The sequence below is a fragment of the Oceanobacillus sp. GQ8 genome (genome assembly GCF_059758495.1).
In genome coordinates, this window is sequence record NZ_JCAXEV010000002.1 from 1 (window position 1) to 115,343 (window position 115,343).

A 115,343-nucleotide genomic window follows, 5' to 3' on the forward strand; every position below is an offset into this window, starting at 1 on the left:
CCCGTCTTAGCTTCGCAGAAAACTGGCTTCTGCTTGTATTTCTTCGAAAAACAGAAAGTCTGTTTTTCCTTGACATACTAGTTGTTCTGTTCAGTTTTCAAAGAGCAATTTTGTAAGTCGCTTATCAATTTGGCGACTTTATTAATATACCATGTCGAGAAGATTAAGTCAATGTTTTTTTGAAAATAATTTAACTGTTTATCTCTCAAAATGTCTATCTTGTTGCCCTCTGTTGAAGCAACGTTAATTAATTTACCACGATTCACTTTTGAATGCAAGTACATTTTAATAAGAAATTAAAGGAAAGTATATTCATATAATTTAGCCAACTTGCTAACTTGCTATCACGTTCATTTTACAATGGGAGTTCTCCTCTTCTTCTAGATTATATCCAACTATAGAAGTATATATAAAAGCCCGCCAGAGTTTAACCTCTAGCGGGCTTTACACACACTCATATTATCTATTACGCATTTGTGGAAACAATAGTACGTCACGAATAGACGGCGCATTAGTTAAGAGCATAACTAACCTGTCGATTCCAATTCCTAGACCGCCTGTTGGTGGCATACCATATTCCAGGGCCTCCAGGAAATCGTCGTCCATAAGATGTGCTTCATCGTTGCCCTCTGCTCTTTCTTTCACTTGGGCTTCAAAACGTTCACGTTGATCAATTGGATCATTTAACTCACTAAACGCATTTGCATGTTCGCGTCCTACAATAAATAGCTCAAAACGATCTGTAAACCGCTCATCTTCTGGATTTTTCTTAGCAAGTGGTGAAATTGCAACTGGATGTCCATAAACGAATGTAGGCTGAATGAGTGTTTCTTCTACCTTCTGCTCGAAAAACTCGTTTACTACATGGCCAAATGACATGGTCTCTTTTATCTCAATGCCATTGTCCTTCGCAAGCCCTCTCGCTTCTTCATCAGACATTTCTTTCCAGAAATCTACTCCAGTTGCTTCTTTAACAGCATCTACCATATGCACCCTTCTCCAGGCTGGCTCCAGATCCACCTCTTCTTCCCCATAGGTCACTTTTGTTGTACCAAGAACTTCTTTCGCAATATGGGCAATTAAGTTCTCTGTTAAGGCCATAACATCCTTATAATCAGCATAAGCTTCGTACAGCTCAATCATCGTAAATTCTGGGTTATGTCTTGTAGATACACCTTCATTACGGAATACGCGTCCGATTTCATACACCTTTTCTAACCCACCTACAATAAGGCGTTTTAGATGTAGCTCAATCGCAATACGCATATATAGAGGAATATCAAGCGCATTATGATGTGTCTCAAACGGACGGGCAGAAGCTCCCCCAGGAATACCATGCATCATAGGCGTCTCCACCTCAAGAAACCCTTGTCCATCTAAATAACGTCTCATTGATTGAATGATTTTACTTCGCAATACAAATGTTTCTCTGCTATCCAGATTCGTTATAAGATCAAGATAACGCTGACGGTAGCGTTGTTCAATATCCTTAAGGCCATGATATTTTTCAGGTAATGGACGAAGTGATTTCGTCAGCAGATGAAATTCAGTAGCTTTAACAGAAAGCTCCCCAACCTTTGTTTTAAACATAACACCAGTGATACCGACGATGTCTCCTAGATCAGTGGATTGGAATAATTCATATGCCTCTTCTCCAACAGCATCTTTTCGAATGTATAACTGAATTTGACCACTTAAATCTTGGATATGGGCAAAACCTGCTTTTCCCTTTCCTCTTTTGGTCATCATTCTCCCTGCTATAGTCACTTGATCTGTTTTCTCTTCTAGTTCTTCTTTCGTAAATTGGTCGTATGAATCGAGTAGTTCCTGCGCTAGATGCGTCCGCTCAAACTTACTGCCGAATGGATCAAGTCCTTGCTCTCTGTAATTATTCAACTTATCACGTCTTACCCGCATATGTTCATTTAATTCTTCTGACACCACTATCACTCCTGTCATTAATGTAAATCCCTAATCTAATTTATATAAGCCTGCAAATATTAAGCTAGCAGATCTATTTCTAATTCATTTTTATGGCTGGACATCTTCTGTCTCTTTATCCAGCACTAATTCTTCTCTTGTAATTTCAAGAAAATCTGTAATTCTTTTAAGTAATTCATCGTCTGCCTTCTTCGTTCCTCTTTCTACAGCCCCTATAACAGCAATAGGAACATCTGCCTTTTCCGCAAACGTTATTTGTGTGTACCCTTTTAACTTGCGAAAGGCCTTTATTCTTCTACCGATTCGCTTTGCATCCATATTCGTACATCCTTTATGTCTGTTTCTGGAAGTTCTCTTACTAATTCCTTCACATTTTTCCCAAGTGCCTGTATCAATATCGTTGGTGCAATTTCAAGTAATGGTATAAGAACAAAAGCTCGTTGATGCATTCTTGGGTGAGGAATTATTAACCGTTCCGTTTTACTATTTTCATGATTATAAAGCAAAATGTCAAGGTCTATCGTGCGAGGGCCAAAGCGAACTCCCCTCTTTCTCCCGAGCTGTTGCTCAATTTCTTGGCACTTATCCAACAACCCCGCTGGAGAATCAGAGGTATGGACATGCACCACCATATTTAGAAAGTCTGCCTGATCGGCATAGCCAACAGGCGCTGTTTCATAAATAGAAGAAACCTTCTCTATTGTTATCTCCGAATGGGCCTTTAGCAACCGCAGTGCCTCTTTGAGATGGTCTTCTCTCGGTTCAATATTTGTTCCTAATGCAATATATACTGTGTTCATCCTATCTCTCCCTATATATTTCCACGGCAACAGAATGATAATGCCCTGGTATCGGAGGATCAGGCTTTATCACCTTTACCCTACAAGCCGTAAGCATGGAAAAGGAATGAAGCAACGTTTCAGCAATGCCCTCTGCAACGGATTCAATTAGGTTTTTTGCTTCTCCCTCAACAACTGCTTTGATCTTCTCATAAGCTTGTCCATAATGGATAGAGTCATGCATGTTATCTGATTGCCCCGCTTTCTGCAAACTAACGTATAACTCGACATCCACATTAAACCGTTGCCCGAGCTTGTTTTCCTCAGGGAGTAATCCATGATACCCATAAAACTGGAGATTTTGCAGAACTATTTTATCCAATTTCTTCACTCCCTGACTTAAGCATCGCATCCATCATTGTGGCCAGTTCTTTGTTCATTCTTACATTGTGGACCCGTACAACTGTTATGCCTTTCGTTATGCCGAGGCAGGTTGTTGCACCTGTCCCCACATCACGCTGCTTTGGCTCATTATTTAATACATTTCCAATAAATCGTTTTCGAGAGGTACCTAGTAACATAGGAAAACCTAATTCACGGAATGCCTCAAGGTTATTCATCACCATAAGGTTATGAGCTCCTGTTTTCGCAAAGCCAATACCAGGATCCAATATTATATTCTCTTCCTTTACCCCTGCTGAGCGGGCAATATCAATGCTTTCTCCAAGGTCCTGCTTCATATCCTCGATGAGGTCATCATAATCCATATTGTCGCGGTTGTGCATCAAAATAATCGGCACATCATATTCTGCCGCAACTTGCGCGATGGCTGGTTCTTTTTTTGCTCCCCAGACATCATTAATTATATCAGCTCCGGCCTCTAGTGCTCTTCTTGCAGTTTTTGCCTTATAGGTATCGATTGAAATAGGAATCGATACCTTTTCCTTAATCGCTTTAATAGCGGGAATGACTCGATTTAACTCCTCTTCTAGTGCTACGGGATCATGGTCCGGTCGAGTGGATTCCCCGCCGATATCAAGGATGTCCGCCCCTTCGCTTTCCATAAGGATTGCTTGTTGAACCGCCTTATCTACCGAATCATAGCTACCTCCGTCTGAAAAGGAGTCTGGTGTTACATTCAATATTCCCATAATATGTGTTCGTTCTGTTAAATCATATATAGTATGTTTTGTTTTAATTATCAACTAAATCGGCCCTTCCTTCGCACCTTTAAGTCACCTACTATCGTACCATAAACCCGCATGGCAGGCGACCTGTTTTGCCGTGCACTAACCGCGAATCAAACGTAAGCTAACCGGTATCCACCTATTCTCCCAGACAAAAGGCCAGCACCTCCGCAGGTGCTGGCCTTCATCAAAGAGTTCCTAGTTATTATCCTCTTCAAATTGGTAAAGCGGTGTAGATAAATAACGCTCTCCATTGTCAGGGAATACAGCTAGAACCTTTTTCCCTTTGCCAAGCTGTTTGGCAACCTTTTTGGCTGCTGCTATCGCGGCCCCAGCTGAAATCCCGCCAAGTATTCCATTTGTAGTAGCTACTTCACGAGAGGTAGCAAAGGCTTCCTCATTTGAAATACGAAGCACTTCATCATAAATTTTTGTATCGAGTATTTGTGGAACAAAACCTGCTCCGATACCCTGAATTTTATGAGGCCCCGGCTTATCCCCAGATAGCACAGCAGAATCCTCGGGCTCGACTGCATATACTTTAATCCCTTTAAAATGTTCTTTTAATACTTTTCCAGCTCCTGTAATTGTCCCACCAGTTCCAATTCCAGAAACAAACGCATCCAGTTCTTCTCCCATTTGCTCGACAATTTCTTTCCCTGTTGTCCGGGCATGTATCTCAGGGTTCGCTTCATTGTTAAATTGTTGTGGCATAAAATAGTCATTTTCTTTCTGTAATTCTGCTGCTTTACTAATAGCGCCTTTCATTCCTTCGGCTCCTGGCGTCAGGACAAGCTTCGCTCCATATGCACGCAGTAGATTTCTTCGCTCTTTACTCATTGTATCTGGCATGACTAGAATCGCACGGTATCCTTTAGCAGCTGCTACCATCGCGAGGCCAATTCCCGTGTTTCCACTTGTTGGCTCGATAATCGTATCACCCGCTTTTAAAGCACCCTCTTTTTCGGCTGCCTCTATCATGGCTAATGCAATTCGGTCCTTGACTGAACTTCCAGGATTCATAAATTCAAGCTTTACATAAATGTCAGCACTGTTTTCTTCCGCTATCCCATTTAGTTTCACAATAGGAGTCTGACCAATCAGTCCAGAAATATTATCAGCTACTCTCATTAAAACCCCTCCTAATTCCTAGTCATTTTGTATGATTTAATTCTAATGTACGGTTTATCACGGTAAATGTCAACCTATAGTAGTTTATTCATCATACACCCATTCAATGTCCAGTTCCTCCCATAAAGGGTTCGCATTTAGGGTTTGATCGAGTTCATGCATAGCTAGCTCACTTCTAATATATGGTTTCATTTCTTCATAGGTAAAATCGATTGCTGATAACCTTTTGTGAAGGTAAACAATGGCATAACCGCTTCCCACCTCGAAAGGCTCGCCATAAGAATGTTCATCCATATCTGCAACTACATCTTCATAGCCTGCAGGGAAGAATTGACTTGTAGTAAAAATGTATCCCATATAGCCGCCGTCATCCCTTGTTTCTTCATCAGTAGAGTACTCCTTTGCAAGCATGTTAAAAGAGGCTCCATTATCCAACTCTTCTACAACTTTATTAGCCGTTTCTTCATCTTCAACTACGATATGGGAAAGCTGCATGGATGGTGTAACGTTATACTGATTGCCGTAGGTCTGATAATGGCTCTCCATGTCTCCCACAGGGATTTCGGTTCCTTCCGTTAACAGCATTTCTAATTGGTAACGGTAACGGATATCCTTACGCCACCCCTCTTCTGCCTTATCCAGTTCTTCCTTGGTCATGACACCTTGCATAGCGGTCAGCATTGCTACTTCTCGGTCTATTACTTTCTCGTCTATCTCAATTCCCTTTTCTTCCGCCAATTGACTTACTACCTGGTGGTCAATTAACGTTTTCAATTGTTTTTCTCCATGGTTGGAACGCAAACTGCTCATCCAATTTTCGTAAGTGATTTCCACATCACCAATAGTAGCAACTGGTTTTTTCGCATCAATGGCAGGAACACCTTCATCCTCTTCACTTACAGATGTTTGCTCCCCGTTATTCCAAAAAGTTAAGGAAGCGATATTGGTAATGAGTAAGATTACGATGATGCTAAGCAATAATTTTTTGGACATTCCTCAATTCCCCCTGTGTACCTTGCTCGCTTTACTGCTTTAATGCCTTTAACTCTTCCTCAGTAAAAACGTATTTCTCATTGCAGAAGTGGCAACTTGCTTCAGCACCATGGTCCTCCTGAATCATGTTTTCTATTTCTTCATTTCCCAATCCAATGATAGCCTGTTCAAGTCTTTCTCTCGAACATCTACAACGGAATTCTATTGGTAGCTTTTCATGAATTTTAAGCTCTTCTTGACCAAGTAACCGTTCTAGTATTTCTTCTGGACTGTTCCCCTCTCTAATTAACGAGGAGATAGGTGGGATAGATTCAATTTGCTTTTCCAATCGTGTAATAATGTCATCATCCGCGCCAGGCATTATTTGGACAATAAAACCCCCAGCAGCCAAAATAGTGTGATCAGGGTTCACGAGAACTCCTGCACCTACCGCAGAAGGGACCTGCTCCGAGTTAGCAAAATAATAAGTGAAGTCTTCACTAATTTCCCCGGAAATAACCGGTACTTCTCCTGTAAAGAAATCTTTAAGTCCTAAGTCTTTAATAACGCTTAAATTTCCTTCTGTCCCTACTGCTCTTGCTACATCGAGTTTTCCCTTATCATTTAAATCAAAATCCACATGCGGGTTCGATACATAACCACGGACATGGCCATTCGCGTCAGCATCCGCAATGATAGCGCCGATTGGTCCTCCGCCTTCTACTTTTACAGTTAGTGAATCTTCACCTTTTAACATGGCCCCCATCATAGCTGTAATGGTCAACGTTCTCCCCATTGCAGCAGATGCAGTTGCCCAGGTATCATGTCTTCCACGAGCCTCTTCTACTGTTTCCGTAGATGTAGCAGCATATGCTCTTACTTTCCCCTGGTAAGCCGTTGCTTTTATTAAATAATCCTTCATGCTGTTTTCCTCCTTCTGCACATTACGCTTTGTAATTCTTTTGATAGATTAGGTAAAGTCCTTTCAATGTTAAATGAGGGTCTACATGATCTATCGTTTCTGATTCATGGGAAATTAACGATGCCAATCCCCCCGTAGCAATAACTGTTGTCTTTACATTGTGTTGTTTCTCAATACGTTTTACTATTCCATCGACTTGTCCTACATATCCATAAAACACACCAGACTGCATTGCCTCCACTGTTGAAGTTCCTACTACTCGTTCTGGTGGTACAATTTCTATTTTAGGCAACTTAGATGCTTTGCTATAGAGTGCTTCCATGGAAACATTTATGCCCGGGGAAATAACGCCACCCACATATTCCTCATCTTCATTAACATAGCAATAAGTTGTAGCTGTACCAAAATCAATAATGATTAATGGTCCCTTGTATTCCGTGATGGCGCCAACCGCATTTACAATACGATCCGCTCCAATCTCGTGTGGATTCGGGTACTGCATTTTAAGATGGGATTGAACGTCTGCTTTCCCGATAACCAGTGGTTCTATATTAAAATATAGCTTGCACATTTTCTCCAATGCAAACATTATCGGCGGAACAACAGATGAAATGATAACCCCATGTATATCTGAAAAGGCTATCCCTTTATGATCAAGCAAAGACTTAATTAGCATCCCAAATTCATCTTCTGTTTTATAACGGTCTGTCTTAATCCGCCATTCGTGTTTAAGCTCGTCCTGTTCAAACACTCCCAGAACCGTATTCGTGTTTCCTACATCCAGTACAAATAGCATAGCGAATCCAGACCCTTCTATAATAAAGTGAAACTTCATTTGGTGGGGGTTTCCCTACCTCCCCCCAAATGTTAATTGAACGAATCGGACCTTTACTGGCAGTTGGTCCCCCACTTAGATTGCTTACCAGGTTCTTGAAGTGGGGTGTACTACGAGTTTAGGCGGGATAAATCTCTGAAATCCCAATTTCACCTAAGTTAGTAATTATAAGTTTTTAGTTTTACTTTCCCACAGACAGAAACAGCCATGTCCAGCTCCGAGCACCAAAAACTAGGCGACTTCCCAAAGCGCCCTACGCTTAATTTCACTTTATAATATAACATAATTCAACATGAAATGTGCAATGTCTAGATTCGCTACCCTTGTTGGAGAAGGCTTTCTTTTAGGCTCACTAAATTATTTCTTCCCCTTGCCTAAAATCACTTCTTAGATAATGTGTTATAAATACTGCAAATAAAGATAAACCAGAGAGGCAAAAAGGCAGCCCTCCAAATTGAATTGGAAGACTGCCTTTCACATATCCGTTAATCTTATTTATTCTCTTTATCGTCATCATCACCAGAAGCAGGTTTGTTATCTTGCATGATCGGATCATTAATATAACGATCTTTTTCTTCTTTATGTTGTGCCTCTTCTTTTGCTTCTGTGTAAGATTCCGGCTCTTCGTCTTTAGATTGAATGTTTACTTTCACATCTTTAGATTCCGTACCGTAGTCTTCTGGCTCAGGAAGCGTCCCGTCTTCGAAGAGTGCTTTGATTTGTTTCGCATCAAGTGTTTCTACATCAAGAAGCGTTTTGGCAACCAATTCAAGCTTATCGCGATTTTCCGTAAGAATGGTTTTCGCGCGCTCATAACAGTAATTGATGAAATTCTGCATTTCCTGGTCAATATCACGTGCAATGGCATCACTATAATTCTGCTCATTGCCGATATCTCTACCAAGGAATACATCGCCACCGCCGCCACTCGTAAATTGGAGCGGGCCTATTTTATCACTCATACCGTACTCGGTAATCATCTTACGAGCAATTCCTGTTGCACGTTGGAAGTCATTATGTGCTCCAGTACTTACTTCTCCAAAGATTAATTCTTCGGCAACACGTCCACCAAGTAGTCCGGTAATTTTATCAAACAGCTCTGGTTTCGTCATGAAGTAACGATCTTCTCTCGGTAGCATGACAGCATATCCGCCAGCCTGACCACGAGGAACAATGGTTACCTTATGAACCATATCTGCATCATCCAGAACCATCCCGATAATGGTGTGGCCACTTTCATGGTATGCAACAATATTACGTTCTTTCTGTGAGATAACTCTGCTCTTCTTCGCAGGTCCTGCGATTACTCTGTCAATCGCTTCATCGACATCAAGCATATTGATTTCAGTTCGATCTGAACGAGCCGCAACAAGTGCCGCTTCGTTAAGAAGGTTTTCCAGATCCGCACCAGAGAATCCTGGTGTACGCATCGCAATAATTTTTAGATCCACTGTGCTATCTAGTGGTTTATTTCTTGCGTGAACTTGCAATACTTCCTGACGACCTTTTACATCAGGGCGATCTACCGTAATTTGACGGTCAAAACGTCCTGGGCGTAATAGGGCTGGGTCAAGGATATCTGCACGGTTTGTTGCAGCAATGATAATGATACCTTCATTTACACCAAAGCCGTCCATTTCAACAAGTAATTGGTTCAATGTTTGCTCACGTTCATCATGACCGCCGCCGAGTCCAGCTCCACGCTGTCTACCAACAGCATCAATTTCATCAATGAAAATGATACATGGTGCATTCTTCTTCGCGTTTTCAAATAAATCACGTACACGGGATGCACCAACACCAACAAACATCTCAACAAAGTCAGAACCACTGATAGAGAAGAATGGTGTTCCAGCTTCTCCAGCAACTGCACGTGCCAACAATGTTTTACCTGTTCCTGGAGGTCCTACAAGCAGTACCCCTTTAGGAATTCTCGCACCAACGGCGGAGAACTTACGTGGATCCTTCAAGAAGTCCACTACTTCAACGAGCTCTTGTTTCTCTTCATCAGCGCCTGCTACGTCTTTAAATCGTACCTTTTTCTTTTCTTCACTGTACATTTTAGCTTTGCTTTTACCAAAGTTCATGACACGGCCACCGCCGCCTCCACCTTGGGCCTGGCTAAGTATAAATAAGAAGAACAGTCCGATTATCAGAAACGGGATCATCGTAGTTAGAAAAGTTACCCAAGCACTTGGCTGTTCCTCTTCATCTACTAGAAGTTCACTTTGTTCATTTGCCTGATCAGTGATCGAAGCAATTATATCTGTATTATCTGGAACTTGTGCTACGAACTGTTTGTCATCATCCGTAAGCGTTCCGGAAAAACGCATAATACCATTTGATGGTTGCATCGTCATTTCTTCGATTTCACCATTGTTTAAAGCATCCATAAATTGTTTTACGTTAAATTCTTCTGCTTCTTCATTCTGTCCGTTAAATACTCCTATAACGCCGACAACGACAAAAAATATGAGTACCCAGAAGAATACATTGCGAAATATCCGATTCATTGCCTACCTCCTCCCAAGCGGGAAAAACTATATAACATCGTACCATAAGAAAAAGTTGGAATACAACTAATTTCCCTTATTCAACCAGTTTAATCCATGAATTGCTCTTACCACTTTTAGATCCCTATTTTAAGGAGAAAAACTATTCTTCTCCACCATAAATTTTCGGCTTAAGTACACCGATATATGGAAGGTTACGGTACTTTTCTTGATAGTCTAAACCATAACCAACAACAAACTCATTCGGTACTTCAAACCCAACTATGTCTGCTTTTACTGCTGCCGTTCTGCCAGATGGCTTATCAAGCAGTGTTACAATTTTAATGGACTTGGCTTTACGGTATTTAAACAGATCCACTAAATAACTTAAGGTTAAACCACTATCGATAATATCTTCAATAATCAGCAGGTCCCGGCCTTCTACCTTTGTATCAAGGTCTTTAACTATTTTGACTTCACCAGAGGATCTCATTTCACCCCCATAGCTGGAAACATCCATAAAGTCCATTTCTAAATGAACCTCCGTGTAACGAAGGATGTCAGACATAAATGGCATTGCCCCTTTTAGGACACCAATTGCCAATGGGAATTTCCCATCATATTCCTTAGTCAGTTGTTCCCCAAGTTCTTTACACTTATTAGTGATATCTTCCTGGGAGATTAAAATTTCCTTAATATCGTCGTGCATGTTTGCTCCTCCTACATGTTGCCATTTTCATAGTGTAATTGAATATACGAAGCAGTGTTCGACTTTCTTTTCGGGTGTCCCTTTTTCAGGCCGATAAGCCAGAGAATTTCCCCATTATTATCTGTTACAATTGGCCAGGTATCCCTCTCATTTCTTGGGATTTTTGCATCAATAAAGATGTCTTTTACTTTTTTACTTCCATTCAAACCTTTCCAACGCATCTTATCACCAAATCGCCGTGTTCTAATATGTAATGGTAAAGCTACCTGATCCATACTACAAAAATATGTAAGCTCGTCCTCCTCTTTACACTTGTTAACAGACACGGCCTTAACGGTTGATCCGTCTGGTAAGGAAACCTTCCCTGGTATCTCCATTATGTTATGAAACGTGTCGCCTTGCTCCTGTTGCGCTTCAAAATAAAACCGTACATTGGCATAGGACTTTTCCAACTTTAAATGGTGGGGGAAATCAATTTGGACATTGCTTTTTTCACTTTGTAATAATGAGAAAAAATGCGCTTCGTGTACATAAGATAGGTTCTTTGGCAAATCTTCATACAGATAATTTAATATTAGATGAAAGGCACGTCTTTGTAAAGCGCGGGGGTACTGCCTGAAGCTATTAATTTCAAACATGGCTTCCCATTTGGAGAGATTAGATCCTACCACCGCTTTAACCATATTTTGGGCTTCCATCTGGAGGAAGTTTTCATCCTCTTGAAGGGTTTCACTTAAGTGCTGCATTGTTGTATGTATATTACTGTTTTTTTCTTTTATTAATGGTAGAACCTGTTTTCTAAAATAATTCCGTGTGTAATTTATCTCATTGTTAGAAGGATCTATTCTCGGGACAATTTGTTCTGCAACACAATAGGCTTCAATTTCTTTTTTGGTGACACAGAGGAATGGTCTGATAATCCTTCCTGTCGCAAAATTTCTTTTAACAGGAATCCCTGATAATGTATTTGAGCTTGCTGAACGGACAAACTCCATTAACATTGTCTCAAGTTGGTCATCCCCATGATGCCCCAACGCTAGATAGGACGCATTAAACCGTTGCATTTGTTCAGCAAAAAACTGATAACGAAGCTCCCTTGCAGCAATTTGGGTTCCAAGGTGGTGTGTTTCTTTATACGCAGGAACGTCCAAAGAAGTTCCAACAAATTGAATATCCCACTGCTCGCACATTTCTTTTACATAGTGAAGGTCCTCTAAGGACTCCTCTCCCCGTAATTGATGGTCCACAGAAATTGCAATGAGTTTAAGTTGCCACTCCTTTCGCAAACTTTTAAGAAAGTGTAAAAGTGCCATGGAGTCAGGTCCCCCGGACACCCCTATAAGGACCGTAGCATTCATTGTAAGTAACTGTTTTCCCTTTATAAAAGAAAGGATTGTGTTTTTCATTATGTGCATCTCCAACTAACCCATTTTTGTTCATCCTATCACAGAATTAGCAGGGAATAAAGCAAGCTCCACTGCTGAACCAGACTATAAAAGCAGGGATAACAAATAGTAGCCAACAGCCAAAAAGGTCAAGCCACCTATTTCCATTACAACCGGTTTAGTCGATTTCGCCTTTTTCCTACTCTGGGATCGAGTTTGTGTTTGTTTATGTTGCTGTACCCTTTGTAGCAGCTGTATGAGTTCTCTTTTCATATCAGCACTCGTAGTGTATTTGCCCATTAACGCTTTTTTCAATACATGACGATATGGTGTAAGTGCTTTTACCTCATTGAGTTTTCGCATTAAGGTTGCTTCTGGGTTGGCCCCTTTTTCAAACCGCTTTGGATAATATACATGTAAGAACACCATGACGAAAGCGAATAAATCATAGCTCGGTTCTGCCCTTCTTGTCCCCATTCCCCAATAGCCCCGATCATAAAACTCTGTGTACTCCTTAATTGCTCGACCGATTTGTGTGGTTCCTCCTACATCCACCCACCGAAGCCTTGGCGGTGTCTGAATGACCATCAAATTCTCCGTCTTTAAATCACCGAAAACCCATCCAGACTGATGGAGTTTGTTTAGATCATCCAAAAGCTGTAGCATGAAAACGCCAAGCCATTCTTTCCCCTGCTGTTGAATAAAGGCACCTAAGGGTTCTCCCTTTAAGTATTCCATGACATAAAAGGAATACTTTGTCCCAAGCGGGGATGTCCAATCATCTACATCCAATAAATAAGGTCCAAGACGAGTACCCTGGACCTTTTCAAGTGATTTTAGCACATTGACCTCTACCGTCATCGATGTGCTATTATCACTAATTTTTAGTGCGGCAGGGCGTCCATTGACATCACATAAGTATACGGAGCCGATTGCACCTGCTCCAAGTTTTTTCTTAATCAGATATTTCTTTTTGTGCCACTTACCTTCAATGAACATTCCTGGTCTAACTTCCGAATCATGCTTCTTCCAATCCTGCTTCATCATCCCTGAAGCTCCTTAGTAAGGTTTTCTTTCCAAACTGATACATTGCTTCCCTAATCGCTGGACCTGTTGGTGTAATACCACCACTCGTTAGCTTTGGAAAGATAGTGGAAATAGAATCAAGTCTCGGAGACCAGTCAAATACTTTTTCCATATCCTTGCGTTTACCAGGGAAACTAAAAATGCTGAAACGATTCCTGCCAATTCTTGCATTTAAGCTGAGGGAAAGATCGATTAATGCTTCCTTCACCGTCTCGAGTTTATCATGCATACTGGCACTTGTATCAACGAGTACGAGTACTTCCAGGTCACATGTCTCCCCCATATCCTCCACAACTTCCATAATCTCTCCTCGTTTTTCCGGATCGAGGTCTTCCATGGATTGCTCTGAGCCGAGAATTTGCTTTAGCTCCTTGTTTACAAAGCCTTGCAATGTTTGCGTCATAGCCTGTTTTGTAACCATCTGTACGGTTTGGGAAAGGGATTGCTTATAGACAAGCTGACTTACCCCACCACCTGATTGCGCGATCTCCTCGACTTCCTGTAACCCTTCTGTCTCCTCTGTGTGTGAATCTTCCATAATCCCAATTACATTTACGGTGATACCTTGCTGATTTGCAAGCGCAGCAGTAGCAGCTGGGTCTTCTCCCTTATTAGAACATCCGTCTGTTATAAGTAATATTTGCTTTATCGTACCTTTTTTCAAAACCATCTACCTCCCGTTTATTCCAGTAACATCATCGCCAGAAAAAGGAAGGTTTATACATTTTCATAAGCCATACTCCTACTCTATTGCGCTTTGTCACGATAAACAGGAACTGCTGCCCATTCTGGTTTGTTCTCGGTAATCTTAGCCACAAGCACGGTCATATCATCTTCAATTTCGCCGGCACGTGTCCGAACAACCTCCTCTAGTAATAAATCAGCAATTTCTTGAGGATCCTCTGTCTTCATTTCGCGAATTTTTCTTTTTAACCACATATCTGTGTTTTCCACATGCTTTGGACCATCAAATATTCCGTCACTCATCATGATAAGGACATCCCCTGCCATAAGCTGATCATTCACAATGTCAACATCGAATTCCTGAATAATCCCCATTGGTAGATTACTTGCCTCCACGCGAATAAGCTTGTCTCCTCGTTTAATGAAACTCGGTGATGAACCAATTTTTAAAAAGCGAACAAATGCATTGTGTAAATCGATCACTGCTAAGTCTAATGTGGCGAACATCTCATCCGTCGTTCTTAAGGAGAGAATAGAATTAATCGACTTGATAGCTACCTTTTCTGGAATACCGGTCTGAAGAATTTGCTGCAAGAGTCTTAATGTTTCCATGCTTTCCTCTCTGGCACGTTTTCCGTTCCCCATTCCATCACTAATTGCCATAGCGTATTTCCCTGCACCAAGCTCTATTGTTGTATAGCTATCACCCGATACGAGCCCTCCGCCCTTCGCTGCATTGGAGGCGCCTGTTTCCACTACAAAGGCTTTTGCTGATCCAAAGGAAATATAACTGTACCCATTTGGGAATGGAGAAATCTCCTCTTCCTTCACAATAATCATTTCATTTAATATATCTGAGAGAACAGGCGCAATCAGTTTAGAACCTTCTCCGTTATAACTATAAAAACTAACCGTCATATCGATGTCCACACTGCCCTTTTCAAGTCGGTAAATGTCAAGCTTTTCAAGATCTATTCCCATATGCTTCAGTGCATTAATAATTTGCAGCTCCTGCTGCTCATGCTGCTGCCTTTCTTTTAAGATCTCTTTTGCAAAGTCATCCATTACCTCAGAAACACCTTGTAATTGATCTGCTACCAACCGTTTACTTTCCATTACTTGTTGTTTCAACCTTCTATTTGCTTCCAAGAAGGACGTTTCCTCCTTCATTGCTTCTACTACCTTCTTAGATTTCACACAGTAATTTTCAAACTCCCGGGCTACTTTTCGGTTTGGCTCATTTCCTTCGGCCATATCCTCTTTCATTTCCTCCATATAAGCATAAGTCTTATCAAATTGCTTCTGCCAGCAGCGTTCCTTCATAAAGCAGGTCTGACATGTTTTCTCTGTCACCTGGCTTAGAAAGTAATCTGTCTCTCGCTTTGAATCCTCTTCTTCCAGTTCGGGTGGATCCATGGTGTTAAAGCTTTTCGATAAGGCTTCAAACACATCGGAAAACTGCTCGACACGCTTTGCTGTCACATTGCGGACTTTTTGTAAATACTGCTCTTGCTCTTTCGTGTATTCTTCTGTCCCAGGGATATAGCGGGCAATTCGTTTAAAAATACTTGCCGGCGTAAGTAGGAATAAGACGATCGCCATAGATGACTCTATGATGGATGGTATGACATTGGCTGCATCACCATAAATGCCAATTAGGAAAGTCCCAACAAGCAAACCAGCAGCCACACCTGGCTTCTTCCCTTCCTTGAGCAAGCCACCAAGTAGACCGGAAAATGCGAGCAAGCTCATCTGATAAAGATTGGCTACATTCGCAAGGGATAGAATTAGCCCCGCCACTACCCCAACTGTAGAACCAATCGCTGCACCTCCAACAAACGACAATAGCAATACAAAGTATCTAGACAATACCTGTTCCGCCGAGGCACCATATAGCTCCCATCCAATTGTACCTGTGAGAATAGAGGCTATAAGGATAATCACACAGACAATTTCTTCATTTTTCAAACTCGGTTTATAACGTTTAGGTGATAAAAGTGGAATACTCTGCATAAAGATTAATACAAGGACCGTTCCCAGAATTCCTTCGACAAAGAGTAGCAACCATTCATAGGAGCTTAGCTGCCCATTAAGAGAATATAGAAATAGACGGGTTGCGACTGTGGAAGAAAAGACAAATAATGGAATAAGGATCTGCTGCCTTTTAACTTTCTTAAAAAACCCGGCCATTAAAATAAATAACAATATAGCAATAGAAAGAAAAATACTTTGCGGAATTGAATAAGTTAACGCACCCGCTAAAACAGCAAGAAGCGATCTGGCTGTTTTTTCACGATGAACAAACCACATCGTTGCAAGAAACGCTACTGCAAAAGGCGATACTGCAGAAAGGATAACAGCTCGTCCCAACAGAAATCCAACAATGTAGTAGAGTAGCCCTTTATCCAAAAAAAGCGTTGAAACTTTAGCTTGGACCTTCCTTCGAAGCGCTTCTACCTTATTACCATTCTCTGCTCCATATACACCAGGCTCTACCCCAGAAATTGAACTCATATAAAACCACTCCCGTCATTAGTGAGGTTAATTAAACCACATTATGACTTCTTTTTTTGTCAAAACAACAGAGCAGGTCCCATAAATCGTTCGACGTCTTTTTAGTACTTCAGCAGAGTTCTACAAGGTAAGAAGTTTTTTGTCTGCAGGCAGTAATCCATTACATAGCGCAATTTAGTCCATAAACCACCTATTTATGATTTCGCTTTAAGGAAATTTCATTGCCGAATCAACTGAGGTTATGGCGAAACGAGGTATTTATAACTTCACTTGGTATGTAAACTGCGTAATCCCCTTTCACAGAAAATAATTACTTTTATATTTCTAGTAAAAACCCCTTGCCAAAGTGATCACTATTTCATATAATACTTCTTATGCCGAAATGTTCGTGCATGAACTAATTTACAACCAGGAGTTGAATTGCATGGATAACGAAGAAAAGATCAGGCACATTACGTATTCGTTTCGCAAGATGCACAATATCTTCCATAAACAGATGTGGCATCATGCCAATGAGCTTGGTGTCACAGTAGTGCAGTTACAAATCCTTAAAATATTGGATGATGAACCAAACCTTAGCTTGGCTCAATTATGCGAACGAATGAATAGTGGAAAGAGCGCTGTTTCCACTACCGTTGATCGATTGGTAAAGGCAAATTACATCCAGCGAGAACATTCTAAAGCTGACAGAAGAGCCATTGTCCTGAGTTTAACCCCGCTCGGTAAAGAAAAAAAAGAGGAAACTCATGCACTATATTTTAAACGGCTGGACCCATTAGGAGAAATTAGTGAACAAGACTTAGAAGAACTGTTGCGTTTGCATCAGTTAGTTCAAGAAAAAATGAAATTAATCGGAGATGATATACAATGAAAGATCGTTCAGCATATGTAGAGGCTTCAGAGGTACCTAAAATACCCATAATATTCGTTATGGTCATGGGTGCATTTGTTGCTATCTTAAACCAAACACTTTTGAATATAGCATTACCAGTCATGATTGTAGATATGGATATGTCAGCAAACGCTGCACAATCCCTAACGACGATTTTCATGCTGGTTAACGGGATTCTTATTCCCATAACTGCTTTTCTTATGGAGAAGTTTTCAACAAGGCATTTGTTCCTTACAGCAATGTCCTTATTTGCTCTCGGAACACTAATTTGTGGATTATCATTTTCTTTCCCAACGCTTCTGGCCGGACGTGTCGTACAAGCATCGGGTGCTGGAATTATGATGCCACTACTAATGAATGTCATCCTAAGCCTATTTAGTATTGAAAAACGTGGTGCAGCCATGGGATATATTGGTCTAGCAATGATGTTTGCTCCAGCCATTGGTCCAACACTATCAGGGATCATTGTGCAAAATTATTCTTGGCGTGTCCTATTCTTTATTGTGTTTCCAATTGTCGTAATCGATATTATCCTTGCCTATTTCTTATTACGAAATGTAACCAAACTATCTAATCCGAAAGTGGATGTTAAGTCCATCATCCTTTCTACATTCGCCTTTGGCGGCCTGCTTTATGGGTTTAGTAGTGCAGGGGAAAAGGGATGGGGAAGTCTTACTGTTATCTTGACGCTCGCGATTGGTGCAGCTATTATGTTTTTCTTTGTTCGAAGACAGCTTCGCATGAAAACACCAATGCTTGAGTTTCGCGTATTTAAATATAATATGTTCTCTCTAACTACAGTTATCAGCGTAGTAGTAACCATGGCTATGTTTGCAGCCATGATCCTTATTCCAATCTATTTACAAAACATCCGTGGTTTCAGCCCATTGGAGTCTGGTCTATTGCTATTGCCCGGCGCTTTAATCTCAGCAATCATGTCACCTATTACTGGTAAACTATTTGATAAAATTGGCGCCCGTCCACTGGCTTTAGTCGGTTTATTCCTTACAGCAGTGACAACCTATTTCTTTGCAAACTTGACTGACAGCACTGGATATTATTCCATGATGGCATTATATACTGCACGTATGATCGGTATTTCCATGATTATGATGCCCATTATGACCGCTGGATTAAATCAGCTTCCAAGACGACTTTATTCTCACGGTACCGCAATGGCAAATACCTTACGCCAAATGTCTGGTTCAATTGGTACAGCCTTTTTAGTTACAGTAATGAGTGCCCAAACAGCCAAACATATACCAGAATTTATGCCGGCTACTGGGATGCCTACAGAAAAACAAATGGGGGTTATCGAAAACCTTGCAACAATCGAAGGAATTAACGATGCCTTTACAGTGGCAACCGTCTTTGCATTAATTGGGTTCGTTCTCTCCTTCTTTATCAAAAAGACAAAACCAGTCGAAGAAGATGAAGCCTACAATAAGCAAATGGCAGATAAAACTGCAGCTAAAATGCATGCCAGTACGAAACTACAAACAGAAAGTAAGTAAGAAGAAAAGCACAGAGCGCCGTTTAGTTTCTTGTGTTCTTAGCTAAAAGGGCGTCTCTAAAAATATTGATAGGGTGCACGAAGTGGCATCCTATCAATATTTTTACAAAATCTATTGACACATGGGCTGTCCTGCTGTATTATATTTTTTGTTGACTTATTTTGGCGGCGTAGCTCAGCTGGCGAGAGCGTACGGTTCATACCCGTGAGGTCGTGGGTTCGATCCCCTCCGCCGCTATCACTATCCCCTCTGCATGATGCAGAGGGGTTTTTATTTTGCCATTTCTAACTTTCTCACAGTCTAAAGAACAAAAGCGCAGGGCGCTCGTTTAGAAACGTAGCGAGTGGAACGAATCAACTAAGATAAAGGAATCATGCCCCCACAAAGGGGGTATGTCGGCGTTGGCCGGCAAGGCCGATTTTAGTCGACCTACTTTAATTTTTGAACCGATGATGACTTTCACCCTCCGGGTATAAGTGCGACTAGGCCTCTGGTTTTTACCAGTCGGCAAGTCTTCTTTATCGTAGGGCGATTTCGTGAAGTCGCCTAGTTTCTGGGTGCTGGAGCTGGACGTGGCTACTTCAGTTGTTTTGTTATCCACAGCACTCACATTTTATAATTTCCTATGCAATAAAAAAACAGGAATCACCACGGCTGGTGATTCCTGTTTTTTATCTTCATAGAGCATTGTCTATAGACAGCAACTGCTATCCTCTCTTAGCACCCCGTCCTCCGCGTTTGGATTCCGTGTGTTTCTTCAAAGAGGATAAACGGTCTTCAGAGTCTTTAAGGAAACGATTCATTTTAGATTCAAATGACTCTGTACGCTCCCTCGTATCACGTTGCGGACGCTTTGGTTTGTCTTTTGCTTTCTTGATCGACAGTCCAATCTTGCCATCCTTCCCGACATTAATTACTTTGACCGTAACTTCATCACCCACACTCAGGTGTTCGTTAATGTCTTTGACATAGTTATCGGCAACCTCACTAATGTGTACGAGCCCAGTAGTGCCTTCTTTCAGCTCCACAAAGGCCCCAAAATTAGTGATCCCTGTTACCTTTCCCCGCAGCTTGCTGCCTACTTCGATTGACATAAAAAAATGCTCCTCCTTAAAATTTTAAAAAAAACGAGCAATCTTTCATCCTCGTTTTTAATGTGCTACATAAAACACAATCGCTTTGTATTATATTATAGCGAAGCTTTCAAAAGTGTGTCAATAAGAGGGGTCTTCCTCAGGAATCTTAAAAATAAGCTCTCCCTCTTTTGAGAAGAAGTAGTTCGTTCGGGCTATTTCTAACACGTAATCCTCATCATTTAACAAGGATATTTCTTCTCTCAGGTTCACTTCTTTCTTTTCCATTACCGACAGTTCCTTTTCAAGCTCTTCATATTGGTCAAGCTTCTCCGCATAAACCGTTCGTTGTTTCACATGGTATGCAGCAATGCCTCCTATTACAATGGCGACAACAATAGAGAATAATACCAGCCTACGGACCAAACGTTGCTTCTTTCTCTTCTGTCTTTGTATGTAAACATCATATTGCTGCGTATAATTTGAATTTAGTTTTGCTACCGATTCTTTGTTAGAAGACAAAGCTTCTACCTCCTTTTCAGGCGTTTCATTAGCTTTATACATATATTCTTCATTTTACTATAAAAACCTGCAAGTTTGCGAATATTTTTTTTAAAACCTTCCGGAAGCAGCCGATAGATAAATCCGAATATCCAGCCAAACGGAGTTATGATAACGGTTAGTAAAAATAAAAGTACCGCCCCTAATAATTTAATCACATGAAAGGCAATCGTCCAGAGGAGTTTTAAGATCCATTTAATGGGGGTAATAATCAACGCTATGACACATCGTTCAACAAAGCGATAGACAGCTGTCATGATACGAATAATATGCTCAAGAAGCTTTTTATAAGAGTCTGCGGCCAAAGCTTGATAGGCAGCAAAACCTAGCAAACAAGCTGCAAATATATAAAAACGCAACTCTCCCCCGTTTACCCGGAATAAGACATAAAACACAATAAGCGTCTGGGTTAACCAAAAACTGATTTCCATGGTATAGGTGAGGACAACCCTTTTTTTCCAGTATGGTGTAAACCGACGAAAGGTGTCCTGTACTATACCCAGATAGAAACCGCTCGAAACCATTGTAAGCATTGTCAAGAACTGCGTGCTAAGGGTCATTTGAATAGCTTGCTAAAGAATCCTTTAGCTTTCTCCTGCTGTTGCTCATCGACATAGGAAAGCTCATAAATTTTCCCCTTAATGGTAATCAGGCCTTCCCCTACATCAAGGTTTTTCAGCTGCAGGTTCTGCCCTCTTACAATTAAATAACCCATGACTGTCTCTAGAAGAAATTCCTCATTATCAAAGCTGTCCACTTCTTTTACACCACTGATCTCAAGGTTCTTCCGATTATTAATTTTCACCGCATGATCTGCTTGTACACGCGTAGTAGTTTCTTTATTTTCATAATAGTTCATTGTAAAACCCTCCTTATCATTATTACTTTATGACAGGAGGGACAAGGTTAGAACTAGCTGTTTACTTTCTCTTCTTTAATTACGCTGTATAACATATCAGCTTCATCTTTTCTTACGGTTTCCTTTAACTCATTGACTTTTACGGTCACAAGCTTCTGGCCAAACCTAATAACAAGTTCATCACCTTTTGATAAGGTTGAGGATGCTTTTGCCGTAACGCCATTTATTGTAATACGTCCCTGATCAGCAACTTCCTTTGCCAGTGTCCTTCGCTTAATCAATCGGGAAACCTTTAGAAATTTATCTAGTCTCAATTCAATCCCTCTCTTTCCTTTGCTTTATCCCACAGTTCGTCCGTTTCCTGCAGGGTCGCTTTTTGAATATCTTTTTGTTGCTCCCCAAGCTGTTCTTCAATAAATGCAAACCTGCTAGTAAACTTCTCATTTGTGCGATTTAGTGCAACTTCTGGGTTTATTTTATAATACCTTGACAGGTTAGCAATGACAAATAGAATATCGCCAAATTCCTTTTCTATTTCTTCTTTATTGTCATCGGATATAGCTTCTTTTACCTCATCTAACTCTTCCGTCAGCTTTGCCCAGATGTCTTTTACTTCATCCCAGTCAAATCCAGTTTTGGCAGCCTTTTTCTGCAGCTTTACGGCTTTTGCTAGAGAAGGTAGATTCTTTGGAACGCCGTCTAGAACAGAAGGACGTTCCCCTGGTTTTTCTTCTTTTTTAAGCTCTTCCCAGTTTTTATAAACCTCTTCAACAGAATCAACGTGACGGTCAGCAAATACATGCGGATGGCGGTGTATCATTTTATCTGTAACAGCTCGAATTACATCATCTACTGTAAAGTATCCATCATCTTCCCCAATCTGGCTATGAAGCATGACTTGAAGGAGAATGTCACCAAGCTCCTCGATGATATTTTCATCATCTTGGTTATCGATCGCATCAATTAGCTCATACACTTCTTCTATGGCATATTCCCGCAAGCTTTCATGGGTTTGCTTCCGATCCCATGGACAGCCTTCAGGGCTTCTTAATACAGCAATAATCTCCCGAAGTCTATTGAAGGTATGATTTAATAACGTTTCTGGCACTGGCGGTACATACACACTTGTTAGGTTACTAATTTCCATCGCATGATCGAGTTCTTCTAGTGGAACTTGGCGAATCTGCTCTGCCTCGCTACCCGCTGCTTCCACGATGGTTACCATATAGTCGGCAGGTAAATCCTCTAATAGACTTAACTTTACTTCAGAAGCAATGAACCGATCATACACCTGACAGAATAGCAGGTGTTGCCGATAGTTTAAATCGCTTCTCGAAAAAGCCGTCCCATCGACAAATTGAAACCCTTCTATTGGGTCAATCCGTACTGCTGTGAATAGATCATCAAGATAGCTTTGCCCCCCTAAGACATTCACTTCTACTTCCTCTTGTTCGAGGAGAAGCTGGACGGTTTTCTCTGCTAACATTGGATGGCCTGGTACCGTATAAATGAGTGATCGATTCTTTGCATGCTCAAGTAGGGCATCCACTATGTTTTGATAAACCTCTTGAAATCCATCCTCTGCCTCATAGAGCTGATCAAAAGCTTCAAAGGACACTCCCTCTTCTTTTAGTGAACGTATGACGGGGTGGTCTATTGTGCGGGTAAAAATTGTTTGATTTTCTTGTAGTAACTTTTTGTAGAGTCCAAGCTGGAGCTGATCAATATCTCCAGCACCTAGACCAATAACATCAATTCTGTTCATTTTTTTCCCTTCCTTTATAAAAACGTAATAAATAGGTGGAAAATGGCAGCATACTCAGTTCATTTTTGTTAAATGCCCGAAAGCGTAACAAACAAAATAAGTACAATCCTCCCCCAGTAAAGGCAATAAATATAACATAAAGCAGTAAAAGCCATCTGCTTGACTGAAATAGGTCTGCTAGCAATGAATGCATGCAGAGGACATAAAGAGTCATCGCTCCGATTGCAATCAGCATTGCCCGTAAATTCACGACCTTCATAAAGTTCAACTTTGGAAGCTTGCGCTTTAATTCATATAAGGTAACAGCACACAGTAGGAGCAGACTTAAGACGGTGGCCAATGCACTACCCGTAATACCAAGGGGGGGAACTAACAGTTGATTGGCAATCCACTTGATAAAAAATGCGCCTAGGATAAAGCCTGCTGTCCTTTTCACATGTCCAAGACCTTGCAGAATAGACGCAGCCGTAACGGATAACGAGCAAAGAAGGATCGAAACGACTAACAGGCGTAAATCAGCCGTTCCTTGTTCATTTTGAAACAATAATACATTCGCTTCTCTAAAAATAAGAACCAAACCGATGGTAGCTCCCAATGCTAAATAAAAGCTAAAAAGAAGGGCACCTCTCATATATTGGTAAAATAAAGCTGGCTGTTGTCTTAGCCGATCCTGAGAAATAGTTGGCAGGAGGGCCAAAGCAAAAGAAGAGCCAAGAACCGTTCCTAATTGAATTAAGGGCTGGCCCCGATCAAATACCCCCTTTGCCTCCATCGCCTCCTGTTTAGCAAGACCAGACTCAATTAACCCTGGGAGCAATGTAAAGGTATCAGCAAACTGTATCACGAGAAGGACCATATGGTTTAACGCCGCGACAGCTCCGAACAACAACATTGTCCGCACATAATAGTTCCAGGGGATTTCTATTATTTCCTTTTCCCGCCTCCTCGGCACGTTCTTCATAAAGAGCACAAATAATATAGCTGTACCCGCTAAAGCCCCTACAATAGAGGCAATTGCCGCAGCATGTCCAATTTCATAAATATCAAGTTGTTTTACACTTATTACGATAGCAGCTGTAATAAGTAGCGTGACGCGTATTAATTGCTCCGTTACTTGTGAAATGGCCGTTGGGGCCATTCGTTGCTCCCCTTGAAAGCTCCCCCGCAAAAGCGCCAAAAAAGGGACAAAAAGAAAAATAATTGCCGTTACGCGGTATGTACTTACAAGTTCAGGGTCCCCAATCCATCTTGCAAGATTTGGTGCATTAATAAATAAGAAAAGGAACAAAGAACCGTTCAGAATAACCAGTATAAGGAACAATGGAAAATAAAAATTACGTATTGTTTGCACGTCCGCTTTGCCAGCAGTTTCGGACCGTATCTTTGAGATAGCGGCAGGAAACCCATACAAGGATAGTACCATGACTATTCCAAGTATCGGATAAACCTGTTGATACACATAATACCCTATATCTCCCGTAAGGTTTTGCAATGGGATTCGATACCCCGCACTTAACAGCTTGCTGAGTATACCAGCTGCCGTCAGCAGAAGAGCACCCTTTAACAGCTGATTTGCTTCGTTCCTGCTCATGACTAACGCCCTTTAATTCCGTTAAATTTGTCTCTATTATAGCACACCTGTCAGGATGATAATAACCACCTCTCCTTAGCGCTTTAGCCTGTCAGACCAAAGCCGTATACACAAAAGTACCCTATAGGAGACATCGTAACCTGTCCACTCTATAGGGTCTTTTCCCAGATAGTTTTCGTCACCTGTATCTGGTGCCTCTGCTCATTATTACTCCATTTGCCTGGCTAGAAAGCTTGCAGCCGTTTCAATGGATTTTTGTTCTACTTTAGTTAATTTCTCTTCCTTGGAAAAGACCATCACACAACCGATTGGATCCCCATTTGCAATAATGGGGCTTATACAATAGGAATGTAGTTCAAATTCTTTTCCATCAATAACTTCCATGTTTCCTTTTTCTGTTTCAAAGACCGGGGAGCGATTTTCAATAATTTTTGTAATATCAGGGCTAATATTTTTGTTAAGATAATCCTTTTTCGATTCTCCTGCTACCGCGATAACTTCATCCCTGTCACAAATTATAACTGGTGAATGTAGGGAATCAAATAGCGCCTCAGCATATTCTTTGGCAAATTGTCCAAGTTCATTAATAGGAGAATATTTCTTTAAAATAACTTCGCCTTCTCGATCCACAAAAATTTCAAGTGGGTCGCCTTCCCGGATCCTTAGAGTTCTTCTGATTTCTTTCGGAATAACTACTCTTCCAAGATCATCAATACGACGAACGATACCTGTTGCTTTCATTCTCAGTAGCCTCACTTTCCTATGGTGAAAAATTGGTGATAGTAAATTTCTTTTTTCTGTTAATCCTTTTCTCACGGGGTCATCATTCACCAACTGTGAACTTAGTATGAATCAACTTAGGAAGACTATACATGATGAACCAATTTTTCACAGCTACAGGAAAAAAAGTATAGGAATTTCCTCATTTTGTGTGCTTTTAAACTTACTGAATAGGTATAAAGCATTCGTCGCCAAATCGTAGTCCATTATTCTCGATTAAGCTTATTTAGCTCTTGAATAAATTTTGAAACGATCTCATACCGTTGATGTTTGGAATCCTGTGTGCTTTTAAAGACGATTTTCAGTTTATTACTTTCTGTTCCTAACTGGACATTCCTGCCATAATTATTTGCAAGCTCAAATAATTTGGCACCGTCAATTTGCTGACTGCGGTTCTCTTCAACAAGCAACTCGATTTTGGTATTTTTTTCGCTAATCGATTCGACTCTTTCCTGCTTCGCACTCATCTTGATCTTCGTTACAGTAAATAAATTCTCTACTTCTTCAGGGTAGTCACCAAAACGATCCATTAATTCATCTGTTAACTCTGTAATGTCCTCTGATTCTTCAATGGTTTGAAATTGCTTATAAATATCAATTTTTTGCTTCTCGTCAGGGATATACGTTTCTGGAATGTAAGCATCAAGATTCAAGGCAAGCTCCGGCTCAAATGGCGTGATATCCTCAAGCTCCTTACCGGCTTTTCTGGCATCAATTGCATCTTTTAACATTTGTGAATACATATCAAAACCAACAGAATCAATGAAGCCATGCTGCTGAGAGCCTAGCAAATTACCAGCCCCACGAATTGATAGGTCGCGCATAGCAATTTTAAACCCGGATCCAAGCTCGGTAAACTCTTTAATTGCCTGAAGCCTTTTTTCTGCTACCTCTGTAAGAACCTTATCTTTTTTATAAGTAAAGTACGCATAGGCAACACGATTAGAACGTCCGACTCGACCACGCAGTTGATACAGCTGACTTAATCCCATACGGTCTGCATCGTTTACAATTAAGGTATTCACATTCGGTATGTCCACACCTGTCTCAATGATGGTTGTGCTTACTAATACATCATATTCTCCTTCTAAAAAGGCAAAAATAACGTTTTCCAACTCTGACTCATTCATCTGACCATGTGCCACAGCAATACGCGCATCTCCTACAAGTGTACCTAAATCTCTTGCTACCTTATCGATATTCTCCACACGATTGTATAGGAAGAAAACCTGTCCACCTCGGGCCATTTCTCGCTCAATGGCTTCTCTCATAAAGATTGGATTATATTCCATAACATAAGTCTGGATCGGAAAGCGGTTCTCTGGAGGTGTTTCAATAACAGAGAGATCTCTAACGCCAAGCATTGACATATGAAGCGTACGTGGAATTGGAGTAGCCGTAAGCGTTAAGACATCCACATTTGTTTTCATTTGTTTTATCTTTTCCTTATGCTTTACTCCAAAGCGCTGTTCCTCATCAACTATTAATAGTCCAAGATCACGGTATTCCAAATCCTTGGAAAGAATTCGATGTGTTCCAATTACAACGTCAACCGTACCCTTTTTTAATCCTTTTGTTGTTTCGGTTTGTTGTTTTCGCGTGCGGAATCTACTCATTAATTCAATGTTAATGGCATGATCCTGAAATCTTTCCCGTATTGTTTCATAGTGCTGCTGGGCAAGAATCGTTGTTGGTACAAGGATAGCGACTTGTTTGCCGTCAGCCACCGCTTTAAAGGCAGCACGGATTGCCACCTCTGTTTTACCATAGCCAACATCTCCACAAAGCAAGCGATCCATTGGTCTTTCTCGCTCCATATCACTTTTAATTTCTTCAATACATCTTAATTGATCCTCTGTTTCCTGATAAGGGAAGGACGCTTCGAATTCACGTTGCATCTCCGTATCCCCGGAGAATGCATAACCTCTTTGTGCCTCACGCTCAGCATAGAGTTTAATTAAATCATCAGCAATATCCTCGACAGAAGACTGTACCTTTCGTTTAACCTTGGTCCATTCACTCCCACCAAGCTTATATAATTTAGGCTCCTTACCTTCTGAACCAACAAATTTCTGAACCTGATCAATCTGATCTATTGGTACAAACAGTTTGTCATCACCGGAATACTTAATAAGCATATAATCCTTATGCATATTGTTTAATTCGAGTGTCTCAATGCCAAGATAGCGACCAATCCCGTGATTGGCGTGCACAACGTAATCGCCAACCTTTAACTCTTGGTAGTTTTTGATCCGCTCGGCATTAGATATCTTCTGCTGTCTTCTTTTTCGCTTTGTCTGTTTTTTAAATAATTCCTTTTCGGTAATTAAAACAAGCTTATGCATAGGCAGTTCAATACCGCCATTCATATTTCCTACCGTTATAACGGGCTTTTCAGCAGGCAGTTCAAGGTTCTTCGTTACAGACGCCTCAATGTCGTAGTCTGTAAGGATGGAATGGATTTTCTCTGCCCGTTTTTCATTTGGTGCCAGAATAACAACTGAAAATTCACCTTTTTCCCAGCGAAGCAATTCATTCTTAAATAAATGCATTTGCCCATGAAATTCCTGCATCGCCCGTGATGACAGATTTATAATGTTTTGTGGTTGCGTGTTTGGTATATGTCGCAGGAAAACAGACATGTAGAGACGTTGGTGCTCTAGATGGTCCCAAACCTGGTTCCAGTCAAAAGAGAACTTACTGTTTTTCACCATTCTGTTCGTCTCCAGGAGGCTGCTATACCATTCTCCTTCTTCTGTATCAAGGTTTACTGCTGTTTCCTGAATACGGCTCATTTCATCCATGATAATCAAACCGTTATCTGGTAAGTAATCTAATAAACTAGCAGGTTCTTGATAAAGATACCCAATATATTTGTACATTTCTTGAAAGCGTTCAAGATTTTTTAAACGATCAATATCATGAGAGAGGGCTTCATTGAGTGTTTCCTTTGCATCAGAAGACTTTAGACTCTTCATGCTAACTGCCAGGGCTTCTTCAAGCCGTTCACCACCGCTTAGAATATCTTCTTCTTTGAGTAACAGCTCGGTGGCTGGACCAACCGTTACCTCCTGTAATGTATCCAGCGAACGCTGTGTCCCTGCATCAAAATAGCGTATGGAGTCAATTTCCTCATCAAATAACTCAATACGAATAGGATGCTCTTCTGTTATAGGGTAAATATCAATAATACCGCCACGTCTACTAAACTCTCCTGGTGAAGCAACCATGGAAGCGTGCTCGTAGCCCATATCAATTAAAGAAGACAGATAGTTATCGATCTTTATCTCTTCACCGAGCTTAAATTCTAGCTGGTAGTTTTCCCAGTAGTGTGTAGGCGGGAGTAAGCGCTTCAGGGCAGCTACTGGCGCAATCAAAACTCCTGTCTCTCTGTTTACCCAAGCAGTTAAAGATTCAATTCGCTGACTTCTCAGCTCTGGACTGGCAATCGCTATCTCGGAGGCTATTAACTCGTTAACAGGATAAAGATGGACAGTATCTTCTTCCATAATTTCGGATAAATCATCATATAATTGCTGGGCCTGGACAAGCTGATGGGTTACTAATAAAACAGGCCGTTTTGTCGATTCGTTTAAAATGGACACAAGAATACTTCGCGCAGAGCCAGAGAGCCCTGCTACGAGCTGTTCCTTCATGCCACTTTCTATCCCACTAATAATAGATTGGATATCTTCTTTAGATTTTAAATACTTATTAATACCTTTCATTCCTAAACCTCCGCCTGCTGAATAAAGTGAAACTTCAATCAGTGGGGATTTTCGTTCTTCACCCACTGGTTGTTAGTTGAACGAATCGGGGTGTTAGCGTCCGTTTACTCCAACTTAAACATCACTGTCTCACTTCATGTTTTGAAGCGGGAGTCTTACGGACGGTTGCACCGGGATAAAACGCAAAAATGCTTTGGCTTGAGCACCAAAGCTTATTGCTTCTACTGTATAAAAAAATCTAGCTCATGATAATGAGGGTTGTGACCTAATGTATCTTCACAGCTTTCACATATGGACGTTATCTCGACGTCACCGTTCGTCTTGTATTTTATCATATCTTCTTTTTCCTTTGTGGTTAATTGATCAAAACCAAGCATGGTTGACTCGACGATTTGATGATCTAACCTTCCAATCTCCTTCGTGCAATGTCTACACTTATAAATAATAGGCACCTTTTAACCTCCTTGGAAACCAACAAGATGTCTTGTTTAGTTTAACCCCGAGGCTGTTTCCTTATACCTATGTAATAATAACACCAACTAGCACAATAAAGTGAAACTTCATTTGATGGGGTGCTTACTGCCCGTTATGTCGGGTGAAACAACTTGTACAAGCTGATGCAGTGTCAACTATTATAGTCATTCATTACTTCTAAAAAAGGCTTATCCAGCCAAAGTTCGCATGCATCAGCAGCCTTCTCAATACTTTGCTGTACATCACTTTGCTCTGCTTTATGAAACTGTCCTAGCACGTAATCTACTACGGGTACAGGTGTAGTTGGTCTGCCTACACCAATTCGAATTCGCTTAAATTCTTTGGTTCCCAAATGAGAGATAGTCGATCTAATCCCATTATGACCACCATGTCCACCTTTTTGCCGCAATCTTATCTTCCCTGGAGGCAAGTCAAGATCATCATAGATAATAAGTACGTCTTCAACATCAATCGAATAATAATCAAGCAATGGTCTAATTGCATCACCGGATAAATTCATATATGTCTGTGGCTCGACAAGAAGCATTTTACTTCCGTTAAGCGTCTCCATCGCATAATCAGCATTAAATTTGGATTTATTTAAAGACCAGCCGTGGCGGCGTAGCAATTCATCTATCACCATAAAGCCAGCATTATGCCTAGTATCCTTATACTTTTTCCCTGGATTACCCAGTCCAACGATACACTTCATTTACACTCGTCCCTTTTTAAATTATATACGTGCGCTCTTCACTTTTGTTATAAAATACAACAAACCTCCCTCTTTGGAGAGGGAGGGTCTATATATTTTTTCTATTAACTATTAAAATTAAGTTTAGCAACGCCTAACGATAGACGTACTACTTATTCTCTTCGTTTAGAGTCTCTGCTTCAGGATCAACTAGTTCAGGCTTATCGCCCTCTTCTGGTGCTTCTTCTACATCATCAAGCGTATCTGGAGCAACGATCGTTGCAACCGTAGTATCTTGCTCATCTAGAATTTTGTAGCTGCCAGATGTTGATAGGTCTGCAACTGTTAAGCTGTCGCCAATTTCAAGGGAGCTTACATCAACTGTAATCTCTTCTGGAATGCTGCTAGGCTTAGCACGAACCTGTAATGTGTATAATGGCTGTTGTAGTACACCGCCGTCTTTAGCGCCTTGTGCCTCTCCTTCAAAGCGTAGTGATACCTCTACATCCATCTCTTCAGACATATTTACAACATAGAAGTCAGCATGGATGAGCTCGTCCTTAATCGGATCAATTTGATAATCATGTAACATCACATCAACTGATTCACTATTCTCTAAGTCGAGTGAAATGATAGCATTTCTACCTTCGTCGCGAACTGTCTTCACAAGTTCAATGCTGTCAACAGATATAGACTTCGGTTCCTTACCTTGACCATATACAACAGCCGGAACTCCCCCACTGTTTCTTACTTGTTTTGTAGCTGATTTTGTAAGATCTTCTCGGTTTGTTGATTTTAGCTTTACTGCCATATTCATCACCCTCCAAATTAGTTAAAAAACTTAGCCGTTTTCTCTCTTTTATGTTTCGTGTGTATATTCTACGCAGTGTCTAGCAAAGCCTTCTCATCAGTTTCATGTGACACTTTACTAGCATTTCTAAAAAACGCTCCATTTAGATATTACCCATTAAATCAGTCTGCTAAACATTTAATCAAATAAAATACTTACCGACTGTAACTCGTGAACTCGAATAATTGCTTCTCCGATTAACGGTGCAACTGATAGTGGCGTGATTTTATCACTCTTTTTATCATCGGTTAAAGGGATTGAGTTTGTAATAACTAATTCCTTAATCTTTGAGTTATCAATCCTTTCAATTGCCGGACCGGAAAGAACGGGATGTGTACAGCATGCATACACTTCTTTCGCTCCATTTTCTATTAATGCATTTGCAGCAAGTGTAATAGTACCAGCTGTATCAATGATATCATCAATTAATATAGCGGTCTTGCCTTCAATATTACCTACAATATTCATTACTTCCGCAACGTTTGGACGCGGTCTACGTTTATCAATTATCCCAATTGGTGCTTTTAAGCGGTCAGCCATTTTACGGGCACGCGTAACGCCACCATGGTCTGGGGAAACGACAATAATATCCTCTAGGTTTTTAGTCTCAAAGTAGTCAGATAGGATAGGAACCCCTTGTAAGTGGTCAATAGGAATATCAAAGAAACCTTGAATCTGCGGTGCATGGAGATCAAGTGTGATCACCCTTGTAGCACCAGCTCTTTCCACAAGGTCTGCTACTAATTTCGCAGCGATTGGTTCACGGGATCTTGCTTTACGGTCCTGACGGGCATAACCATAGTAAGGCATCACAATATTGATAGATCTTGCTGATGCACGTTTAAGCGCATCAATCATAATTAATAACTCCATTAAATGTTCATTTACAGGGGAGCATGTTGACTGGACAACATAAACATCACAGCCACGAATACTTTCTTCTAGGTTGATTTGAATTTCTCCATCACTGAATCGTGTAACCGAACATTTACCTAATGTAGTGCCAATGTGATTAGCGATATCTTCCGCCAATTTAAGATTTGAGTTTAAAGAGAATACTTTCAAAGATGAATCTTTGTAAGTAGATGCCATGAGTTAGAACCCTCCGTTAATCTTTTTGTCTGTTTTTGATTTTTGATGCATACCCTTCTTTATTCGTTTGTCTTGCACGCGCGACAGACAGCGAATCCTCAGGGACATTTTTGGTTATAGTAGAGCCAGCAGCGACGTAAGAACCTTTGCCAATTGTGACCGGTGCAATTAAGTTTGAGTTACATCCAATAAATGCATCGTCCTCTATCGTTGTCAAAAATTTATTCTTTCCATCATAGTTCACTGTAATTGTACCACAACCAACATTAACATTGCTCCCAACATGCGCATCGCCAATATAACTAAGGTGAGAAACTTTGCTACTGTTCTCAAGGGTGGTTTTCTTTATTTCAACAAAGTTACCAATCTTCGCTTCATCTCCAATAGAAGATTCAGGACGAATATGCGCAAATGGTCCAACCTTAACGCGGGCGCCTATATGGCTATCAGACGCGACACTTTGTTTAATAACCGTATTCTCTCCAATATAACAATTCGTTATTTCTGTGAAGGGACCAATCTCAGCATCGCCTTTAATGGTAGTATTTCCTTTAATTACCGTTCCTGGGTGGATAATAGCATCCGGTTCAATCACAACGTCAGGATGAATGTACGTATTGCTTGGATCAATGATTCCAACCCCATTACGTAAGTGCTTTTCATTAATTCGCTGTTTCAGAATTCCCTCCGCTTGCGCTAAGGCTACTCTGTCATTAATCCCAAGTGTTTCTTCAAAATCTGGCGTTAAAAATCCACTTACTACGTCAGACTGTTTGCGAAGGATTTCAATGACGTCAGGCAAATAGTACTCTCCTTGTGCATTATCATTTGAAACATGCTCAAGCGCTGCAAACAAGGCCTGATTATCAAAGCAATAAGTACCTGTATTTATTTCATCGACCATAAGCTCCTGTTCACTTGCATCTTTATGTTCGACAATTCTTTCTACTTCGTTGTCTTCATTTCGAATGACCCTTCCATATCCAGACGGATTTGGCGCCTTTGCCGTAAGGATCGTCGCCTTTGCTCCTGTGCGCTCATGATGTGAAAATAATTCCATGTACGTTTCACCTTTTATTAAAGGAGTATCACCACACACAACAATAGTAGTTCCCTCTTTATCCTTTAAGCGTTCCTTTGCCTGAATAACAGCATGTCCTGTTCCTAATTGTTCTTCCTGTACAACTAATTCACTTTCATGTCCTATGTATTCGGCAACTTTGTCTGCCCCAAAGCCAACCACAGTAACGACACTTTCTAGGTTGACCGCCTTCACTTGTTCTAATACATGCTGAACCATAGGGCGGCCCATTACAGGATGAAGTACTTTATATAACTTTGATTTCATTCTAGTTCCCTGACCCGCTGCTAGGATTACCGCATACCGATTTGTCATTAAGGAGACCTCCATGTTTGTATTAAGCTCTATTATTCATTCATTACTATATTAAGAATTAATATTGTAAGTTTATAATTTAATCCATAATGAATATATCCTAAATAGCCATGGATTTCAACACTAATTGCTCTACTACCTGCATATGGAGGGGAATTGACAATGGAGGGTGGAAAGGGTGGGAAACATTTACATAGAACTTCCATTTTTAACCCCTTTTTCGCAAAAAAAAGAAGGCTAACCTGTTGTAAGATTAGACCTCTAGTTGTGATCACGCAGGATTAACGATTTAGGAAGCGCCCGCTTCTTCATACTCTACATCTTCTTCCCCTGCACGACGATATTCTTCTAATACAGCATCCTGAATCTTTCCACGCGTCCCGGAATTAATTGGGTGTGCAATATCTCTGAACTCTCCATCCGGAGTCCGCTTGGAAGGCATTGCTACAAATAAACCGTTGTTACCATCGATGACACGGATATCATGTACGACAAATTCCTGATCCAATGTAATCGACGCAATAGCACGCATTCTTCCTTCTGTATTAACGCGGCGTAATCTAACGTCTGTTACTTCCATGATGTTTCACCACCTTTTCCCATTAGAACTTAATTAACAAGTTCAACAAATAAAAGGAAAATCCTTCTTTTTCTTAGAAAAAAATTTATTATTTTCAAAAAAAGCGGGAAAAGAGGCTTTGATTGTTAAAAAAATTGTTACTCAGAGGACTTTTCTCCTATGTTTCCAGCCTGTACTTCGATCTTTTTACCCTTAATATCTACATGGGAAATTTTAATTAAGGAAGTGTAGTTGTCTACAACCCGTTCTTCTTCCTCATCATCCGCTTCTGCAAGTACTCCAATAGCTTTTACATTTGCATTAAACTCTTCAAGCAGGCTTACCATGCCAGTAATAGTTCCGCCAGCTTTCATGAAATCATCAATAATACAGACATTGGCACCTTCCTGAAGACTTCTTTTTGGCAGGACCATTGTTTGTATCTTACGTGAGGATCCAGAAACATAATTAATACTTACAGAAGATCCTTCTGTTACTTTTGGGTCTCTTCTCACAATGACAACAGGGACATCGAGAAATGAAGCTACCGCATAAGCTAGGGGTATTCCTTTTGTCGCTACTGTTACGACCACGTCTATGTCAGACTTTGAAAACACCGAAGCAAAGACACGACCAATTTCCTTTACTGTTTTAGGGTTTCCTAAGAGGTCGCTCATATATAAATATCCACCAGGGAGAATTCTACTTGGATCCTCAAGTTTTTGTCTTAGCTTCTCAATAAACTGAAAGCTTTTTTTTGGGGAAAATTCAGGGATAAACTTCACTCCGCCAGCAGCTCCAGTAGTACGATTTAAATAGCCCAAACCTTCTTGCTGAAATACTGCATCAATAATATCCATATCCTCACTGACAGAAGCCTTCGTTGTTTGCAGAAGCCTGACAAAGTATGGTAATTGTACATGCTCTCTAGGGTTTTCCAAAAAAAAGTTAGTCAATGTAACCAAGCGATTGCTTCTTTTCATTTCCACACCTCAAAACCGAATATTTGATACATATTATAACATTAATATATGCATTTAGAAAGATCATCCTAAAAGTCGTACTAAAAAGACCTCTTCACAAAATCCGCGCATTCCGTTATAAATACGTTGCGCTTTACTTTCTTGCATCGCAAGTCCATAAACAGTCGGCCCACTTCCGCTCATCAAGGTCCCAGTAGCACCTGCTTGCATCATTGTCTCTTTAATTTGGCGAACTTCTGGATGTAGCGCCATCGTTATAGTTTCTAATGCGTTCCCCAAATGGGCACAAAGCATGGAAAAGTCATTTTCACCCAAAGCCTTCATTAGTTTCTCGGTATTCGGATGTTCAATTTCATGCACCCTGATTTGTTGGAATACTGTACCTGAGGAGACGCCAATATTTGGCTTAGCAAGCACAACCCAACAAGCCGGGGCCGATTTAAGCAATTCCACGTTTTCCCCACGCCCAGTTGCAATCCCAGTACCTCCATAGACACAAAAAGGGACATCCGTACCTAGTTCAGCTCCAAGACGGGCTAACTCCTTTAAAGATAAATTCATTGACCAAAGTCTATTTAATCCCCGCAATACTGCAGCAGCATCTGAACTGCCACCACCAAGTCCTGCAGAAACTGGTATATTCTTTTCAATTTTTATATGGACCCCAGCTTTAATGCCATAACGTTCCTTAAACAAAGCCGCGGCTTTATATGCCAAGTTCCGTTCGTCACTTGGGACAAACCTGCTTTCAAGGGAAATGGTTATCCGATCCTTTTTCAATTCATGAAACTCAATCCGATCAGAAAGGTCGATGGTGGTCATAATCATTTCAACATTATGGTAGCCATCATCTCGTTTACTTAACACATCTAGTGATAAGTTTATTTTGGCGGGAGCTTTCTCAAAAAGTACCAACACCGTCACCTTCTTGTACATAGATAAACAAATTGTAACATATTCAAAAACCAGTGGCGACCTATGCGCCAAGCACCTATAAAAGAAACCAGCAAATTGTATTCGGCCATGAATGTATATTGTACAAAAAAAACCAAAAGGCAAACCCTATTAGGGTCTGCCTTTGGTTTGCATATTCTGTTCGGCCATTTCAATTGCACGTTTCACCATATTACCGGCATCCCTTGCCTTGATACCGCCCCAGCCCTCTTGCTTTACTGTGTCGTAAAATCCTAACTCTTTTGCAATTTCTTCTTTCAATTGGTCTGACATCATTCCTCTACGTCTAGCCATGAAAGAACAACCCCCTTCTGCATGAGTTTTTACGACATCTATAGTTTATGCCAAAAGGTCAACTCAACACCAAGCAGAAGTATGTAAAAAAGGAAAATAATACGCTGGGTTTTCCTTCCATCACTAGGGTGCCTTATAAAAAAATAAAAGCAGTAAACGAATGTCTACTGCTCCATGATTGATGCTATTGCTGCTCGTTCTTCTGCAAAACTTAACTCTACTGTCTCTGTTAACACGTCCGCATAGCTGTATGAAACACGTTCGAATGCATTTTCTTCTTGGTCCAGCTCCACAATAAAAACTGAAGGATACGTCTCTGCTAGTACTCCGGACCGTTCAATCGTTTTCCTTCTACCACCGTTGGCTTTAAGCTTTAATCGCTTTCCAACGTGACCTTCAAGACCTTGCTTAATTTCGATTAATGTTTTAGCCACTATACTCCACCTCACTGTTAACATCATAACATAAGCTTGTTTAATAGTCAAATAAAACTTTTTATTATAACAAGATATCATTTTTAATGTCAACAATTTATTTTGTCGATTTTCAATATTATTTGTAAAACTTAACAATTTATGTACTGTTTTTTGAAATATATTACTTTTATAGGTGCATGTCCTACTGCCAAGAGGAGCAAACTTACCCTTAGGTAAGGAGCTCCTTACATTTCATCATCCTCCATATATGGCATACCTGTTCTGAGCAAACCTCTTGTTTCTACACCACCCATTCCTTTTTCCCCGCTTAAAGTGTTCCGTAAAGCTTCCCATACGCTTACCTTCTCCATAAACGGCGTGTAGGCGATTCTTGCAGCGATATAGACAGGATCTAAGGCATGTATGTTAACTCGTCGTGGCGAGCTCGCAAAGTTGGCTCCAGCCCTTATTAAGGATTCAAAGTGTGATTGGCATGCACCAGCAAAGATAACGAGTTGGTCTAAATTAGAGTTACTTCTCCTCGCCTCTCTAACTGTCTCCACAAAATACTTTGAATGCCTGTAGGCTCGTAGGTCATTTTTTATCCCTTTATTTTTCGAGAAGGAATCGTGCCCCGTGATCACGAGGATATTAGGCTGTATTTTATCAATGAGCTGCCCAATTTCATGTGGCATGTCTTTTTCATTCAAATGAATGCCATGCACTTGAAGCCCCATTCGTTGGTAGAGCTCAATACATTTCTGTAAATACATTTGGTCACCGTCTAAATGAAGCACCTTTGCGGGCAGTTGAAAGATCTTCGCTTCATACTGGTAGCCATCCGTTGATTGATATTCTCGTTTTTCCTTCAAAAGTTGATAGTCCTGGCGAAACAAACGATAGGAAAACTCCTCTTGCTCTTTCCCCTTCCTTCGGTGCTTTTCCAGTTCCCTCTCGGCCACAACAGTGAGATCATTGACTGGAGCATCTGCCTCGAGTCGGATATCTTCACCGAACAAACCCGCCATCCCTTTTTCCACCTTGTCGACCCGAAAAAGGAGATCATGGTTATATGACTTCCTTGTTACTAGTCCGCCTTTCCTTACATCCATTTCCTTCACAGCCTTCCATTATCCAAAGCATTGCTTCTATAGACTATGAAGCAATGCCGAGAACCGTGCGGAGGCAAATGGGCTAACGGACAATGTGTTACACTGGATCAAAAAGGAAAGATGGCAAATACCCTTTTTAAAAGGGTTATCTTAGTTTGTATTGATTGCACATTACTCTAGGCACTGAATTAGTTCTACTACCGGGCGATTACCTTTTATGAGGGGGGCTTTATTTGCTAAAAGTATTACATTTTATTTTTGCGACTGTAGCTATATTATTTGCAGTTTATGGATTAATTACGGGGGATTTCAAATTTCAGCCTTATATGGTGTTCTTTCTAGGTTTAATGATGTTGGTAATAGGATTAGAAGAATTCAAGAAGGAACGAGAATCATATGGTGTGTTACTCGTTATTGTTTTTTTATTTTTACTATTTGTTTCAGTAAAAGGGTACTATTAATTTAGGGTTCTCAAATAAGAGGGGATAAGGAGTATGTAGCTTTTTACTAAAAGTTGTCCCTTGTTTTAATGCACGAACAACAAATAACGCTTGGGTATCATACAAACCTAAGCGTTATTTGTGAGAATGTACATCACCTAACTTCAAGGCATTGCTTTCTCTATCTCAATCTATAGAAGGCATTAGCTAATGTAGCGAATTCCTGCATATCTAGAGATTCACCACGTCTTGTTCCATCAATGCCAATGCTTTCTAATGTCTGATTAATTGCTTCTTTATCTGTTGCACCTTTAAAATAGCTCGTTAGGTTATTTCGTAGCGTTTTACGACGCTGAGCAAAACTTGCCTTAATTAACGCAAAAAAGTATTTCTCATTATCCACTTCTACTGGAGGCTTGTCCCTTTTTACTAATCGCAGGATACTTGAGTCAACATTTGGCTGGGGCATAAAGACCTGCTTGGGCACATCCATTACGACAGCAGCCTCTGTATAATACTGAACAGCGATCGTTAAAGACCCATAGCTTTTATTATTCGGTCCAGCTGCCATCCTCTCTGCAACCTCTTTTTGGATCATTACGGTTAGACTGGATACAGGAAGATCTTCATGAAGCAGCTTTAACAATATAGGAGTCGTAATATAATATGGTAAATTAGCTACAACATGGACAGGTTGCGTTTTCGGGAAGTTAGCGGCAATGGTTTCTGCCACATCCGCCTCTAATATGTCTTCATTTACAATTTGTACATTGTCATAGTCGCCAAGTGTGTCTCGAAGAACTGGCATCAATCTTTGATCAATTTCGAAGGCAACGACTTTGTCTGCATGGATTGCCAATTGTTCCGTTAAGGCGCCAATTCCCGGCCCAATTTCAATTGCTCCTGCCTGTTTATCAATTCCAGCATGCGCAATAATATTTTCAAGGACATTGCTATCAATAAGAAAGTTCTGTCCAAGGCTTTTTTTGAACGTAAATTTATATTTATTTAGAATCTCTTTCGTGCGGGTGGGTGTTGCGATGTATTTTTTATTTGTCATGACGATCCTCCTGTTGCAGTTGCTTCATAGCTTCTTCAAACTGTGCTTTCGTAATTTGAAACATGGTCAGGCGTTTTAAGAGTTGTTTTCCATTAGTATGCCCTATTTGTAAAAGCTCACCAAGTCGCTTCCGCCTGTTACTTGCACCTGCTCCTCCGATAAGTCCTTCTTGCACAAGATCTTCCTTCGTTATGTCACTTTGCTCTACTTCCTTTAATTCATATACATCTGCTAACGCTTGTTGAATTGCGTCTAGGGAAGCATGTTCAATCCCTAAACTGCGTCTTCGAATAGAGTTGGCTCTAGCCTGATCAGGAGTTAAGAAAGCATGCTTACAGCCAGGGACAGCCTGGTTAACGATGTGACGGATTCGTTCACCGGGATAATCCGGGTCTGTAAAAATAATGATGCCACGTTTTTCTTGTGCATGTCTGATCTGCTCAATGGTCGCGCTATTAATGGCAGATCCATTTGTTTCAATTGTATCCGCATTGACAGCCTGCGAAATCTTGGCTGTGTCATCTCTACCTTCCACAACAATGACTTCTTTTATTTTCATTATATTCCTCTTTCTTCTAACAGTATCTCTTTACGGAATGGAGGTACAGCGTGATCCCCGCTCCGGACAGTCGCTTTCCGCGGGCGGCTGGTGAGCCACCGTGTGCTCCGCACTCCGGGGTCTCACCTATGCCTTTTCTCCCGCAGGAGGCGACTGTCCTCCGCTTCGATTAATGTAATATCAGGCTAGAATGACGCAATCCTAGAAAGGATTTACTCCTTTCTATTCTGCCATACCCATTCCATTTTGATAAACTTCATTTGGTAGGGCTTACTGCCAGTTCAGGCAGGATATATATTTTCTATCTATCGCTCTATATAAATAATGCTCTTACCACTATACCATGGTAAGAGCATAAATATTAATCAAGAACTTTTACTGTTACTGTTTTTCTTCCCCAGCTATATGCTGCGCTTTTGCTTGGAACGTGGACATCAATCCGATTTCCGACGATGTGGCCACCTGTGTCGCCTGCTATGGCTTCTCCATAACCTTCAACCCAAACCCTCGTGCCTAATGGAATGACACTTGGATCTACGGCAATTACCTTCATATTAGGATTTGCATTTAGGTCAATTCCAGTGGATGTATGGCCAGAACAACCACTACACCCTGCTGTATACGCGCTTGCAGTCATTGTGAACACTTTGCCATTAGAGCTTGGTTTCTTGCTCTCCTTTGGCTCTTCTTTCGCTAAGGTAACAAGATTTCCTTCGCTCTTTGGTTCCTGCTTTTTCGCTACTTGTGGCTGTTGTTCTTTTGTACCAATCGCAACAACACGGTTTTTTGATTCTTTCATTACTTCCTCACTAATTAACTCGCGACTTGCTTCTTTTCCGTTCTCTTTGACAATCTCGTATACCTTTTTAATTGTTCCTTCTTCACCTTCAGAAACAACACGCTCCTCCCCTTTTGGAAGGCTGCTATCCTCTTGTTTCTCCGTATCGAAGGCAACTGTTTCGTTAACTTCTTCTTTATCTTTTTCAACACGAACGATGGAGATGGAAGTTTCTGCAGAAAGCGCTTCGTCAAGCTTTGGTTCAATTCTATCATCGCTTTCTGGATCGAACGCAATGCCAGCTTCATTAAGCAAATCTTTTACATTTCCGCCAGTAGTCCATTCTTTCACTTCTTTTTCGCCGTCATGGATGGTAACTTGGTATGCTTGCGTTACGTCAATATGTAGTCCATCTTCTAATGCTGTCTGCAAATCATGTGATACATCATCACGATCGGCAAAGGAGAGATCGTTCTCCTCTAAAAATTCATCTATTGTGTCCGCAGTTGTATAATACTCCTGCTCTTCTCCATCTATTGTAACGATTATCTGTTTAGCTGTTTTGTAGTTGATTTCCATACCGTTTTCAATAGCTGTATCTGTTTTATGTGACAACAGATCATGTTCCCCAACGGTAATCCCTGCCTCTTCTAACAGTTGGTCAATCGTTGTTGCATGTGTTCTCACTTTCTGTTTTTCCCCATTATCATTTAGTACAACTTCTGCCTTTGTGGCATCAAATAGCACTAAACTTGAAAATACTACAAGTGCTAAAACACCAATGCTTGAAATAACCAGCTTCATTTTCGACGCCGGCATTAGCTTTGAAATAATTCGCATGCTTCTGCCTCCTCTCAATGCATTTTTGATTATAGATACAGTTATATGCAAAGTCAAAGTAAATCCGATTACGGTTAAGTTACAATTCGATTACAACTATATCTGGCATGGGATGTACGAAGCTTACAAGCAGCTACAACCCTTGGTATATAAGGGCTTATCCTGTTTATATTTTTCATAAAAAAAAGCTTGGCTCTTGTGGCCAGGCTCTCTTATTTATTCCATACTTTTCCTATATTTTAACATATTATGTTATTTGTTTTACAACCCTCATAATTCGAGTTTGAAGAGAGAAAAGGCGTTTTGTGTCGTAAGTTTACTAAGTTCCTCTAAACTTACTCCTCTTAAATCCGCAATTTCCTCTGCAACCAATTTTACATAAGCCGGCTCATTTCGCTTTCCTCGGTTCGGGTGTGGAGCAAGAAATGGGGCATCTGTTTCTACAAGTAACCTATCCCCTGGCACCTGTACAGCAACTTCCTTGGGAAGGGGAGCATTTTTGAATGTTACAGGACCTCCAAGCGAAATATAAAAGTTCATATCCAAGCAAGCTTGAACGTATGCTACTGAATCATTGTAACAGTGCATAATACCGCCAATAGCTTGAGCATCTTCTTCCTGTAATATCTCAATAATATCCTCCGTAGCTTCCCTGTTATGAATGATAATGGGCAGCTGTACCTTTTTCGCGAGTTGAATTTGTTTACGGAATACTTCTTTCTGAATGTCCTTAGGAGACTTGTCCCAATGATAGTCCAAGCCCATTTCGCCAATAGCAACAACTTTGGGATGTGCAGATAATTCCTCAATCCACTTTAAATGGTCCTCCGTCATGTCAATGGCGTCAACGGGGTGCCAACCTACCGCCGCATAAATCGTGTCATATTGTTCTGCAATTTCGATTGCAAGCGGGATTGTTTCACTGTCAAACCCGACTACAACCATGTATTTTACTCCGGCCTCAAAAGCTCGTTGGATTGTTTCTTCACGGTCCTCCATAAATTGTCGTGCATTTAAATGGACATGTGTATCAAATAACAATTCTTTTATCCTCCTTAACTCGTTACAGTTTACTGGCATCGCTATGGTATTAGATAAACTATCTATAACAGAAAAGGCCACCTCCCAATAATAGGACCTGACCTTTCCCCTTTTGTTTATTATTTTACAACGGAGCCATTCGGTAAATCTTGTTCTACAGAAGCAAGGACTAGTTTTCCTTCTTCGTCTTCCCCACATAGAATCATACCTTCAGACATTTCACCCCGAAGTTTTACCGGTTTTAAATTAGTGACACAAATTACTTTTTTACCTTGTAATCCCTCTGGGCTATAATGCTGCGCAATACCGGAAACGACCTGGCGCTTTTCTGCTCCTAGATCCAGTTGTAATTTCAACAGCTTGTCTGCTTTTTTAACAGGTTCTGCCTTCACTACTTCTGCTACGCGCATATCTAGCTTCATAAAATCATCAAAAGCAATTTGCTCTTTTGCTTCTTCTTCTTGTTTTGCAGGCTTTTTCTCTTCTTCCTGTGCTGGGCCTTGCATCATTGCTTTAATAGAAGCTACTTCTTTTTCTACGTCAAGTCTAGGGAAGATAGGCTCCCCTTTTTGTACCTTGGTTCCTGCAGGGATATTGCCTTCTTCATAGACACTTTCCCATTCATGCAAGGAATCGTCAGCTACATTCAACTGACGGAAAATTTCAGTCGGTGCTTCTGTTAAGAATGGTTGAAGCATAACAGCAGCCTTACGAAGATACTCTGCTAGATGTGCCATCACATTGCCTAGCCGTTCTTTTTGAGATTCATCCTTCGCCAATACCCATGGCGCTGTTTCATCAATATATTTGTTTGTGCGGCTAATCATCTGCCACAAGGACGATAATGCCACAGAGAACTGCATGTCCTCTAATGCATCCTCTACTTTTTTAATCGTTTCTTTTCCGAAAGCTTCCAGCGATGCATCCACTTCCGTCTCGCTTGCCTTATAAGCAGGAATTTCACCATCAAAGTATTTGGTAATCATAGCAATTGTACGATTTAGTAAGTTCCCTAAATCGTTTGCTAAGTCATAGTTTGTTCTTTCCACAAACCCTTCTGGTGTAAAGACACCATCTGAACCAAATGGCACTTCACGAAGCAAATAATAACGTAACGCATCAAGACCATAGCGATCTGTCAAACTTACTGGGTCTACTACATTCCCTTTAGATTTTGACATCTTGCCGTCCTTCATCAGGATCCAGCCATGTGCAAAGACTTTTTTCGGCAATGGCAAATCAAGTGCCATAAGTAGAATTGGCCAGTATATCGTATGGAATCTGACAATCTCTTTGCTCATTAAATGTACATCTGCTGGCCAGTATTTTTGGTACTTCCCTTCATCATCTGTACCATAACCGAGTGCAGTAATGTAATTAAGCAATGCATCAATCCATACATAGATTACGTGTTTTGAGTTACCAGGAACCTTAACTCCCCAATCAAATGTTGTTCTTGATACAGCAAGATCCTCAAGACCCGGTTTAATGAAGTTATTCAGCATTTCATTCTTACGACTCTCAGGCTGAATAAACTCCGGATTCTCATCATAGAATTGGACAAGTCGATCAACGTATTTACTCATTTTAAAGAAATAAGATTCTTCCTTAACTTTTTCTACGGAACCGCCACAATCAGGACAATGTCCATGGTCTAGCTGCCTTTCTGTGAAAAAGGATTCACACGATGTACAATACCAGCCTTCATATTGATCAAGATAGATATCTCCCTGCTTTACAAGCTGGTCAAATAGCTTAGCTAGTACTTTTTTATGTCGCTCCTCTGTGGTTCGAATAAAATCATCATTTGAGATCTTTAACTTTTTCCAAAGTTCTTGAATTCCTCCAACAATTTCATCGACATATTCCTGAGGGGTTTGTCCATTTTCCTCAGCCTTCTTTTGGATTTTTTGCCCGTGCTCATCCGCACCTGTTAGATACATTACATCATAACCGCGCATTCTTTTATAACGGGCAATTGCATCTCCAGCTACTGTCGAATATGCATGCCCAATATGCAAATTACCACTTGGATAATAGATTGGCGTTGTTATATAAAATGTCTTTTTATTTGATGGCATTATGTTACCTCCTTCAATTGCTAACATCTATTATTAAACTATTCCTATTGTAGCTTTTCTTACGTATTTTGCCAAACCCCTTGCAAGATTCAGTATAGCCATGTTCTCAATTCTTCATTAGAGAAACTCGCATACGATCGTCTTCTAGCGTATGTGTATGTTTTTCTTATACTTGGCACTTCAACATTTTCACTACTTCGTCACTGCTTTAGCTATAATTTTATACATTTCTACCGTTTAAAAAAGTTTATTTTGTCGAATTATGTCGAATATTTTAAAGAGAAATGTTCCCCCGTATAGGAAATCACATAAATATGAAATTAAGATGAATTAGTTGGCGAATATGCCTAATAGCTAGTTTATAGGCGGTTTATCAAATTTTCCCACTAATTTTATTTTTAGGTAAATATATATTGACAGGCGTGAAAATCGTTGGTATTCTATTGCTTAGAAACATGTCGAAATATGGCGATTTATTTTACGGAAAGATTGTTCAATACAATACATCCCATTGTGATTGAAGATACTTTCCAACCTATGAGGGGGAGAAAAATGAAGTCTACTGGAATTGTACGTAAAGTCGATGAGCTTGGTCGTGTTGTAATCCCTATTGAACTCCGTCGCACACTTGATATTCATGAGAAGGATGCAATGGAGATCTACGTGGACAACGATAAAATTGTCCTTAAAAAGTATAAACCAAACATGACTTGTCACCTAACAGGGGAAGTATCGGATGACAACCTTTCTTTAGCTAACGGAAAATTAGTTCTAAGCCAAGAAGGTGCTAAAGAACTTGTGAACGAAATTCAATCACGTTTTAATAAGTAATCGCTTCTTTATGAAGTGTTATAAAGCTTAGTAATTATACGTTTTAAAAAGGGCTGACGCTTGCATATGCACGTCAGCCCTTTTTCCTTATGTTGCTTTCTACTATTTCTTATCTAGCTCCAAGCACCACTACTAGGTGACTTCGCATATCGTTCTAGCGCCTTCCGCTGTTCTCTTAATCAATATGATAGGTCTGATAAACGTCGCGCTTTGGCATCTGCCTTTCCGCAGCTACCTTTTTTATCGCCTCTTTACTCGGTAAATTTTCTTCTTCTATATAATAGGTGACATGATCTCGTACTGGAAGATGACTCCACCATAGCACGGTGCTTTCCTCCATATCACTACTACTTCCTTCCACAACAATACAGCATTCTCCCTTTAGCTGATTTTCGGATACATATGTCAGCAATTCTTCTGTTGTACCACGGCTATATTCTTCGAAACGCTTCGTCAGTTCTCTGGCAATCACAGCTTGCCTTTGCCCTAATTGGTCTCGCAATGCTTTTAAGGTGTCCTTTAATCTATGGGGAGATTCGTAAAACAGCAGGGTGTCCTGCAGCCCCTTTAAACGCTCCAGCTCTGCTTCCTTATCCTTCTTTTTCCTTGGCAGAAAACCGTAAAAATGAAACGTTCTTGCAGAAAGTCCCGAACCTACTAGCGCACAAAGCGCTGCATTAGCACCAGGAAGGACGACAACTGGTAGGTCGTTTTCAATGGCAGCCTGTACGAGCTCGTAGCCAGGGTCGGAAATGGCCGGCATTCCAGCATCACTTACTACCGCAATGGATTCTCCATCTATCAATCTTGGAAGCAGTTGCTCCTCCCGTCCCAGCTTATTATGTTCATGATAACTAATCAATGGTGTGTTTATTTCAAAATGGTTCAGTAGCTTTTTTGTATTTCTCGTATCTTCTGCTGCTATCACAGCAACCTCTTTTAATGTTCTAAGTGCGCGAAATGTGATATCTTCCAGGTTACCTATTGGGGTAGGTACCACGTAAAGCGTCCCGCCCAATCCTTCTTCATAACTCTTTTGTACTTTCACCTTGCACCCCTTCTTTCATCCTGTCCCGTATTAAGGCATCCTTTTCCTTACGGGATAGTTGTTTTATTCGATACTCTCGTTGCATTGCCTGTTCCTTTGACGGAAAGTGTTCCATATAAACTACTTCAAGCGGCCCTCTGCCACGGGTGTATTTAGCACCCTTACCTTCTCGATGCATTTGAAGACGTTTTGTTAGATTGTTGGTATACCCTGTGTACAAGGAACCATCTTTGCATTTTAGTATATAAACCGTGTGCTTGGCATCATCCATAAATAATCTCCGCCGCTTCTTCCGTATAGACACCGTCTTCACCGTATATATACAAGGGTGGTAAAAATTTCAGACCTGGCTTCCCATCCCGTGTGCCTTCTATAAGCATCATGTTCGCTTCCTTACCCTTTTTTGGATAAACCAGTTGTATCCGTTTCGGCTCCAGCCTATACTTCCGGAATAACTCAATAATGTCGACAAGCCTGTCAGGCCGGTGAACCATCGCCACTTTACCGCCAGGGCGAACATACAGCTTACATGCTTTGACAACATCTTCTAACGTACAATAGACCTCATGCCTAGCAATTGTGAGATATTCATTATGGTTATGTTCGTTTTTAGAGGGGGTTTTAAAATAAGGAGGATTACATGTCACAACATCAAAACTGCTCTGTTGCAAAGTCGGCCCTACATCCTTTAAATCAGCATGAAGCACCTCTAACTTTTCACCAAGTTCGTTCAGCTCAATATTTCGTTGTGCCATTTGGAAAATACGTTCTTGTATCTCCACCCCTGTAATTTTTGCCTGTGACCTTCTGGATAAAAGCAGAGGAATTACCCCATTTCCTGTGCATAAATCCAGGATTGCTCCTCGTTTAATGGGAACATAGGCAAATTGTGCAAGTAGTACGGCATCAAGAGAGAAGGAAAATGCTGTTGGGCTCTGGATAATCTTCATACTTTCATCTGCCAGTAAATAATCGATTCGTTCATCATCAAATAAAGCTACCATTGTCTTACCCTTTCTATGTAAAAAACCCCGCAGGAGTCTCCGTGTATTTTCTACGTTAAGTCAGATTATTACTAAAAAGCAGGGATGTTAACCATCATGAAAACATTACAATCTACTGTTTCAGTAACATGCGAGTCGACCTTTTGAAGTGTTTCTTTGTAAGAAAGGCTGCCCCGTGATTGGGACAGCCGCTCTTGTGTGCTATTTTTTCTTGTTTAGGAAGTCGAGGCAAAAAATGCAGTCTTCATTTTGCCGTGGACTACCAAATTCGAGGTTACATATATGAAATCCTTCTTCATACAACCTCGCCAGGTTATCATAACCTTCTCCAGGAAAACTCTTGGAAGGCTTGTCCTCACCTGATTCTGTATCTTTTTGCTTATCCGTTTGTTCCAAATGATTGCGTAAATTATGGTTCTCTGCAGCAAGCCTGTGATTCTCTTCTAGCAAATCACGTAAGCGACCCTTTAAATCGCCAAGCTGCTCATATAATTCCCCAATCTGCTGTTCCATATCCGATACCTGATCAAAAATCTGTCTCTTCTTCACGCCTAACTCACCCCATTATTCTGTGGCTTGCGCTAATATACCTTCATCAATTAGTTCGTCTAGAGTATATTCAATGACACGTTCCTTTTCTGGAATTTCGATCTGGATAAGTCGTTCCAGAATGTTTAAACCGACTACTTTCCCTTTACCATGTGGTGTCTTTATAGATTGCCCAATATCAGGAAGTTCACGCTTGGCCGTTTCATAATCGTCGTTCTCATATTTCAAACAGCACATCAGCCTTCCGCATAGCCCGGAGATCTTTGCCGGGTTAAGGGATAAGTTTTGGTCCTTCGCCATCTTAATGGAAACTGGTTCAAAATCACCTAAAAAAGTAGAGCAGCAGAGCATTCTGCCACATGGACCAATCCCACCAAGCATTTTTGCCTCATCACGCACACCTATTTGTCTAAGTTCAATACGTGTTTTAAACATAGCTGCTAAATCTTTTACAAGATTACGGAAATCAACCCTGCCATCTGCTGTAAAATAGAAAATAATTTTATTACGATCAAATGTATATTCTACCTCTACTAGATTCATATCAAGCTTATGTTGAATTATTTTATCTGAACAGGTTTGAAATGCTTTTTCAGCATGCTCCTGATTTTCCACAACGTTTAATTTGTCCTTTTCGTTCGCTACACGAATTACCTGTTTTAGTGGAAGCACAACATCTTCCTCATCCACTTGTTTCTTAGCAATTACCACTTTCCCGAACTCTATTCCTCTTACTGTCTCGACAATGACATAACTGTCCAGGGAAATGGTATGTTCTCCAGGATCAAAATAATATATTTTACCCGCCTTTTTAAAGCGGACTCCAATAACATCTATCACATAATCACCTCTTAATATGAAGTGTAAGTTGTTCCATCACTAATGTGGGATTAACATTTTGCTTCAATTTTCTTTTTGCCTGCATAATCGCGTTTAAATGTGTTAATAATTCTTCCTGCGAAAAGGAAAGGGCCGCTTTTTCGAGCAACTGTTCCTGATTCGTAAAGAAGACCATTTCCGACTCATTTCCGATATGGTAATAAAGTACATCTTTAAGCGCTAGTAGCAGTAAATCAAGTCCTTCTTCTTGCTCGGTTCGTTCTTTAAAATGTACCACCCAATGGTTATGAATAAATAAGTAAACGTCCTGTGGGTTATCGGCAAACATTTCTATTAATTGTACCACTATCTTTCTAGCAGTGGCAAACCACTCATCCTTGCTTCGAGCGATCGCATCGTCCAAATTATTCGTTAGGGCCCCCATCAATTTGGCCGTACTTTCACTCAAGCCATTCTCCACTAATTTCCGCTGAAATTGAACGATATTCAGGGGCTGTAAGTCAATAATCTGGCACCTAGAACGAATGGTTGGCAAAATAGCATGGCTATTCTCTGTCAGCATAATGGCCGTTGTTTGTTTACTTGGTTCCTCTAAAAACTTTAAAATACGGTTGGCTGCATTAACGGTAAGCGTCTCAGCGCCCTTTATGACATATACTTTACGAGTTGATTCCATACCAGAATAGCTGAATTCCTTCTGTAAATTCCGGATCTGCTCTATTTTAATAGACTTCCCTTCTGGTTCTACCCAATGAACATCAGGATGGTTCCCAGAGGCAATTCTTCTACATGCATTACACTGATTACAGGGTTCTACCCCTGCCAGTTTTTCACAAAATAAATTTTTGGCAATCAATTGTGCAATTGCCTCTTTACCTGTCCCACGTGCCCCGTGAAGCAAATACGCATGAGAAATACGGTCTTTTTTTATGCTGTTGGTAATAATTCTGCTAGCCAGTGGCTGTACTTCAGCAATTTCAGACCAGTTCATCATTGTATTCACTCCCTCATTTACGGCATACCTTGTTACGTATATATATTAACCAATAGTCCTTTAATTTCTCCGATTAAGCCAAGGATATCTACTGTCTTTTTTTCCCGATTCATTATTTCTTCTGTTAGCTCTAATAATTTCTCATCTACTTGCTTCACAATAGCCAGTTTACGGCTTTGACCATCTAGACTGAAGCTGTGAGAATGTTCAAGGTCAAGTCCGTTTGACACGGTCTCTTGCAAAAAGCTTTTCACCATTCGCTTAAACTTTGCAAGATCACGAAAGGACCGAAACCGCGCTAGCTTATTACCCTGAAGCGTTATATTTTTCATTAATTGCTGTATTTCCTGCTGTTTCAAGCTTTGGGTTTGGGACCGCAGGCTTTGTTGAAACGAATTAGATTCGACTACATTCGTCCTGGTATAATTCGGCTCTGTTTGTGTCCGTATTTCCTGGCCAATTTTCATAAAATCAGTCCCTTAAACGATTTTCCTTGTAATGCGTGTTTGCACAACCTCTTAAGAATAGGGGACGACCAGCATCAACATTCTAAATCTGCTGGCCGCCTTTCCTCATTGTATATCTAAGACAAGAGCTTTTTAAAATTGATAGAACGACTCGATTGGCAGAATAAAGACAGTTGCACCACCAACTTCAACTTTAACTGGCTTCGGAATATACGAGTCAGCATTCCCTCCCATTGGGGAAATGGGTGCAACCATTTGCTCACGGTGAGAGCAATTGTCTTTAATAATTTGTAATGCTTCGTCTATATACTCGTCCTGACAACCAATCATAAGCGTCGTATTACCTTCTTTTAGGAACCCACCTGTAGTAGCGAGCTTGGTTGTTTTAAAGTTTTCTTCTCCCAATGCATCTACTAGACGATTAGAATCTTTATCCTGAACGACAGCGATAAGCAATTTCATTATACGTAACCCCCTTTACGCTTTATTTTTTAGTAACGTGACAATGCGATCCATCGCCTCATTCTCAACAGCTTCCATAGGCTGGTCCGCATTGATCGCCTGGATTCGGCGAGGAAATCTTTTCACTAGAATATGATAGGCATCATAAACCTGTTCATGAAAATGGAGATTTTCCAAATCCAGACGATTTCGTTCTCTATCTTTATTCGCCGCGATCCTTGCCAATCCCTTGTTTGGCTCTATATCAAAAAATAAAGTTAAATCAGGCATACAGTCACCAATGGCAAATTGATTGATTGAGAACACTTCATCGATGCCCAGTCCTCTAGCATGTCCCTGGTATGCGAGGCTGCTATCAATAAAACGATCACATAGTACTACTTTCCCCGCTTTGAGAGCAGGTAATACTTTCTCGATTAAATGTTGGCGTCTAGAGGCTGCATACAATAAAGCCTCGGTGCGCTCTTCCATTTTCGTATTGGCAGGATCGAGTATTACTTTCCTGATCTGTTCCGCAATCTCAATGCCTCCGGGCTCTCTTGTTGCTAGAACGTCGTAACCCTGGTCACGTAAATGCTTGCTTATACGATGAAGAAGAGAGGTTTTACCAGCGCCCTCACCGCCTTCAAATGTTATAAAGATTCCGTCCACGTCATTTCTTCTCCTTCTGTTGACCCTATAAAGACAGCTACTCTTTCAGGGTCCCTTTGCTGCAACCGCACTCCATTTCCCCGGAGTTGCGTTATATGTTCAAGCTGTTTCTCTTTAATACGCTCTCCCTTAAGTATAAGCGGTATTCCCGGCGGATATGGGATAACGGCCTCTGCCGCTATATGTCCCGCTGCCTCGGTGATAGGCACATGCCTTGTTTCCAACTGATCCATTTTTGCATAAGGAATAGCCAGCTCTGTTATGGATTCAAGCCCCGTTAAAAACGGTACTATATCTATTGTATCATGCATTCGACTATTTTTTAATTGCTCATTCACTGTTTTTATTGCTTTTTTCAATGTTTCAGTTTGTCTAAAAGGAGACAGCCCGTGAATAAATAAAATTTGATTGTCTGTTTGAAGCTCTGGATAAATATATTGTGCTTCAAACAGTTTTGCTACTTCATTGGCAGAATGTTTCACGTGTAACGTTATTTTTAATGGATCCTCTGCAGGGACAATGGACCAGTTTTCCGAATCCTCTAATAGCCTCTTTACTTCTTGGACACTTCTCATAACAGCGTCCACATTTTCTCCGGACATAGTCGCCAGAAAAGCCCTTGAAATATCTAGTGATGCCATCAACGGGTAGGATGGGCTGCTTGATTGCAAGAGTTGCAAATAATGAGATAATCTCCCTCGCGACACTAAGGAAGAGTTGTGATGCAGGAAGGATGCCATCGTCATGGCTGGTGCCATCTTGTGTGCCGATTGAACAACAACGTCTGCTCCTAAGCTAATAGCAGAGGCAGGAAAAGGGTTTCCGAGAGAAAAATGCACGCCATGCGCCTCATCTACGAGTACAGGGATTTGATAATCATGTGCAAGCTCAATCATTTCTTTTAAGGGGTACGTTCCTCCGAAATAATCCGGGTATGTCAGCACCACTGCCTTTGCATCTGGATGTCTTTTCAAAGCTTCTAGTAATGTATCTTGCTTCGGGTTGGTGAATCGATCGACACGTTCCTCATATTCGGGTGAAATAAAAATTGGATTAGCTCCCCTTAACTCTAAACCATTCATAATGGATTTATGGCTGTTTCGCTGAACAATAACTTTATCTTCGCGTGAACAAGCTGCCATAATCATGGCCAAATTTCCTACGGTACTCCCTCCTACAAGGAAGTAGGTATGTTTTGCCTGAAAGTATTCTGCAGCAAGACGTTCTGCTTCTGCGATAGGTCCTTCCGGGGCATGCAAGTCATCCAGTCCAGTCAGTTCCGTCATATCCAATTTTAATATTGCATCATAAGAGTCACTTGCCTTCTCGGGAAAAATGGTTCCATTTTTATGCCCTGGCACATGAAAGGAGACAGGGCTGTTCTTAGTGAATTGTTTTAATGCTTGGAATAAAGGGGTCAATTGCTGATCCATGATAAGACGCTCCTTCTTTTATTGTTTATGTAGGCCGATAATCATTTCTATTTGTTCATGCTATTTTACTATAACAAAATGGCAAGCGCCTGTTTTTATGGAAGAACGACTATCCCTCTAGTTAAACCATTGGAAAAAAACAAAGGCGGAAGCGCCCGTTCAGCAACGTATAAGCTGGAGCACTTCGCAATGAGATAAAGGAAACACGGTGAGGTACAAATCGATGATGACTTATCGTAGTGGAGAAGTGTGAAGCTTTCTAGTTGCTGGGCGCTGGAGCCGGACGTGGCTGTTCCCGTATACTAAGTTATCCCCAGCCAAATAAAATTTATAGTTTCCTAGGAAATAAAAAAGTCTCTGCAAAAAGCAAAGACTTACGTATCTATGAATATAGTTTTGGTTTGGTTGCATTCTTTAATTTTCTCACATAATAATTGTATTTTTCTTCTCGTGGCTCTGTATGAATCATATTATGCTCGCACTCTGTACAAATGAATGTCGTGTACAAATGGATCCCTCTAGCCTTTTCTTCCTCACAGATCCCACATCGTTGCGAATATGTTGTTTGTTCCATCTCCCCACCTCCGTTAGAAACTAGTATCTCCCAATCTAACGAAATATATACGAAAAATCTTTGAAAAAATGAGAAGCTATTAATCTGTCCTTCTAAGGAATCGTTTGGACAATTGAAAGATATAGAAGAAGTGAATACCCACTCCCAAAAACCCAATAAAGAGGCTAGTCATCAAATGGACGCCCTCCATAAGAAATAACTTTGCCGGCCAAAAGGTTGGCAAGATGCCACCAGCCCAGTGCCATGGCTCTGAAACAAAATAAATGATGAATGGGACAAATACAACAAGACCGACACCTTTAGAGAGAGCTAACCCTTCTATCTTATTAGCTGCAATGGCAACAAGAAACAAACAGATAATCGGAGCCTCCATTGCCAGCATTACTGTTACCAACAATTTATCTAAAATGGGGAAGGAAACAGGACTCGCCCGCTCCAAATAAATATATCCATACAACACGGTTAACACCCCTGGTAATAACAAGCGGTACAACAGGTAGCCCTGTTTACTCAACGGCGTCACAGCAAAGTAGTCTATCATTTTGTCATCTCGTTCATCAAGCATAATAAAGCCTGCCATGATGCCTAGTAATAATGGAATTAATAGAATAAAGAAGCCCGCCAAGAGTTCATTATAGGCACCTAACGCAAACTGTGCAGTAGCAAACGGCAATATGAAGCGAACAAGTAAGATGAGTAAGAGGGGGCCAATCAAGGAAATCAATAGCATTGGATCCCTGTATATTTGCTTCATGTCCCCTTTTATTAAATGGAAGACGGACTTCATAATGTTTTCCCCTCACTTGCTTTACGTATAATCATGTTATAAAAAGATTTCCTTGCCCAAATAAATGCTATGACACCCCAAATTATTAGCATTACCACAGAATATATTGCCTCCCACGTAGTAATTGAATGAAATCCTGAGCTGATCAAAAGAAGAGCACCTTTTGTTGGCAAAAGCATAAAAAGAAAATGGTCCATCCCTGTTATTTCTAGTAACGGAAGTAAAAATATCAGGCTGTAGATAGAGGACAGAAGAAAGAATCCATTTAGCGTATGGCAACGCACCGCTACCCCTAAACCAAAAATGGTAAAAAACATGGATGTTAAAAACACACCGACCAGAAACAGCACCAGATAATGAGATATACCAAAAACACTGATATGAATGATATAACTTGTTAGAACAGATAACACCGTTAGTGAAAGTGCTTTGGAGAAGATGTACTCTTCCACTTTGTACGGCGTAATGAATAGATTGTCTAAAATATTCTGGTTCCGTTCTAAAAGGACGAGCCCACCGATAAAGAAAAATCCTAATACACCAGGATCAGAAAATGTAATGAAGATCCCAGCAATTTCTCTATACTGTTCCGGGATCTGATGGAGCGCAATAATGTAAAATAGACTGACTAACGTATAGACTGCATACAGTCCGTGACGAAATTGAATTTTTATATCATAGAGAAAGGCTGCAGGAAATCTCATTTCAATCCTCTCCCTGTAACATTAATAAAGATGTCTTCGAGTGTTGCCTCCTGTGTATGGATCGTCTCCACATTATGTGTTTGGAGAATACCTAAAAAATCATGATTTGTCCCGATTCCTTGTAAGTCAAATTCACTTGTTACTAACTGATGATCCTTTTCACGATACTCCAAGCGGACTTTTCTTTTATTATGAAGCACCCGTAAATTTCTGGGGGAATCAATCAATTCGATCTTTCCATCTACAATAAAAGCAACCCGATCACAAATCTCATCAGCAGTACTCATGTTGTGTGTGGTAATTAAAATCGTTTTCCCTTCTTCTTTTAAGCTTATAATTTTATCTTTTACTTTTTTAGCGTTAAGTGGATCTAATCCTGAAGTCGGCTCATCTAGGAAGAGGATATCCGGATTATTTAATAATGCACGACATAAATTCAACCTCATTTTCATTCCTTTAGAGTAAGCGGCTACTTTCATATGAGCGGACTCCATTAATCCCATTTCTGTAAGCAACTGCGGTGGTTCAGCAGTATCCCCTGCATAGAGGTTGCGGAATAAGGAGAGGTTTTCCATTGCCGTAAGCCGCTGATAGAAATTAGGAAATTCAAAAGCTACCCCAATCCTTTCATAATAAGAGCGACTTACCTGGCTTACTTCCTGGTCAAAAATTCGAACCTCGCCCTGATAGCTTTTCAGCATACCAATTAGTATCTTTTGGGCCGTACTTTTTCCCGCACCGGACGGACCAAGAAACCCAAAAATCTCCCCTTTCTTTATCGTAAAATCCATCCCTTTTAGGGTAGGCTCTTTACGACCAGGATAAGTAAAAAACAACTTATCTACTTTTATCATCTAATCCACCTTCTTAATTAAGCCATTAGATATAAAGGTAAGGAGTAAGTCCATGGATTCTGCAAAGTGCTTCTCACCAATCTGTTGCTTTTGAAGGAATAATAAGAAAACCATGCGCAGTAGTTGGATAACAACCTCAGATTGTTCCTCTACTATGGCGTTTTCTCTTTGCAATTTTTCAATTAATGGTGTGAAGAAATCCACATCACTATTAGCAAGGTGGGCTACTTTCTCCTCTGGTAATTTTCTAAATAGCGCTTCCATTATTCCCTCGTCAAATAACTGGCGAATAAATGCATTAGATTCCATTATGGAAAAAGCCTCCATTAAAAAGGATTTGAAGCTTTCTCTCGTAACGTTACCCGACTGGAAAAATGGTAGCACAAGTTGTTCTCTAATCCTTTCTTCTTCTTGCTCCAAGATCTCTAAATAAAGCACTTCTTTGCTTTCATAAAAATTGTAGAAAGAACCTTGCGCTATCCCGACTGCTTTCGTGATATCCGAAATACTCGTTTTCTTCAGTCCTCGTTTCACAAACAAGTCCCTTCCTTTTGCAAGAAGATCTTGTTGAATCCATTCCTTTTCCCTTTGCCCAAACTTTGGCATCCCAACATCCCCTTGTTTTTGAATATATGAATAATTTTATTTTATATTCATATATTAATCAAAACCGTTACGTTGGTCAAGCCATTTAGCATTAAAAAAATTCACATTCGCCCGTCTTTTAGAGAATGTGTACGTTATTCGTATACTAAGAACTACAATATTTTAATTAGGTCGCCATTGCTTCTTCGCTGAAATTTTATAACTTTCCTAGAGTGAAATAAAAACTGCCATAGGGGGATAACTCGTCCCAGTGGCAGTTTTTTATATGGGAAACATTATGGAAGAATAAATAAGTGAATAGCTGCTAGGGAGGCCATTCCAAACAATCCTAAAAATCCGGATACAACTACTGTGAACACGTTAATTGGAATGTGTAGCCCCATTGCTCCACCAAACACATTGAAAAAAAACAAAAATAAAATCCCAATTCCTAATTTTACTGTCCCCTGCGCTAAAAAACGCATTGGCTTAATGGGGGCCCCTACCAGTAATAAAACAATGATAAGTGCAATCATTACGGTTATGACCACTGTAGAACTCATCCAAATCCCCTCCTTGTCCCCTTTCTTGAAATGCAAGAAAGTATAGAATAAGCGCCGTTGTCTAGCTTGCTACGAACGCCAAATACTCGGCTCCCCCTAATGTGCCTGCAATAAAGGAGACTTACCGAATAGCATTCACCAGAGAATCCGTCGCCCTTATGCCTTGTCTGGAAGGCGAAAATCATCATCACTTCGTTTCATCTCGCTTGGACTCTGCGCTTTTCTTATTTTTATGAAGAAAGGAAAGAAAAAAGAACATTAGTTAGAAAAACTCATGATTGCTCGTCTTCTAACGAATAGGGATGGTATTCTATACTTGGGGATTCAAAAATTTTACGCTTTCCGAACGTGAAAAAAGGCAAGGGAACACAATAGGTTCCCTTGCCTTTTCGGAATGGAAATGTAAAGAAATTTTGCTCTCAGAAATTCTCTGTGGTTAGCGGAAACTCATGGCACTAACTTTACGATGCCTTGCCTCACGGAGTAAAAATAAATAATTCGCTTGAGCAAGTGCTTCTCTATTTACCGCGTGTACCGGTCGTTCAATGCTTTGTTCTAGCAAAGAAGAGATGTGCTTCCATTCGTTTTCCAATTTGAATATTGAATCTAATAATTGCTCATCCATATCGCTTTTTTTAATTTTTTTGGCCATGTGTCCCACCTAATCCTTACAAATCTCTTCTACCTTCCAACGCTTTTGATAGTGTTACTTCATCTGCATATTCTAAATCCCCACCGACTGGAAGTCCGTGTGCAATACGAGTTGTTCGTACCCCTGACGGCTTTACTAGACGGGAGATATACATCGCCGTTGCCTCTCCCTCGATATTTGGGTTAGTGGCGAGAATCAGTTCTTTTACCTCTTCGTCTTTAAGGCGATTAATTAAATCTGGTACGTTAATATCCTCTGGACCAATTCCGTCCATTGGAGAAATAGCACCATGAAGGACATGGTATTTACCGTGGAACTCCTTCATCTTCTCCATTGCTATCACATCTTTAGGATCTTGAACTACACAGATAATGGACGCGTCCCTTGATGTATCCTGACAGATGGAACATGGATCTTGGTCCGTAATATGCCCACACACAGAACAATGCGTTAATTCACGCTTGGCATTTACGAGAGCCTTGGCAAAGTCCATTACGTCGTCCTCTTTCATATTCAAAACAAAAAATGCCAGTCGGACAGCAGTCTTAGGTCCAATCCCCGGCAATTTTGTAAAACTGTCAATAAGTTTAGATATTGGTTCTGGATAGTACATCATTTTCCTCCTAGAAGCGACACAAGCAAGGGCCTAGACTAACATTACTATCCATCCACTTGCTATTAAGCACAGCATGCTGCCTCCCCGCTTCACAGGTGGCAGCGCTAATGTGAAACTAGAACATTCCTGGCATATTCAACCCTTTGGTGAATTGTCCCATCGTGTCATTCGTTTTATCTTCAATTTGCTTAATTACATCATTTGTTGCTGCAAGAATGAGATCTTGTAACATATCAATATCATCTGGATCTACAACTTCTTCCTTAATCTGTACATCCGTAATTTCTTTTTTACCGTTTGCAGTAACAGTAACCATTCCCCCACCTGCTGATGCTTCAAACGTCATTTCATGGAGTTCATCCTGTGCCTGCATCATTTTTTTCTGCATTTTTTGCATTTGTTTCATCATTCCGCCCATATTCCCCATACCTTTCATGGAAAACGCCTCCTTTAAATTAAACTTAGCATTATTTTACCAAACTTTAGTAAAGCTAATCATGTATTTCAATCAGATCATCTCCAACAAGCTTTCTTGCCTCTTCCACCAGTGGATCAACCTGTTGTTCCTCAGATTCGGTGCTTTTTTCTTGGTTATTTATATAATCTGTTCTAATTTCCGACCAATTCAATTCGGGAATAGGAATAATAGTCAGCTGCTTGTTCAGTACACTTGCAAGAACTGATTCGACCGTCTCCCGGTTATCAAGAAATAATGAACAGTGAATCTCATACTTAAATGCCACAATTATCGCCTGATCTGATGCTGCTACAGGCTTACTATCCTGTATTGTAGCATGTGCAGGAGCATTTGATGACTTAAGCTTCGATAGAAAGTTTGCCCACTGACCGTGCACATTTTTCAATGCGGCTTTTTCCGCCTGCTTTAGAACGTCACGAATGCGCTCATTCGGAATTTTATAGCTGTTTTTCGTTGCCCTTGTCTGTGGTCTGCGCTGCTCTCTTGGAGCGGCAGCTTGCACAGCTACTTGTGGGTTTTGTTTTAATGCAGCTACTTCTTTTTCTAGCGCTGATAGCTTACTGGTCAGTTTCATGACGGCATCGGAATCCTCGTTTCTTTCCGTTACCGGTGCTGCTTCAGTTTGCTGTTGTCCGTTCGTAAGTGACAGAATGGCTATTTCAATAAACACCTTGGGACTGTTCGTCCACTTCATCTCTTGCTGGCATTGATTTAGTTCCATAATTGCCTGCTGTACCCATTGGATCGACACAGCTTCTGCCAAAGAAGTGAAGCTTTCATCTGTTCTTGCCCTCTCCAGTAACCCTTCAAGAGATGGAGCACTCTTAAATAACAGGAGGTCACGCAGGAAGTAGATCATGTCATAGACAAAACGGCCTGGATCTTTACCACGACTTATCAATTCATCCAATTGCTTTAATGCATGTTGGACGTTTTTTTCGTGCATGGATTGTACCATATCCGTTAAAATCTGTTGCGAAACACCGCCAGTAACTGCGAGGACATCCTCCAGTTCAACCTTTTCTTCACTATAGGATATTGCCTGATCTAGTATGCTTAGCGCATCACGCATTCCGCCTTCTGCTGCAAGTGCCACTGTTTCCATTGCTTCCTGAGAAACAGAAATACCTTCTGTATCGATAATCGACTGCATACGCTCCACAATCGCTGCATTGGAAATTGGCTTAAAATCAAACCGTTGGCACCTTGAGAGAATCGTTAATGGAATCTTATGTGGCTCCGTTGTCGCAAGAATAAAGACAACGTGCTTTGGTGGTTCTTCCAATGTTTTTAATAAGGCATTAAAAGCATTCGTAGAGATCATATGCACTTCATCAATAATATATACTTTATAGGGAACAGAGCTGGAAGCGTACTTCACCTTATCCCGTATGTCACGAATATCCTCCACACTTGTGTTGGAAGCCGCGTCAATTTCAATTACATCCGAAATCGACCCATCCTGAATTCCGCGGCATGCCGCACATTCATTACAGGGTTCCTTTGCCGGTGCCTGTTCACAGTTTATCGTTTTGGCGAAAATTTTTGCCGCACTCGTTTTCCCCGTTCCACGTGGGCCCGAGAATACATAAGCATGCGAAAACTTCTCCTGGACAATCGCATTTTGCAATGTACGTGTAATATGTGTTTGTCCGACTACGTCCTGAAATTTTCTAGGACGCCAAACGCGATATAATGCCTGATAGCTCATAATACAAAATCCCCTCTATGATCTCTTTCTAATTATACTCTATTTACAGGGTGAATGTGAACCGTAGCTTGTTAACAGTTTTAACAAAAATAATGTGTGCAAGACAAAAGGTTATATTGTCCTAGCCACAAGCCCTCCAGTAGCTGCATGATTGGAATTCTTCTGCCACCTGATATATAGGATAAAAAAAGATTAGTGCATATGTAATTTCTTTATATAAAATCTATTCTGTTTTGCCTGCTTGCGATTTTGCTTTATAATAAATAAGAAACAAGTATGAAGGAGAATTGATATGAGTCTATTAAATGATATCTTATCCTATAACGAAGAATTTGTAGAAAAAAAGGAATATGAGGCATACCAGAAAGGTAAAGTTCCCAATAAACGCTTACTAATCTTGTCATGTATGGATACACGATTAGTCGAACTCTTACCAAAGGCAATGAATGTTGGGAATGGGGACGTGAAAATCTTAAAAACAGCAGGCGCGCTTGTCTCCCACCCCTTCGGCAGTATTATGCGGAGTATTTTAGTTGGTGTTTATGAACTTGGAATTGACGAAATATGTGTAGTAGGACACCATGATTGCGGGATGTCCGGAATCAAAGTAGACGATACACTACAGAAAATGAAAGAGCGTGGTGTGACAGAAGAGAAACTGGATACACTTGCGTTTTCCGGTATTGACTTTGAACAATTCCTACAAGGGTTTGACAATGTAGAGGACAGTGTTAAACACAGTGTTTCCACTGTACATAACCATCCACTGTTGCCAACTGATGTACCCGTACACGGACTTGTGATCAATCCAGATACAGGAAAGCTTGATCTTATCGTCGATGGATATGCAACTAAATAAGACGCTAGTTATGCGTTAAAGAATTGGAGTGCCAGTCGCGAGATATTGCAGGCCAAAATGTCGCTCATCCACTAAATTGTAAGCAAAACTGAAGAAAGCCTTCAGCCCTTAAGGGGCTGAAGGCTTTCTTTATATGTATGCCGTGCACCCACCGTCGATTTGACGGCCCTATGCGTTACCTAAGTTCATGGCTCGGCCCAGGCTTCCCCGCGGCACACGGAGATAACCACTTACTGCTGCTTCCTTCCGGACCTGACAGAATTCATGGGTCTCTGTTGCGCAGGACCTGGACGTCAACACCACTCCGTTAGGGCAGACCATAAAGTCGCCAAACCTTGGGTGGGGATTCGGCCTCGCTATAGCGGATTGCGAGTACAGGGCACCGCTACCTCCCCGCTTAGCACGACATTAACTATTATAACGACTTTTTTAGTAGAATGCAATGATTGTCCTATACAAAAATATGGGAATAAAAGCTGGAGGCTGTTTTAATCAGACAACGACCCATCCCCAGTTTTCCTTTGCCTTCTTAAATCTCGAAAGAAATTACGTAAAAGGGAGCCACACTCCTCTTCCAAAATACCACCTGTCACCTCGACTTGATGGTTAAATCGTTTTTCATCTAATAAATTCATAAGTGTACCAGCACACCCAGCCTTCGGATCTGGCGCCCCATATACAACTCGCTTTATTCTTGATTGTACAATTGCCCCAGCACACATCGGACATGGCTCTAACGTGACATAGAGTGTGCAGTCCTCCAGGCGCCAGCTCCCTATCTTTTTATTCGCTTCCTCAATCGCAAATAATTCTGCATGCGATAACGTAGTTTGGGAAGCCTCCCGTTCGTTATAACCAGTGGCAATGACTTCATCTCGAAAAACAACCACAGCGCCGATCGGAACTTCTTTTTTCGCACCTGCTTTTTTCGCTTGTATAATTGCCTGTTCCATAAAATGATCGTCCATCTTCATACATGACACCTTCTTAAGTTTGAATTAGTTCAAATAGGTAATAAATAGAATATGATGTTAAAAAGGAGCTGCTAGCATGGAAACGCCACAAAACGATACTGCTGTATTGTTTGTAGATATTATAAACCATTTTGATTTTGATGGTGGAGATGACTTACTCGCCAACACTAAAGAAATTCTACCGAATATGAAAAGGCTTCGTCAATATGCAAAGGATCATGACTTGCCTCTTATTTATATAAATGATCACTATGGCTTATGGCAGGCTGACTTTAAAAAAGTAACAGACTACTGTAAGAATGAGAAGAGCCACGAAGTGATTGATGCGATTGGTCCGGATGATGACGACTATTTTCTTATTAAACCACAGCATTCGGCCTTTTTCCAAACCCCTCTTCAATCGCTTTTAACAGAGCTCGGGAAAACCAAATTAATCATATCCGGTATTGCAGGTGACATTTGTATTTTGTTTACAGCCAAGGATGCTTATATGTATAAATTTGATTTAAAAATACCAAAAAATTGTATGGCCTCTGAGAGTACGCAAACAAACGACTATGCCCTGTATCTCATGGAGTCTGTAATGAAAGCAGATATTGATACTTTCTAATGACATAAAACGAACCCTTCCTTCATAATTTGTAAGTAGGACATCTATGAAGGAGGGATTTTTTATGCAAATTCACGTGGTCGAACAAGGACAGACCTTATATGAAATAGCAAATACATATAGTACTTCTGTAACTGCAATTTCAGAAGCGAACGAACTAGACGCCCCAGATAGCCTTGTGGTAGGTCAGGCATTAGTCATTCCTATTATAGGACGTTTTTATTTTGTACAGCAAGGTGACAGCTTGTACTCGATCGCACAGCAATTCAATATGTCACCAGAGGAGCTAGCACAAATTAACCAATTCCCAATTGAAAATATTCTTCCTGTTGGGTATCGACTTTACATCCCCCAGCAGCCTCGAAGATCCATTCAATCGGCTGCATACATTGAGCCAATGGGTGACACGGTTTCACAGACATTAAAAAATGCCGCAACTAAAAATTCTCCATACCTAACATACCTCTCTATTTTCAGTTATAACGTGAATCGAGATGGAACGCTAACACCCCCGCCACTTAATGGGCTAGCAGCCATTGCGGAAGAAAATAATACCGCACTCATGCTTGTTTTAACCAATCTTGAAGAGGGATCATTCAGCGCGGAGCTTGGTCATATTATTTTGACAGTGCAGGCAGTGCAAAATACCTTACTGGATAGCGTTTTGAACGTTGCTGAAGAAGGTGGATATACGGATATTCACTTTGATTTTGAATTTCTCCGTGCAGATGACAGGGAAGCATATAACGACTTTTTAAGAAAGGCAAAGGAGCGCTTCTCCCAGGCTGGCTTAATGCTATCTACAGCCCTTGCACCCAAAACCAGTGGAACACAATCAGGACAATGGTATGAAGCCCATGATTACGCTGCCCATGGAGAAATTGCTGATTTTGTTGTTCTCATGACTTATGAATGGGGATACAGCTACGGCCCTCCACTAGCAGTCTCACCACTCAACGAAGTAAGACGTGTGGTAGAATATGCCCTAACTGTAATGCCCTCTGAAAAAATTATGCTAGGTCAAAATTTATATGGATATGACTGGACACTTCCTTATGAAGAAGGGGGAGAAGCAGCCCGTGCCGTAAGTCCGCAACAAGCTATAACGATCGCGCGGGAAAATAATGCTGAAATCCAGTTTGACCCGGGCTCCCAGGCTCCATTTTTCATATACACAGATAGCGAGGGTAATCAGCATGAGGTGTGGTTTGAGGACGCTCGATCCATTCAAGCAAAATTTAATTTAATTAAAGAACTAGACCTACGAGGAATCGCATATTGGAAACTAGGTCTAGCATTCCCGCAAAATTGGTTATTACTAAACGACCAATTCAAAGTAGAAAAGCTAGTTTAGATATAATATTGAAAACGTGCGAACGAAAGCAAATAGGTTTAAACATTAAAAAGCCGAATGGTAATTCGAGAGATTTCTTAGCTATCGAATGCGCCATTCGGCTTTTACTTATAATAGAAGGTTTTGAACCCAATTCAGCGTAATAATTTTCCGTAGTGCTAAATTAGTACTTCGTTTTTAATATCCCTTTCCCTTATTTTAAAAGATTTAGGGATTCGCGGTTAAATGCCGGAATATCATCAGGCTGACGACTTGTTACAAGTTGGTCTTGGCAAACTACTACTTCTTCGTCAACTACTGTTGCGCCAGCATATTCCATATCAACTTGAATGGATTTAAAGCCTGTCGCTTTACGTCCCTCTAAAGTCTTCGCTGTAATAAGCAACTGCGGACCATGGCAGATTGCAAATACTGGTTTCTTTTCATCCATAAAATGCTTCGCAAACTTCACAAAGCGGTCATCAGCGCGTAATTGGTCTGGTGAAAAACCACCTGGAATGAATAACGCATCGAAATCACTTGGGTTTACATCATCAATACCATAATCAACGCTTAAGCTTTCTTTATTATTCTTTCCTGTTACTTTTGCGCCTTTTTCTTTTTCAATGGTAACCACTTCATGGCCAGCATCTTTAAATGCTTTAGCTGGATCTGTATATTCTACATCCTCAAACATATTTGTAAGCACTGTTGCGATTTTTTTACCCATGAATTATCCGCTCCTTTTAGTAGTATTACATAAATAGGTGTTCCCACTTTGGAGAAAATAAAACATTTTAGTCCTTTTAGGGAAAGTTGAAAAGACCACGAAGCGTTGTTGCTCCGTGGCCTTTTCTGTGAAGATATCTTTTAAAAGCGATCTTTAATCTATTATTCTTCTAGGGTTGATGTGTCCCCTGTTGGAAGTCCCAGTTCCCAAGACTTCAGCAGTCTACGCATAATTTTACCGCTTCTCGTTTTAGGGATAGCATCCTTTACTTCTATTTCTCTTGGAGCCGCATGGGCACTTAGCCCATTTTTAACAAATTTACGAATGTCTTCAAGCAATTCTTCCGACTCTGTATAGCCATTGTTTAACGTGATAAAAGCTTTAATTATCTCTCCGCGTTCAGGATCTGGTTTACCTATTACGCCTGCTTCAGCAATCGCCTCATGTTCAATGAGCTTGCTTTCTACTTCGAATGGTCCAACGCGTTCACCCGAGGTATTAATAACATCATCCAAGCGACCTTGGAACCAGAAATAGCCGTCCTCATCTTTATACGCACTGTCACCAGAAACATACCATCCATTTATAAAATAGCTTTCATACTTGCTTTGATTATTCCAAATCGCCCGCATCATAGAAGGCCATCCTTGTTTAATCGCAAGGTTACCCATTTGTTTTGGTGGGAGTTCATTCCCTTCGTTATCGACAATGGCAGCTTCAATCCCGGGTACAGGTTTCCCCATCGACCCTGGTCGGATTTCCTCTGATGGAATGTTGGCAATCAACATTGCACCCGTCTCTGTCATCCACCATGTATCATGAATCCGCAGGTCAAATGCCTTGAGCCCCCATGTAACAACTTCCGGGTTTAGCGGTTCACCCACACTTAAAATATGGCGCAGCGAGGATAAAGCAAATTTATTGGCCACCTCTGCCCCTGCACTCACAAGCATACGAAGAGCTGTTGGGGCAGTATACCAGACACTCACTTCATGGTTTTGAATCGTTCCATACCAATCCTCTGGGGAAAATCTTCCTCCCCTAATAACATTGGTAACGCCATGTAGCCATGGTGCAAATATGCCATAGCTTGTGCCTGTAACCCAGCCAGGGTCAGCCGTACACCAGTATATATCATCCTGCTTCAGATCAAGCACCCATTCTGCCGTAGCATAATGTTGAATCATGGCATTATGCACATGGTAGACCCCTTTTGGTTTACCAGTTGATCCAGAGGTGTAATGCAATAGCATGCCATCCTCTAAATCTACCCACTCAATTGAAAATTCGTCAGATGCTTGCTTCATTTCTGCTTCGTAATCAACAAATACAGAAGAGCTTTCTATACCATTACCTACAAGCACAATTTTTTCCAAGCTCGGTAAATCATCCTGTGGAACACGTTCCAATAAATCAGGCGTTGTAATCAATACCCTCGCTTCACTATCTTGTAGTCTATCTCGAACAGCTTGCTCCATAAATGCTTCGAATAAAGGCCCTGCTATTGCACCAACCTTCAAAATACCGAAGAAAGCTGCATAAAATTCAGGACTACGCGGCATAAAGAGAAAGACGCGGTCCCCTTTCTTAACATCATGTTTTTTCAGGACATTAGCAAAGCGGTTACTTTGATTACGTAAATCTTGAAAGGTTAGCTTCTCCTCCCTGCCCGGAGCAGAATATAAAAGGGCTGTCTTGTTTCTCTTTTCTGGGTTCTCCGCATGGCGATCAATGGCTTCATAAGCTGCATTGACCTTACCCGTTTCATTCCAAGAAAAGTTCTCTTTTACCTTATCCCAAGAAAAATTTTCTTTCACCTGCTTGTAATCTTTTAAATTGTGATCCCCTTCTCTTGACGGTACTTTCTGCATATCCATCCAATCACCTCAGCATTCTGTTTTTTTGTAAACGATTGCATTTTAACGATCCGAATTGTTTAAAGATTTAGGTAACTAATCCTATTTTAGACTATATGGAAAAAATTTTAAAGTGATTAGATATAAGAATACGAGAATTAGTCCAGAAGAAGGAGAAACTTGTGTATAAGCAAGATTATATACAACACTCTCTGTAAAAAAAAGCACCTACCGCGATTGCGATAGATGCTTCTTACGTCAGGTAAGATTAGCCTTTTCTTCTTTTCTTCGTTCATTCTCGGAAATAATGTATGCACAGGCTGCATCACCTGTAATATTAAGCGATGTCCGTAACATATCAAGTAGACGATCAACACCAATTATGAGAGCAATCCCTTCTACAGGAAGGTTGACTTGGTTTAAAACCATCGCTAGCATGACAAGCCCAACCCCAGGGACACCAGCTGTACCGATGCTTGCCAGTGTTGCTGTTAAGATGATCATTACAATATCACTTACACCAAGCGATGTTGCGTAAACCTGTGCGATAAACACTGTAGCTACTGCCTGCATAATCGCCGTGCCATCCATGTTTATTGTTGCACCTAATGGCTGGACAAAGCTACTGACAGATTTTCTAACACCCAGGTTTTCCTGAGCAGTCTTCATGGCAACAGGTAGGGTTGCACTGGAACTGGATGTACTAAAACCTAGAGACATCGCAGGGAAAAATCCTTTATAAAATTTCAACGGACTTCCCTTTCCAATTCCCCAAATAGCAAGACTGTAGGTAATTGCGCCATGCAGAATGAGCGCGAGAATAACAGCGACCATATACATGACCATTGGCCCAAGAGCATTCAGTCCTGCGTCGCCAATGGCAGAAGCAATAAGAGCAAACGCCCCATATGGAGCTAGTTTCATAATCGCATTAACAAGAAAGATTAATAGATCGTTAGCCTGTTCAAACAGACGATAGATTCCAATTGTTTTCTCACCCAACACTGCAAGTGCTACCCCTATGAAGATAGCAAATGCGATAATCTGTAGCATATTCCCTGAGGTCATCGCTTCTATTGGGTTCTGAGGGATAATGTTAACTAATGTATCCATAATTGGTGGTGCTTCCTGAGACTCGTACTCTACATTACTCGTATCGAACGTCCCAGCTTTTCCTGGCTCCAGAATATAGGCGATACCAAGCCCAATAATTAAGGCGATAGCTGTTGTAACCATATAGAAAAGAATTGTCTGTATACCAATTTTTCCTAACTTTGCCGGATCACCAAGACCAGCAGTACCTAGTACAATGGACACAAATACAATTGGAACGACAATCATCATAATTAAGTTTAAAAATATTTGACCTACAGGGCCTAATAAGTAAGTATCTAGTGGACCATATAGAGATGATGGTGCAAAGCTTAGACCAATTCCCGTAATAACACCGAGAATTAGCGCAATAATAATTTTTTTTGTTAGACTCATAGCCTTAATTCCTTTCTATGTTTTATTCTTTTGTTGTATAACTTGGAATGTTTAGGTCTGTGTGGGAGATTGCTAGAAATGATAAAAATAGATTTGGAATACATGTGCAGGATTGAACCTATTGTATAAAGCATAGACTACCAGTATATGCTATTTTACCATATTTTTATTCTATCGAAAATGGTAATATAACCCCATATTTCGTAACGAAAATGTACCGAATTGAAGGATGGAATTAAAATGCTCAGAATAACTTTATGCAAAGAAGGCACTTATATATGTTAGAATTATTAGATAATAAAAGGGAGGGATGGGAATGAGTGACGATAAGGAAACTCCTGAAAGAAGAAGAGAAAGATTAAGACAGGAAGAATTAAAGAGACCTTCTAGCAGTATTCATGGAAGTGTTCTTTCTGATTTAGTTGGTGCTCTAGGCTGGAAGGGGACTTTACTCCTAATCATCCTGATGATAATTGGCTTTTTCGTCGTATCGATATTTGTTATTTAATACCTTCATTATCTTATGTTAAAAGAGATGATCTATTACGTGCTTTTAAAAGAAAAGAAGATAAACATACCTGTGCAAAACAAAACGAAATCTCCATTTTGAATACTCATAGAGAGCAAGGAATGGAGATTCAACCAAATTAGTGTTCTAAGTAGGGATATCTTTATGAATTAATTCTCTTCAAAAAGAATTAATTATTATTCTTAAACTCTATCCCCAAGTATGAAAGTGCATCCTTTACGGTAGTCATTATTGGGATAGAGGTCAAATTCAAGTTGAGATTTGTTGCTACCAACGCTAACTCAGGTCGTAGCCCTGTGATAATGGTTTGCACGCCAAGCAGAGATAGTACCTTGTTTATTTTAAAAAGGTGATCTGCCACCACATTATCAAGATTATAGATACCAGAGAAATCAATAATTAAAGAGCTTATATTTTGAGCTTGAACCTTTGATGGTACAATATCTACAAGCTGTCTTGCTCTTTGATCATCAAAATTGCCTGCTAACGGGAGAATTGCTAATCCGTTGAGTAATGGTACAAGAGTAGCAGATAATTCATTTACTTGTGCCGTCATTTCTATTTGCCTTTGATCAGCTTTTTTCCGTTCTGTAATGTCTCTTACATACGTTTGTATAGCCCTTTTACCCTCGACTACTATAGGGTGACAATATAGTTCAACCTCCACTGTCGTTCCATCCACTCTATAAACCGTTTCCTCAATAACATCTGCCGGACGCCCATAGGCAGATTGTATTCTATTCCTAATCGAGTCCTTTGAAGTTTCTTGAAAGATATCTAATGGACTAGACCCAACAACCTCACTTTTATCTGCTCCAAAAAGTTCCTCAGCCGCTCGGTTTATATAAATGATTTGATAATCAGTATGAATGATTAGAGGATCCAAAGAGTATTCCATAACCTGAAGATAGTCGATTTCTGAGATTTTATTACGCATGATATTCCCTCCCAAACAACAGCTTTTAACTTAAGCCAAGTTACTATAACGAATCTGTCCATTATATCAGAGTATATTTACTAATGACATTATTAGATAGCGTCTGATTAAATAGAAGCATATTAAATACATAATACCTTGGCTCTCTACTCTTACTTTTGCTTAATCTCGATTGCCTTATTTAGACAACGCAAAAAAACCTCTTTCCAAAAAAACGGAAAGAGGGCGTAAAGTATCCATAATATCCACATCTATAAATACCATCGTTGTTACTCGTAATGCCCCCGGCAGGATTCGAACCTGCGACACACGGTTTAGGAAACCGATGCTCTATCCCCTGAGCTACGAGGGCCCGAAAAAAATGCTACATACTTACTAATCACTACCAGTATTCGCCACATCCAGCTCCAGCGCTTTTATTCAACGTACAAATCATTATACAAAAAGGAGGGCAATTTGAAAAGCATAACATTTTTTCACATGGTATGGGCAACCGTTGTGTGGTAAAATATAATACATCTTGTTCAATGGAATATGGATTGGAGGAATAGCCATGTCAGGAGTTCCTTTTATCGCAATAGAAGGACCAATCGGGATTGGAAAGACATCCCTAGCTAAAAAACTTTCTGTTCATTATGACTTTCACTTATTAAAGGAAATTGTTGAGGAAAACCCTTTTCTCGGTAAATTCTATGATGATATTGACGAGTGGAGCTTTCAAACAGAAATGTTTTTTTTATGCAATCGATTTAAACAGCTCGAGGATATCGAGAAAAAGTATTTAAACCAGGACAAAGCCGCTGTAGCGGATTATCATATATCGAAAAACATGATCTTTGCAAAGCGTACTTTACAACCAGATAAGTTTGAGAAGTATGAACAAATATATCATATTTTAACTCGTGATATGCCTGTCCCTAACATGATGATTTATTTGCATGCGAGTTTGGATACCATTCTCGAACGTATCCAGATGCGTGGACGGGATATTGAACAGAACATTAAAGCATCCTATCTTGCACAGCTTGCACAGGATTATGAGGACTATATGAATGAATTTGAAATACTCCATCCAGATATCCCCGTGATTCGAATTGATGGAGACAAGGTTGATTTTGTAAAGCATCAGCATGATTTGGATGGGATTATAGAGCAGGTCGATAAACAACTGCAAAGTTTCCGTGCAATGAGGCGATAGGTGAATAGCGTAAATAAGAAAAAAGGGGAACTACCAATGAATTTAAGAGAAAAATACCTTATACCAAATGACAGCATTATTACAATTGCCGGTACAGTTGGTGTCGGGAAATCGACGATGACAAAGGCCTTGGCGAATGCATTACAGTTTAAAACATCCTTTGAAAAAGTGGACACAAATCCATATTTGGAAAATTTCTATGCAGACTTTGAGCGTTGGAGTTTTCATTTACAAGTCTACTTCCTGGCTGAGCGCTTCAAAGAACAAAAGAAAATTTTTGAATACGGTGGTGGCTTTATCCAAGATCGTTCTATCTATGAGGATACTGGTATATTTGCTAAGATGCATTACGAAAATGGAACGATGTCAAAAACAGATTATGACACCTATACCAATCTATTTGAAGCCATGGTGATGACCCCTTATTTCCCACACCCTGATCTACTTATATATTTAGAAGGTTCATTTGATGAAGTGGTGGACCGTATTCAAGAACGTGGTAGGGAAATGGAGAAAAGCACACCTAATTCATATTGGGAAGAAATGTACAACCGTTATACCAATTGGATTGATAACTTTAATGCCTGTCCAATTTTGCGCATTAATATCTCAGATTATGATCTAATGAAAAAAGAAGATTCCATTGAGCCAATCCTTGAAAAAATTGGCCATTTTATCCAGCAATCCAGACGCTGGAAATCCAGAGAACTTATGAATTGAATGATCCCCACTTAACAGACGTTTGAAGTGGGGGATTCCTAAGAACACCTTCGTAACCGAAAGTTATGTTATTAGGCTATCCCTGCGTCCCCGCAGTTAGAAGTCGTAACGCTTCGTTTTTAAGATTCAAGCTTGCGTTTTTGTCCCGGTCATGATGTGCGTTGCAATGGGGGCAAACCCATTGGCGCAACCCGAGATTTTTAACGGCTTTATTTTGATAGCCACAATTTGGTGTGGAACAAAGCTGGCTGGACGGGAAATTCCTGGCAACGCTTATCACGTGCTTTCCATACCAAGTCGCTTTATATTCCAGCATCTGTCGAAACTGTGACCAGCTCGCTTCGCTGATAGCTTTTGCTAATTTTTGGTTTTTCAGCATGTTGGACACCTGCAAGTCTTCGATTCCGATAATGTCGTGGTTTTTGACAATAGCAGTAGAAATTTTATGCAGGTAATCCTGCCGTGCATTGCTGATACGCTCATGGAGGCGTGCTACTTTACGCTTTTGCTTTTGATAGTTCTTGGCGTCCTGTAAGGCTCGTTTTTGCTTTATCGCCCACTCTTTTCGCCGTGATAGAGTACGCTGCTCTTTTGCCAATCGATACTCTAATGTACGAAAATGTTTCGGATTTTTATATACTGTTCCATCCGAAAGAACGGCAAAATCCTTGAGTCCGACGTCAATTCCAACAGCAGAACCTGTTTTGGCTAATGGTTTTACATCTGTTTCAGCTAAAACCGAAACAAAATATTTTCCACTCGGATTGCGCCTTATCGTAGCGTTCAGGATACGTCCCTCAATTTCCCGGCTCTTGGCGAATCTGACAAGACCCAATTTTGGCAATTTGAGTTTGTTCCCAACCACCGCTATATTATGATTGGTGCACTTTGTCGTATAAGACTGAACAGGATTTTTCTTTGACTTAAACCGTGGCGCTTTATTCTGTTTTTGGAAAAAGCGGTTATAAGAATCAGCCAAGTGTTTAAGCGATGACTGCACGGCTATGCTATCCACTTCTTGAAGCCATACCAATTGCTTTTTGAGTTGTGTAAGCTGGGCGGAACAAGCCTTATATGTCAATCCTTTTCCCCTCTTCGTGTAAGCTTCATTCCATTGATTTAGGAAATGATTGAACACAAAACGGGAGCAACCAATCGTCTTCGCAATGAAGACTTCTTGTAATGCATTTGGGTAGATCCGGAACTTATAGGCTTTGTGAATAGACATATTTTTCACAACTTTCTTATATAAATATTAAATCTATTATAGCAGAAAAACAAGCACAAACGTTCGTTTTTTATGTTTAATACAGGAAAACCAGACAATTCATCTCCACCCTAGCTGAGCTTGAGGATGGAGTCTTCTTGTCTAATAACGATAAAATCAAAAGCGCAGAGTGCCTGGTTAAAACGTAGCAGCTCCTCTAATATTAATTAAAAAACACCCTACTGTATAAAGTGCCAATCTGGCTTCTTCACAGTAGGGTGTTTTATATGACGAGGCATGCTCAACAGTTAAATAAAAATCCAGATGGCAACCAAAACAATAGCGAGTATAGCCCAAAAGAAAAATTGCTTGTTAAATCCTTTACTCTTTTTCTCCATTCAGCCTTCCCCCTAATCGTTTATTGCTCATTAGCCATTCTTTTTACCAAGCTCTATCGAACGATCTCTTGCACTCTCGACACAGTTCCTTACAATCTGGTCAAAATCATTCTCTTTTAATGATTCGATACCTGCCTGTGTTGTTCCTGCTGGACTAGTGATTTTCTCTCGTAATACTTCTGCAGAATCACCTGACTGCTTCAACATTTCACCTGCTCCACGTACGGTTTGAGTAATTAAAGCCTTTGCTATTTCCTGATCAAGCCCAGAGTCGATAGCGGCCTTTTCCATTGCTTCTACCAAATAGTAAATGTAGGCAGGACCGCTTCCAGAAATGCCTGTCACAATATGCATATCCTCTTCTTCTACAATAACGGTCGTACCAATTGTGTCAAACAGCTCCTGTGCCGTTACAATATGTGCTTCTCTCGCAAATGCACCCGCCGAAATGGCTGTTGCAGAGTATCCAATTGAAGCAGAGGTATTTGGCATGGCGCGAATGACTGGAATGTCTTGACCAGTAAGGGAGGCGATATAGTCTGTGGAGATTCCGGCAATCACAGAAACAAGCAACTGATCTTGCTTGATATGTTCCTTAATAGAGTTTACTGCTGCCTCTAGATCGTAAGGCTTTGTTGCTAGAACAATAACATCAGCATCCCTCACAACGTCCGCTTTATCTTGCATGCTTGTAATGAGATACTTTTCCTCAAGACGTTCTACCCGTTCTTTATTACTCTTATTTGTTACGATAATATCATCGTTTTCCAATACATTTGCCTGTACAATGCCAGAAATAATGGATTCTGCCATAGAACCTGCTCCGATAAAGGCAATCTTCTTCATTCTCTATTCCTCCTTTATATTTTAAGCAAAATTAACTAAAAAAACTCACGCCATCCTGAATCATCTCAGGACGGAATGAGTTTCCGCGGTACCACCTAAATTGGCATATTTATGCCCAGCTTTTATTGTCAACACAGTTCCACTGCGGTTAGCTTTTTACTAACTACTCTCAGGCAGGTTCATATACGCTGTCCCCAATGGAATTTTTCAGCCGGTGAATTCCAATCTCTTTCAGGCGCTTATATACTACTAGTCTGATCAACGTTTTGTTATTAATTTTTATTACTATATGTCTTCAAAGCATAAATGTCAAGATATAAACAAAAGCGCAAGCACCCGATTAGAGACGTACGGACTGGACTGAGACACAGGAGATGGAGACAGCGGCAGAGGCGAAGGAAGTCTCGCTAGTCTCTGGGAGCTTGAGCTGGCCGTGGCCAACTTTATAGAGAAACGCTAGAAATCTCAATGTTTAACCTTCTTATTTTAATGTAAAGAAAAAAACCGCTACTAGGTAACGGTTTTTTTTATCTCCAAATTTTATGCGCTAATTAAATTAATGGAGGAGGTAGAGGGATTCGAACCCCCGCGCGGTTTGACCCGCCTGTCGGTTTTCAAGACCGATCCCTTCAGCCAGACTTGGGTATACCTCCGTGGCAACAGAATATAATATATCATGCTCAAAAAAAGATGTCAATTATTTTTCTACAAAAAATTTAAAGATGGCGAATGAAGAGAATGGAGACTAAATTAGTTTAACCAAAAAATAGATTCTCCAACAATGCTAAGAACACGATTGAGCCAAGAGCAATTGGAATAGAAATGAATAGTTTAGTTCGCAACCCAATACCTTCAAACCTTTTATACACCTTGTTTACTATACGATAACCAATTATAAGGAATAGTATAGCGACAATTGTGGCTATAAAGTCAACATAGGTAAACGGTTTACTAATAAATCTATCAAGGGGGACGTTAATGGCAAAAAGTAAAGAAAACAAGACAAATTGATACATAGCAAACCTAACAATAATTCTCATCGGTAGTTACCTCTATTCATGCTTTTATCGACAACTACCCGCCATTGCTTCCCTTCTCTCGAATACTTGTGACTATGAAATTATACTTCAATTACCAGCCCTTGTCTTTAATTTAGAAACATGAAGACAGCTAAAGGGGAATAAACCCTCTAGCTGTCTAAGATTATTTTCCTGTCCGCTCTGTAAACTCTTGTTTGATCTCCTCAAACAACGTACTATTTGTCAGAAGCTGTAGCGCAGTGAATGCTGACGCCTTCGCTCCTTTAATAAGTGCTTCATCGCCCTGTTCGGAGCGTGCAGCTTCTCTAAATGCTACTGTATGACCAATTAGATCGCTCGAGCCAATTTTGATGTGCGGATGGATGGTTGGTACTACCTGACTGACATTTCCTGCGTCTGTTGAGCCTAAAGCCTTTCTTTCCTCCGTATTTACTACCTCTCCCAATTCCTCAGCTATTTCTTTAAATACTTGGTCAAATCGTTTGTTGACGACAAAGTTATCTACTTCATTTTGGAAAGCAATCACTTTCACATCAGCGCCTGTAGCTAATGCTGCTCCTTGTGCAATACCCTTCACTTTCTTCGTTACTTCGTTTAAAAGCTCTCGAGAACTAGCTCGAATATAAAATCTTGCTTTGGCGTAATCTGGTACTACATTCGGTGCATCTCCACCATCTGTAATAATTCCATGAATGCGAACATCTGACGGAAGGTGCTGTCGTAATGCATTAATGCCATTAAATAGTTGAATGACGCCATCTAAAGCATTAATTCCTTTATCTGGATGGGCGGAAGCATGTGCTGGTTTTCCATGAAAAGCGAAATCAAGTGGATCTACAGCGAGACTCGGACCAGTTAAATTGGTCTCAGCACCTGGGTGTATCATAATCGCTGCATCAATATCTTCGAGCAATCCCGCCTTTACAAAGCTTCCTTTCGCACTTCCTTTTGGGCCTCCTTCCTCTGCAGGGGTACCTAATACGACAAGCTCTCCTCCTACTTCATCCAATACTTTACTAAGTGCAATAGCAGCTGCAGCACTCGTGGTACCAATTAAGTTATGCCCACAGGCATGACCGATTTCTGGTAAGGCATCATATTCTGCCAAAAAGCCAATTCTTAAGCCCTCTTTTTCACTTTTCTTTTTCGCAACGAATGCTGTTTCATGTCCTGCTACCCCTTTTTCTATTAAAAACCCTTCCTCAACAAGCAATTCAATTAAGCGACCAGATGCATAGTACTCTTGGTTTCCGATTTCCGGGTTATCATGAATATCATGACTTGCTTGAATGTATTTCTGTTTATTTTCTTCTATATTATCAACAATAATCTTCTTCACTTCTTCTAAACTTTTGGCAACAACACTCATTTTATCCACCTCGTTTTTTATTTTTATCCTGTACTTCTATTCTCTCTTTTAATGACCAATTTCACTTAGTGGTACAAATGTCGGGATGGAGTTTCCATCGCGTTCTTCAATAATAAAGTCTGCTACGTCATCAGACTGATAAATTTCTGCTAGTTTATTTAAGGTTTCATCGTCTTTGTCTTTGTCTTGTACGGCGATAATATTAATATACGGGGTAGCTGTTTCATCCTCGTGGAATATGGAATCGTCCATTGGACTAAATCCAGCGTCCACTGCAATGCCGTTATTTATGATGGATGCATCTACATCTGGCAACACCCTTGGAGTCTGACCCGCTACAAGCTGTTCAAATTTCAGGTTCTTCGGATTTTCTACGATTTTATCCAGCGACCCATTTCCGTCAAATCCTTCTTCCAATTTAATTAATCCAGCTTCCTCTAGAAGAAGTAATCCACGGCCCATATTCGTTGCTTCTTTAGCTAAGGCAATCGTTCCACCTTCAGGAATATCTTCTACGGAATCATGCTTTTCAGAATAAAGACCCATTGGTGCGATAACCGTTGTAGCAATTGGAGTCAGATCAAGGTCATGCTCCTCGATAAAGGCATCAAAATAGGAAACGGTCTGGAAAGCATTTGCATCGATTTCACCCTCAGCTAGTGCTAGGTTCGGTTGCACATAGTCAGAAAAGCGAACAATCTCAACCTCTATTCCTTCTTCCTTGGCCTTTTCTGCTACATAATCCCAAATAGTTGTGTCAGAGCCACTAATTCCTACTTTGACCTTCGTTGCAGCCTCCCCATTAGAACAGGCGCTGATAACCAAACTTAAACTAACTAGTAACAATAATAGACTTAACTTTTTCATGCTGTATCTTCTCCTTTTGTTTTGATTTTATCTTCTTCTTATTTTCTTGGATAAAATATTTCCGGTGGATTGTAATCCTTGAACCATGACGACGAGTATTCCTACTGTTATTAGCATCACCATTGTGTCGAATCGCTGATAACCAAAGGTAATGGCCAGGTCTCCTAATCCGCCACCACCAACTGCTCCTGCCATGGCTGAGGCTCCAACCAATCCAATTGTTGCAATAGTCGCCCCTAACACGAGGGAGCTAAGAGCTTCTGGTATAAGAAAGCGAATGATTATTTGCCAAGGTGTCGCTCCCATTGACTGGGCAGCTTCCATCACACCTGGATCTACTTCTAAAAGAGAATTCTCTATTAATCTTGCAATGTATGGTCCTGCAAATAACACCATTGGTACAATAGCTGCGGCAGTACCTATTGAGGTTCCAACAACTAATCTAGTGAATGGAATGACTGCGACCATTAGGATGATAAACGGAATAGAACGAAATATGTTTACTATTGCATTTAAGACCGTAAAAATATACTTGTTTTCCCATAGGTGCCCTTTACGTGTCACAACAAGGACAATTCCTAATACCAACCCTATAATCATAGAGAAAAATAGGGCGACTGCGACCATTACAATGGTTTGCCATAATGCCTCTGTTATTGTTTGCCAATCAACCAACATCTGCTAACACTTCCTTTACACTTACTTTTTGTTGATGAATATGCATAATGACACGATTAATCTCTTTTTCTTCCCCTTCAAATTGCACGATAAGATTTCCAAATGGTACGCCCTGTAATTCTGTGATACTACCAAACAGAACATTTACCTCTACCTCGTATTGCTTTGCGATTTGCGACAACAACGGTGTTCCAGTAGACTCGCCAACAAATACAATCCGATAAATTTGATTATGTGCATCTTGTTTTCTTACTAACTCATATACGGAATCTGGGATTTGATCATGCATCACCGTACTGACAAAGTTATGAGCTGTGGTCGTTTGTGGCTGAGAAAAGACATCAAATACAGAACCAGATTCGACTACTTTTCCATCTTCCAGCACAGCAACTTTATCGCAAATTTCTCTAATTACGCCCATTTCGTGCGTGATAATTAAAATGGTGATATTGTATTCCTGATTAATTTTCTTTAAAAGTTTTAAAATAGCATTTGTTGTGTCTGGGTCAAGGGCTGATGTTGCCTCATCACATAAAAGAATGGATGGCTGGGTTGCAAGAGAACGGGCAATCCCAACTCGCTGTTTCTGCCCCCCAGAAAGTTGGTCTGGATAGCTGTCAGCCTTGTCACGCAAGCCGACAAAATCAAGAAGTTCATAAACACGCTTCGTTACTTCCTTTTTTGGAGTTTTGCTTAAAAGTAAGGGCATTGCGACATTGGTAAACACGGTTTTCGAATTAAGTAAATTAAAATGTTGAAAGATCATCCCAATGTTTCGCTTTGCCTCCCGTAGTTCTTTTGGTGAAAGTGCTTGTAAGTTTTGCCCATTCACGGTCACTGTTCCGGATGTTGGCTGTTCGAGTAAATTAACACATCGAATGAGCGAGCTTTTTCCAGCACCACTAAACCCAATCACCCCATATATCTCTCCCTCTTCTATGTGGAGATCCACATTATCCAGTGCTTTTACGCCTTCTGCCTTTTCGCCGTATACTTTTGAAACCTGATCAAATGTAATCATCTACTTCCTCCTGCTCGTTGTAGTTTCAAATTAAAAAGCCTCTTCTTATAAGATAAGAAGAGGCAATGAGCTAGTATCCTCCTCTTATCTTTACAGACCTTCGTCTGTTGGAATTGGCACGTTGCTTTAAAAGCACGTTGCCGAGGTATCAATGGGCCAGTCCCTCCACCTCTCTGGATAAGAAGTAATGCATATTTAATTTTGTCGTGAAGAAGAGTTGTTTCGCGTAAAACTAAAAAATCCCTTCTTATAAAAATAAGAAGGGATCAGCTATGTACGATCATCCTCTTCTTATTTTTCAGGCTCGCATTCGCCTGTTGGATTTAGCACAGTACTATTAAAAGTCCGCTGCCGAGATATCAATGGGCCAAGTCCCTCCATCTCTCTGAATAAGAAGTAATGCATATTTAATTTGTTGTTGCTACTTACAATACTACCAGCCTTTCAATCTGTCAACAGTTTTTTCTAATAAATTATTCAATTCATTTTTTTACTTTTTAGCATAAATAAAGGATTACTAAAAAATAAAGAACCCTATCCTTTGAATTACCACAAACAGATAGGTTTCTTTCTATGCAAGATTTATTCCTTTGGTTCTAGATCTTCTAGAGAGTCAATATCCATATAAGCTGGTACTGCTAACCCAGTTTTGGCTCCCTCTAAGTTTGGTCCCAAGTCATCAAAATCATCTTCATATTGTTTATATAATTCGGCATGTGTTACTGGCATCCATACTGCTAATGATGCATCAGCACTCCCAGTTGCTATAGCCTCAAACATAATAGCTGGGTCAACTTGGGTAAGTGTCACATCAAATCCTTTTTGTTCTAATGCGTTTTTTGCAACATTTGCTGTAAAAATTGCATCATCCCAAGGTAAAAGAGCGATTTCAATAGAAGTGCCATCCACAGAGTCTACACCTTCCGTCCATTCTGCAACTGTTTCTTGATTATCCTTAGCCCACTCCTTTACTACTTCAGCATACTCCTTTTCTTGAGCCTCTAATAATGCTTCTTCTACATCTGAAAGCTCCAATTGTATGCGATCAATAATTGTGTAAGCTTCAGGCATTTCGTCCTTTAGGCCTTTTCTAGCAATCGTTGTAATCTTTTCTTCATCACCATGAATACCTTTGGGATCCTTTAAATATTTTAAATCCCACTTGGCAAATTTATAATGAGGAGACCATGCACTAAAAATAATTGGTTCTTTATTATCAATCGCTTTACTTAATTGGGATAACATTGCTCCTGCTGAAGACAATTCCTGTTCCCAACCGGCAAGATTATCGTACGAATCTAAAACTTCTTCATTCTTCTTAGTTTGTCCAGCACCAGGCTCTGTACCGGTAATTGTATAATCTAATTCTTCACTAACACTTCCTTCTGCTTGTGCATCCTCATTACTTGATCCACAACCTGCTATCATAAGAGATAAGATTAAAACAATAAATATTCCTACTATTTTTCGTTTGAAATTCATCATGTTGTAAAAAATAACCTCCATTTTATCTACTATAATTTCAATATATTTGATGGTACGATCCCCGGCATGTTAGATCGCAAGCATGCAAGTTTAATGTTATACCTATTGGAGGATTGATTCAAAGTCCATAATCAGTTATTTCTGTATAAAAAGTTTGTAAAATTTTAATTTAACAGAGTTTTCTTTGAGACATGCTTTTATTACGTCGTTTTACTCCGACTTACGCCTTTTTTGTACAATTTTGCTATAAAGGGAATATCAATCATAGAGTTACGAGGGAAAAATCTATCTACTATCTTCGCGATGAGTGAACAACTAGAAAAGGCTGTTTTTCGATAACCGAAAAACAGCCTTACTCTTTATCTTATCCAATTATTTAATGGCTTCTTTGCCACCCATATAGGCACGTAGTACAGAAGGGACGATGACAGAGCCATCCTCTTGTTGGTAATTCTCCAGAATAGCTGCAACGGTACGACCAAGTGCCAATCCGCTGCCATTCAAAGTATGAACAAACTCTGGCTTCGCATTTGCTTCTCTGCGGAAACGGATTCCTGCACGTCTTGCCTGAAAGTCTTCAAAGTTAGAGCAAGAAGAAATTTCCCGGTACGTATTTTGGCTTGGGATCCATACTTCAATATCGTATTTCTTCGCTGCTGTAAATCCAAGATCACCAGTACACATGCTCATGACACGATATGGTAACTGTAATAGTTGTAATACCTTTTCAGCATTTCCTGTCAGGTTCTCCAATGTCTCATAAGAATCCTCTGGTTTAGCAAAGTGAACGAGCTCCACTTTGTTAAATTGATGCTGACGAATAAGACCACGTGTATCCCTACCAGCAGAACCAGCTTCAGAACGGAAACAGCCACTGAAAGCTACGTATTTTTTAGGAAGATCATCTACATTTAAGATTTCATCACGATGATAATTCGTAACAGGTACTTCTGCTGTAGGAGCCATGAAATAATCCCACTCTTCTAGCTTAAAGGTATCTTCTTCAAATTTAGGTAGCTGACCTGTTCCTGTCATGCTGGTGCGGTTGACGATATATGGCGGAAGCATTTCCTCATAGCCATGTTCATCTGCATGTAAATCCATCATAAAGTTTAATAAAGCACGCTCTAGTCTTGCTCCAAGCCCTTTATAAAAGACGAATCGGCTTCCTGTTACTTTTGCTGCACGTTCGAAGTCAAGGATATCAAGGTTTGTCGCAATATCCCAATGAGGTTGTGCTTCAAAGCTAAAGTCTTTGCGTTCCCCCCAGTTGCGCACTTCTTTATTATCCTCTTCATCTTCTCCCACAGGTACACTTTCATGAGGAATATTTGGGATAGAAAGCATAATCATGTTAAGTGTTTCTTCAATTTCTTTTAATTCTTTATCCAGTTCAGTGATGCGTTCTCCAACCTCACGCATTTCTTTAATTGCTTGATCAGCATCTTTCTTTTCTTTTTTAAGAACAGAGATCTGCTTAGACGCTTCATTACGTTTCGCTTTCAACGTTTCTGTTTCAGCAATGAGCTCTCTTCGTCTTTCATCTAATTCCCCAAATCTGTCTAACTCGGAGAGATCTTCACCGCGGTGTGCTAATTTTTCCTTCACTTCCGTAAAGTTGTTACGTAAAAACTTCATATCCAACATGTTCGTTTCCTCCTTTTTATGACAGGGTTCATAACATTAGAAAAACTCGCATTCGCTCGTCTTTTTAGCGAATGTGTACGATCTTCTTATACTTGGTACTACAAAATTTTAACTACTTCGTCATTGTCTCCTAGCTCTAGCTAAAATTGTATATATACCTAACGTACAAAAAACTCCCGTCCCTAAATAAATAGGGACGAGAGTATAATTCCCGCGTTGCCACCCTTGTTGAAGAGTATAACCTCTTCCGGCTCACAGTTTTTAACGGTAACTACCGGGTTTATTTACTTCCGGAAAATCCGGTTTCAATGAACCAGTTCAAGGATGGATTCACAGTACGCTCACATCGATTTACACCAACCATCGACTCTCTTTAGAAAGGTATACTGTTACTAATTCCTGTCATAACTTTTATATTCTATTACTAATTATAGCATATCATATACAATTTATACATCGATTGCAACCCTGGTCTTAATTACACTCTTTCTCTATCGCCGTTTGTAAAGAATAGTGACACAACATCTAGCGAAGGAAAATACGTAGACTTCTTGGGGAGAAAAGGCATCGGTAAGACCCCGTAGTGCGTAGCACACGGAGGCTTACCAGCCGCCCCAGAAAAGCGTAGTATTTTCCGTAGCGTCGAATAAGCACTCACTGATTCTTTTCAGGAACAATTAAGCAGTTGCTTTCATGGATGCTTCGACCATTGTTACAAAGTGGGCAATGACACGGTTATCATCCGTTAATTCTGGATGGAATGCTGTGCATAAATAATGCCCCTGTTTTGCTGCAACAATTCTGTCTTGATAAGTAGCCAATACTTCTACTTCTGGGCCAGCTTCCAATACATATGGTGCGCGAATGAATACAGCATTAAACGCATCACCAATATGGCTTACTTCAAGATCTGCTTCAAAGCTTGCAACCTGGCGGCCAAACGCATTTCGTGCTACTTTCATGTTCATTAACCCAAGATGGGCATTCTCCTGGCCATCAATTTCACTTGCCATCAAAATTAACCCTGCACATGTGCCAAAAACAGGTTTACCTTGGCGGCCAAATTCCTTAAGAGCAGAGAAGAAACCATAGCTATCAATTAAACGACGCATGGTCGTACTCTCCCCACCAGGAAGAATGATGCCGTTAATTTCCTCAAGCTGTTCCACACGCTTTACTTCAACAGCTTTTGCTCCACATGCTTCTATTGAACGAATATGTTCACGTACTGCCCCTTGAAGAGCAAGAACACCAATCGTTATCATAAAATCATTCCTTCTTTCTATTCGCTGCGATCCTGCATACGGTCATGAGCAGCAATTGAACTCATTTCAAGACCTTTCATAGCTGTACCAAGTCCTTTAGATAGCTCACTAATTAATGCATAATCTTGGTAATGTGTTGTTGCTTCCACAATAGCCTTCGCAAATTTTTCCGGATTGTCTGATTTGAAAATACCTGATCCAACAAATACACCGTCTGCTCCTAGCTCCATCATAAGCGCAGCATCAGAAGGTGTTGCAATTCCACCTGCAGCAAAGTTAACGACAGGTAGGCGGCCTTCTTCACGGATTTGTAACAATAACTCAAATGGTGCACCGATTTGTTTCGCAAATGTCATCACTTCATCTTTGGACATAGCAGAAAGCTTACGGATTTCTGATTGCACTTCACGCATATGGCGAACTGCCTCCACGATATTCCCAGTTCCTGGTTCACCTTTCGTACGTAACATGGAAGCACCTTCCCCAATACGACGAGCTGCTTCACCAAGATTACGACAGCCACATACAAATGGTACCGTGTAATCTGACTTATTTAAGTGATAAATATCATCAGCTGGTGTTAGTACTTCACTTTCATCAATGTAGTCTACTCCCATTGCTTCAAGTACACGAGCTTCTACAATATGGCCAATACGCGCTTTTGCCATTACTGGAATGGAAACTGCATTAAGAACTTCTTCAGTAATAGTTGGGTCTGCCATACGTGCTACTCCACCTGCTGCACGAATATCTGATGGTACGCGTTCAAGTGCCATTACGGCAACTGCCCCTGCAGCTTCCGCTATTTTTGCCTGTTCAGCGTTTACTACATCCATAATGACGCCGCCTTTTTGCATTTCCGCCATCCCACGTTTTACACGTTCTGTACCTGTATTTGACATGAATAATTCCCCCTATTTTTAAATTGAATAATTGGTGCTTCGCTAAACGTTACGATCTTCTTGGTATTACCTCGTTCTTATTAACTAAATAAACCTTTAACCCAATCTACAACAGTTGTATAAAGATCTGCAAAGAAGTCACCAATTGCGCCAAGTGTCAGCATAAACCAATTGGATTTCTCTACTGTCTCGTCTGCAACCAAGTCAATTGGACCATCAGAACTAGTCATAATATATCCAAAATCATTTTCGCCTTCATAAACGAGTTCGGCAGTACCTACTACATCCCCTTTTTTAACAGGTGCAGCCAACTCTCCTTCAGCATTTAGCTTGTCTTCGTCTATTGTATATTTAATGCTATAAGCATCCTCTTCATCTTTCTTAATCGGGAAGGAAACTGCTTGTCCAGTAGATACGGACACTGCATCTTCTTTTCCCTTAGCTACTGGAATAGTAGCTTGGTCTTCAAGTTGATAACCTGCGGGGAATAACTCTGTTGTTTCAAAGTTATCAAACCCATAATCAAATAGTTTCGCTGTTTCTGCAAAACGTTCTTCTTCACTGTCGGTTTTCATTACAACCGAGATGAAACGTTGATCACCGCGTTTTGCTGTTCCAGTAAAGGTATATCCAGCGCTATCGGTATGACCTGTTTTTAATCCATCTACCCCTTCATAATAAAACTGCTTTAAAAACGTTGTATCATGATCAAGCATATGGTTCCAGTTCCGGATTTGTTGCCCATCAAATTCTGTAGCTGGAATACTGGATATATCCAATGCTTCCGGGTAATCCTTTATGAGATGATAAGCTAGTAAGGCAGAGGACTCAGCAGATAACATGTTAGTAGCATCTGGTTCCGTACCTTCTGGATAATTTTCACCGAGTGAGGCATTATCCAATCCTGTAGAGTTTACAAATTTATAATCAGGGAGTCCCATTTCTTCTCCCTTTTCGTTCATCATTTTTACAAATTCACCTTCTGAACCTGCAATCAGTTCAGCAAGTGCAATGGTTGTAGCGTTATCGGAATTAATTGCCATCGCTTCGTATAAAGATTCGACAGTATAATCCTGATTTTGCCTTAATCCAACTCCTGAAAAAGAGTTATTGGCAGATATGCTATATGGATAGTTGCTAATCTGTGTTGTTGTATCCCAGCTGATTTGACCTTCCTCGATGGCTTCCCATACAAGGTATTCCGTCATCATTTTTGTCATACTTGCTGGAGGCAGGGCTTCATCTGCATTTTTCGCAAAGATAATCTTCCCTGTTGCTGCATCAACTAAAATAGCCGAGTCAGCTTCAATATCTAATGTGTCTTGGGCTTGCGCCGCAAATGGCTGGACAAATACTGATGTTATCACTACCAGAAAAGCCAGTAGCATTGATAAACGCTTTTTCATTATGTGTTTCAACTTCCTTTACCTCCAACTTGTAGTTTAACCTTCTTGTGATGTACGTGCGCACTTTGTTATTTTACCATAGAAAACGCTGAAAAAATAGACGGGGAATTTCCCCCGTCTACTAAATTTCCTAATATGGTTACCTTTTCTATTGTAGAGAGTAATTTGGTGATTCTTTCGTGATTTGAACATCATGTGGATGGCTTTCGCGAAGCCCCGCATTCGTTATTTTAATAAAACGTGCATCATGACGTAATTCATCAATAGAACCTGTACCACAATAACCCATACCTGAACGCAAGCCACCGATTAATTGATGTACTGTGTCAGCGAGAGCACCTTTATAGGCAACTCTTCCTTCAATTCCTTCAGGTACCAACTTTTTAGTTTCGCTTGATTCCTGGAAGTAACGATCCTTAGAACCAGCCTTCATTGCTCCAACAGAACCCATACCACGGTAAACTTTATATTGTCTTCCTTGATAAATTTCCGTTTCGCCGGGACTTTCATTCACACCTGCAAACATGCTCCCAAGCATTACTGCATGCGCTCCTGCTGCCAATGCTTTAACAATATCACCAGAGTATTTAATCCCGCCATCGGCGATAACTGGGACATTGTATTCTGCTGCTGCAAGGGCACAGTCATGAACGGCAGTAATTTGGGGAACCCCAACTCCTGCTACTACTCTCGTTGTACAAATAGAGCCAGGACCAATCCCAACTTTGACGATGGAAGCACCTGCTTCAATCAGTTCTTTAGTCGCTTCAGCTGTCGCCACATTTCCTGCAATAATATCCAATTCAGGGTACGTATCACGTACAACCTTCACTTGGTCAAGTACCCCTTTAGAGTGGCCATGTGCTGTATCGATTACAACTACATCAACACCTGCTTCAACGAGTTTTTCAATTCGCTTCATCGCATCGCCAGTAACACCAACAGCTGCTCCTGCAAGTAATCTTCCTTGGCTATCTTTGGCGGCATTTGGAAATTCGATTACTTTTTCAATATCTTTAATCGTAATTAATCCTTTAAGCATGCCTTGATCATCTACTAAAGGTAGCTTTTCAATTTTATAGCGTTGGAGAAGTTGCTCTGCTTCTTCTAATGTTGTTCCTACTGGAGCTGTGACAAGGTCTTCGCTTGTCATAACTTCAGAAATGGAAATGGAGTAATCCTGGATAAAACGCAAATCTCGGTTCGTTAAAATACCAACAAGCTTTTGTTCCTCAATAGAGTTCACGATTGGTACACCTGAAATACGAAATTTACCCATTAGATGTTCAGCATCGTACACCTGATGCTCAGGAGTAAGGAAAAATGGGTTGGTTATGACGCCACTTTCCGAACGCTTCACACGATCCACTTGTTCAGCCTGATCCTCAATTGACATATTCTTATGAATGATTCCCAAGCCACCTTGGCGAGCCATGGCGATGGCCATCTCAGCCTCTGTTACGGTATCCATTCCGGCACTAATAAATGGATTGTTCAACTGCAGATTATCTGTCAGTTTTGTTTTAACCTGCACATCCTTAGGTAATACCTCGGATTTTCCTGGCATTAACAGCACATCATCAAACGTTAATCCTTCTTTAGCGAACTTGTCTTCACGCATGATACTTCCTCCTCCTGATTCGTAATATGTATGCAACGTGCAATCCCTGCACAAGCTATGCAAGTAATGCTATTTTTATATACAATACGCCAACCTATTTGCTTTTTCAACTAGATAATGAAACAAAATTAAAGAAAGTAGATTCAAAATTTTTAAACAGTTGGGAGATGATGTTATATGCAGGATATAGAGATGTTTTATACCTATCTGACGTCACAGCAAACGGCGCAGCATTATCTATACAACTGTTATAAAGCAATAGGGGAAATAGATGCGGATCGAAAAAGCTATGAAAACTGCACTGTTTTTACCTCGTATATACAACACGGGCAGATGTTTTACCAAAGTGGGCGTAACTCCTCTCCCATTCTGCAGCCAGTCCTCTACTTTTACGGCATGGCACATCTAATCAAAGCCTGCTTGATGACAGTAAGACCAGATTACCCAGAATCAACAAGCCTACTTGCCCACGGAGTTACCGCAAGAAAACGAAAGAAAAAGGACTATTCCTTTCTGCGGGATGAAGTAAAGATCCAGCACAATGGCTTATTCCCTTACTTCTCTGAGCACTTATTTCATATAAATAGACTACCATTTGAAAAAATTAATATGAAACAACTCCTTGCCCTCATTCCAGAAATGAGGATGATGCTTGGTTTCCATCAGGTGAAAGGGCTCTATCAGGTAGGAAAGAGGCAGGGGACATGGCTAGAATTCCCACTTGAGATACTGGATGATTACCATACGACAAAGGATGGATTCCTTAATAAAATCTCCTCCTTTCTCCCAGAAATAAAGCATATGGAATCAGTCTCCCATCATATACAAGTAGAGCTTGCCAAGCCTTTGACTGAGCTCAAAGGTCCATTCTATTCAGATAAAACGCAAAGCCCCATCTTTTTTCCTGCAAAAAGAGAACTGTTCCTGCCACTTTCCGAGGTTATGGTCCATTACTTACTCTTATATAACCTAAGTATGCTCTGTCGCTATGAAACCGATTGGTGGGGGGATCTTTTTACATCAAAGTCAGATGCAGACTATCCCTTTATTACACATTTCCTGAGAGAATCAGCTGAAAAAGTACCGTTCTTATTGGGATTAGAGCTTTATAAAAGAAAGGCTTGATGAGGTTTAGATCGTCAGGCAGGGTGTCATGAATCTTTTTGGGGAGCTGTTTGGGTGGTTTGATCGTCATGCGGCGGATGATGGAATTTTTGAGCGAAATCCCTAGGCAGTTTGATCATCATGCAGGGGATGATGGACACTTTGAGATAAATTCTTCGGTTGTTTGATCGTCATCAAGCGGATGATGGACACTTTGAGCGAAATCACCAGTCGATTTGATCATCATAAGTGCTATGACGGACTCTTTGAGCGAATTCCCCAGCTGGTTTGATCATCATATGGCGTATGACCGACACTTTGAGTGAAATACTCAGACGGTTTGATCGTCATATGGCGGATGACGGACTTTTTGAGCGAATTCCCCAGGCGGTTTGATCGTCATCAAAGGACCACGAACCTACAATCCATAAAAAATAGCCGGTAATCCTCCTTACTGGATACCGACTATTTCTTCAATGAATACTTCTGTTTGCTGTAAGGATATGATATCTTTTTTACCTTCCATTCGTACCATAGGTCTCGTTGGATGCTTTGCATCAATAAACACTATTTCACCAAGCTGGTTATTGGAAAGACGAATTTTCGTTCCGATAGAAAAATGCGTCATACTTTCAACAAAGCTAGCAACAACGTCTGGATCAAGGGTGGAAAACTGCTCCTTTTGCAATTCCTCTATTACCAAAAATGGAGATTGCTTTTCCTTATATGCCCTTTCGCATGTCATAGCATGGTACATATCACAAACCGCTATTATTCTTGCAACTTTATGTATTTTCCCACTAGTTAAACCAAGTGGATACCCACTGCCATCCATTCTTTCATGGTGCTGCAAAATCGCCAGCTTCACGGATTGTTTAATGGTTGGGATTTGTTCAACCATGCGATAAGAATAAGTAGGATGTTTTTTCAAATCGGTCCTTTGTGCTGTGTTTAATGTACCTGCTTTATGAAGAAGGTTATGGTCGATCTTTGCCATTCCTACATCACATAAAAAACCGGCGAGTCCGATTTGAAGCCAATCGCCAGAGGGATAGCCCATTTTTCTTGCAAGGAATGCGGATAGGATGCTGACTGCGACGCTATGATAGAAAATATAATCCCGCTTGTTTGCATAATGGTGCATAGTATAAACAGCAGAGGAAATATCATCCATTCTTTTTATTAAAGGAATGATTAATTTGCGAACGTATGGCATATCTAAAGGCGCACCGTTTTTCCAGTTTTCAAACATTTTTTTGTATGCTTGTACTGTTTGTTCATAATGTTCCTGAAAAGGTGGGAGCTCTTCAGCAACTTTCTTTTCAGCCGTTTGCTGAACCTGTTCCATTTTCTCTGCCTTTTCTGGAGTATAGGAATCTCCTTCGACAAGCTTTGAAGAAACTTCTACACTTTCAACAAGGAATTTTTTTATGACAGTAATATGTTCCTCTGTTAACACCGTGTTTTTTGGGATTATGTCTCTATTGGTTTTCCCTTTTATTTCTCTAAGCAACACACATCCTGGGACAAGCTGCGAGGCTTTTACCCTCATATCATTCTTCCCCCTTTACCATATTAATTAGGAAGGGACCTCAGCCCCTTCCTACAATTTTTTATTCCTCTGTATTCTCTTCTGTTGACTCTTCTGCTTCAGAAACCTCTGTTTCATCATCGATTTCTTCTTCGTCTTCATCCTGGTCAACACGTGCTACCGTTGCTACTTCCTCTTCTTCTTGTAGCCTAATTAAACGAACACCCATTGTATTCCGGCCAGTTTCCGAAATATCCTGGACTGGAATTCGAATAAGTACGCCAGCTACGGTAATAAGCATGAGATCTTCTTCTCCAGAGACAGCTTTTACAGCTACTACATGTCCCGTTTTATCTGTTAAGTTACATGTAAAGATCCCTTTTCCGCCTCGATTTGTTACACGATACTCCATCTCAGGAGTCTGTTTTCCATAACCTTTGCTTGTAACATGCAAGATTTTAGAATCCTCCTGAAGAATTTCCATGGATACAACCTCATCATCTTCCCTTAGTGAAATACCCTTCACACCGGCCGCTGTTCTACCCATAGATCGGATCTGATCTTCAGGGAATCGAATGAGATAACCATTTTTCGTAGCGATCATCATATCCTTCGCACCATCGGTTAGACGCACTGAAATCAATTCATCCTCATCCCGAAGCCCTACAGCAATTAATCCACCTTTACGGATATTAGCAAATTGCGAAAGCGTTGTGCGCTTGGAGATCCCGTGCTTGGTCGTAAAGAACAAGTAGTCTGTGTCAGTAAATTCATTTACAGAAATAACAGCGTTAACCCACTCGCCTTTTTCTATCTGCAAGAGATTAATGATTGGGATACCCTTCGCTGTTCTGCTGAACTCAGGTATCTCATAGCCTTTAGCCTTGTAGACCTTCCCTTTATTCGTAAAGAATAGCACGGTATCATGCGTAGAGGTTGAAACAAGATGTTCTACAAAATCATCTTCATTTGTCCCCATTCCCTGAATACCACGGCCTCCGCGCTTTTGAGTTCGGTAAGTAGAGGATGGCAAACGTTTAATATAACCTTGATGGGTTAAGGTAATCACAATATTTTCTTCTGGAATTAAGTCCTCATCCTCGAAGAAATCGACACCACCTAGAACAAGCTCTGTACGGCGTTCGTCATTGAAGCGTTCTTTTACCTCTGTTAATTCTTCCCGGATAATTTCTAGAACTTTTTCCTCATCTGCTAAAATAGCTTTTAATTCTTCAATTAGGTCAAGAAGTTCTTTGTATTCATTTTCTATTTTTTCACGTTCTAGACCAGTTAACCGCTGCAAACGCATATCTAGAATTGCCTGTGACTGTTTTTCCGAAAGTTTAAAGCGTTCCATCAAACCGTCTCTAGCAATATCGGCTGTTTTGGAATTACGGATAAGAGCGATCACTTCATCCAAGTGATCTAACGCAATTCTCAATCCTTCTAAAATATGTGCTCTTGCTTCTGCTTTACGTAATTCAAACGCAGTCCGGCGTTTAATAATTACCTTTTGGTGCTCAAGGTAATATTCAAGGCATTGTTTAATCGTCAACACTTTAGGCTGACCATCAACAAGAGCCAGTGTATTAATACCAAACGTTGTTTGCAGAGCCGTATGTTTGTATAAGTTATTTAGCACGACATTCGCATTAACATCGCGACGTAGCTCCATCACAATACGCATACCGTTACGATCTGATTCATCACGCAAATCGGTAATACCTTCAATTCGCTTATCACGCACATGTTCTGCAATCCGCTCAATTAGTTTTGCTTTATTGACTTGATACGGAAGCTCTGTGACGATGATCGTCGCCTTGCCGTTTGCATGCTCTTCAATGTTCGCTTTTGCTCTGACGGTAATGGACCCTTTGCCTGTTTCATAAGCTTTTCGTATCCCACTTTTCCCTAGAATCTGGCCAGCTGTTGGGAAATCGGGGCCATGGATATAATCTTCCATCAATTCATTGATGGTGATATCCGGGTCTTTACTAATCGCAAGCACGGCGTCAATCGTTTCTCCTAGGTTATGTGGAGGAATATTCGTTGCCATTCCTACTGCAATTCCAGAAGTTCCGTTCACAATTAAATTAGGAAATCGAGCTGGAAAAACGACTGGCTCCCGTTCAGAGCCATCATAGTTATCTGTGTAATCAATTGTGTCTTTATTTATATCACGGAGGAGCTCCATGGATATTTTGGACATTCTTGCTTCTGTATAACGCATTGCTGCTGCTGAGTCACCATCAACTGAACCGAAGTTCCCGTGGCCATCAACTAGCATATAGCGATAGCTGAAGTCTTGTGCCATCCGGACCATTGTTTCATAAACGGCTGAATCACCATGTGGATGGTATTTACCAATAACTTCCCCAACGATACGGGCAGACTTTTTGTATGCTTTATCTGAGTGCATCCCCAGATCATTCATTGCATATAAAATTCTGCGATGCACTGGTTTCATGCCATCCCGTACATCTGGCAATGCACGTGATACGATAACACTCATTGCGTAGTCAAGGAAGGATGTGCGCATCTCATTGCTAATATTTATTTCCTGAACGTTTGAACGTTTTTCCTCTGCCATTATTATACCTCCTATCACTATTCATCAAAAGAATAGTGATTTGCCTCAAATATTACATAAATTGATATGAATTAAACATCAAGATTTTTAACATATTGTGCATTCTCTTCAATAAAGTTCCTTCTTGGTTCCACTTTGTCTCCCATCAGCATATCAAATACTTGATCTGCTTCGATGGCATCTGCTAGGTCAACCTGGAGGAGTGTACGTGTATCTGGATCCATCGTCGTATCCCAAAGCTGGGTAGCATTCATTTCTCCTAGCCCTTTATAACGCTGAATCCCTGGCTTAGGTAATTGTGGAAGCTCTTTAAGCAATTTATCTAATGCTTTTTCGTTATAAACATAATGAACAGCTTTCCCTTGCTTGATCTGATACAAAGGTGGCTGTGCGATATAAATATAGCCATATTCGATTAATGGACGCATATAACGATAGAAAAAGGTTAATAGTAAAGTACGTATATGTGCACCATCGACATCGGCATCTGTCATGATAATGACTTTATGATAGCGGGCCTTCGTAATATCGAAATCTTCACCGATACCTGTACCAAGGGCAGTAATCATGGCACGAACTTCATTATTGGACAAAATTTTATCAAGTCGGGCTTTCTCAACATTGAGAATTTTACCGCGTAGTGGCAAGATCGCTTGAAAATGACGGTCACGACCAGACTTGGCGGAACCTCCAGCAGAGTCTCCCTCTACGATATAAAGCTCACTTATTTTTGCATCCTTAGAGGAACAGTCGGCAAGCTTACCTGGTAGATTCGAAATTTCCAGCGCACTTTTTCTTCTAGTCAGCTCTCTAGCTTTTTTCGCAGCTAAACGTGCACGCGAAGCCATTAGCCCTTTATCAACAATGATTTTCGCGACAGACGGGTTTTCATAAAGGAACTTGGAGAACATTTCACTGAAAACAGAGTCTGTAATGGTACGTGCTTCACTGTTACCAAGCTTTGTTTTTGTCTGTCCCTCAAATTGTGGATCAGGGTGTTTAACGGAGACGATGGCGGTCATTCCTTCCCGTACATCATCACCAGAGAGGTTTGGATCGTTTTCTCGGTATAAATTGTTTTTTCTCGCATAATCATTAATCACTCTGGTAAGACCTGTTCGGAAACCAGATTCGTGACTACCACCTTCGTAGGTGTGAATGTTGTTGGCAAACGAGTACAAGCTGCTTGCAAAACCTTCGTTATACTGAATTGCAACTTCTACAGAGATTCCTTGATCTTCTCCCTCTGCATAGAATGGCTCATGTAAGACTTCTTTCGTGCGGTTGATAAATTCCACATAGGACTTTATCCCACCCTCGTAGAAATAGCTGACAGGTTCTTCATCCGTACGTTTATCTTCTACGGTGATAGTAATACCTTTATTTAAGAATGCCAACTCACGTAAGCGCTGTGTCAACGTATCATAATCGTATTCGATTGTATCAAAGATTTCAGGGTCTGGAACAAAATGGGTAGTCGTTCCTGTGACGTCCGTTTCGCCAACGACTTCAATTTCTCCCTGTGGAACTCCTTTTTTAAAGCCTAAATAATGAATTTTATTATCCAAGTGAACATGAACTTCCAAGTTTGTTGACAGGGCGTTAACTACAGAGGCACCTACACCATGCAGTCCACCAGAAACCTTGTAGCCGCCACCTCCAAATTTTCCTCCAGCGTGGAGTACGGTCATGATAACTTCTAATGCTGGCCGACCTGTTTTCTTTTGTATGCCTACTGGAATACCACGGCCATTATCGCTTACGGTAATACTGTTATCTTTTTCAATTGTTACATCGATTCTGTCACAATATCCAGCTAATGCTTCATCGATACTGTTATCAACAATTTCCCATACAAGATGGTGTAAGCCTTTCTCACTCGTTGATCCAATATACATGCCAGGTCTTTTTCGTACTGCTTCAAGTCCTTCTAGTACTTGAATCTGATCTGCACCATATTCGGATTGGGTATTCGTCATATTGTCTTCCATTGCCATGCTCTCACTTCCATTTCCTGTTACTTAAAATGTTTCGAATTAAAAACAGTATGCTATGCTTCTTCTTCCTTTATCTCATCTGAGAAATCATCTAGCTTACTGATGGTGGAGATCATACTAGCGCGTTTCTTCAATGTTGAGACAGAAAGCGTGCTGTAGTAGATGATTTCCTTTGTGATCATGACTGATTTTGCATCAACCGTTGGACCTACTACTTTCTTTTCTTTGCCAGCGTTCTCCATCATTTCCTCCATGATGGTAGATGATGAGATTAAATTATAGTCAATGATTGCAACCACATCCTGAGAACGGATGACATTATCATTTCCGATATGAATAAACATGCTATCTCCCCCTCATTCTATTTTTCCACTTCACCATTACGGACACGGAATAATTCCGCTTTATTCAGGGTCTCATGATTTATTCCATCAACACTCGTAGTAGATACAAAGGTTTGCACCTTTCCTTGGATGGTATGAAGTAGATGTGATTGTCGGTAATCATCCAGTTCACTCAACACATCATCAAGCAGAAGAATTGGATATTCCCCAACTTCATTGTAAATGAGTTCAATTTCTGCCAGTTTCACCGACAAGGCAGTTGTACGTTGCTGCCCTTGTGATCCATAGGTCTGGACGTCCTTACCGTTCACATAAAAGAGGAGATCATCACGATGCGGACCAATTAAACTTGTGCCACGTTCAATCTCTTTTTCTTGTATTTGTTGAAATTTATTTAAGTAGATACTCTCTATTTTCTCCTTATTATCATCTTCTGATACTTCAATAGTGGGAGAATACTTTATTTCAAGCCTTTCCAGCTCACGGCTGATACCATGATGGATCGGACTAGCCCATTTCCTTAATAATTCCAAAAAAACAAACCGTCTTTCCAATAAGGTCGCGGCATGTTCTACGAGCTGATCTGTGATGACTTGCAACATTGTATGATCTTGGCTTTTTCCACGCTGCAATTGTTTCAACAGATGATTTCGTTGTTTTAATATTTTTTGATATTGCCCTAGATGATAGATATAACGTGGCTGAATCTGTCCAAGCTCCATATCAATAAAACGCCTGCGGATTTGTGGTGCACCTTTAACCAACGTGAGGTCCTCTGGTGCAAACATCACAACATTAAGCGCCCCGATATAGTCACTTAGCCGCTTTTGTTCTAGCCGGTTCAGCTTCGCTTTTTTACCTTTTGCCGAAAGAACGATTTCCAACGGAAAGGTTTGATTTCTTTTTGTTATCCTGCCTTCTATTTTAGCATACTCTTTTTCCCATTGAATCAATTCTTTCTCTCTGGGAGTTCGGTGTGATTTAGTAAAGGCAAGTAAATAGATTGCCTCCATCAGGTTGGTTTTACCCTGTGCATTTTCCCCGATGATGACATTTATTTTATTGTTAAATTCCATTTCCAATCCGTCATAATTGCGGAAATTACGTAATTTTAGCTGTTCTATGTGCATGACCAATCCTCTTTTTTTCGATTCAGATCAGGAGCGTTTGCTAGGAGGTAGTTCATGTTTCTCAAGCTTTTATCACTTTGTAGGCTCCAATGCCTTCTAATTCAACAATATCCCCTGCATATAGCTTGCGACCACGACGATGCTCCCGTTCGTTATTTACTAATACGCCCTCGTCTTGCAGAAAAGCCTTTACCATCCCACCAGATTCCAATACATTGGCAAGCTTAATAAATTGGCCTAGCGCAATATATTCCGTACTTATTTCAATTTCTTCATGCATGTTATCACCAAGTTTCCTACTTTTTAGAAAAACGTTAAGACTGCCAAAAGATTTCAGGACAGTATAAAACATAGAAACACATACATTCACTAAAAATGAGCAAATGCAGTTTCTTCGTGTGGATATCATTAGTTTAAACCTGTAAACGTCATGTATACCTATTTTACTAAAGATTTGTCATTATGGAAAGGTATGACCCCATATTTGCATAATAAATGCCTGTATAGGCTTAAAATTGCTTTTAAAAAGCCGTTAACCTGTTATATAGGTGCTGTCCAAAACAAAATAAAGGTCCCTATCTTTTTTAAGATAAGGACCTAAGATCACATTCTGCTTAATTAATACGTTCTAACAGGTAGAATTAATTGTAAGATCGGGTCATCGTTGGCAGGACGGATAATAAATGGTCGCATTGCCCCTGTGAATTCTACTTTCACTTCTTCGTATTCAATTGCTTTTAATGCATCAATCATATATTTGGAGCTGAAAGAGATCTTCAATTCTTCGCCGCTAATAGAAGGAACTGTAATTTCCTCTGCTACTGTTCCTACTTCAGGAGAATTACTTGTGATTTCGATCAATCCATTCCCTTTTGTGCTCAATCTAACAACATTATTCCGTTCTTCTTTTGCTAGAAGTGAAGCACGGTCAATTGTGCTTAAGAGTTCCTTCGTTTTCACATGAAGAACGGTTTTACTTTGTTCTGGAATCAATCGAGAGGTCTCCGGATAATTTCCATCAAGCAATCTTGAAAGGAAGTTAAGATTTTTTGTACGGAACAGAATCTGATTATTTGTCACGCTTATTTCTACTGTTTCTTCTGTATCATCTAATATCTTATTTAACTCATTCAGACTCTTACCTGGAACCACCACAGTTGGCAGTTGACCTGGCGCTTCACTGACAGGAATTTCTCTAGAAGCTAAGCGATGGCTGTCTGTTGCTGTAAAAGTAAGACTGCCATTCTCTAGTTTAATATTTACCCCAGTTAAAATTGGACGTGTTTCCATTGTTGAAACAGCAAATACTGTTTGTTTTATTAAGCTTTTTAAGAGATCGATTGGCAACTCAAAGCTGTCATCCGTTTGTAATTTAGGTAGCTGTGGATATTCTTCTGCATCCTGACCATTTAAATTAAATTCGGCCTTTCCAGAACGAATCGTTACTTTTAAGTTTTCATCTGATTCAATTTCCACTGTTTTTTCAGGGAGCTTACGGACAATATCAGGGAAATATTTAGCCTGTAGTACAATACTTCCTGCTTCGATTTGTTCTACATTTACATTGCCATTCTCCTCAGCTGGGATAAAGGATTCAATAGAAATATCTGAATCACTACCAGTTAAGGTAATACCACTTTCTTTTGCTTCAATTTTCATTCCAGTCAATATCGGAATAACGGTTCGGGATGATATAGCCTTCATGACATCCTGCACACTGGATATTAATTGATCCCGTTGAATAACAAATTTCATAAATAAATCCTCCTAAGGGAAGTTCTTTTATATATTTTTTTTTATAAAAATACAGTATTAATAGTAATAAGGCCTGTGAGTATGTGGATAAGCGAAGAAAAGCCAGATTCACAAAAGTTATTCACATGTGGATAAACTGTTTGCAAGTTTGCATGGCTATTCACACTGTGCACAGGTCATATTTAGACAAAAGTCTTAAAAAAGACAAAATCGCGTCCAACATTTTAAAAAAAGATGGCTTTAGAATGATTTTAAGTTCTCTTTTATTTCTTCTATTTCACGTGTTAATTGCGTATCGTTTTCCATAAGACGTGCAATTTTTTCATGGGCATGAATAACAGTTGTATGATCACGTCCCCCAAATTCCTCGCCGATCTTTGGTAGAGAGGAATCCGTCATTTCTCTTGATAGATACATGGCAATTTGTCGCGGAAATGCAATAGACTTTGTCCGCTTCTTTGCAATGAAATCATCCATGCGAATATTGTATTTCTCGCCAACTGCTTCTTGAATCCTCGGTATACTAATAATTTTTGGTTTACTGCTTGGGATAATATCCTTTAATGCGTCAGCAGCTAGCGAAGCGTCTATATCCTTGTTCACTAATGAAGAATAGGCGACAACGCGAATTAAGGCGCCCTCTAATTCCCGAATGTTCGTGTCGATTTGGTTTGCAATGTATAGCATCACCTCATTCGGAATATCAAGCCCCTCAGCCTTTGCCTTTTTCGTTAATATTGCAATACGAGTTTCCAGATCTGGTGGCGTAATATCGGTAATTAAGCCCCACTCAAAACGGGAACGTAAACGGTCTTCCAGTGTTGGAATTTCTTTAGGTGGCCGATCACTAGAAATGATAATTTGCTTACTTTCTTCATGTAACGTATTAAAAGTATGGAAAAATTCTTCCTGTGTCGATTCTTTTCCAGCAATAAACTGAATATCATCTATTAATAGGACATCGACATTTCGATATTTATTGCGAAAGTTCACGGTTTTATTATCCATAATCGCGTTAATAAATTCATTCGTAAACTTCTCTGAAGATAAGTAAACAACCTTCGCATTCGGGTCGTGTTCACGTACATAATGGCCGATCGCATGCATTAAATGGGTTTTACCCAATCCTACGCCACCATAAATGAATAGCGGATTATAGGCCTTTGCAGGAGCTTCTGCTACAGCAAGTGATGCAGCATGAGCGAATCTGTTACCTGCACCAATGACAAAGGTATCAAAGGTATATTTCGAATTTAGCATGGATCTTGGAGATTCGTGATTTGCTTCATTTCCTGCAGTTTGCTTGGGTGCGACCTCTGACTCTTCAATTGGTGGAGTAGAATCTGGAATAATGAATTTAGTAGCCAAACGAGAACCGGTGATGTCTAGCAAAATATCAGATATGAGTGCGGTATATTGGTTCTCAAGCCAGTCTCTGGCAAATTCGTTGGGTGCTGAAATGACGAGTGTATTTTCTTCAAGAAATTCAGCTTTTGTGTTTTTCAACCAGGTATCGAAACTAGGCTTACTAATTTTTTCTTCAATTTTTTCAAGGGTTGCGACCCAAAGTTCTTCAATGTTTTCCAAGCGGTTATTCACTCCTTCCTGGGTTTATATCATGACAGAAAAAGCCTCTCTCAATCATAACGATGGACAGGCATTCATTCATAAAAAGGCGGTTTATTTGGCCTTGAGTAGGCATGCTGTAATGAACGAAATCAAAATAGGTCTTGTGGATAGTTGCGTACAGTGCAATAATGCATCTGGAATGCTTATAAACGTTATTAACATTTCTGTGGATAACGTTGTAAACGATGGTGTTAATAAATATCCACATGTTATCCACAATCTGTGAATAACTAAAAACCCTCAAATCGATTTGCACAAGTTAAACACAATTATAATACCAAAAAAAGGCGCGGTGTGCAATGTTCTTTCGACAATTATCCACAAGGTCCATTGCTTGTAGATAATAAATATCCACACTACTATATTTTGTGATTTTCCTGTCGATATGTGTTGTGGATAGTGTTTTTTTGTCATAAAAAAGTGAACAATAGACTGTGGATAGTAGAATATAAGGCAAACTCTTTTTAAAATGAGTGTCTCTAGAAAAGTGTTCACTTATTAAATGCTCTTGCAGAAGATATGGTTTGTTGGATTGTCTAGTGGAAGAAGAATCTCGAAGTTGAGTTGATCAGCAGTATTTTAAGATATGATATTTCTTCGGATAAGAGAAGTATTTAAGAGGTTGAGGGATGATTGGCTGCGGGCTGCTTACCATCAAGTGGGTAGAGATAAAAGTGATAAATTATCCACACGTTTAGCAGACCAGGGGTATAATCCTGTAAAAAACAGCCAATAACAAAAAGGAAGTTGACAGAAGGGCTGGTTATTATTTATAATTACAAAGACTGTCTATGAATATGACTTTTAAACAGGATATTTCATCCCTTGGGGAGGTGCATGATAAATGAAAAGAACGTTTCAACCAAATAACCGTAAACGCAAAAAAGTACATGGCTTTCGTACGCGTATGAGTACTAAAAACGGACGTAAAGTTTTAGCTCGTCGTCGTCGTAAAGGAAGAAAAGTATTGTCTGCATAGGCCACTGAAAAGTCAGTGGTCTTTTTTCACACTTAGGAATTTATGAATTGTTTAAATTCCAAGTAGAAGGAGTACTTAAAAATTCGCTATAAGACGGCGGATTTGAGTATTTCTAACTGACTTTATGCGATAGCAACAATCTGGTACCTCGGGTTTTATCCCGGTACCATTACATAGAACACGAAGGACAAGCTGTATATGTAGAGTAGTAAAGGTGATCATGATGAAAAAAGAGTATCGCATCAAAAAGAACGAAGAATTTCAACAAACATTTAAGCATGGAAAGTCTTTTGCAAATAGACAGCTTGTCATCTATTATATAGAGAAAAAGGATCAAGAACATTATCGTGTAGGTCTTTCAGTAGGAAAGAAAATTGGAAATGCGGTTACCAGAAATCGCATTAAACGTTATTTACGACAGGCCTTCCAAGAGATGGATGACCGGATAAAATATCCTCATGATATTGTGATCATTGCAAGACAACAAACGAAAAAAATGTCGTATGAAGAAATTAAAAAAAGTCTCAATCATTTACTTTATAAAGAGCGACTACTAAAAAAATAACGTTATTATATAGAAAGCTATATGGTTTTAAGGTAAAATTTATATAGGACAATCTGTATAAGGCTTATGTTAAGCGTTTGCGCTTTTCATATAGTTAGGAGGAAACAATTTGCGTAAAAAGTATTTTCTGCTTGTAACACTGATTTTGTTGCTGGCAATCCTTTCTGGTTGTACACAGGTTAACGAACCAATCACACCAGAAAGTGAAGGATTTTGGAATAGTTACTTCGTGTATCCATTATCCAAGGTTATTATTTATTTTGCCGAGTTATTCAACGAAAACTATGGTCTTTCCATTGTGATTGTGACCATTTTAGCCCGGTTAATCCTAGTACCGTTAAACGTTAAGCAATTAAAAAGCTCGAAAGCGATGCAGGATGTTCAACCGGAATTAAAAGAAATTCAGAAAAAGTACAGTTCCAAGGATGCAAATACGCAGCAAAAACTGCAACAGGAAACAATGGCGTTGTTCCAAAAGCATGGCGTAAACCCGCTAGCTGGTTGTTTACCTATTTTTATTCAAATGCCGATTTTAATTGCGATGTATCATGCTATCATGCGAACAGAAGAGATTAGTACACATAGCTTTTTATGGTTTGAACTAGGTTCACCAGATCCAATTTTCTTATTACCGTTAATTGCAGGTGGTGCAACCTTTATTCAACAAAAGCTTATGATGGCTGGTAGTCCGGCAGCAAACAATCCACAAATGGCAGTTATGCTATATGTTATGCCGATCATGATTGCTGTATTTGCTATTTTCTTCCCAGCAGCACTAGCACTGTACTGGGTTGTAGGGAATATCTTTATGGTTATACAAACTATTTTTATCCGTAAACCAATGATGAAACAAGTAGTTGGAGGAGACAAAAAGTGAGAGAAATAACTGCGAGTGGACAAACAGTTGAGGAAGCGGTCCAGTCAGCATTAGAGCAGTTGAACACCACAAAGGATCAGGTCGAAATTGATATAATAGACGAGGGTAAGAAGGGCTTGCTCGGTCTATTTGGTTCCAAACGTGCTTTTGTAAAAGTTACGTTAGCAAAGAACAAAGTGGAAGAAACACAAGTATATCTTAGCCAAGTGATTGCAAATATGAATGTAGAAGCAGAAATCAAGATGGACGTGGTGGGGAACCATGTTAATTTTGAGCTGAGCGGTGATAATATTGCTGTATTGATTGGCAAACGTGGTCAAACACTAAATGCGCTGCAATATTTGCTGCACCTTGCAATAAATAAAGATGGAAAGCAGTTTTACACCGTATCCCTTGACGCAGAAGGGTATCGCCAACGCAGGAAAGACACACTAGAGTCACTTGCTGCAAAAATGGCTGATAAAGCTGTGCGGTTAAACAAAAAAGTTGCACTTGAGCCAATGCCTTCATTCGAACGCAAAATTATTCATAGTGCCCTGCAATCCAATAAAACCATCAACACCTATTCAGACGGAGTCGAACCACACCGACACATTGTCATCAAGCCATAATTGAGAAACAATTTGCGTCACAATGATGCTATTTAAATTTAAGTTTCTATGTTTTAATCTAAGTGAAGAGAATACATGGAGACTCCGGCGGGAAAGCGAAATGTTTTCTCAGAACAACATAACGTATAATGTATAAAGTTGAATGAAACTAAAATCCGTTTGGTTTTCAAGTGAAACCAAGCGGATTTTTTGCGTTATAAAAGTATAAAACTGTACCAGTCTAGCAAATTCAATCTTTGGTGAGAGTAGTAATAGAACAACGACTATCCACAAATAGAGATTAAAAGTCGGCGATTCATTTTTAGGAACTATACACATGTGTATAAAAGCACGACAAAGAGAAGCGAAAAACTGTTGTGGATAACTTTATTTTTGGGTAAAGGTGTGTTATTCTATTAAGTTAGTGGCGATAAAAATATAATTCGTTATTAATATAGATAAAGAACACGTTTCTGGAGGTGAAATGTAGTGGAGACAGATACAATTACAGCAATATCCACACCTATTGGCGAAGGAGCGATTGCCATCGTCAGGCTAAGCGGTCCTGAGGCAATCTCCATTACCGAACAAATTTTTAAAGGAAAAAGCTTAAACGAAGCTGATTCTCATACGATTCACTATGGCAAAATCCTTGATCCACAAACGCAGGAGGTTGCCGAGGAAGTTATGGTTACCTTAATGCGTGGGCCAAAGACATTTACACGGGAAGATGTCGTGGAAATCAACTGTCATGGTGGGATGGTCGCTGTAAACCGTGTGTTGGAAATTATTTTGAGTAAGGGTGCAAGACTGGCTGAACCCGGTGAGTTTACAAAGCGCGCCTTTTTGCATGGAAGGATTGACCTATCCCAGGCAGAGGCAGTAATGGACTTGATCAGAGCAAAGACAGACAAAGCGATGTCCGTTGCCTTAAAGCAGATGGATGGAAGATTATCCGGGCTGATTCAAACACTGCGACAGGATCTACTCGAAACAGTAGCGCATGTTGAGGTAAACATTGACTACCCGGAGTACGATGATGTAGAGGAAATGTCCAATGAAGTGATGCGTGATAAAACAAAAGAAGTGCATCGCGAAATTGATAATCTTTTGCAGGTTGCCAAACAAGGTAAGATATTACGTGAAGGGCTTGCTACAGCGATTATTGGCCGGCCAAATGTCGGCAAGTCTTCCTTGATGAATGCACTAGTTCAAGAAAACAAAGCCATTGTAACCGAAATACCTGGCACGACTAGAGATATCATTGAAGAGTATGTTAATGTTCGAGGTGTTCCCTTGCGTCTTGTAGATACTGCAGGGATAAGAGAAACAGAAGATATAGTAGAGAAGATAGGGGTAGAGCGTTCACGCAAGGTTTTAAAGGAATCTGACCTTATCTTATTTGTTTTAAACCATAATGAAGTACTGTCCGAAGAAGATGAAAAGCTCTTTGAAGCAATTCAAGGACTTGAATATATCGTAATTATTAATAAAACAGATCTAGAACAAAACTTAGATCTAGATAGAGTAAAAGAGCTAGCAGAAGGAAACCCAATTGTGACAACCTCACTATTGGTAGAAGCAGGGATCGATAAGCTAGAACAAGCCATTGCTGACACGTTTTTCTCTGGTGAGATTGATACCGGTGATTTAACCTATGTATCAAACATTCGTCATATTCAATTATTGAAACAGGCGAAAGAAGCATTGGAAGATGCAATGCAAGGTTTGGAAATGGAAATGCCACTCGATATCGTACAAATTGATGTAACGCGGACGTGGGAATTTTTAGGTGAGATTATTGGTGATACTGCTAGTGACAGCTTGATTGATCAATTGTTCTCCCAATTTTGTTTAGGAAAATAGTCGATGAGGTAGGGACAGAACAAAAAGTTTTAGCTGAAAGAAGGATGATAGTAGAACAAGCGTAAGAAATATACGGAGACTCCTTGAAAATCAAAAAACGATTTTCTGCGTGCGATGCAATGCTGTCGAAGTCTTCCTTGTCCTATGGGAGGAAGGCCTAGGCGAGACCCTGGAATGCGAAGCATCCGGAGGCACACCAGCCGCCCATGGAAAGCGGAGTATATTTCTGAAGCGGTTTTTCAAAGTCATTCATTCGGATTATTCTTTAGCGTAAGTATTATTGTCCCAACAACACTTTAAATAATAGGAAGGATGAAAAACAATGACATATGATGCTGGGCATTATGATGTAATCGTGATTGGTGCAGGGCATGCTGGTGTAGAAGCAGGATTAGCTTCAGCACGGATGGGTGCAAAAACCTTAATGCTGACACTCAATTTGGATATGATTGCCTTTATGCCATGTAACCCCTCCATCGGTGGGCCGGCTAAGGGAATTGTTGTCCGGGAAATAGATGCGCTTGGTGGCGCGATGGCAAAGGTAATTGATAAGACGCATATCCAAATGCGTATGCTGAACACAGGGAAAGGTCCAGCTGTTCAAGCGTTAAGAGCACAAGCTGATAAGCCTTTATATATAAAAGAAATGAAAAATATTATTGAAAACGAAGAAAACCTAACAATCAGACAAGGTATGGTAAATGAGTTAATTGTTGAGGATGGGGTATGTAAAGGAGTAATAACAGAATCAAAGGCTGCTTATAGCGCCGAGACAGTTATTATTACGACAGGTACGTTTATGCGTGGAAAAGTGCTAATGGGAGATTTAGAATACGAAAGTGGTCCAAACAACCAAAGAGTATCTGTAAAACTTTCAGAGCATCTTGAGGAGCTAGGCTTTGAGCTTACTCGTTTTAAAACAGGGACTCCACCACGTGTGAACAGTCATACCATTGACTATTCGAAGACGGAAATTCAACCAGGGGATGAGAAGCCGCAAAGCTTTTCATACGAAACGACTGAATATATTACAGATCAAATTCCATGCTGGTTGACCTATACAAATGAATTCACACATGAAATTATTAATGAGAATCTTTCCTTATCTGCCATGTATTCGGGAATGAAACGTGGTACAGGGCCGAGATATTGCCCATCTATTGAAGATAAAATTGTGCGTTTTAACGATAAACCACGTCACCAAATCTTTTTGGAACCAGAAGGAAGAGATACAGAAGAGGTATATGTTCAAGGATTGTCAACATCACTTCCTGAATCGATCCAACATGACATGGTGCGAAGTGTAGAAGGGTTGGAAAACGCAGAAATTATGCGTGCTGGTTATGCCATTGAGTATGATGCAGTTGTTCCAACACAGTTATGGCCAACATTAGAAACGAAAAAAATTCCTGGGCTTTATACCGCAGGTCAAATAAACGGTACATCTGGCTATGAAGAAGCAGCTGCCCAAGGAATTATGGCAGGAATTAATGCAGCAGCAAAAGTGCTTGGAAAAGATCCGGTTATTTTAGATCGTTCCCAAGCCTATATTGGTGTTCTCATTGATGATCTTGTTACAAAAGGGACAAATGAGCCTTATCGACTGCTTACCTCTCGTGCGGAATATCGTCTGTTGCTTCGTCATGACAATGCTGATCTACGTTTGTCAGAAACAGCAAATGAGCTTGGCTTGATTGCGGATGCTCGTTATCAAAAATTCGTGGAGAAGAAACGACTGGTAGAGGAAGAAAAGAAAAGGTTGAATAAGCTTATTATTAAACCAAGTGAAGCCATCAATCAGGTGATGGAGGATGCAGGAGCAACCCCATTAAAAGAAGCAGTAAAGGCGTACGATTTATTAAAACGACCTGAACTTTCTTATGACATTATTGAACAAATGATAGAACCTAATCCGGAACTTTCAGAAGAAATGAAGGAACAGGTTGGAATCCAAATTAAGTATGAAGGTTATATTAAAAAAGCCTATGAGCAAGTTGCTAGAATGCTTAAAATGGAAGATAAAAAAATTCCTGATGATATCGATTATGATGAAATCGGCGGAATTGCCACAGAAGCGAAAGAGAAGCTTAAAAAGGTCCGTCCATTATCTGTTGGGCAAGCGTCACGGATCTCTGGTGTTAACCCGGCTGATGTTTCGATCCTGCTTGTTTATATCGAACAAGGTAATATTGCGAGGATGGCAAACTAGTTTAAAAAAGTGGAAGAATAAAGTAGTAAAGGTTATATGATGCGGGAGGGATGCAATCTTACCCGCATCATAATACATATTAAAAGTGTAAAAACGTAAAGGAGATTCCATGCTATGAATCCAGAAGAATTTGCTGCTGCATTGAAAGAAAAGGGGATAGAGCTAACAGCATATCAGCTCGAGCAGTTTGCCACTTACTTTCAAACCTTAACAGAATGGAATGAAAAGATAAATTTGACAGCGTTGACAGCTGAAGAGGACGTTTATTTGAAGCATTTTTATGATTCTATTTCTGCTGCGTTTCATTTTGACTTCATTGGTCCTTTGCATATTTGTGATATAGGGGCAGGTGCGGGATTTCCAAGTATTCCGTTGAAAATTTGCTTCCCAGAGTTAAAAGTAACGATTGTAGATTCATTGCAAAAGCGAATAGGTTTTCTAAACCATCTAGCAGCACAACTCGGGCTTAGCGATGTAGCCTTCTATCATGACAGAGCGGAAACTTTTGGTAAAAATAGCAACTTCAGGGAGAGTTTTGATGTAGTGACGGCTAGAGCGGTGGCAAGGATGTCTGTTCTCAGTGAATTATGCTTGCCATTAGTTAAAAAAGGTGGCGTCTTCATTGCGATGAAAGGATCCCAGGTTAAGGATGAACTTTCTACAGGCAAAGCTGCGGTAGAGTTGATGGGTGGAAAGACAGCTGACACCTTCTCATTTACATTACCCAAAGAAGACAGTGAACGCTCAATAGTTGTAATAGATAAAGTACGAAAAACGCCAAAAAAATATCCGAGAAAGCCTGGTACACCAAATAAGGAACCTATCGAATAAGTTTTAAAAAAATTCTATGTAATATGGGTGATATAGTTACAATTAATTACTTTCTCAGGCTTTATTATGGTAAAATAGAGGTAGAGTCTGCGTGGCGTTGATTTTTAACGTATCTAAAATTTATTGTGCTAGAGATCCTTTATTTTGGCATGTCGAATAAAGTGTTTTCCTTTGCTAGCATTTAATTTTAGTAGGACTACATGCCATGAAAACAATAATGTTTCACGTGAAACATTTATACATAGATCATCATTATTTGAGGAACGCAGTCGCTTACCAGGACTAACACGTTTCTTTAAACTAGTAAATCAAAAGGTGGTGTCTGATGATGGTAAAGCCTTTTAATAAAATTTTTGGTTTGGGAGAAAAACCTGCTTCTGACTCTGAAACAGAAGTAGAGGTAGAAGTAGAAGCCTATCATCCGGATGAAGTGATTCAGCTTCTAGTAAGTGATATTGAGCCCAATCGTTATCAACCAAGAACTATTTTTAAGGAAGAGAAAATAAAAGAACTCGCACAAACCATTAATACACATGGTATGATCCAGCCGATTGTTGTGCGTAAGATGGAAGATGAAGAAGGTAAGTATGAACTGATTGCAGGAGAGAGACGCTGGCGTGCTGTACAGTTTTTAGGCTGGGAGAAAGTCTCTGCAATTGTTCGAGAAATGACGAATACAGAAACGGCTTCTGTTGCATTAATAGAGAACCTGCAGCGTGAGGAATTAACAGTCATTGAGGAAGCAAAAGCATATGCCCAGTTATTGGAGCTCCATTCTTTAACACAGGAAGCATTGGCGCAACGGTTGGGGAAAAACCAATCAACCATTGCTAATAAACTTCGATTATTAAAGCTTCCGGAAGAGGTTCAAGAGGCGTTGCTGAACAAAATGATTGCAGAACGTCATGCACGCGCATTAATTAAATTAAAAGATCCGTTAAAGCAGCTTGAAATTCTTAAGGATATACTTGAGAATGAATTAAATGTCAAACAGACAGAAGAGCGAATCGCGAAGATCAATGAACCCAAAGAAGCACCGCCTAAAAAGAAGGCAACCTTAAAAGGCTTCAGCAAAGATATTCGAATTGCAATGAATACTATTCGGCAGTCCTTAAGCATGGTTTCTGATACCGGGGTCGAAGTGGAGTCTGACGAGCAGGAAATGGATGACTATTATCAAATAACAATTAAAATACCGAAACAGAAATAATTCTCCTACTTTATCTTAAATAATCCATACCCATCTTAAAAGGAGATGGGTATTTTTCTCACACATTAGGAAGTATAAAATTTTAGCTAGGAAGCAATTACGATGCAGTTAAAATTTTAATGTTCCAAGTATAAGAAAAACGTATACATTCTCTAAAAGACGAGCGAATGTGAGTTTTTCTAATAATACATTCCATCCCTTTGCTAAATTGGCTACTATCAGGCTAATTCATCGACATTTCTCCTCTTTATTTCTCCTGCTAATTACAAATTCTTAACAAAAATGAAAATTATCTCGTCCTTTTATTGCAATTAGTGATAAAATAAAATGTATATCGTTAGGTAGGTGTCAACATGGGAAAAATAATCTCCATCGCAAATCAAAAAGGTGGCGTAGGGAAAACAACTTCATCCGTTAATTTGAGTGCTTGCCTCGCCCATTTAGGTAATAAAGTGTTACTTGTCGATACAGATCCTCAAGGGAACGCAACTAGTGGGGTAGGCGTGAATAAGGCAGATGTTAAGCATTGTATTTATAATGTGCTAGTAGAAGACATGCCGGCTGAAGAAGTTTGCATTCCCACAAACGTAAACAACTTAGATATAATACCTGCAACCATCCAGCTTGCCGGGGCAGAAATTGAGCTTGTTCCGACTATTTCGCGGGAAATTAGGTTGAAGAAATCCTTGGAGAGTCTAAAAGAAGAGTATGACTACATTCTTATTGACTGTCCACCTTCATTAGGTCTATTAACACTAAATGCACTAACATCATCTGATTCCGTGTTAATCCCAGTACAATGTGAATATTACGCATTGGAAGGCCTAAGCCAATTATTAAATACAATTCGACTTGTTCAGAAGCATTTGAATAAACATCTTATGATAGAAGGGGTTCTTCTGACTATGCTGGATGCTCGTACAAACCTTGGTATCCAAGTAATCGACGAAGTGAAAAAATACTTCCAAGACAAAGTCTATCAATCTATTATACCGAGAAATGTAAGATTGGGAGAGGCACCAAGTCATGGACAACCCATTATAACGTATGATCCTAAGTCTCGAGGTGCAGAAGTATATCTTGAATTAGCGAAGGAAGTGGTGGCCAATGGCGAGAGGGTTAGGTAAAGGTATAAATGCTTTCTTTCCTGAAATTGAGGAAAAGCCAGATGAAAAAATAGAGGAAGTTGCTATTTCAGAGTGTAGGCCAAATCCTTATCAGCCTAGGAAGACATTTCATGCAGACGCAATTGAAGAACTTAAAGATTCCATTCTAGAATATGGCATTATACAGCCGCTCATAGTTCGAAAAAGTATTAAAGGATATGAAATTGTAGTCGGGGAGAGAAGATTCCGTGCTGCAAAGGAGGCCGGCCTAGAGACCATTCCTGTAGTCATCAAAGATCTATCTGATGACAGAATGATGGAATTGGCTCTGTTGGAAAATCTCCAAAGGGAAGATCTAACACCGATAGAGGAAGCACATGCCTACACAAATTTGATGACTGAGCTAAAAATCACCCAGGAAGAGTTGGCAAAAAGACTAGGAAAGAGTAGATCACATATTGCAAACATTGTTCGACTTCTTTCCCTGCCAGAGCAAATTATCGCTTATATTAATAACGGGGAAGTTTCCATGGGACATGGGAGAGCGTTATTAGGTCTAAAGGATAAAACAAAAGTCATGCCGCTTGTAAATAAAATCCGCAAAGAAAAATTAAACGTGAGGCAAGTTGAACAATTAATTATACAGCTGAACGAAAACTCAGTTAAAAAAGATGTGGAAAAACCTAAAAAGGACTTGTTTCTCCAGGAGAGAGAATCCTTTTTACGTGATCGGTTTGGTACAGCAGTAACAATCCAGCGCGGAAAGAAAAAAGGTAAAATCGAAATTGAGTTTTATACAGACGATGACTTACAGCGAATCATTGAAGTGTTAGAAGATTAATGGGAAAAGACTGGCGGTGTTTATCGTCAGTCTTTTGCTATTAAGTACACTAGCTACAAGCATTTCTTAGCTTTTCTTATACACATTGTTTCACGTGGAACAATTCTAACTAAAGAGAGACTTTTTACATACTGGAGAGGTAGCAATGGTATTATACGGGACACTAGTAAACGGCGCACTTATTATTATTGGGAGCATATTAGGTTTATTCTTTACCAAGATCCCAGAGCGTTATAAAGAGACAGTCATGCATGGAATTGGATTGGCAGTTTTACTCATTGGTTTACAAATGGCTTTTACAACAGAAGTCATTATTATCGTGTTATTAAGCCTGTTAACTGGGGCAATTATTGGCGAACTTCTGAGGTTAGAAGAAGGCCTAAACCGCCTAGGTAATTGGATAGGAAGCAAATTTACGACAAAGAACGACAATTTTAGTGTGGCACAAGGCTTCGTTACGGCTTCTTTGATTTTTGTGATTGGTGCTATGTCCATACTCGGTGCATTAGATAGCGGCATACGTGGAGACCATGAAGTGCTTATAACAAAGGGTATACTGGATGGGTTTGTTGCACTCGTGCTCACGACAACACTGGGATTTGGTGTGGTCCTATCTGCAATCCCTGTAGTTATTTATCAAGGAGCAATCGCCCTACTCGCAACCCAAATAGAAAACTGGCTTCCAGAAGCCTTCCTTAATGGACTTATTGTTGAATTAACGGCAGTCGGTGGTTTACTAATCGTAGCAATTGGTTTAAATCTATTAAAGTTAACGCAAATCAGAATCGGGAACCTACTTCCTTCCATTCTAACAGTGGGTATCATCTACTCTATTTATTATCTTATATAAATATGAAAAACAACGGGCGAATACTCGTTGTTTTTCTATTTGTTCTTAAATTTTTATTCAATACCTAGGATGGTGGTGCAGATGTCTTCATCTCTTCACTAAATCGCAGTACGACAGAGGGCTTAGGCTGATTATACGTCATGCGTTGATCAATTTGATCCAATACACCCGTGATTTTGGTTGCCATATCCATTACAATCGATAGTCTCGTGTTTTGAAGGACAGAATGTTCCATGAAACCACTAATGTTTACCACCCCAGTTAGATGTACATCCCCGATATCTGGTAAGGGCTTGTTTAAGGCCGCTCCTGGCTTAATAGGGCCGGTCCCAGATATAATGTGACCTACGGAAGAGTTTTTCCCGAGACAGGCGTCTATTGCGATAATAAAAGGGCTAATATGTCGCTTGTTTATAAGTTCAATATAATCGTGGAGATTTGTAGCATGTACTGGTTCATGAAGGGTTCCATATACAGTCATATGCTTTGGTTTAGTTTCGGTAAAGAGGGTACCAATTAATGGACCCAGGGAATCACCTGTTGAGCGGTCGGTACCAATACATACGAGGACATAATCTCTTGGTATAGCCGGCAGCCATGAAATTATCTTTTCGCTCATGACATGAAATAGCTCGGGGTCTGTGTGATGCATACGAAAGTTTTCTTTAGTAGGGGTGATACGACTTTTTAGATTCATAGCTTATCCTCCAAATACATATTGGTATAGTATACGGAAAATTTCAGAAATCTATACATACAATATGGATATATGGGGGACAAAACATGCGAGCAGGGATAAAGTGGATGTTTTTAATTATTGGGACGACAATCGGGGCGGGATATGCCTCAGGGAGAGAACTATGGCAATTTTTTGGTCATGAAAGTGGACTTGCTATTCTACTGTTTGCTATGTTTTTTTCCCTTTCATGTGGGGTGATTATGAGCCTGAGTTTTAAAAAGCAATCGGTGCATTATTTGCCAGTGTTACGTATTATCGTTGGCAAGAGGATGACCGGGATTTACGATGTCATGATATTTCTATATCTATTTACCACAACGGTCGTTATGATTGCTGGGAGCGGTGCTACAGGACAAGCGTTTAATTTTCCTTATTGGTGGGGTATAGGTATTATGCTAATGGCGTTGATCGCGCTGTTTATGAAGGATATAAATGGGCTACTTTCCATCAATCAGTTCATTCTTCCACCTCTGTTAGGTGGTTTGGTGTACGTATTACTATTATTTACAATTGATCAAGAACTCCAACTGTTTTCACACTGGCGAGAACAACGTAATTGGACAGCGGCCTTTCCATTCACGGCATTAAACATCTTACCGTTAATCGCCGTACTCGGAGCAGTTGGGAATAAAGTGAAATCAACTAAAGAAATATGGGTCGCTTGTATTGGGAGCGGTTTTCTACTTGGATGCATTTCTTATATCTACAACAATAGTCTTATCCAAATTGCAGACGAGTTACTACTTTACGAGATTCCGTTATTTGCCATTCTACAGCATTACCCCGTGCAAATGATTATTTTCATAAGTATCTTATTATGGTTTGCTATCTTTACAACTGCAGCCTCTGGTATTCTTGGCATTGTGACTAGAATTCAAAGTTATGTAAACAAACCATTATGGTTGATTGTCGTAGTTACCTTGGTTACAATGATTCCATTAACGGCATTAGGATTTAGTACACTGGTTAGTTATTTGTACCCGATCTATGGGGTATTGAATTTATATGTGTTAACTAGACTGCTACTATTTCCTTTATGGTATAAACAAACATAGAAAAAAACATAGCAACATGATTAGGAGGAGAAGTAGTGAATATTGGAGAGAGGTTACAAGAATCTTGGGATTATCTGACAGGACCAGGGTTATGGCTGGCAATTGGAGAAGGTGTTTTTAAAATTCTTGTAATCATTATTTTAGCACTTATCATTGTTCGGGTTACCAGAAAGCTAGTCGATCGCTTATTTAAAAGCAGAGAAAATGGGCCAATTCGTATAACCGAAAGAAGAGAAAATACATTAAAAAAACTAATTAAAAATGTGGTTGCTTATGTTGTCTATTTTGTTGCCGTATTAATGATCCTGGATAATGTCTTAAAATTTGAGGTTGGCCCGTTGCTAGCAGGAGCTGGTGTTGCTGGACTGGCAATCGGATTTGGTGCTCAAAACCTTGTGCGTGATATCATTTCCGGGTTCTTTATTATTTTTGAGGATCAATTCTCAGTAGGGGACTATGTTGGAGTAGCCGGAATTGAAGGAACGGTAGAAGAAATTGGACTACGTACTACAAAGGTGCTGAGCTGGACTGGCGAGTTGCACGTGTTACCAAATGGCAATGTGACACAGGTTATAAACTACTCTATTCATAACGGTCTATCTATTGTAGATGTCAATATCCCTTATGAAAGCAATGTAAATGATGCTGAAAATGCAATCAACAACATTGTCGCTACACTTCCAGATAAGTACGACTTTATTGTTGGTGTTCCAGAAATCATTGGCGTACAAAATTTAGATGTATCACACTTTACGATCCGCATCATTGCTGATACACTTCCTGGTTTCCAATGGGCTGGTGAACGAAATATTCGAAAAGAAATTCAAAACCAATTGTACAATGCAGGAATTGAAATCCCTGCGCCACGTATTGTAATGTACTCTGGAAATGACAAAGAAAAATTGCTAGATAAAAATCGCGAGCGCGGCGAGTAATTTCCCTATATAATAGAGCTATTAACTTTAAATAAAGGAGAAAAGGGAATGGCGGAGAAAGATTTTAACTTACATGATGTTGTGCAAATGAAGAAGCCTCATCCGTGTGGAGAGAATCGCTGGAAAATAATTCGGATGGGAATGGACATTCGTATTAAGTGCCTTGGATGTGATCATAGTGTGATGATCCCACGAAGAGATTTTTCAAAGAAAATGAAAAAGGTGTTGGGAAGAGCAGAAGAGTAATTAAAGTGATGCTTGTGGGAGGATCGAAAAGTTTTAATACGTGTAAAATGGACGATTCTCCTGGAAAAATGGTATTATGAGAGTAGAAAAAGATAGTGTTAGATAAAAAAATAAGGTTAAATACGAAAATAGGCATTTTAAAATGCCTATTTTTGTTTTTTGCTAGCTTGTCAATTGGTTGTCTACTATCTATAATTAGGAGGACTACCACGTTCATGTGAATGGAAATCCTTAAGGAGTGAAGGTTGTATGGCTTTAACAGCAGGAATCGTCGGTCTTCCGAATGTCGGAAAATCAACATTATTTAATGCAATAACGCAAGCGGGAGCAGAAGCTGCGAATTATCCGTTTGCAACGATTGATCCCAATGTAGGTATTGTGGAAGTACCCGACGAGCGCTTAGATAAATTAACAGAATTAGTAAAACCGAAGAAAACAGTACCCACTGCATTTGAATTCACTGATATCGCAGGAATTGTTAAAGGTGCAAGTAAAGGAGAGGGGCTAGGAAACCAATTCTTATCCCATATCCGCCAGGTGGATGCGATTTGTCAG

113 protein-coding genes, 3 tRNA genes, 1 other RNA gene, 2 riboswitches and 1 other annotated feature (1 of these 120 running past the window's edge) are annotated in these 115,343 nt (G+C 40.2%); of the genes, 27 read left to right on the forward strand and 90 right to left on the reverse strand.

Going from position 1 to position 115,343, the window contains the following annotated elements; genetic code table 11:
* Positions 1-459 precede the first annotated feature (459 nt).
* The 15 genes from lysS to spoIIE form a co-directional block, all read right to left on the reverse strand.
* Complete coding sequence (gene lysS, locus AC6CHS_RS04980; protein WP_498234578.1) at positions 460-1,959, reverse strand: lysine--tRNA ligase; 1,500 nt, start codon at positions 1,957-1,959, stop codon at positions 460-462.
* Positions 1,960-2,031: 72 nt separating this feature from the next.
* Positions 2,032-2,259 (reverse strand): helix-turn-helix domain-containing protein, encoded by a 228-nt coding sequence (locus AC6CHS_RS04985; RefSeq protein ID WP_379551875.1) that lies wholly within the window; start codon positions 2,257-2,259, stop codon positions 2,032-2,034.
* Positions 2,229-2,741: a 2-amino-4-hydroxy-6-hydroxymethyldihydropteridine diphosphokinase gene (gene folK, locus AC6CHS_RS04990; RefSeq protein ID WP_498234580.1), complete on the reverse strand. Its 513-nt coding sequence runs from the start codon at positions 2,739-2,741 to the stop codon at positions 2,229-2,231. Before folK ends, AC6CHS_RS04985 begins: the two co-directional genes overlap by 31 nt.
* Before the next feature lies 1 nt (position 2,742).
* On the reverse strand, positions 2,743-3,102 hold the full coding sequence (gene folB / locus AC6CHS_RS04995; RefSeq protein WP_036578244.1) for a dihydroneopterin aldolase: 360 nt from the start codon (positions 3,100-3,102) through the stop codon (positions 2,743-2,745).
* Positions 3,095-3,925, reverse strand: coding sequence for a dihydropteroate synthase (gene folP / locus AC6CHS_RS05000; protein WP_498234582.1), 831 nt, complete (start codon positions 3,923-3,925; stop codon positions 3,095-3,097). The genes folB and folP overlap by 8 nt, the downstream gene beginning before the upstream one ends.
* 180 nt (positions 3,926-4,105) lie before the next feature.
* Positions 4,106-5,038, reverse strand: a complete 933-nt coding sequence (gene cysK / locus AC6CHS_RS05005; protein ID WP_498234584.1) for a cysteine synthase A — start codon at positions 5,036-5,038, stop codon at positions 4,106-4,108.
* A gap of 84 nt (positions 5,039-5,122) precedes the next feature.
* The gene (locus AC6CHS_RS05010; RefSeq protein WP_498234585.1) at positions 5,123-6,031 is read right to left on the reverse strand and encodes a peptidylprolyl isomerase; all 909 of its coding nucleotides are present in this window, start codon (positions 6,029-6,031) and stop codon (positions 5,123-5,125) included.
* Positions 6,032-6,062: 31 nt separating this feature from the next.
* Positions 6,063-6,932 carry an Hsp33 family molecular chaperone HslO gene (gene hslO / locus AC6CHS_RS05015; protein ID WP_498234587.1) on the reverse strand — a complete coding sequence of 290 codons (870 nt, stop codon included), beginning with the start codon at positions 6,930-6,932 and terminating at the stop codon, positions 6,063-6,065.
* A gap of 22 nt (positions 6,933-6,954) precedes the next feature.
* Positions 6,955-7,728, reverse strand: a complete 774-nt coding sequence (locus AC6CHS_RS05020) for a type III pantothenate kinase (RefSeq protein WP_498235673.1) — start codon at positions 7,726-7,728, stop codon at positions 6,955-6,957.
* Positions 7,729-8,258: 530 nt separating this feature from the next.
* The gene (ftsH, locus tag AC6CHS_RS05025) at positions 8,259-10,280 is read right to left on the reverse strand and encodes an ATP-dependent zinc metalloprotease FtsH (protein WP_498234588.1); all 2,022 of its coding nucleotides are present in this window, start codon (positions 10,278-10,280) and stop codon (positions 8,259-8,261) included.
* A 142-nt stretch (positions 10,281-10,422) separates the two neighbouring features.
* On the reverse strand, positions 10,423-10,968 hold the full coding sequence (hpt, locus tag AC6CHS_RS05030; RefSeq protein WP_106895391.1) for a hypoxanthine phosphoribosyltransferase: 546 nt from the start codon (positions 10,966-10,968) through the stop codon (positions 10,423-10,425).
* 11 nt (positions 10,969-10,979) lie between these two features.
* A complete protein-coding gene (tilS, locus tag AC6CHS_RS05035) occupies positions 10,980-12,374 on the reverse strand; it encodes a tRNA lysidine(34) synthetase TilS (protein WP_498234590.1) in 1,395 nt (464 codons plus the stop codon).
* A gap of 84 nt (positions 12,375-12,458) precedes the next feature.
* The gene (prkT, locus tag AC6CHS_RS05040; protein WP_498235674.1) at positions 12,459-13,397 is read right to left on the reverse strand and encodes a serine/threonine protein kinase PrkT; all 939 of its coding nucleotides are present in this window, start codon (positions 13,395-13,397) and stop codon (positions 12,459-12,461) included.
* The gene (locus AC6CHS_RS05045) at positions 13,372-14,103 is read right to left on the reverse strand and encodes a VWA domain-containing protein (protein ID WP_498234591.1); all 732 of its coding nucleotides are present in this window, start codon (positions 14,101-14,103) and stop codon (positions 13,372-13,374) included. The genes prkT and AC6CHS_RS05045 overlap by 26 nt, the downstream gene beginning before the upstream one ends.
* 83 nt (positions 14,104-14,186) lie before the next feature.
* Positions 14,187-16,637 carry a stage II sporulation protein E gene (spoIIE, locus tag AC6CHS_RS05050; protein WP_498234592.1) on the reverse strand — a complete coding sequence of 817 codons (2,451 nt, stop codon included), beginning with the start codon at positions 16,635-16,637 and terminating at the stop codon, positions 14,187-14,189.
* A gap of 424 nt (positions 16,638-17,061) precedes the next feature.
* Between spoIIE and AC6CHS_RS05055 the strand changes: the two genes are divergently transcribed.
* From AC6CHS_RS05055 to AC6CHS_RS05065, 3 genes are all read left to right on the forward strand, one after another.
* The gene (locus AC6CHS_RS05055; RefSeq protein WP_106895388.1) at positions 17,062-17,508 is read left to right on the forward strand and encodes a MarR family winged helix-turn-helix transcriptional regulator; all 447 of its coding nucleotides are present in this window, start codon (positions 17,062-17,064) and stop codon (positions 17,506-17,508) included.
* Entirely contained in the window at positions 17,505-19,043 is a 1,539-nt protein-coding gene (locus AC6CHS_RS05060; protein ID WP_498234594.1) for a DHA2 family efflux MFS transporter permease subunit, read from the forward strand. Before AC6CHS_RS05055 ends, AC6CHS_RS05060 begins: the two co-directional genes overlap by 4 nt.
* A 163-nt stretch (positions 19,044-19,206) precedes the next feature.
* Positions 19,207-19,280: transfer RNA gene (locus AC6CHS_RS05065), tRNA-Met, on the forward strand.
* A 470-nt stretch (positions 19,281-19,750) separates the two neighbouring features.
* Here AC6CHS_RS05065 and AC6CHS_RS05070 read toward each other — a convergent pair.
* From AC6CHS_RS05070 to yabG, 20 genes are all read right to left on the reverse strand, one after another.
* Positions 19,751-20,137 (reverse strand): S1 domain-containing RNA-binding protein, encoded by a 387-nt coding sequence (locus AC6CHS_RS05070; RefSeq protein ID WP_498234596.1) that lies wholly within the window; start codon positions 20,135-20,137, stop codon positions 19,751-19,753.
* Positions 20,138-20,257: 120 nt separating this feature from the next.
* Positions 20,258-20,638, reverse strand: coding sequence for an FtsB family cell division protein (locus tag AC6CHS_RS05075; protein WP_498234598.1), 381 nt, complete (start codon positions 20,636-20,638; stop codon positions 20,258-20,260).
* A gap of 5 nt (positions 20,639-20,643) precedes the next feature.
* Positions 20,644-21,237: a spore cortex biosynthesis protein YabQ gene (gene yabQ / locus AC6CHS_RS05080; RefSeq protein ID WP_498234600.1), complete on the reverse strand. Its 594-nt coding sequence runs from the start codon at positions 21,235-21,237 to the stop codon at positions 20,644-20,646.
* A complete protein-coding gene (yabP, locus tag AC6CHS_RS05085) occupies positions 21,234-21,536 on the reverse strand; it encodes a sporulation protein YabP (protein WP_036578223.1) in 303 nt (100 codons plus the stop codon). The genes yabQ and yabP overlap by 4 nt, the downstream gene beginning before the upstream one ends.
* A gap of 53 nt (positions 21,537-21,589) precedes the next feature.
* Complete coding sequence (locus AC6CHS_RS05090; protein WP_058950216.1) at positions 21,590-21,850, reverse strand: RNA-binding S4 domain-containing protein; 261 nt, start codon at positions 21,848-21,850, stop codon at positions 21,590-21,592.
* Complete coding sequence (gene yabN / locus AC6CHS_RS05095) at positions 21,847-23,301, reverse strand: bifunctional methyltransferase/pyrophosphohydrolase YabN (protein ID WP_498234603.1); 1,455 nt, start codon at positions 23,299-23,301, stop codon at positions 21,847-21,849. Before yabN ends, AC6CHS_RS05090 begins: the two co-directional genes overlap by 4 nt.
* A complete protein-coding gene (locus AC6CHS_RS05100) occupies positions 23,288-24,892 on the reverse strand; it encodes a putative polysaccharide biosynthesis protein (RefSeq protein WP_498234605.1) in 1,605 nt (534 codons plus the stop codon). The genes yabN and AC6CHS_RS05100 overlap by 14 nt, the downstream gene beginning before the upstream one ends.
* 207 nt (positions 24,893-25,099) lie before the next feature.
* The gene (gene spoVT / locus AC6CHS_RS05105) at positions 25,100-25,633 is read right to left on the reverse strand and encodes a stage V sporulation protein T (RefSeq protein WP_106895382.1); all 534 of its coding nucleotides are present in this window, start codon (positions 25,631-25,633) and stop codon (positions 25,100-25,102) included.
* Between the two features lie 245 nt (positions 25,634-25,878).
* Positions 25,879-29,400, reverse strand: coding sequence for a transcription-repair coupling factor (gene mfd, locus AC6CHS_RS05110; protein WP_498234606.1), 3,522 nt, complete (start codon positions 29,398-29,400; stop codon positions 25,879-25,881).
* Between the two features lie 221 nt (positions 29,401-29,621).
* On the reverse strand, positions 29,622-29,852 hold the full coding sequence (gene fin / locus AC6CHS_RS05115) for an anti-sigma-F factor Fin (protein WP_036578214.1): 231 nt from the start codon (positions 29,850-29,852) through the stop codon (positions 29,622-29,624).
* 173 nt (positions 29,853-30,025) lie between these two features.
* Positions 30,026-30,586 carry an aminoacyl-tRNA hydrolase gene (gene pth, locus AC6CHS_RS05120; protein ID WP_498234608.1) on the reverse strand — a complete coding sequence of 187 codons (561 nt, stop codon included), beginning with the start codon at positions 30,584-30,586 and terminating at the stop codon, positions 30,026-30,028.
* Positions 30,587-30,734: 148 nt separating this feature from the next.
* Complete coding sequence (locus AC6CHS_RS05125; protein WP_498234610.1) at positions 30,735-31,376, reverse strand: 50S ribosomal protein L25/general stress protein Ctc; 642 nt, start codon at positions 31,374-31,376, stop codon at positions 30,735-30,737.
* Between the two features lie 177 nt (positions 31,377-31,553).
* The gene (locus AC6CHS_RS05130) at positions 31,554-32,507 is read right to left on the reverse strand and encodes a ribose-phosphate diphosphokinase (protein ID WP_498234612.1); all 954 of its coding nucleotides are present in this window, start codon (positions 32,505-32,507) and stop codon (positions 31,554-31,556) included.
* 16 nt (positions 32,508-32,523) lie between these two features.
* Positions 32,524-33,903, reverse strand: coding sequence for a bifunctional UDP-N-acetylglucosamine diphosphorylase/glucosamine-1-phosphate N-acetyltransferase GlmU (glmU, locus tag AC6CHS_RS05135; protein ID WP_498234613.1), 1,380 nt, complete (start codon positions 33,901-33,903; stop codon positions 32,524-32,526).
* 289 nt (positions 33,904-34,192) lie between these two features.
* Complete coding sequence (spoVG, locus tag AC6CHS_RS05140; RefSeq protein WP_036578205.1) at positions 34,193-34,483, reverse strand: septation regulator SpoVG; 291 nt, start codon at positions 34,481-34,483, stop codon at positions 34,193-34,195.
* Positions 34,484-34,620: 137 nt separating this feature from the next.
* Positions 34,621-35,445, reverse strand: a complete 825-nt coding sequence (gene purR, locus AC6CHS_RS05145; protein ID WP_498234614.1) for a pur operon repressor — start codon at positions 35,443-35,445, stop codon at positions 34,621-34,623.
* Between the two features lie 63 nt (positions 35,446-35,508).
* Complete coding sequence (ispE, locus tag AC6CHS_RS05150) at positions 35,509-36,360, reverse strand: 4-(cytidine 5'-diphospho)-2-C-methyl-D-erythritol kinase (protein WP_498234615.1); 852 nt, start codon at positions 36,358-36,360, stop codon at positions 35,509-35,511.
* A 150-nt stretch (positions 36,361-36,510) separates the two neighbouring features.
* Positions 36,511-36,693 carry a small, acid-soluble spore protein, alpha/beta type gene (locus tag AC6CHS_RS05155; protein ID WP_036578199.1) on the reverse strand — a complete coding sequence of 61 codons (183 nt, stop codon included), beginning with the start codon at positions 36,691-36,693 and terminating at the stop codon, positions 36,511-36,513.
* Between the two features lie 164 nt (positions 36,694-36,857).
* Positions 36,858-37,127, reverse strand: coding sequence for a biofilm formation stimulator Veg (gene veg, locus AC6CHS_RS05160; RefSeq protein WP_036578197.1), 270 nt, complete (start codon positions 37,125-37,127; stop codon positions 36,858-36,860).
* 227 nt (positions 37,128-37,354) lie between these two features.
* A complete protein-coding gene (gene yabG, locus AC6CHS_RS05165; protein WP_498235675.1) occupies positions 37,355-38,221 on the reverse strand; it encodes a sporulation peptidase YabG in 867 nt (288 codons plus the stop codon).
* A 233-nt stretch (positions 38,222-38,454) separates the two neighbouring features.
* Between yabG and AC6CHS_RS05170 the strand changes: the two genes are divergently transcribed.
* Positions 38,455-38,682 (forward strand): DUF3953 domain-containing protein, encoded by a 228-nt coding sequence (locus tag AC6CHS_RS05170; protein ID WP_498234618.1) that lies wholly within the window; start codon positions 38,455-38,457, stop codon positions 38,680-38,682.
* A gap of 160 nt (positions 38,683-38,842) precedes the next feature.
* On the opposite strand, the gene rsmA is transcribed toward AC6CHS_RS05170, so the two are convergent.
* From rsmA to metG, 5 genes are all read right to left on the reverse strand, one after another.
* A complete protein-coding gene (gene rsmA, locus AC6CHS_RS05175) occupies positions 38,843-39,721 on the reverse strand; it encodes a 16S rRNA (adenine(1518)-N(6)/adenine(1519)-N(6))-dimethyltransferase RsmA (protein ID WP_498234620.1) in 879 nt (292 codons plus the stop codon).
* Positions 39,711-40,280, reverse strand: a complete 570-nt coding sequence (gene rnmV / locus AC6CHS_RS05180) for a ribonuclease M5 (protein WP_106895371.1) — start codon at positions 40,278-40,280, stop codon at positions 39,711-39,713. Before rnmV ends, rsmA begins: the two co-directional genes overlap by 11 nt.
* 361 nt (positions 40,281-40,641) lie before the next feature.
* Positions 40,642-41,898: a resuscitation-promoting factor gene (locus tag AC6CHS_RS05185; RefSeq protein ID WP_498234622.1), complete on the reverse strand. Its 1,257-nt coding sequence runs from the start codon at positions 41,896-41,898 to the stop codon at positions 40,642-40,644.
* A gap of 270 nt (positions 41,899-42,168) precedes the next feature.
* Positions 42,169-42,939, reverse strand: a complete 771-nt coding sequence (locus AC6CHS_RS05190; RefSeq protein WP_498234624.1) for a TatD family hydrolase — start codon at positions 42,937-42,939, stop codon at positions 42,169-42,171.
* Between the two features lie 119 nt (positions 42,940-43,058).
* Positions 43,059-45,020, reverse strand: a complete 1,962-nt coding sequence (metG, locus tag AC6CHS_RS05195; RefSeq protein WP_498234626.1) for a methionine--tRNA ligase — start codon at positions 45,018-45,020, stop codon at positions 43,059-43,061.
* 552 nt (positions 45,021-45,572) lie between these two features.
* Here metG and abrB point away from each other — a divergent pair.
* Positions 45,573-45,851 carry a transition state genes transcriptional regulator AbrB gene (gene abrB, locus AC6CHS_RS05200; protein WP_036578185.1) on the forward strand — a complete coding sequence of 93 codons (279 nt, stop codon included), beginning with the start codon at positions 45,573-45,575 and terminating at the stop codon, positions 45,849-45,851.
* A 175-nt stretch (positions 45,852-46,026) separates the two neighbouring features.
* Here the strand turns inward: abrB and rsmI are convergent, their stop codons facing one another.
* From rsmI to dnaX, 20 genes are all read right to left on the reverse strand, one after another.
* Positions 46,027-46,899, reverse strand: coding sequence for a 16S rRNA (cytidine(1402)-2'-O)-methyltransferase (gene rsmI / locus AC6CHS_RS05205; protein WP_498234627.1), 873 nt, complete (start codon positions 46,897-46,899; stop codon positions 46,027-46,029).
* Positions 46,877-47,170 (reverse strand): GIY-YIG nuclease family protein, encoded by a 294-nt coding sequence (locus AC6CHS_RS05210; RefSeq protein ID WP_498234629.1) that lies wholly within the window; start codon positions 47,168-47,170, stop codon positions 46,877-46,879. Before AC6CHS_RS05210 ends, rsmI begins: the two co-directional genes overlap by 23 nt.
* Positions 47,163-47,903 (reverse strand): tRNA1(Val) (adenine(37)-N6)-methyltransferase, encoded by a 741-nt coding sequence (locus tag AC6CHS_RS05215; protein WP_498234631.1) that lies wholly within the window; start codon positions 47,901-47,903, stop codon positions 47,163-47,165. Before AC6CHS_RS05215 ends, AC6CHS_RS05210 begins: the two co-directional genes overlap by 8 nt.
* Positions 47,904-48,104: 201 nt before the next feature.
* Positions 48,105-48,452, reverse strand: a complete 348-nt coding sequence (gene yabA, locus AC6CHS_RS05220; RefSeq protein WP_036578179.1) for a DNA replication initiation control protein YabA — start codon at positions 48,450-48,452, stop codon at positions 48,105-48,107.
* Positions 48,453-48,467: 15 nt separating this feature from the next.
* Positions 48,468-49,292, reverse strand: coding sequence for a PSP1 domain-containing protein (locus AC6CHS_RS05225; protein WP_106895365.1), 825 nt, complete (start codon positions 49,290-49,292; stop codon positions 48,468-48,470).
* Positions 49,293-49,296: 4 nt separating this feature from the next.
* Positions 49,297-50,286 (reverse strand): DNA polymerase III subunit delta', encoded by a 990-nt coding sequence (gene holB / locus AC6CHS_RS05230; protein WP_498234633.1) that lies wholly within the window; start codon positions 50,284-50,286, stop codon positions 49,297-49,299.
* Between the two features lie 32 nt (positions 50,287-50,318).
* Entirely contained in the window at positions 50,319-50,753 is a 435-nt protein-coding gene (locus AC6CHS_RS05235) for a YaaR family protein (RefSeq protein ID WP_498234635.1), read from the reverse strand.
* A gap of 132 nt (positions 50,754-50,885) precedes the next feature.
* Positions 50,886-51,215, reverse strand: a complete 330-nt coding sequence (gene darA / locus AC6CHS_RS05240) for a cyclic di-AMP receptor DarA (RefSeq protein WP_036578175.1) — start codon at positions 51,213-51,215, stop codon at positions 50,886-50,888.
* A gap of 15 nt (positions 51,216-51,230) precedes the next feature.
* Positions 51,231-51,866: a dTMP kinase gene (gene tmk, locus AC6CHS_RS05245; RefSeq protein WP_498234637.1), complete on the reverse strand. Its 636-nt coding sequence runs from the start codon at positions 51,864-51,866 to the stop codon at positions 51,231-51,233.
* The gene (locus AC6CHS_RS05250) at positions 51,848-53,299 is read right to left on the reverse strand and encodes an aminotransferase class I/II-fold pyridoxal phosphate-dependent enzyme (protein WP_498234639.1); all 1,452 of its coding nucleotides are present in this window, start codon (positions 53,297-53,299) and stop codon (positions 51,848-51,850) included. Before AC6CHS_RS05250 ends, tmk begins: the two co-directional genes overlap by 19 nt.
* Before the next feature lie 382 nt (positions 53,300-53,681).
* Positions 53,682-53,873: a sigma factor G inhibitor Gin gene (locus AC6CHS_RS05255; protein WP_036578170.1), complete on the reverse strand. Its 192-nt coding sequence runs from the start codon at positions 53,871-53,873 to the stop codon at positions 53,682-53,684.
* 79 nt (positions 53,874-53,952) lie between these two features.
* Entirely contained in the window at positions 53,953-54,660 is a 708-nt protein-coding gene (locus AC6CHS_RS05260; protein ID WP_498234641.1) for an Rv2686c family ABC transporter permease subunit, read from the reverse strand.
* Entirely contained in the window at positions 54,657-55,364 is a 708-nt protein-coding gene (locus tag AC6CHS_RS05265) for a fluoroquinolone export ABC transporter permease subunit (protein ID WP_498234643.1), read from the reverse strand. The genes AC6CHS_RS05260 and AC6CHS_RS05265 overlap by 4 nt, the downstream gene beginning before the upstream one ends.
* Positions 55,361-56,218, reverse strand: coding sequence for an ABC transporter ATP-binding protein (locus tag AC6CHS_RS05270; protein WP_498234645.1), 858 nt, complete (start codon positions 56,216-56,218; stop codon positions 55,361-55,363). Before AC6CHS_RS05270 ends, AC6CHS_RS05265 begins: the two co-directional genes overlap by 4 nt.
* Positions 56,219-56,824, reverse strand: a complete 606-nt coding sequence (locus AC6CHS_RS05275; RefSeq protein ID WP_498234647.1) for a TetR/AcrR family transcriptional regulator — start codon at positions 56,822-56,824, stop codon at positions 56,219-56,221.
* 275 nt (positions 56,825-57,099) lie between these two features.
* Positions 57,100-57,366, reverse strand: coding sequence for a pro-sigmaK processing inhibitor BofA family protein (locus AC6CHS_RS05280; protein WP_106895356.1), 267 nt, complete (start codon positions 57,364-57,366; stop codon positions 57,100-57,102).
* 436 nt (positions 57,367-57,802) lie between these two features.
* Complete coding sequence (locus AC6CHS_RS05285) at positions 57,803-58,018, reverse strand: YaaL family protein (RefSeq protein ID WP_119575706.1); 216 nt, start codon at positions 58,016-58,018, stop codon at positions 57,803-57,805.
* A 16-nt stretch (positions 58,019-58,034) separates the two neighbouring features.
* Entirely contained in the window at positions 58,035-58,631 is a 597-nt protein-coding gene (gene recR / locus AC6CHS_RS05290; RefSeq protein ID WP_036578160.1) for a recombination mediator RecR, read from the reverse strand.
* Between the two features lie 118 nt (positions 58,632-58,749).
* Positions 58,750-59,070, reverse strand: coding sequence for a YbaB/EbfC family nucleoid-associated protein (locus AC6CHS_RS05295; protein WP_036578159.1), 321 nt, complete (start codon positions 59,068-59,070; stop codon positions 58,750-58,752).
* Positions 59,071-59,125: 55 nt separating this feature from the next.
* Positions 59,126-60,823 carry a DNA polymerase III subunit gamma/tau gene (gene dnaX / locus AC6CHS_RS05300; protein WP_498234649.1) on the reverse strand — a complete coding sequence of 566 codons (1,698 nt, stop codon included), beginning with the start codon at positions 60,821-60,823 and terminating at the stop codon, positions 59,126-59,128.
* Between the two features lie 292 nt (positions 60,824-61,115).
* Between dnaX and AC6CHS_RS05305 the strand changes: the two genes are divergently transcribed.
* Positions 61,116-61,682, forward strand: coding sequence for a beta-class carbonic anhydrase (locus AC6CHS_RS05305; protein WP_498234650.1), 567 nt, complete (start codon positions 61,116-61,118; stop codon positions 61,680-61,682).
* Between the two features lie 140 nt (positions 61,683-61,822).
* On the opposite strand, the gene ffs is transcribed toward AC6CHS_RS05305, so the two are convergent.
* Positions 61,823-62,088: signal recognition particle sRNA large type (ffs, locus tag AC6CHS_RS05310), an RNA gene on the reverse strand.
* Positions 62,089-62,170: 82 nt separating this feature from the next.
* Positions 62,171-62,656, reverse strand: a complete 486-nt coding sequence (gene tadA / locus AC6CHS_RS05315) for a tRNA adenosine(34) deaminase TadA (protein ID WP_498234652.1) — start codon at positions 62,654-62,656, stop codon at positions 62,171-62,173.
* Between the two features lie 76 nt (positions 62,657-62,732).
* On the opposite strand from tadA, the gene AC6CHS_RS05320 reads away from it, so the two are divergent.
* Together AC6CHS_RS05320 and AC6CHS_RS05325 are read left to right on the forward strand one after the other, a co-directional pair.
* Positions 62,733-63,266, forward strand: coding sequence for a cysteine hydrolase family protein (locus AC6CHS_RS05320; protein ID WP_498234654.1), 534 nt, complete (start codon positions 62,733-62,735; stop codon positions 63,264-63,266).
* A 64-nt stretch (positions 63,267-63,330) separates the two neighbouring features.
* A complete protein-coding gene (locus AC6CHS_RS05325) occupies positions 63,331-64,620 on the forward strand; it encodes a glycoside hydrolase family 18 protein (protein ID WP_498234656.1) in 1,290 nt (429 codons plus the stop codon).
* A 193-nt stretch (positions 64,621-64,813) separates the two neighbouring features.
* Here the strand turns inward: AC6CHS_RS05325 and AC6CHS_RS05330 are convergent, their stop codons facing one another.
* The 3 genes from AC6CHS_RS05330 to AC6CHS_RS05340 all read right to left on the reverse strand — a co-directional run bounded on the left by AC6CHS_RS05330 (position 64,814) and on the right by AC6CHS_RS05340 (position 68,673).
* Positions 64,814-65,329: a type 1 glutamine amidotransferase domain-containing protein gene (locus tag AC6CHS_RS05330; RefSeq protein ID WP_498234658.1), complete on the reverse strand. Its 516-nt coding sequence runs from the start codon at positions 65,327-65,329 to the stop codon at positions 64,814-64,816.
* Between the two features lie 161 nt (positions 65,330-65,490).
* Complete coding sequence (acsA, locus tag AC6CHS_RS05335) at positions 65,491-67,206, reverse strand: acetate--CoA ligase (RefSeq protein WP_498234659.1); 1,716 nt, start codon at positions 67,204-67,206, stop codon at positions 65,491-65,493.
* Positions 67,207-67,443: 237 nt separating this feature from the next.
* Positions 67,444-68,673, reverse strand: coding sequence for a dicarboxylate/amino acid:cation symporter (locus AC6CHS_RS05340; RefSeq protein ID WP_106895348.1), 1,230 nt, complete (start codon positions 68,671-68,673; stop codon positions 67,444-67,446).
* Positions 68,674-68,989: 316 nt separating this feature from the next.
* Here AC6CHS_RS05340 and AC6CHS_RS05345 point away from each other — a divergent pair, with 316 nt between their 5' ends.
* Positions 68,990-69,181, forward strand: coding sequence for a DUF6366 family protein (locus AC6CHS_RS05345; RefSeq protein WP_379551978.1), 192 nt, complete (start codon positions 68,990-68,992; stop codon positions 69,179-69,181).
* A 190-nt stretch (positions 69,182-69,371) separates the two neighbouring features.
* Here AC6CHS_RS05345 and AC6CHS_RS05350 read toward each other — a convergent pair whose 3' ends face one another.
* Together AC6CHS_RS05350 and AC6CHS_RS05355 are read right to left on the reverse strand one after the other, a co-directional pair.
* Entirely contained in the window at positions 69,372-70,139 is a 768-nt protein-coding gene (locus AC6CHS_RS05350) for a PAS domain S-box protein (RefSeq protein ID WP_498234662.1), read from the reverse strand.
* A gap of 279 nt (positions 70,140-70,418) precedes the next feature.
* Positions 70,419-70,491 (reverse strand) — tRNA-Arg (locus tag AC6CHS_RS05355).
* Between the two features lie 201 nt (positions 70,492-70,692).
* Here AC6CHS_RS05355 and AC6CHS_RS05360 point away from each other — a divergent pair.
* Together AC6CHS_RS05360 and AC6CHS_RS05365 are read left to right on the forward strand one after the other, a co-directional pair.
* Positions 70,693-71,337: a deoxynucleoside kinase gene (locus AC6CHS_RS05360; protein ID WP_498234664.1), complete on the forward strand. Its 645-nt coding sequence runs from the start codon at positions 70,693-70,695 to the stop codon at positions 71,335-71,337.
* Between the two features lie 36 nt (positions 71,338-71,373).
* A complete protein-coding gene (locus AC6CHS_RS05365; RefSeq protein ID WP_498234666.1) occupies positions 71,374-72,057 on the forward strand; it encodes a deoxynucleoside kinase in 684 nt (227 codons plus the stop codon).
* 76 nt (positions 72,058-72,133) lie between these two features.
* Here the strand turns inward: AC6CHS_RS05365 and tnpB are convergent, their stop codons facing one another.
* The 14 genes from tnpB to guaB all read right to left on the reverse strand — a co-directional run bounded on the left by tnpB (position 72,134) and on the right by guaB (position 87,809).
* Positions 72,134-73,285, reverse strand: coding sequence for an IS200/IS605 family element RNA-guided endonuclease TnpB (gene tnpB / locus AC6CHS_RS05370; protein WP_498234667.1), 1,152 nt, complete (start codon positions 73,283-73,285; stop codon positions 72,134-72,136).
* Between the two features lie 407 nt (positions 73,286-73,692).
* Entirely contained in the window at positions 73,693-74,508 is an 816-nt protein-coding gene (gene proC / locus AC6CHS_RS05375) for a pyrroline-5-carboxylate reductase (RefSeq protein WP_498234669.1), read from the reverse strand.
* A 560-nt stretch (positions 74,509-75,068) separates the two neighbouring features.
* Positions 75,069-75,161 (reverse strand) — tRNA-Ser (locus tag AC6CHS_RS05380).
* Positions 75,162-75,263: 102 nt separating this feature from the next.
* Positions 75,264-75,548 carry a hypothetical protein gene (locus AC6CHS_RS05385; RefSeq protein ID WP_498234670.1) on the reverse strand — a complete coding sequence of 95 codons (285 nt, stop codon included), beginning with the start codon at positions 75,546-75,548 and terminating at the stop codon, positions 75,264-75,266.
* Positions 75,549-75,711: 163 nt separating this feature from the next.
* Positions 75,712-76,917, reverse strand: a complete 1,206-nt coding sequence (locus tag AC6CHS_RS05390) for a M20 family metallopeptidase (protein WP_498235676.1) — start codon at positions 76,915-76,917, stop codon at positions 75,712-75,714.
* A 48-nt stretch (positions 76,918-76,965) separates the two neighbouring features.
* The gene (locus AC6CHS_RS05395) at positions 76,966-77,784 is read right to left on the reverse strand and encodes a MetQ/NlpA family ABC transporter substrate-binding protein (RefSeq protein ID WP_498234672.1); all 819 of its coding nucleotides are present in this window, start codon (positions 77,782-77,784) and stop codon (positions 76,966-76,968) included.
* Between the two features lie 27 nt (positions 77,785-77,811).
* Positions 77,812-78,462 (reverse strand): methionine ABC transporter permease, encoded by a 651-nt coding sequence (locus tag AC6CHS_RS05400; protein ID WP_161464010.1) that lies wholly within the window; start codon positions 78,460-78,462, stop codon positions 77,812-77,814.
* Positions 78,452-79,483 carry a methionine ABC transporter ATP-binding protein gene (locus tag AC6CHS_RS05405; RefSeq protein ID WP_161464011.1) on the reverse strand — a complete coding sequence of 344 codons (1,032 nt, stop codon included), beginning with the start codon at positions 79,481-79,483 and terminating at the stop codon, positions 78,452-78,454. The genes AC6CHS_RS05400 and AC6CHS_RS05405 overlap by 11 nt, the downstream gene beginning before the upstream one ends.
* Positions 79,484-79,564: 81 nt before the next feature.
* A riboswitch (SAM riboswitch) is annotated at positions 79,565-79,667 on the reverse strand.
* Positions 79,668-79,771: 104 nt separating this feature from the next.
* Positions 79,772-79,879: riboswitch (SAM riboswitch) on the reverse strand.
* A 186-nt stretch (positions 79,880-80,065) separates the two neighbouring features.
* Complete coding sequence (locus AC6CHS_RS05410) at positions 80,066-80,965, reverse strand: glycine betaine ABC transporter substrate-binding protein (RefSeq protein ID WP_498234675.1); 900 nt, start codon at positions 80,963-80,965, stop codon at positions 80,066-80,068.
* A gap of 375 nt (positions 80,966-81,340) precedes the next feature.
* On the reverse strand, positions 81,341-82,615 hold the full coding sequence (gene serS, locus AC6CHS_RS05415; RefSeq protein WP_498234677.1) for a serine--tRNA ligase: 1,275 nt from the start codon (positions 82,613-82,615) through the stop codon (positions 81,341-81,343).
* Positions 82,616-82,804: 189 nt separating this feature from the next.
* Positions 82,805-83,030 (reverse strand) — a binding site (T-box leader).
* A 262-nt stretch (positions 83,031-83,292) separates the two neighbouring features.
* Positions 83,293-83,880, reverse strand: coding sequence for a pyridoxal 5'-phosphate synthase glutaminase subunit PdxT (gene pdxT, locus AC6CHS_RS05420; RefSeq protein ID WP_498234679.1), 588 nt, complete (start codon positions 83,878-83,880; stop codon positions 83,293-83,295).
* Positions 83,881-83,897: 17 nt separating this feature from the next.
* The gene (gene pdxS / locus AC6CHS_RS05425; protein ID WP_498234681.1) at positions 83,898-84,782 is read right to left on the reverse strand and encodes a pyridoxal 5'-phosphate synthase lyase subunit PdxS; all 885 of its coding nucleotides are present in this window, start codon (positions 84,780-84,782) and stop codon (positions 83,898-83,900) included.
* A gap of 80 nt (positions 84,783-84,862) precedes the next feature.
* Complete coding sequence (locus AC6CHS_RS05430) at positions 84,863-86,200, reverse strand: serine hydrolase (protein ID WP_498234683.1); 1,338 nt, start codon at positions 86,198-86,200, stop codon at positions 84,863-84,865.
* Between the two features lie 136 nt (positions 86,201-86,336).
* Entirely contained in the window at positions 86,337-87,809 is a 1,473-nt protein-coding gene (gene guaB / locus AC6CHS_RS05435; RefSeq protein WP_498234684.1) for an IMP dehydrogenase, read from the reverse strand.
* Between the two features lie 177 nt (positions 87,810-87,986).
* Between guaB and AC6CHS_RS05440 the strand changes: the two genes are divergently transcribed.
* The gene (locus AC6CHS_RS05440; protein ID WP_498234686.1) at positions 87,987-88,934 is read left to right on the forward strand and encodes a YaaC family protein; all 948 of its coding nucleotides are present in this window, start codon (positions 87,987-87,989) and stop codon (positions 88,932-88,934) included.
* Positions 88,935-89,364: 430 nt separating this feature from the next.
* Here the strand turns inward: AC6CHS_RS05440 and AC6CHS_RS05445 are convergent, their stop codons facing one another.
* From AC6CHS_RS05445 to dnaA, 8 genes are all read right to left on the reverse strand, one after another.
* The gene (locus AC6CHS_RS05445) at positions 89,365-90,465 is read right to left on the reverse strand and encodes an HD-GYP domain-containing protein (protein WP_498234688.1); all 1,101 of its coding nucleotides are present in this window, start codon (positions 90,463-90,465) and stop codon (positions 89,365-89,367) included.
* A 61-nt stretch (positions 90,466-90,526) separates the two neighbouring features.
* A complete protein-coding gene (gene gyrA / locus AC6CHS_RS05450) occupies positions 90,527-93,034 on the reverse strand; it encodes a DNA gyrase subunit A (protein ID WP_498234690.1) in 2,508 nt (835 codons plus the stop codon).
* A 71-nt stretch (positions 93,035-93,105) separates the two neighbouring features.
* A complete protein-coding gene (gene gyrB / locus AC6CHS_RS05455; RefSeq protein ID WP_498234692.1) occupies positions 93,106-95,031 on the reverse strand; it encodes a DNA topoisomerase (ATP-hydrolyzing) subunit B in 1,926 nt (641 codons plus the stop codon).
* 53 nt (positions 95,032-95,084) lie between these two features.
* Positions 95,085-95,375, reverse strand: coding sequence for an extracellular matrix regulator RemB (gene remB, locus AC6CHS_RS05460; RefSeq protein WP_498234693.1), 291 nt, complete (start codon positions 95,373-95,375; stop codon positions 95,085-95,087).
* A 17-nt stretch (positions 95,376-95,392) separates the two neighbouring features.
* Positions 95,393-96,505, reverse strand: a complete 1,113-nt coding sequence (gene recF / locus AC6CHS_RS05465) for a DNA replication/repair protein RecF (RefSeq protein ID WP_036578121.1) — start codon at positions 96,503-96,505, stop codon at positions 95,393-95,395.
* 61 nt (positions 96,506-96,566) lie between these two features.
* Positions 96,567-96,785, reverse strand: coding sequence for a S4 domain-containing protein YaaA (gene yaaA / locus AC6CHS_RS05470; RefSeq protein ID WP_498234695.1), 219 nt, complete (start codon positions 96,783-96,785; stop codon positions 96,567-96,569).
* A 338-nt stretch (positions 96,786-97,123) separates the two neighbouring features.
* Positions 97,124-98,260: a DNA polymerase III subunit beta gene (gene dnaN / locus AC6CHS_RS05475; RefSeq protein ID WP_498234697.1), complete on the reverse strand. Its 1,137-nt coding sequence runs from the start codon at positions 98,258-98,260 to the stop codon at positions 97,124-97,126.
* 240 nt (positions 98,261-98,500) lie between these two features.
* Positions 98,501-99,847: a chromosomal replication initiator protein DnaA gene (dnaA, locus tag AC6CHS_RS05480; protein WP_498235677.1), complete on the reverse strand. Its 1,347-nt coding sequence runs from the start codon at positions 99,845-99,847 to the stop codon at positions 98,501-98,503.
* Between the two features lie 886 nt (positions 99,848-100,733).
* Between dnaA and rpmH the strand changes: the two genes are divergently transcribed.
* The 11 genes from rpmH to AC6CHS_RS05535 all read left to right on the forward strand — a co-directional run bounded on the left by rpmH (position 100,734) and on the right by AC6CHS_RS05535 (position 111,813).
* Positions 100,734-100,868 (forward strand): 50S ribosomal protein L34, encoded by a 135-nt coding sequence (rpmH, locus tag AC6CHS_RS05485; protein ID WP_019377820.1) that lies wholly within the window; start codon positions 100,734-100,736, stop codon positions 100,866-100,868.
* A gap of 223 nt (positions 100,869-101,091) precedes the next feature.
* Positions 101,092-101,433 carry a ribonuclease P protein component gene (gene rnpA / locus AC6CHS_RS05490; protein WP_379552018.1) on the forward strand — a complete coding sequence of 114 codons (342 nt, stop codon included), beginning with the start codon at positions 101,092-101,094 and terminating at the stop codon, positions 101,431-101,433.
* 109 nt (positions 101,434-101,542) lie between these two features.
* On the forward strand, positions 101,543-102,310 hold the full coding sequence (gene spoIIIJ / locus AC6CHS_RS05495) for a YidC family membrane integrase SpoIIIJ (protein WP_119575782.1): 768 nt from the start codon (positions 101,543-101,545) through the stop codon (positions 102,308-102,310).
* Positions 102,307-102,921 carry an RNA-binding cell elongation regulator Jag/EloR gene (jag, locus tag AC6CHS_RS05500; protein WP_498234700.1) on the forward strand — a complete coding sequence of 205 codons (615 nt, stop codon included), beginning with the start codon at positions 102,307-102,309 and terminating at the stop codon, positions 102,919-102,921. The genes spoIIIJ and jag overlap by 4 nt, the downstream gene beginning before the upstream one ends.
* 468 nt (positions 102,922-103,389) lie before the next feature.
* A complete protein-coding gene (gene mnmE / locus AC6CHS_RS05505; RefSeq protein ID WP_498234702.1) occupies positions 103,390-104,766 on the forward strand; it encodes a tRNA uridine-5-carboxymethylaminomethyl(34) synthesis GTPase MnmE in 1,377 nt (458 codons plus the stop codon).
* Between the two features lie 322 nt (positions 104,767-105,088).
* Entirely contained in the window at positions 105,089-106,975 is a 1,887-nt protein-coding gene (mnmG, locus tag AC6CHS_RS05510; RefSeq protein ID WP_498234704.1) for a tRNA uridine-5-carboxymethylaminomethyl(34) synthesis enzyme MnmG, read from the forward strand.
* A gap of 114 nt (positions 106,976-107,089) precedes the next feature.
* Positions 107,090-107,806 (forward strand): 16S rRNA (guanine(527)-N(7))-methyltransferase RsmG, encoded by a 717-nt coding sequence (gene rsmG, locus AC6CHS_RS05515; protein ID WP_498234706.1) that lies wholly within the window; start codon positions 107,090-107,092, stop codon positions 107,804-107,806.
* Between the two features lie 328 nt (positions 107,807-108,134).
* Positions 108,135-109,016, forward strand: a complete 882-nt coding sequence (gene noc / locus AC6CHS_RS05520) for a nucleoid occlusion protein (protein WP_498235678.1) — start codon at positions 108,135-108,137, stop codon at positions 109,014-109,016.
* A 353-nt stretch (positions 109,017-109,369) separates the two neighbouring features.
* On the forward strand, positions 109,370-110,143 hold the full coding sequence (locus AC6CHS_RS05525; RefSeq protein WP_036578103.1) for a ParA family protein: 774 nt from the start codon (positions 109,370-109,372) through the stop codon (positions 110,141-110,143).
* Positions 110,124-110,963, forward strand: a complete 840-nt coding sequence (locus AC6CHS_RS05530) for a ParB/RepB/Spo0J family partition protein (RefSeq protein WP_498234708.1) — start codon at positions 110,124-110,126, stop codon at positions 110,961-110,963. Before AC6CHS_RS05525 ends, AC6CHS_RS05530 begins: the two co-directional genes overlap by 20 nt.
* Before the next feature lie 145 nt (positions 110,964-111,108).
* Complete coding sequence (locus AC6CHS_RS05535; protein ID WP_498234710.1) at positions 111,109-111,813, forward strand: DUF554 domain-containing protein; 705 nt, start codon at positions 111,109-111,111, stop codon at positions 111,811-111,813.
* Between the two features lie 64 nt (positions 111,814-111,877).
* Here the strand turns inward: AC6CHS_RS05535 and yyaC are convergent, their stop codons facing one another.
* Positions 111,878-112,510 carry a spore protease YyaC gene (yyaC, locus tag AC6CHS_RS05540; RefSeq protein WP_498234711.1) on the reverse strand — a complete coding sequence of 211 codons (633 nt, stop codon included), beginning with the start codon at positions 112,508-112,510 and terminating at the stop codon, positions 111,878-111,880.
* Between the two features lie 86 nt (positions 112,511-112,596).
* On the opposite strand from yyaC, the gene AC6CHS_RS05545 reads away from it, so the two are divergent.
* The 4 genes from AC6CHS_RS05545 to ychF all read left to right on the forward strand — a co-directional run.
* Positions 112,597-113,607 (forward strand): YkvI family membrane protein, encoded by a 1,011-nt coding sequence (locus tag AC6CHS_RS05545; RefSeq protein WP_498234713.1) that lies wholly within the window; start codon positions 112,597-112,599, stop codon positions 113,605-113,607.
* 35 nt (positions 113,608-113,642) lie between these two features.
* Positions 113,643-114,542 carry a mechanosensitive ion channel family protein gene (locus tag AC6CHS_RS05550; protein WP_498234714.1) on the forward strand — a complete coding sequence of 300 codons (900 nt, stop codon included), beginning with the start codon at positions 113,643-113,645 and terminating at the stop codon, positions 114,540-114,542.
* Between the two features lie 48 nt (positions 114,543-114,590).
* A complete protein-coding gene (locus tag AC6CHS_RS05555; protein WP_498234716.1) occupies positions 114,591-114,788 on the forward strand; it encodes a DUF951 domain-containing protein in 198 nt (65 codons plus the stop codon).
* A gap of 249 nt (positions 114,789-115,037) precedes the next feature.
* Positions 115,038-115,343, forward strand: partial view of a redox-regulated ATPase YchF gene (ychF, locus tag AC6CHS_RS05560; protein ID WP_498234717.1) — the 5' portion only. The gene runs 795 nt beyond the window's last position; 306 of the gene's 1,101 nt are visible here — the first part of the coding sequence; the start codon lies at positions 115,038-115,040; the stop codon falls past the right edge of the window.

Bases quoted from the DNA above. Each gene is read 5' to 3' on its own strand.
- lysS (WP_498234578.1), bottom strand. From the start codon at position 1,959: ATGACAGGAGTGATAGTGGTGTCAGAAGAATTAAATGAACATATGCGG.
- AC6CHS_RS04985 (WP_379551875.1), bottom strand. From the start codon at position 2,259: ATGGATGCAAAGCGAATCGGTAGAAGAATAAAGGCCTTTCGCAAGTTA.
- folK (WP_498234580.1), bottom strand. From the start codon at position 2,741: ATGAACACAGTATATATTGCATTAGGAACAAATATTGAACCGAGAGAA.
- cysK (WP_498234584.1), bottom strand. From the start codon at position 5,038: ATGAGAGTAGCTGATAATATTTCTGGACTGATTGGTCAGACTCCTATT.
- AC6CHS_RS05010 (WP_498234585.1), bottom strand. From the start codon at position 6,031: ATGTCCAAAAAATTATTGCTTAGCATCATCGTAATCTTACTCATTACC.
- hslO (WP_498234587.1), bottom strand. From the start codon at position 6,932: ATGAAGGATTATTTAATAAAAGCAACGGCTTACCAGGGGAAAGTAAGA.
- AC6CHS_RS05020 (WP_498235673.1), bottom strand. From the start codon at position 7,728: ATGCTATTTGTACTGGATGTAGGAAACACGAATACGGTTCTGGGAGTG.
- ftsH (WP_498234588.1), bottom strand. From the start codon at position 10,280: ATGAATCGGATATTTCGCAATGTATTCTTCTGGGTACTCATATTTTTT.
- hpt (WP_106895391.1), bottom strand. From the start codon at position 10,968: ATGCACGACGATATTAAGGAAATTTTAATCTCCCAGGAAGATATCACT.
- tilS (WP_498234590.1), bottom strand. From the start codon at position 12,374: ATGAAAAACACAATCCTTTCTTTTATAAAGGGAAAACAGTTACTTACA.
- prkT (WP_498235674.1), bottom strand. From the start codon at position 13,397: ATGAAGCAGGATTGGAAGAAGCATGATTCGGAAGTTAGACCAGGAATG.
- spoIIE (WP_498234592.1), bottom strand. From the start codon at position 16,637: ATGAGTTCAATTTCTGGGGTAGAGCCTGGTGTATATGGAGCAGAGAAT.
- AC6CHS_RS05055 (WP_106895388.1), top strand. From the start codon at position 17,062: ATGGATAACGAAGAAAAGATCAGGCACATTACGTATTCGTTTCGCAAG.
- AC6CHS_RS05060 (WP_498234594.1), top strand. From the start codon at position 17,505: ATGAAAGATCGTTCAGCATATGTAGAGGCTTCAGAGGTACCTAAAATA.
- AC6CHS_RS05070 (WP_498234596.1), bottom strand. From the start codon at position 20,137: ATGTCAATCGAAGTAGGCAGCAAGCTGCGGGGAAAGGTAACAGGGATC.
- yabQ (WP_498234600.1), bottom strand. From the start codon at position 21,237: ATGACCCTTAGCACGCAGTTCTTGACAATGCTTACAATGGTTTCGAGC.
- yabP (WP_036578223.1), bottom strand. From the start codon at position 21,536: ATGAACTATTATGAAAATAAAGAAACTACTACGCGTGTACAAGCAGAT.
- yabN (WP_498234603.1), bottom strand. From the start codon at position 23,301: ATGAACAGAATTGATGTTATTGGTCTAGGTGCTGGAGATATTGATCAG.
- AC6CHS_RS05100 (WP_498234605.1), bottom strand. From the start codon at position 24,892: ATGAGCAGGAACGAAGCAAATCAGCTGTTAAAGGGTGCTCTTCTGCTG.
- spoVT (WP_106895382.1), bottom strand. From the start codon at position 25,633: ATGAAAGCAACAGGTATCGTTCGTCGTATTGATGATCTTGGAAGAGTA.
- mfd (WP_498234606.1), bottom strand. From the start codon at position 29,400: ATGAAAGGTATTAATAAGTATTTAAAATCTAAAGAAGATATCCAATCT.
- pth (WP_498234608.1), bottom strand. From the start codon at position 30,586: ATGAAGTGTATCGTTGGACTGGGTAATCCAGGGAAAAAGTATAAGGAT.
- AC6CHS_RS05125 (WP_498234610.1), bottom strand. From the start codon at position 31,376: ATGGCAGTAAAGCTAAAATCAACAAACCGAGAAGATCTTACAAAATCA.
- AC6CHS_RS05130 (WP_498234612.1), bottom strand. From the start codon at position 32,507: ATGGCATCTACTTACAAAGATTCATCTTTGAAAGTATTCTCTTTAAAC.
- glmU (WP_498234613.1), bottom strand. From the start codon at position 33,903: ATGACAAATCGGTATGCGGTAATCCTAGCAGCGGGTCAGGGAACTAGA.
- spoVG (WP_036578205.1), bottom strand. From the start codon at position 34,483: ATGGAAGTAACAGACGTTAGATTACGCCGCGTTAATACAGAAGGAAGA.
- purR (WP_498234614.1), bottom strand. From the start codon at position 35,445: ATGAAAAGAAGCAATCGCTTGGTTACATTGACTAACTTTTTTTTGGAA.
- AC6CHS_RS05155 (WP_036578199.1), bottom strand. From the start codon at position 36,693: ATGGCTAGACGTAGAGGAATGATGTCAGACCAATTGAAAGAAGAAATT.
- yabG (WP_498235675.1), bottom strand. From the start codon at position 38,221: ATGGATGTAAGGAAAGGCGGACTAGTAACAAGGAAGTCATATAACCAT.
- rsmA (WP_498234620.1), bottom strand. From the start codon at position 39,721: ATGACAAATAAAAAATACATCGCAACACCCACCCGCACGAAAGAGATT.
- rnmV (WP_106895371.1), bottom strand. From the start codon at position 40,280: ATGAAAATAAAAGAAGTCATTGTTGTGGAAGGTAGAGATGACACAGCC.
- AC6CHS_RS05185 (WP_498234622.1), bottom strand. From the start codon at position 41,898: ATGCGAATTATTTCAAAGCTAATGCCGGCGTCGAAAATGAAGCTGGTT.
- metG (WP_498234626.1), bottom strand. From the start codon at position 45,020: ATGCCATCAAATAAAAAGACATTTTATATAACAACGCCAATCTATTAT.
- abrB (WP_036578185.1), top strand. From the start codon at position 45,573: ATGAAGTCTACTGGAATTGTACGTAAAGTCGATGAGCTTGGTCGTGTT.
- AC6CHS_RS05210 (WP_498234629.1), bottom strand. From the start codon at position 47,170: ATGGATGATGCCAAGCACACGGTTTATATACTAAAATGCAAAGATGGT.
- AC6CHS_RS05215 (WP_498234631.1), bottom strand. From the start codon at position 47,903: ATGGTAGCTTTATTTGATGATGAACGAATCGATTATTTACTGGCAGAT.
- holB (WP_498234633.1), bottom strand. From the start codon at position 50,286: ATGATGAACTGGTCTGAAATTGCTGAAGTACAGCCACTGGCTAGCAGA.
- AC6CHS_RS05235 (WP_498234635.1), bottom strand. From the start codon at position 50,753: ATGAAAATTGGCCAGGAAATACGGACACAAACAGAGCCGAATTATACC.
- darA (WP_036578175.1), bottom strand. From the start codon at position 51,215: ATGAAATTGCTTATCGCTGTCGTTCAGGATAAAGATTCTAATCGTCTA.
- AC6CHS_RS05250 (WP_498234639.1), bottom strand. From the start codon at position 53,299: ATGGATCAGCAATTGACCCCTTTATTCCAAGCATTAAAACAATTCACT.
- AC6CHS_RS05255 (WP_036578170.1), bottom strand. From the start codon at position 53,873: ATGGAACAAACAACATATTCGCAACGATGTGGGATCTGTGAGGAAGAA.
- AC6CHS_RS05260 (WP_498234641.1), bottom strand. From the start codon at position 54,660: ATGAAGTCCGTCTTCCATTTAATAAAAGGGGACATGAAGCAAATATAC.
- AC6CHS_RS05265 (WP_498234643.1), bottom strand. From the start codon at position 55,364: ATGAGATTTCCTGCAGCCTTTCTCTATGATATAAAAATTCAATTTCGT.
- AC6CHS_RS05270 (WP_498234645.1), bottom strand. From the start codon at position 56,218: ATGATAAAAGTAGATAAGTTGTTTTTTACTTATCCTGGTCGTAAAGAG.
- AC6CHS_RS05275 (WP_498234647.1), bottom strand. From the start codon at position 56,824: ATGCCAAAGTTTGGGCAAAGGGAAAAGGAATGGATTCAACAAGATCTT.
- AC6CHS_RS05280 (WP_106895356.1), bottom strand. From the start codon at position 57,366: ATGAGTTCTACAGTGGTCATAACCGTAATGATTGCACTTATCATTGTT.
- AC6CHS_RS05285 (WP_119575706.1), bottom strand. From the start codon at position 58,018: ATGGCCAAAAAAATTAAAAAAAGCGATATGGATGAGCAATTATTAGAT.
- recR (WP_036578160.1), bottom strand. From the start codon at position 58,631: ATGTACTATCCAGAACCAATATCTAAACTTATTGACAGTTTTACAAAA.
- AC6CHS_RS05295 (WP_036578159.1), bottom strand. From the start codon at position 59,070: ATGAAAGGTATGGGGAATATGGGCGGAATGATGAAACAAATGCAAAAA.
- dnaX (WP_498234649.1), bottom strand. From the start codon at position 60,823: ATGAGCTATCAGGCATTATATCGCGTTTGGCGTCCTAGAAAATTTCAG.
- AC6CHS_RS05305 (WP_498234650.1), top strand. From the start codon at position 61,116: ATGAGTCTATTAAATGATATCTTATCCTATAACGAAGAATTTGTAGAA.
- tadA (WP_498234652.1), bottom strand. From the start codon at position 62,656: ATGAAGATGGACGATCATTTTATGGAACAGGCAATTATACAAGCGAAA.
- AC6CHS_RS05320 (WP_498234654.1), top strand. From the start codon at position 62,733: ATGGAAACGCCACAAAACGATACTGCTGTATTGTTTGTAGATATTATA.
- AC6CHS_RS05325 (WP_498234656.1), top strand. From the start codon at position 63,331: ATGCAAATTCACGTGGTCGAACAAGGACAGACCTTATATGAAATAGCA.
- AC6CHS_RS05330 (WP_498234658.1), bottom strand. From the start codon at position 65,329: ATGGGTAAAAAAATCGCAACAGTGCTTACAAATATGTTTGAGGATGTA.
- acsA (WP_498234659.1), bottom strand. From the start codon at position 67,206: ATGGATATGCAGAAAGTACCGTCAAGAGAAGGGGATCACAATTTAAAA.
- AC6CHS_RS05340 (WP_106895348.1), bottom strand. From the start codon at position 68,673: ATGAGTCTAACAAAAAAAATTATTATTGCGCTAATTCTCGGTGTTATT.
- AC6CHS_RS05345 (WP_379551978.1), top strand. From the start codon at position 68,990: ATGAGTGACGATAAGGAAACTCCTGAAAGAAGAAGAGAAAGATTAAGA.
- AC6CHS_RS05350 (WP_498234662.1), bottom strand. From the start codon at position 70,139: ATGCGTAATAAAATCTCAGAAATCGACTATCTTCAGGTTATGGAATAC.
- AC6CHS_RS05360 (WP_498234664.1), top strand. From the start codon at position 70,693: ATGTCAGGAGTTCCTTTTATCGCAATAGAAGGACCAATCGGGATTGGA.
- AC6CHS_RS05365 (WP_498234666.1), top strand. From the start codon at position 71,374: ATGAATTTAAGAGAAAAATACCTTATACCAAATGACAGCATTATTACA.
- tnpB (WP_498234667.1), bottom strand. From the start codon at position 73,285: ATGTCTATTCACAAAGCCTATAAGTTCCGGATCTACCCAAATGCATTA.
- proC (WP_498234669.1), bottom strand. From the start codon at position 74,508: ATGAAGAAGATTGCCTTTATCGGAGCAGGTTCTATGGCAGAATCCATT.
- AC6CHS_RS05385 (WP_498234670.1), bottom strand. From the start codon at position 75,548: ATGAGAATTATTGTTAGGTTTGCTATGTATCAATTTGTCTTGTTTTCT.
- AC6CHS_RS05390 (WP_498235676.1), bottom strand. From the start codon at position 76,917: ATGAGTGTTGTTGCCAAAAGTTTAGAAGAAGTGAAGAAGATTATTGTT.
- AC6CHS_RS05395 (WP_498234672.1), bottom strand. From the start codon at position 77,784: ATGAAAAAGTTAAGTCTATTATTGTTACTAGTTAGTTTAAGTTTGGTT.
- AC6CHS_RS05400 (WP_161464010.1), bottom strand. From the start codon at position 78,462: ATGTTGGTTGATTGGCAAACAATAACAGAGGCATTATGGCAAACCATT.
- AC6CHS_RS05405 (WP_161464011.1), bottom strand. From the start codon at position 79,483: ATGATTACATTTGATCAGGTTTCAAAAGTATACGGCGAAAAGGCAGAA.
- AC6CHS_RS05410 (WP_498234675.1), bottom strand. From the start codon at position 80,965: ATGAATTTCAAACGAAAAATAGTAGGAATATTTATTGTTTTAATCTTA.
- serS (WP_498234677.1), bottom strand. From the start codon at position 82,615: ATGTTGGATATGAAGTTTTTACGTAACAACTTTACGGAAGTGAAGGAA.
- pdxT (WP_498234679.1), bottom strand. From the start codon at position 83,880: ATGATAACGATTGGTGTTCTTGCTCTTCAAGGGGCAGTACGTGAACAT.
- pdxS (WP_498234681.1), bottom strand. From the start codon at position 84,782: ATGTCAAATACAGGTACAGAACGTGTAAAACGTGGGATGGCGGAAATG.
- guaB (WP_498234684.1), bottom strand. From the start codon at position 87,809: ATGCGTGAAGACAAGTTCGCTAAAGAAGGATTAACGTTTGATGATGTG.
- AC6CHS_RS05440 (WP_498234686.1), top strand. From the start codon at position 87,987: ATGCAGGATATAGAGATGTTTTATACCTATCTGACGTCACAGCAAACG.
- AC6CHS_RS05445 (WP_498234688.1), bottom strand. From the start codon at position 90,465: ATGAGGGTAAAAGCCTCGCAGCTTGTCCCAGGATGTGTGTTGCTTAGA.
- gyrA (WP_498234690.1), bottom strand. From the start codon at position 93,034: ATGGCAGAGGAAAAACGTTCAAACGTTCAGGAAATAAATATTAGCAAT.
- gyrB (WP_498234692.1), bottom strand. From the start codon at position 95,031: ATGGCAATGGAAGACAATATGACGAATACCCAATCCGAATATGGTGCA.
- remB (WP_498234693.1), bottom strand. From the start codon at position 95,375: ATGTTTATTCATATCGGAAATGATAATGTCATCCGTTCTCAGGATGTG.
- recF (WP_036578121.1), bottom strand. From the start codon at position 96,505: ATGCACATAGAACAGCTAAAATTACGTAATTTCCGCAATTATGACGGA.
- yaaA (WP_498234695.1), bottom strand. From the start codon at position 96,785: ATGCATGAAGAAATTGAAATAAGTACGGAATATATTGCGCTAGGCCAA.
- dnaN (WP_498234697.1), bottom strand. From the start codon at position 98,260: ATGAAATTTGTTATTCAACGGGATCAATTAATATCCAGTGTGCAGGAT.
- rpmH (WP_019377820.1), top strand. From the start codon at position 100,734: ATGAAAAGAACGTTTCAACCAAATAACCGTAAACGCAAAAAAGTACAT.
- rnpA (WP_379552018.1), top strand. From the start codon at position 101,092: ATGAAAAAAGAGTATCGCATCAAAAAGAACGAAGAATTTCAACAAACA.
- mnmG (WP_498234704.1), top strand. From the start codon at position 105,089: ATGACATATGATGCTGGGCATTATGATGTAATCGTGATTGGTGCAGGG.
- rsmG (WP_498234706.1), top strand. From the start codon at position 107,090: ATGAATCCAGAAGAATTTGCTGCTGCATTGAAAGAAAAGGGGATAGAG.
- noc (WP_498235678.1), top strand. From the start codon at position 108,135: ATGGTAAAGCCTTTTAATAAAATTTTTGGTTTGGGAGAAAAACCTGCT.
- AC6CHS_RS05525 (WP_036578103.1), top strand. From the start codon at position 109,370: ATGGGAAAAATAATCTCCATCGCAAATCAAAAAGGTGGCGTAGGGAAA.
- AC6CHS_RS05530 (WP_498234708.1), top strand. From the start codon at position 110,124: ATGGCGAGAGGGTTAGGTAAAGGTATAAATGCTTTCTTTCCTGAAATT.
- AC6CHS_RS05535 (WP_498234710.1), top strand. From the start codon at position 111,109: ATGGTATTATACGGGACACTAGTAAACGGCGCACTTATTATTATTGGG.
- yyaC (WP_498234711.1), bottom strand. From the start codon at position 112,510: ATGAATCTAAAAAGTCGTATCACCCCTACTAAAGAAAACTTTCGTATG.
- AC6CHS_RS05545 (WP_498234713.1), top strand. From the start codon at position 112,597: ATGCGAGCAGGGATAAAGTGGATGTTTTTAATTATTGGGACGACAATC.
- AC6CHS_RS05555 (WP_498234716.1), top strand. From the start codon at position 114,591: ATGGCGGAGAAAGATTTTAACTTACATGATGTTGTGCAAATGAAGAAG.